This window comes from Micromonospora citrea, assembly GCF_049629545.1.
Lineage (GTDB): Bacteria > Actinomycetota > Actinomycetes > Mycobacteriales > Micromonosporaceae > Micromonospora > Micromonospora citrea_A.
Genome location: NZ_JBNADX010000013.1, coordinates 1 through 114759 on the forward strand (window position 1 = coordinate 1; position 114759 = coordinate 114759).

A 114759-nucleotide genomic window follows, 5' to 3' on the forward strand; every position below is an offset into this window, starting at 1 on the left:
TCATAGAGTTACGGCGGTCATGGCGGAGGGGAAACGCCCGGTAACATTCCGAACCCGGAAGCTAAGCCCTCCAGCGCCGATGGTACTGCACTCGGGAGGGTGTGGGAGAGTAGGACACCGCCGGACAATCTTCCAGTCGAGGGCCGCCCCATCCGGGTCGGCCCTCGACTGCGTAGCGCCGTTGGTGGCGCAATGAGGAAGGATGTACCTGTGAGTTCAGGACCGCAGGGCGGAGATCGTCCGCGTCGTTACGAGGACCGTTCGGACCGCCCGCAGGGGCGGGACGCCGGCCAGCGTCGGGACGACCGTCCCCCGTACCGGGGAGATCGCGACGACCGGGGCGGCCAGCGCGGTGGCAACGGTGCCGAGCGTGGTCGCGACGGCGGGGGTTTCCGCGGCGGCGACCGCCGTGAGGGTGGCTTCCGTTCCAGCTCCCGCGACGGCGACTCTCGGGCCGGCGGTTTCCGCCGGGACGGTGACGCGCCGCGCGAGGGTGGTTTCCGTGGCGGTGACCGCCGTGAGGGTGGCTACCGTTCCGGCCCACGTGAGGGTGGCTTCCGTCGGGACAACGACGGCGGCTTCCGTGGTGGTGACCGTCGTGAGGGCGGCTTCCGCCGTGACGGCGAAGGCTCCCGTGACGGTGGGTTCCGCGGCGACGCGTCCCGTGGCGGCGACCGTCGCGAGGGCGGCTTCCGCCGCGACGGTGACGCGCCGCGTGAGGGCGGCTTCCGCGGCGGCGACCGCGAGCGTGGTTTCCGGCGCGACGGTGACAGCGGTCCCCGGAGCGGTGACCGCCGTGAGGGCGGCTTCCGTGGTGGGGACCGTCGTGAGGGTGGCTTCCGTGGCGGTGAGTCCCGTGGTGGCGACCGCCGTGAGGGTGGCTTCCGGTCCGGCCCCCGCGACGGCGACTCCCGGGCCGGCGGTTTCCGCCGGGACGGTGACGCGCCGCGCGAGGGTGGCTTCCGTGGTGGCGACCGTCGCGAGGGTGGGTTCCGTTCCGGCCCGCGTGAGGGCGGCTTCGGTGGCGGCGAGCGTCGCGAGGGTGGCTTCCGGGGCGGCGACCGCCGCGAGCACGGCGGGGGTGACCGCGAGCGTGGTTTCCGCCGCGACGGTGACAGCGGTCCCCGGGGCGCTGACCGCCGTGAGGGCGGCTTCCGCGGTGGGGACCGTCGTGAGGGTGGCTTCCGTGGCGGTGAGTCCCGTGGTGGCGACCGTCGTGAGGGTGGGTTCCGTTCCGGCCCGCGTGAGGGTGGCTTCGGTGGCGGCGAGCGTCGTGAGGGTGGCTTCCGCGGTGGCGAGTCCCGTGGTGGCGACCGTCGTGAGGGTGGGTTCCGTTCCGGCCCGCGTGAGGGTGGCTTCGGTGGCGGCGAGCGCCGTGAGGGCGGTTTCCGTGGTGGGGACCGTCGTGAGGGTGGCTTCGGTGGCGGCGAGCGCCGTGAGGGTGGCTTCCGTGGTGGGGACCGTCGTGAGGGTGGCTTCGGTGGCGGCGAGCGCCGTGAGGGTGGCTTCCGTGGTGGGGACCGTCGTGAGGGCGGCTTCCGCCGCGACGGCGAGGCGCCGCGTGAGGGCGGCTTCCGCCGCGACGGTGACCGTCGTGAGGGTGGGTTCCGTTCCGGCCCGCGCGAGGGTGGCTTCCGGGGCGGCGACCGCCGCGAAGGTGGTCCCCGTGGCGGTGACTCCCGTGAGGGCGGCTTCCGGGGTGGCGACCGTCGTGAGGGCGGCTTCCGCCGCGACGGCGAGGCGCCGCGTGAGGGCGGCTTCCGCCGTGATGGCGACCGCCGTGAGGGTGGCTTCCGAGGCGGCGACCGGCCGCGCCCGGAGCGGGGCGGCGATCGCGGTGGCTACGGTGACCGGCCCCGTCACGACGACCGGCGTGGCTTCGAGGACCGGCGCCCGGAGGGTGGCTTCGGCCCCGACCGGGAGCGCCACGACGAGGTCGAGGGAGCCCGGGGCGCCACGCCGGCGCTGCCGGACGAGATCTCCGCGAGCGACCTGGACACGGCGGTCCGCGCCGAGTTGCTCTCGCTGAACAAGCCGGTCGCCGAGACCGTCGCCCGTCACCTGGTCGCCACCGGTCAGCTGATCGACGAGGACCCGGCCGAGGCGCTCGCCCACGCGATGGCGGCCCGGCGGCTGGCCTCGCGGATCTCCGCGGTGCGGGAGGCTGTCGGGCTGGCCGCGTACCACGCGGGGGAGTGGCAGACGGCGATCGCCGAGCTGCGCACGTACCACCGGATGACCGGGTTGCAGAGTCACCTGGCGGTGCTGGCCGACTGCGAGCGGGCCCTGGGGCGTCCGGAGCGGGCGATCGACCTGTTCCGGGGCGCCGACCAGGAGAAGCTCGACAAGGCCGTCGCCATCGAGCTGCTGATCGTGGCGGCCGGCGCGCGCGGCGACCTCGGGCAGAAGGACGCCGCCGTGGCGATGCTCCAGGTCCCCGAGCTGACCGCCGACCCGGCCGAGCCGTGGACCGGCCGGCTGCGCTACGCGTACGCGGACGCGTTGCTGGCGGTGGGTCGACGTGAGGAGGCCCGGGAGTGGTTCTCCCGTGCCGCCGACGTGGACACCGACGGCGAGACCGACGCCGCGGAGCGGCTGCTGGAACTCGACGGCGTGCTGATCGAGGGCGACGACTCCGACGAGGAGCCGGCCGAGGAGACCGCCTCGGGTCCGGGCACCCCGGGCGCGGAGCCGGCCCGGCCGGACGCCGACCTGACCGCCGGCGACGACGAGGACGACGAGGACGACGAAGACGTCGACGACGAGGATGACGACGACCTCGACGAGGACGACGACGAGGACGACCTCGCCGGCGACGACGACCTCGACGGCGACGACGAGGACGACGACCTCGACGAGGACGACGACGAGGACGAGGACGACGACCTCGACGGCGACGGGCTTACCGGCGACGAGCGCGCCGAGGGGCAGGCCACCACGGTTGCCGACCGCGCCGCCGGCGACCGGCCGGCGGGCGCCGACGAGGCGGAGCCGGGTCAGCGATGACCGGAGTCGCCGGGGACCGGCTGGTCGACGGGTACTCGCTGGTCGTCTTCGACCTGGACGGGGTGATCTACCTGATCGACCGGCCGATCCCCGGCGCGGTCGAGGCCGTCGGCCGGCTGCACGCCGACGGCCGGGCGGTGGCGTACGCGACGAACAACGCCTCACGCCGCTCCAGCGAGGTTGCCGACCTGCTCACCGGGATGGGTGTGCCGGCCGAGCCGGCCGAGGTGCTGACCTCCGCCGCGGCCGCCGCCGAACTGCTGCGAGACCGGTTCCCCGCCGGCGCCCCGGTGCTCGTGGTCGGCGCGGAGGCGCTGCGCGCCGAGATCCGAGCCGTCGGGCTCACCCCGGTCGCCGGGGCCGACGAGTCGCCGGTGGCGGTCGTGCAGGGGTACGGCCCGCAGGTGGGCTGGGTGGACCTGGCCGAGGCGTCGGTCGCCATCCGGGCCGGGGCGACCTGGATCGCCACCAACATCGACCGGACCCTGCCCAGCGGGCGGGGCCCGCTGCCGGGCAACGGCTCCCTGGTGGCCGCCCTGCGGCACGCGCTGGACCGGGCGCCGGACGTGGTCGTCGGCAAGCCCGAGCCGGCCCTGTTCGCCACCGCCGCCCGGCGGGCGGGGCAGGGGCGGACGCTGGTGGTCGGCGACCGGCTGGACACCGACATCGAGGGCGCCCGGCGTGCCGGCCTGGACAGCCTGCTGGTGCTGACCGGCGTCAGCGACGTACCCGAACTGCTGGCCGCCCCCGAGGCGCGACGCCCGACGTACGTCTCCGAGGACCTGGCGGGGCTCTTCGACCCGGCGGCCGTGGTCGCCGTACCCGGGAAGCCGGAGACCGCGGGGTGGTCCGCCGCCCTGGTCGACGGCGCGGTGGAGTTGAGCGGTGCGGGCCGGTCGTTGGACGCGCTGGCGGCGCTCTGCGCGGCCGCCTGGTCCGGCGACCAGGTGTCGGGGGTGCGGCCCGCGACACCGGAAGCCGAGCGGGCGCTGGCGGCGCTCGGCCTGCCCGCCTGACGGCTCAGAGCAGCTTGCGCAGCTTCATCAGGTCGAACGGATTGGCCTTGATGGACACCCGGCGGGAGCCGATCGCCCTGGTGATGTCGAGCTGACCGTGTACCAGGGCGACCAGGTCGTCGCTGCCGCAGACCAGGGCGATCTTGGCCTTCGGGTCGTCGCCGTCGCTCAGGTCGACCAGCCGGCCGCCGGCGAGACGCCCGTGGAACGCGGTGTCCAGGTCGGTGATCCGGCAGGCCAGGGTGCGATCCAGGTCGATCTTCCCCTGCATCTCGGCGTGCCGGTCCAGCCTGGCCGCCAGATCCCGCAACGCCTGCCGGCACTCGTCCACGCTGGCCACCATCGTCTCCTCACCGCACGCCACGCCGTTCCCGGCACCGTACCGCAATGGGTCGTCGGGGGCGCCCGGTAGCGTGAGACCCGCACATCCCGCCCCGCGGAAGGACTCAGGCATGCAGGACGCGTGGCGCGCCTACCTCGAGTTGGCCATGGGCCTGACGGAGGCGCCCCGGAAGAAGGCCCAGGACGCCGTGCGCCGGGCGGTCGGCACCGGCGGCGCGACGGCCGCCCAGCTCCAGGCGCTCGCCGAGGAACTCCTCGCCACCGGCGCGGCCAACCGTGAGGCGCTGACCAAGCTGGTCCGCTTCGAGGTGGACCGGGCGCTGGGCGCGGTCGGGCTCGCCACCGCCGACGAGGTCGCCGAACTGACCCGCCGGGTGCACGAGCTGGAACGCGAGCTGCGCGAGGCCAAGGGCGGGCCGGGGGCGTACCTCGGCGCCGCCGCGCCGGACACCATCGTCCCGCCCCTCGGGGCACCGGCATCCACCGCTCCGGTCGGAGCCGGGACCGGCCCGAGCGGGGTCGGCGGGCCGTCCGCGACCGCGCCGACGAAGGCGGTGGCGAAGAAGGCGGTCGCGAAGAAGGCCGTGGCGAAGAAGGCCATCGCCCGCAAGCCGCCGGCCACGGTCTCGACCACGCCGGGCGAGCCGGCCGCCCCCGCCGCCCGGCCGGCCAAGAAGGCGGCGCCGCGTCGACCCGCCACGGGCGGCGAGCAGTGACCGCCCGGTGGGGGAGCCGGTCGTGACGGGCCCGTTCCGTCCGGGTCCGCCGCCGGGCGGCGCGCGTCCCGGTCCGCCGCCGGGTGCCCGTCCGGGTCCGCCGCCGGGGCCGCGTCCCGGTCCGCCGCCGGGCGGATCGTACGAGGAGGTCGGCGAGGCGCACCACCCGGCGGTGGACGCCGCCGTACAGGCGATGATCAACGCGGAGGGGCTGCCCCCGGCCGACCAGATCGCCCAGTACGAGGCGGCGTACCAGACGCTGCGGGAGACCCTCGCCACCATCGACCAGACCTGAACGACCGGAGAACCACCCCATGGCACGTCGTAACCGTCTCGACGCCGAACTCGTCCGTCGCGGGCTGGCCCGCTCCCGGGAGCAGGCCGCCGCGCTGGTCGAGGCCGGCCGGGTCCAGCTGCGTGGGGTGCCGGCCCGCAAGCCCGCCGCGATGGTCGACCCCGCCGACCCGCTGCGGGTCACCGGCGAGGACCCGTCCACCGAGTACGTCTCGCGCGGCGGGCACAAACTGGCCGGCGCGCTCGCCGCGTTCGCCCCGGACGGGCTGACCGTCGCCGGCCGGCGTTGCCTGGACGCGGGCGCCTCCACCGGCGGCTTCACCGACGTGCTGCTGCGTGCCGACGCGGCCGAGGTGGTCGCGGTGGACGTCGGCTACGGCCAACTCGCCTGGCCGCTGCGCACCGACGAGCGGGTCCGGGTCTTCGAGCGCACCAACGTCCGTACGCTGACTCCCGAGGCCATCGGTGGCGAGGTCGACCTCACGGTGGCGGACCTCTCCTTCATCTCGCTGCGCCTGGTGCTGCCCGCCCTGGCCGGGTGCACCCGGGTCGACGGCGACCTGGCGCTGATGGTCAAGCCGCAGTTCGAGGTCGGCAAGGAGCGCGTCGGCGCAGGCGGCGTGGTCCGGGACCCGGCGCTGCGCGCTGAGGCGGTGCTCGACGTCGCGGCGGCCGCCGCCGATCTCGGGCTGGGCCTGGCCGATGTGGCCGCCAGCCCGCTGCCGGGGCCGAGCGGCAACGTCGAGTTCTTCGTATGGTTACGCCGGGGCGCGCCGGCGGCCGACCCCGAGCGGGTACGCGCCGTCGTGGCGGCCGGGCCCGAGGGCCTGGCGACCTCCGGCGTGCTGCCGGAGGCGGAATCCGGGGAGGTGTCAGGGTGAGCGACGAGCGGAGCCCGGTGATCGGGTACGGGAGGCTGGTCGGCGTGAGCGTCAGCGACTGTTCGAGCCCCGCCGCCGCACGCGCGGAGGTCGGCCGGTGAGCCGTACCGCGCTGCTGGTGACGCACACCGGCCGTCGGCGCAGCACCGAGCACGCCCGGGCGGTCGCCGCCGACCTGATCGCCGCCGGTTTCGAGGTGCGGGTGGTCGCCGAGGAGGCCGACGACCTCGACCTGCCGGGCGTGGTGCCGGTCACCGGCCCGGAGGCGGCCGAGGGCGCCGAGATCGTCTTCGCCCTCGGTGGCGACGGCACCTTCCTGCGCGCGGCCGAACTGGCCCGCCCGGCGAAGGTACCGCTGCTCGGCATCAACCTCGGCAAGGTCGGCTTCCTCGCCGAGGCGGAGATCGACGACCTGGACCTGGCCGTGCGTGACGTGGTCGGGCGCAACTACACCGTGGACGAACGGCTCACCCTCGACGTGACCGCCGAGTTCGACGGCGGGCCGACCATCGAGTCCTGGGCGCTCAACGAGATCAGTGTCGAGAAGGGCGAGCGGGCCCAGATGCTGGAGCTCCTCGTCGACGTGGACGGCCGGCCGCTGTCGCGGTACGGCTGCGACGGGGTGGTCTGCGCGACCCCGACCGGCTCCACCGCGTACGCCTTCTCGGGCGGCGGCCCGGTGGTCTGGCCGGAGGTGGAGGCGCTGCTGCTGGTGCCGATCAGCGCGCACGCGCTGTTCAGCCGCCCGCTGGTGACCGCGCCCACGTCCACCATCGCCATCACCGTGGACCCGTTCACCACCCTCGCGGTGCTCTGCTGCGACGGCCGGCGGGTCTTCGACCTCCCACCGGGGGCCAGGGTGACGGTGCGTCGCGGCGCACTGCCGGTGCGTGTCGTCCGGCTGCGGGACCGGCCGTTCACCGACCGGCTGGTCGCCAAGTTCGACCTGCCGGTCCAGGGCTGGCGGGGCAGCCGCAGGTGACCGGCCACCCGGCGGGGTGAGCCGGGCCGGCTGTCCACAGGCGGGCCGCGCCGGCTGGTCAACTGTCGGGGGCCGCGTCTACTGTCGGTTGCTGTGCTGGAAGAGCTGCGCATCACCGGACTGGGCGTCATCGAGGACACCACGCTGCCGTTGACCGGCGGGATGAACGTCATCACCGGCGAGACCGGTGCCGGCAAGACGATGGTGGTGACCGGCCTCGGCCTGCTCTTCGGCGGCCGGGCCGACGCCGGGCGGGTCCGCGCCCAGCCGGGCCGGGCGCTGGTCGAGGGGCGGCTGCGCCTCGACGGCCGGGTCGCCGACGCGGTGCACGCCCGGATCGTCGACGCCGGCGGTGAGCCCGACGAGGACGGCTCGCTGCTGATGAGCCGTACGGTCACGGTGGAGGGTCGTTCCCGGGCCCACCTGGGCGGGCGCAGCATGCCGGTGTCGATGCTCGGCGAGGTCGGCGAGCAGGTGGTGGCGGTGCACGGCCAGTCCGACCAGCTGCGCCTGCTGCGTCCGGCCGAGCAGCGGGCCGCGCTGGACCGGTTCGCCGGCCCGGCGCACGAGAAGCTGCTCGACGCGCTGCGCGAGGCGTACGCGCGGTGGCGGCACGTCGTCGACGACCTGGCCGACCGGCGGCGCAACGCCCGCGAGCGCAACCAGGAGGCCGACCTGCTGCGGCTGGGGCTGGACGAGATCACTCGGGTCGACCCGCAGCCGGGTGAGGACGACGAGCTGAAGGCCGAGGCGCAGCGCCTGGAGCACGCCGAGGGGCTGCGCACCGCGGCCCAGCTCGCCCAGCAGTGCGTGGCCGGCGGGGTGGAGACGGCCGACGACACCCCCGACGCGACGACCCTGCTCGGCACCGCCCGGCGCACTCTGGAGGCGCAGGCCGGCACCGACCCGGCCCTGGGCGAGCTGGCGGCCCGCCTGGAGGAGGCGGCGACCCTGGTCGCGGACGTCTCCGCCGAGCTGTCGGCGTACCTGGCGGCGCTGGACGCCGACCCGGCCCGGTTGCAGACCGTCTACGAGCGGCGGGCCGCGCTGCGCGCGTTGACCCGCAAGTACGCCGACGACGTCGACGGCGTGGTGGCCTGGGCCGAACGGGCCCGTACCCGACTGTCCGACCTGGACACCTCCGACGAGTTGCTCGACGAGCTGGACAAGGAGGCCCAGCGCCTGGCCGGCGAGGTGGCCGACCTGGCCGGCCGGGTCTCGGCCTCGCGACGGGAGGCGGCGACCCGCTTCGCCGAGCAGGTCACCGTGGAGCTGGCCGGGCTGGCCATGCCGCACGCCCGAATCGAGGTGGCCGTCCTGCCGCGCCCGGCGGGCAAGAGCGAGCCCACGCTGACGGTCGACGGCGCGCAGGTGGGCGTCGGTCCGGACGGGGCCGACGAGGTGGAGCTGCGCCTGCTGGCCCACCCGGGCGCGCCCTCGCTGCCGTTGCAGCGCGGCGCCTCCGGCGGTGAGCTGTCCCGGGTGATGCTCGCCATCGAGGTGGTTTTCGCCGGCTCCGGCGGCCCGCCCACCCTGGTCTTCGACGAGGTCGACGCCGGGGTCGGCGGGCAGGCGGCGGTGGAGATCGGCCGCCGGCTGGCCCGGCTGGCCCGCAGCCACCAGGTGCTGGTCGTCACCCACCTGCCGCAGGTCGCCGCGTTCGCCGACCGGCACCTGGTGGTGGCGAAGGACACGGGGGGAGCGGTGACCACCAGCGGGGTGCGGGTGGTGGAGGACACCGAGCGGGCCCGTGAGCTGGCCCGGATGCTCGCCGGTTTGCCCGACTCGGACCTGGGTATCGCTCACGCCGAGGAGCTTCTGGCCGTGGCGGCCAAGGAAAGGCGGCCCTGACCGCCACGATTGTGAGCGGAGGCACACCGGCCTGCGCTCCGGTGTGCTTCCCTGGGTAGGCGGCCCTGCTCAGGCATGTCGCGACAGAAAAGCCTGCCTCACATGCCAGGATGGTCACGATGCGTCTACCCACGTTGCGCCGGACCCGGAACGCGGACCCGGGCTCAGTCGTCGGCACCGCCCGCCTCGACCGTCGTACCAAGCGGCTGGTCGGCCGGCTCCGCCCCGGCGACATCGCGGTCATCGACCACGTCGACCTGGACCGGGTGGCGGCCGACTCGCTGGTCGCCGTCGGCGTCGCCGCGGTGCTCAACGCCAAGCCGTCGGTCTCCGGCCGCTACCCCAACCTCGGCCCCGAGGTGCTGGTGGCCGCCGGGATCCCGCTCCTGGACGACCTCGGCGAGGGGATCTTCGAGCGGGTCCGCGAGGGCGACACCGTCCGGATCGAGGGCAACACCGTCTACGTCGCCGACGAGCCGGTGGCGCACGGCGAGCTCCAGGACGCCGAGACGGTGGCCAAGGCGATGGCCGACGCCCGGGAAGGACTGTCGGTCCAGCTGGAGGCGTTCGCCGCCAACACCATGGACTACCTCCGGCAGGAGCGCGACCTGCTGCTGGACGGGGTGGGCGTACCGGACATCCAGACCCAGATCCAGGGCCGGCACTGCCTGATCGTGGTCCGCGGCTACGACTACAAGGACGACCTGGACGTCCTGCGCCCGTACATCCGGGAGTTCAAGCCGGTGCTGATCGGCGTGGACGGCGGCGCGGACGCCCTGGTCGAGGCGGGCTACACCCCCGACATGATCATCGGCGACATGGACTCGGTCACCGACGACGTGCTGCGCTGCGGGGCCGAGGTGATCGTGCACGCGTACCCGGACGGGCGGGCCCCGGGCCTGCCCCGGGTCACCGGGCTGGGTGTGCCGGCGATCACCTTCCCGGCCGCCGCCACCAGCGAGGACCTGGCCATGCTGCTGGCCGACGAGAAGGGCGCCTCGCTGCTGGTCGCCGTCGGCACCCACGCCACCCTGGTGGAGTTCCTGGACAAGGGGCGCGGCGGCATGGCGTCCACCTTCCTCACCCGGCTCAAGGTCGGCGGCAAGCTGGTCGACGCCAAGGGCGTGAGCCGGCTGTACCGGCAGAGCATCTCCGGCTCGTCGCTGCTGCTGCTGGTCCTCTCGGCGGTCGCCGCGATGGCTTCCGCGGTGGCGGTCTCCACCGTCGGGAAGGCGTATTTGGGCGTGGTCTCCGAGTGGTGGGACAATTTCGTGTTCCAGCTCGGCCAGCTCTTCTAGCTCCCGACCGATCAAGAGGCTGCAAGCGTGATCAACTTCCGGTACCACGTGGTGTCCCTGACCGCGGTCTTCCTGGCGTTGGCCATCGGCCTGGTGGTCGGCACGGCCGCCCTCAACGGCCCCGTGGCGGACTCGCTCAAGGAGAACGTCAACGCGCTGCGCAAGGACAACCAGCAGATGCGCCAGTCGGTCAACAGCATGCAGAAGGAGCTGGAGCTCGAGGAGGAGTTCGCCGCGCAGATCGCGCAGGTCGTCCTGCCGGGCAAGCTCACCGGCAGGCGGGTGCTGCTGCTCAGCACCCCGAGCGGGCGGGAGCACACCGAGGGCGTGCTGAAGATGCTGGAGCTGGCCGGCGCCGACGTCACCGGCCGGGTCGACGTCCAGGACAAGTTCATCAACCCGGACAACAACACCAACCTGATGGAGTTGGCGGTCACCGCCGCCCGCCCCAGCGCCCCCGCCTCCGCGCTGCCCGGCAACGGCAACGGCGTGGAGACCTCCAGCGCCCTGCTGGCCAGCGTCCTGCTCGACCGGCCCCAGGGCACCCCGGCGGTGCCCGAGGCCGACCGCAAGGCGGTGCTGACCGCGTACTCCAACGGCGGCTACCTCACCGCCGAGGAACCGGTCAGCGGGGCCGCCGAGGCGGTCGTGGTGGTCAGCGGGCAGCCGTACGTGGACAAGGACTCCGCCAAGAAGGACGAGTCGGTGGTGAAGATCGCCGAGCAGTTCGACCGTACCGGCGCGATCGTCGTCGGCGGCAACGGCTCCGACGGCGGCAACCTGGTCGCCATCGTGCGCGGCGACCCGGTCCTCGCGCAGACCATCTCCACCGTCGACAACGCCAACACCGTGCAGGGACAGCTGGTCACCACGCTCGCCCTGGTGCAGCAGCTCACCGAGAAGAAGGCCGGCCAGTACGGCGTCGGCGACAACGCCGCCGATCTGCTGCCTAGACTGCCCCAGTGAGCGAACGACGTACCCCGGTGACCGGATCCCGCCCGCCCGTGCCGTCCGGGAGTGCCGCGTGAGCGCGCTCGGGCGGCTGCTGGCCGCCGCCGTCGGCGCCGCCACCGCCCGTTACGCGCTGCGGGAGATCCGCACCGCCCCGGTCGGTCCGGCGCTGGAGCGGACCAACTTCCGCGGCCGTACGGTCACCCTGGCCGCCGGGCCGGCCCTCGCCGTCGGCGCGGCCGGCGCCGGGGCACTCGGCGCCTCCAGCGTCCCCTCCGGCGCGGCCGCGCTGGTCGCCGGACTCGGCGCCGGCGCGGTCGGGCTCTACGACGACGTGGTGGGCGCCCGCCCGGAGCAGAAGGCCGCCAAGGGCTTCACCGGGCACCTCGCCGCGCTGCGCGAGGGCCGGGTCACCGCCGGCACGGTCAAGGTGCTCGGGGTCGGCGCCGCCGGCCTGGGCGCCGCCGCGCTGCTCGCCGCCGACCCCCGGGTCGCCGCGCACCGCCGCCGGCAGCGGCAGGGCACCCTCGGCCGGACGGTCGACGTGCTGCTCGGCGCCGGCGTGGTGGCCGGCACCGCCAACCTGCTCAACCTGCTCGACCTGCGCCCCGGCCGGGCGCTGAAGTCCGGCCTGCTGCTCGGCGCCCCGCTCGCCCGCGGCCCGCACGGCGGCATCGCCGCCGGGGCGGTCGGCGCGGCGTCCGGGCTGCTCGGGGAGGACCTCGACGAGCAGGTGATGGTCGGCGACAGCGGCGCCAACGCGCTCGGCGCGCTGCTCGGCGTGGCTCTCGCCGCGCGTACCGGCCCGGTCGGGCGGGCCGCCGTCCTGGCCGTGCTCGCCGGGCTCACCGCCGCCAGCGAGAAGGTCAGCTTCACGGCTGTCATCCAGCGCACCCCCGGCCTGCGCGAGCTCGACGAGCTGGGCCGGCGATCCGACTGACGTGACCAGACCGGCACCCCTCGCCGGCGCCGGCCGGGTGGCCGGAGCGGCCGCCCTCATCGCCGTGCTCACCGTGGTCGCCCGACTGGCCGGCTTCGGTCGTACCGCCGTGTTCACCTGGACCCTGGCCCCGACCGACCTGGGCGGGGCGTACGTGGTGGCCAACGCCGTACCGAACGTCATCTTCGAGATCGTGGCCGGCGGGGCGCTGGCCAGTCTCGTCGTACCGCTGCTGGCCGGGCCGGTCGCGGCCGGTGACCGGCGGGCGGTGAACGCCACCACCGGCGCCCTGCTCACCTGGACGCTGACCCTGCTGGTGCCGCTGGCGCTGCTGGTGGCGCTCGCCGCCGGCCCGATCGTCGGCCTGCTCGGCGAGGGCCTGAGCGACGCCCAGCAGGCCAGCGGCGAACGGATGCTGCGGATCTTCGCCCCGCAGGTGCCGCTCTACGGCGTCGGCATCGTGCTGACCGGGGTGCTCCAGGCGCACCGGCGCTTCGCCTGGCCGGTGATCGCGCCGCTGCTCAGCAGCGTCACCGTGATCATCGTCTACCTGACCTTCACCGTCGCCGAGGGGCGGCTGGCGACCGTGGGCGGGGTGAGCCGGGGCGGCGAGCTGATCCTCTCCGGCGGCACCACCGCCGGGGTGGTCGTGCTCTCGTTGTCGCTGCTGGTCCCGCTGCGTCGGCTCGGGCTGCGGCTGCGCCCCGGGTACGGCTTCCCGGCCGACGCCCGCGCCCGGGTCGGCGGGCTGGCGGTGGCCGGGGCGGTCACCGTCACCACCCAGCAGATCGCGCTGGTCGTCAGCCTCAACCAGGTCACCTACGGCGCCACCACCAATCCCGGCGTCTACCAGCTCGCCCAGACGGTCTACCTGCTGCCGTGGGCGGTGCTGGCGGTGCCCCTGGCCGTTGCCGCGTACCCGACCCTGGCCGCCGCCCGGGCCGCCGACGACGAGGAGGCGTACCGGCGGACCCTGGCCCCCGCGGTCCGGGGGGTGCTGGTCTTCAGCAGCCTCGGCGCCGCCGCGCTGGTCGGTGTCGCCGCGCCCATCGGCTGGTTCTTCTTCCCGCCGGACGCCGCGCCCGCCGCCGCCGCGGCGATCGCCGGCTTCGCCCCCGGGCTGCTCGGCTACGGCCTCTTCGCCGTGCTCACCCGGGCCCTCTACGCCCGGGGCGAGACCCGCACGGCGACCTGGGCCACGGCCGTGGGCTGGCTGGCCGTGCCGGTAGCGGTGCTGCTGCTCGGCGCGCTCCTGCCGTTGCCCGACCGGGTGCTCGCCGTGGCCCTGGCCAACTCGGCCGGCATGCTCCTCCTCGGTGGCCTGCTGCTGCTCGCGGTGGCCCGCTCGGCCGGGCGCCCGGCGCTGGCCGGGGTGGGCCGGGCGGCGGCCGCCGGCCTGGCCGCCGCCACGCTCGCCGCGCCCGCCGGAGCGGCCACCGCCGGGTGGCTCGCCGACCTCGGCGGCGGCACCCCGACGACAGCGGGGGCGCTCGTGCAGGGCATGCTGTCCGGGGCCGTGGTCGGGGTCGTGTTCCTCGCCGTGGCCTGGCTGACGGACCGGCCGGACGTGCAGCCGCTGCTGGCCGGGATGCTGCGCCGCCTCGTCGGCCGCCGTCGCACGACGCCGCGCGACCGGCAGGACGGCGGCGCTGCCGGACCAGGCGACGGGAAGGAGACGGTGTCCCGGTGAGCGCGAGGAGTGAGCCGGGTTTGCGAGCCCCGCAGTCGCGAGCGACGGTGGGTTCGGTGAGCGCGAGGAGTGAACCGGGTCTGCGAGCCCCGCAGTCGCGAACGAGAGGTGAGCACGGATGACCGACGCGACGCCGGCGCCGGGCCGGCCCGGCACGGTGGTCCTGCTGCTCGCCTCCAGCACCGGCGGCGTGGGCCAGCACGTGCGCTCCGTGGCCCGGGGTCTCGCCGCGGCCGGCACCCCGGTGCTGGTCTGCGGGCCCGCTGCCACCCAGGACCAGTTCGACTTCACCGGCGTCGGGGCCCGTTTCGCGCCGGTGGAGATCCCGGCCAGCCCCACGCCCGCCGACGCGCGGGCCGTCTCCGCGCTGCGCCGGACGCTCACCGCCGAGGCCGTCCAGGTCGTGCACGCCCACGGGCTGCGCGCCGGGCTGGTCGCGGCGCTCGCCCGGCCCGCCGCGCCGCTGGTCGTCACCTGGCACAACGCGGTGCTCGCCGGCGGGCTGCGCGGGCAGCTCTCCCGGCTCGCCGAGCGGATGGTCGCCCGCGCCGCCCGGGTCGCGCTGGGCGCCTCCACCGACCTGGTGGAGCGCGCCGCCGCGCTGGGCGCCGCCGACGCGCGCCTCGCCCCGGTCGCCGCGCCGACCCTGCCCGCCCCGCGCCGCCGCCGGGCCGCCGTGCGCGCCGAGTTCGGTGTCGCCGCCGACCAGCCGCTGGTCCTCTCGGTCGGTCGGCTGCACCCGCAGAAGCGGTACGACGTGCTGGTCGACGCCGCCGCCCGCTGGCGGGGCCGGACCCCGCCGCCGGTGGTCGTCATCGCCGGCAGCGGGCCGGCGTACCTGCAACTGGCGGCCCGGATCTCCACCGCTCGCGCGCCGGTGACCCTGCTGGGCCACCGCACCGACGTGGCGGACCTGCTCGCCGGCGCGGACGTGGCGGTGGTGACCAGCGACTGGGAGGCCCGTCAGCTCTTCGCGCAGGAGGCGTTGCGGGCCGGCGTGCCGCTGGTGGCGACCGCCGTGGGCGGGCTGCCGGAGCTGGTCGGCGACGCCGCGGTGCTGGTGCCGGCGGGCGACGTCGACGCGGTCGACGCGGCGGTGCGCACCCTGCTGGACGACCCGAGCCTGCGGGCCGACCTGGTCCACCGCGGCGCCGCCCGGGCCGCCAGCTGGCCCACCGAGGAGGACACCGTCGCCGCGCTGGTCGCCCTCTACGCCGAACTGGGCCCCGACCCCGCCGGGCCGGCGACGCCCGGCGCGGACACCCCGTCGACGGGACGCCGGTGATGCTGCGCAGACTCACCCCGCTCCTGCTCACCCTGCTCGTGGTGGTGCTCGGCGTGACCGCGCTGGCGGCGCGTCCGGAGACCGGCGTGCCCCGACGCACCGCAGACTTCGTGGTGCTGGCCGGCGTCGCCGGGCTGCGCTGGGAGGACGTCGACCCGCAGACCACGCCGACGTTGTGGCGGATGGCCCAGCAGGGCTCGATCGGGTCGCTGTCCACCCGCTCCGCGCACCGCCCCACCTGCCCCGTCGACGGCTGGCTCACCCTCGGCGCGGGCAGTTACGCCGCCTGGAACGGCAGCCGCCAGCAGGGCGCCTGCCCGCCGGCCAACGTCGCGGTCGAGCAGCCCGACGGGATCGGCGCGAACCTGCCGGACCAGGGCAGCGTGGTCGCCCACAACGCCGACCGGCTGCCCTGGGGGGCGGTGCCCGGCTCGCTGTCGGAGTCGGTGCGCTGCTCGGTGGCGGTCGGCCCGGGCGCCGCCGTCGCCGCCGCGCGTCCCTTCGGGCGGGTCGACCGGTACGCGGCCGAACTGCCCGAGGACCCCGCCGACCTGCTCGGCTCCTGCGTGCTCAGCATCGTCGACCTGGGAACCGTGGCGGGCGACGACCCGGCGGTGCGCGCCGAGGAGGCGCGGGCGGCGGACGCCGCGCTGGCGAAGGTGCTCGCCGCGCGCCCGCCCCGCTCCCTGGTCATGGTGGCCGGGATCTCCGACACCGAGGCGCCGTCGCGGCTGCACGTGGTGGTCGCCGACGGGCCCGGCTGGGAGGGTGGCTGGCTCACCTCGGCCAGCACCGCCCGGGAGGGCTACCTGCAACTGGTCGACCTGGCGCCGACGGCGCTCGCCGCGCTGGGCCGGCCGATGCCCGAGCGGCTCTTCCTCGGTCGTCCGGCGGTCCGGATCGCCGACCGCCCGGACGACCTGGCCGCCGCGATCGCCGCCCCCGCCGACGCCGACCGGGAAGCCGGCGCCCAACGGACCGTCGCCGGCTGGTTCTTCGCCCTGCTCGCCCTGGCCGAGGTAGCCCTCTTCGTGGCGGTGCTGCCGCTGCTGCGTCGGGCCCGCCGGCTCGCCGGCCCGCACAGCCCGCCGCCGGTCTCCCGGCGGGTGGTGGCGACCGTCGAACTGCTGCTGATCGCCGTCGCCCTCGCGGTGCCGGCCGCCCTGCTCGCCGACGCGGTGCCCTGGTGGCGCGGCGACGACGCGGGCTGGTGGTTCGGGCTGGTCACCCTGGCCCTGATCGTCGCCACCACCGCCCTGGTGCGTTTCGCCCCCGGCCACGACCGGACCCTCGGGCCGCTCGGCGCGGTCGCCGGGCTGGCCACGCTGATCGTCGGGGCGGACGTGCTCAGCGGCGCCCGGTTGCAGCTCAACGGCGTGGTCGGCTACTCGGCCCTGGAGGGTGGCCGGTTCTCCGGCCTGGGCACCATGGGCCTCGGGGTGTTCCTCGCCGGTTCGCTGCTCAGCGCCGGCTGGCTCGCCCAGCGGTTCCGTCGTGGGTGGCGGCCGATGGTGGTGGTCGCCGTCGGTGGCACGGCGGTGGTGGTGGTCGGCAGCCCGTACCTCGGCGCGGACCCGATCGGCGCGGTGGCGCTGACCGCCGGGGTGGCCGTGGCCGCCGCGATCAGCACCGGCGGCTGGCTGACCGTCAGCCGCCTGGTCTGGGCCGGCATGGCCGGCCTCGCGCTGACCATCGGGTACGCCGTGGTGGACCTGCGCCGGCCGGCGGAGGAGCGGGGCGCGCTGGGCCGCTTCCTCGCCGCCCTCGGCGACGGCACCGGCGGGTTGACCGTGCACCGGTCCAGCACCGCGAACTTCGACACCCTGGTGAACAGCCCGCTGACCGTGCTGGCCGTGGTGGGCGCCCTGCTGGTCTGGTTCGCCCTGCTGCAGCCCTGGGGCGGGCTGATGCGGCTGTTCGGCATCTACCCGGCGGTGCGCGCCGCGATGGCCGGCACCGCGGTGGCGGCGGTGATCGGCGGGGTGCTCGGTGGCTCGGCCCTGGACGTGGCCGGGGCGGCCGGCGCCCTGGTGGTGCCGATGGCGGCGCTGGCCTCGCTGCGGGTGCTCGACCACTCCACCGACCGCACCCGGCCGGGGGCCGGCCGGCAGCGCGGCGACGGGCCGGACGGGCCGGCCTCGGGCGGCACGCCGGACGACGGGCCGGACGGCGGCAGCGCCCCGGCCACCGGCGGAACGGACGACGCGGACGCCGCCGGGCGTACCCCGGCCGGGGCCGGCGTGGACGGCGGCGGGTCCGGGGACGACGCCGCTCCGGCGGCCGGCGACGATCGGCACGGCGAGGACCGCGGCGGCGAGGACGGCGACGGCCCGGACGCCGGTGGCCGGTCGGCGGGGGAGGGCGACCATGCCGGGACGGGTGGGCCGGTCGTGCCCGTCGCCCGCACCCCGGACCGGGCCGCGCAACCGTCGACCGAGGTCGCGGCGGGGTGACCGGTTCCGCTCGCGACGTGCCAGGTCGGGTGCGACGCCGGGTCGGGGCCGGGGAGGTGTTACCGTGGAATCCCGTGGATCGCGTGATCACTTTGCTGATCGGCACGGCGGTTCGCACGACCGCTACGGACGACACGGGAGCAGGCCTTGGCCCCTTCAGCACGGACGACCAGGCACATTTTCGTCACCGGGGGCGTCGCCTCCTCGCTGGGTAAGGGCCTCACCGCCTCCAGCCTCGGCAACCTGCTGACCGCGCGCGGGCTGCGCGTGGTGATGCAGAAGCTCGACCCGTACCTCAACGTCGACCCGGGGACGATGAACCCGTTCCAGCACGGCGAGGTCTTCGTCACCGAGGACGGCGCGGAGACCGACCTCGACGTCGGGCACTACGAGCGCTTCCTGGACCGGGCGCTCTCCGGCAAGGCGAACGTCACCACCGGCCAGATCTACTCGGACGTGATCGCCAAGGAGCGGCGCGGCGAGTACCTGGGCGACACCGTCCAGGTCATCCCGCACATCACCAACGAGATCAAGTCCCGGATCCTCGGCATGGCCGACCCGGACGCCGACGGCCAGGTGCCCGACGTGGTGATCACCGAGGTCGGCGGCACGGTCGGCGACATCGAGTCGCTGCCGTTCCTGGAGGCGATCCGTCAGGTCCGCCACGACCTGGGCCGGGACAACTGCTTCTACCTGCACGTGTCGCTGGTGCCGTACCTGGCCCCGTCGGGCGAGCTGAAGACCAAGCCGACCCAGCACTCGGTGGCGCAGCTGCGCAGCATCGGCATCCAGCCGGACGCGCTGGTGCTGCGCTGCGACCGGGACATCCCGGACAAGGTCAAGGAGAAGCTGTCGCTCTACTGCGACGTGGACTCCGAGGCGGTCGTCGCCGCCCCGGACGCGCCGAGCATCTACGACATCCCGAAGGTGCTGCACCGCGAGGGCCTCGACGCGTACGTGGTGCGCCGGCTCGGCCTGTCCTTCCGTGACGTGGACTGGGCCAGTTGGGACGACCTGCTCGACCGGGTGCACCAGCCGCACCACACGGTGACCGTCGCGGTGGTCGGCAAGTACGTCGACCTGCCCGACGCGTACCTGTCGGTCAGCGAGGCGATCCGGGCCGCCGGCTTCGGCCACCGGGCCCGGGTGCAGCTGCGCTGGGTGCCCAGCGACGACTGCGTCACCCCGGCCGGCGCGGCGGCCGCCCTGGCCGGCGCGGACGGCATCCTCATCCCCGGCGGGTTCGGCGTACGCGGCATCGAGGGCAAGATCGGCACCGCCCGGTACGCCCGGGAGAACGGCATCCCGCTGCTCGGGCTCTGCCTCGGCCTGCAGTGCATGACCATCGAGGTGGCCCGTCACCTCGCCGGCCTGGACGGGGCGAACTCGCTGGAGTTCGACGAGGAGGCCACGCACCCGGTCATCGCCACCATGGCCGACCAGGAGGACATCGTCGCCGGCAAGGGCGACCTGGGCGGCACCATGCGGCTCGGGGCGTACCCGGCGAAGCTGGCCGAGGGGTCGATCGTCGCCGAGGCGTACGGCAGCACCGAGGTCAGCGAGCGGCACCGGCACCGGTACGAGGTGAACAACGCCTACCGCGACCAGCTCACCAAGGCCGGCCTGCACATCTCCGGCACCTCGCCGGACGGGCGGCTGGTGGAGTTCATCGAGCTGGACCGGAGCCTGCACCCGTTCTTCGTGGCCACCCAGGCGCACCCCGAGTTGAAGAGCCGTCCGACCCGTCCGCACCCGCTCTTCGCGGCGTTCGTCAAGGCGGCCGTGGCGTACTCGGAGGCGGACCAGCTCCCGGTCGACCTGGACGCGGTGGCCGACGCCCCGGCGGCGAAGAAGCCGTCGCGCAACGGCGCCTCGGCGAAGGCGGCGTCCGCGTCGTGAGCGCCGTCGAGCACCGCTACGAGCTGCGCGACCGGCAGGAGCGCTACCGCGGGCGGATCTTCGACGTGGTCACCGACGAGGTGACCATGCCAGGCGGCGGCACCGCCACGCGCGACTACGTCCGGCACGTCGGCGCGGTCGCCGTGGTGGCGCTCGACGACGCCGGCCAGGTGGTGCTGGTCCGGCAGTACCGACAGCCGGTCGGGCGGCACCTGTGGGAGCTGCCCGCCGGTCTGATGGACGTCGACGGCGAGGACCTGCCCGTCGCCGCGGCGCGGGAGCTGGCCGAGGAGGCCGACCTGACCGCCGGCACGCTCGACCTGCTGGTGGACGTGCACACCTCGCCGGGCTTCTCCGACGAGGTGGTCCGGGTCTTCCTCGCCCGGGACCTGGCCGACGTCCCCGCCGACCAGCGTCACGAGCGCCGCGAGGAGGAGGCGGACATCCAGATCGTCCGGCTCGACCTCGACGAGGCCGTCGGCATGGTGCTGGCCGGGGAGATCACCAACGGTCCGTGCGTGGCCGGGCTGCTGGCCGCCGCCCGGGCCCGCGACGCCGGCTGGTCGGCGCTGCGCCGGGCCGACGCCCCGCTGCCCCGCTGACCGATCTCGGGTACGCCCGGAAGGGGCCGCACGGTTCGCCGTGCGGCCCCTTCCGCGTCCGCGCCGGTGTCCCCGCGCGTCGGCCGTCCCGTGCAGCCGTGCGGTCCCCGTACCGTGCGCCCGTGCCTCCCGTTCCGTGCGTCCGTGCGTCGGCCGTCCCGTGCGTCCGTGCGTCGGCCGTGCGTCCGCCGTCCCGTGCGTCCGGCGGCGTCGGGCGTCGTCCCGGACACGGAGCGTGTCGGCCGGCACCGACCGGCACGGCGTCGACACGCGGCGTGCCTCCTCCCGCTTCCGACCGGCGGCACCCACCGCACGGTGCGACGATGAGGGGTGAACGCCGAGCGGGGGCGCGGGCCGTACGCCTGACACATCGTCAGGCGCTTCGCGCACCGGGTGTCACTGTGCTGGCTCCCGGAGCGAGGTCGCGCGCCTAGACTGCCGCCGGCGGGACCGGTCGACCGCGCCGGCAATGGGGCCGGCGCGGGGCCGAGCAGTCGGGGAGTGCGCAGCCCCGGAGAGAGGTGCTTGCATCGTGAAGGTCGGAATCCCACGCGAGGTCAAGAACCACGAGTACCGCGTGGCGATCACGCCGGCGGGCGTCAACGAGTTCACCCGCCACGGGCACGAGGTCTTCGTCGAGTCCGGCGCCGGCGTCGGGTCGAGCATCACCGACGACGAGTTCGCCGCGGCCGGCGCCAAGATCCTGGGCACCGCCGACGAGGTGTGGGACACCGCGGAGCTGGTGCTCAAGGTCAAGGAGCCGATCGCCGAGGAGTACCACCGGATGCGCGAGGGGCAGGTGCTCTTCACCTACCTGCACCTGGCCGCCTCGAAGGAGTGCACCGACGCGCTGGTCGACCGCAAGGTCACCGGCATCGCGTACGAGACCGTCGAGCTGCCCGACCGGTCGCTGCCGCTGCTCGCCCCGATGTCCGAGGTGGCCGGCCGGCTCGCCCCGCAGGTGGGCGCGTTCTACATGATGCGCACCGGCGGTGGCCGGGGTGTGCTGCCCGGCGGCGTCTCCGGCGTGTACGCGGCGAAGACCGTCGTCATCGGCGCCGGCGTCTCCGGCCTGAACGCCGCCGCCATCGCGCTCGGCCTGCAGTCCGAGGTGCTGCTGCTGGACAAGAACGTCGCCCGGCTGCGCCAGGCCGACGCCATCTACCGGGGCCACCTGCAGACGGTCGCCTCCAACGCGTACGAGATCGAGCGGGCGGTGCTCGACGCCGACCTGGTCATCGGTGCGGTGCTGGTGCCGGGCGCGAAGGCCCCGAAGCTCATCTCCAACGAGCTGGTCAGCCGGATGAAGCCGGGCAGCGTGCTCGTCGACATCGCCATCGACCAGGGCGGCTGCTTCGAGGACTCGCGCCCCACCACGCACGCCGACCCGGTGTACAAGGTGCACGACTCGATCTTCTACTGCGTGGCGAACATGCCCGGCGCGGTGCCGAACACCAGCACCTACGCGCTGACCAACGTCACCCTGCCGTACGCGTTGGAGCTGGCCAACCAGGGCTGGCGGCAGGCGCTGCGCAACGACCCGGCGCTGGCCCTGGGCCTGAACACCCACGACGGGCAGGTCGTCTACGGGCCGGTCGCCGAGGCGCACGGCATGGCGACCCTGCCGCTGACCGAGGTGCTGGCCTGACCGCGACACGGGAGCCGGCCGGCGCGGGTGTGGAGCCCGCGCCGGCCCTGCGCCGTGCCGTGCGTGGCTACCTCGACCACCTGACCGTCGAGCGCGGACTGTCGGCGAACACGCTGTCGTCGTACCGCCGGGACCTGGAGCGGTACCTGACCACCCTGGCGACGGCCGGGGTCACCGACCTCGCCGCCGTCGGTCCCGGCGTCGTCGAGTCGCACCTGGCCCGGCTGCGGGCCGGCGACGACGAGCACCCGCCGCTGGCGGTCTCGTCCGCGGCCCGGGCCGCGTCCGCCGTGCGCGGGCTGCACCGCTTCGCCCTGCGCGAGGGGATGGCCGGGGCGGACCCCAGCCGCGACGTCCGCCCGCCCACGCCGCCGCGCCGGTTGCCCCGGGCGCTGCCGGTGCACGACGTGGTCCGGCTGCTGGAGACCGCCGGGGACGCCACCGGTGACGGCGCGGCGCTCGCGCTGCGCGACCGGGCGCTGCTGGAGTTCCTGTACGGCACCGGCGCGCGCATCTCCGAGGCGGTCGGCGCGGCGGTCGACGACCTCGACGTCGACGAGGGCGCCGCCACCCTGCGCGGCAAGGGCGGCCGCACCCGGCTCGTGCCGATCGGCGGGTACGCCGTGCAGGCGCTGCGCGCCTGGCTGGTGCGGGCCCGCCCCGGGCTGGTCGCCGCCGGGCGGGGCACCCCGGCGGTCTTCGTCAACGCCCGCGGCGGCGCGCTCACCCGCCAGGGCGCCTGGACCATCCTGCGCCGGGCCGCCCAGCGGGCCGGTCTGCCGGTGGACGGGCCGCACGCGGTCTCCCCGCACACCCTGCGCCACTCGTACGCCACCCACCTGCTCGACGGCGGCGCCGACGTGCGCATCGTGCAGGAACTGCTCGGTCACGCCTCGGTGACCACCACCCAGGTGTACACGCTGGTGACCGTGGACCGGCTGCGCGAGGTGTACGCCACCGCCCATCCCCGCGCCCTCGGCTGACGCTCCGGGGCGTACCCGGCCGGTGGGAGGCCCGACACGCCGGACCGGTACCGAACGCGCCGCTGGTCGGTGGCGTAGAGTCGGCTTCGGCGCGGACCTCCTGGGAGCGACATCCGGGGTGCGCAGCGGCGCCGCGAAGGACGTCGGACGGCTCCGACGCCGGGTGGTCGTCGGGAGGGGGCAACGAGGACATGGCTGGCAACGGTGACCGTGCCGACGCCTGGACGTCGGAGCTCCGCGAGCAGCAGGCGTCGCTCGGCGCCGACCTGGGTCCGGCCGACCCGGCGGCCTACACGATGCGCAAGCCGATCCCGGAGCCGATGCCCACCGACCGGCACGGCCCGGCGCGGATCATCGCGATGGCCAACCAGAAGGGTGGCGTCGGCAAGACCACCACCACCATCAACCTGGGCGCCGCGCTCGCCGAGTACGGCCGCAAGGTGCTGCTGGTCGACTTCGACCCGCAGGGTGCGCTCTCGGTGGGGCTCGGCGTCAACCCGCACAACCTCGACCTGTCGGTCTACAACCTGCTCATGCAGGACGACGTCACCGCCGAGGACGTCCTGATCAAGACCGACGTCGCCGGGCTGCACCTGCTGCCGGCCAACATCGACCTCTCCGCCGCCGAGATCCAGCTGGTCAACGAGGTCGCCCGGGAGATGGCGCTGGCGCGGGTGCTGCGCACCATCCGCAAGGAGTACGACTTCATCCTGATCGACTGCCAGCCCTCGCTGGGCCTGCTGGCGATCAACGCGCTGACCGTCGCGCACGGGGTGCTCATCCCGCTGGAGTGCGAGTTCTTCAGCCTCCGTGGCGTGGCGCTGCTGCTGGACACCATCGACAAGGTGCGCGAGCGGCTCAACTTCGACCTGGAGCTCGAAGGCATCCTCGCCACCATGTACGACAGCCGCACCACCCACTGCCGGCAGGTGCTCCAGCGGGTGGTCGAGGCGTTCGGCGACAAGGTCTACCAGACCGTGATCACCAAGACGGTCAAGTTCCCCGAGTCCACCGTGGCCGGGGCTCCCATCACCACCCTCGACCCGGCCTCCTCCGGTGCCCGCAACTACCGGCAGCTGGCCCGTGAGGTGATCGCCGCCCAGGCCGACCGGTAGCCGGAGCGCTGGACGTCCGCGACGTGGACTACGGTCTTCCGGTGACCGCGCCACCCCTCGACCCGCCCGCGACGCCGCGGCAGCCGCCCGTGGTGGCGGCCGAGGTCGCCGCCGAGGTGGCGACGGACGCGGCCGGTGTGCCGGCGGCGGAGCAGAGCAGCGGATTCACCGTCCGGCTGGCGAACTTCACCGGCCCCTTCGACCTGCTGCTGCAACTGATCAGCAAGCACAAGCTCGACGTCACCGAAGTGGCGCTGCACCGGGTCACCGACGAGTTCATCGCCTACATCCGCGCCATGGGCGACCAGTGGGACCTCGACGAGACCAGCGAGTTCCTGCTGATCGCGGCCACCCTGCTGGACCTGAAGGCGGCCCGGCTGCTGCCCGCCGCCGAGGTGGAGGACGAGGAGGACCTCGCCCTGCTGGAGGCGCGGGACCTGCTCTTCGCCCGGCTGTTGCAGTACAAGGCGTACAAGGAGGCGGCGACGCACATCGCCGCGTTGGAGGCGGTCGGCGGCCGCCGGTACCCGCGCGCGGTCACCCTGGAGCCCCGCTACGCCGAGGCGCTGCCGGACCTGGTGCTCGGCATCGGTCCGGAGCGGCTGCGCGCGCTGGCCGTGCGGGCGATGACCCCGAGGCCGACGCCCGAGGTGTCCATCGCGCACGTGCACATGGTCCGGGTCAGTGTCCGGGAGCACGCCGAGATCATCACCGGGCGGCTGCGCCGCGCCGGCACCGCCACCTTCTCGCAGCTCTGCGCCGACTGCGAGATGACCCTGGAGGTGGTGGCCCGGTTCCTGGCGCTGCTGGAGCTGTACCGGCAGGGGCTGGTCGCCTTCGTCCAGGAGCAGGCGCTGGAGGAGTTGACCGTCCGGTGGACCGGCCCCGCCGAGGGCGACACCGAACTGCACGTCGACGAGTACGCCGGCGCGACCGAGGCGTCCGACGCCGACCCGGCCGCGAGCGGGTCGGGCGACGCCCTGCTGGCCCGCCCGCGAGTCTCCTCCGGCCCGGCCGACGTGGTGGCCTCGGGCAGCGGCGACCCGGGTGGCGACGGCGACCGTCGCGGCGATGACCCGGGTGGCGACGGCGTCCCCGGCGGCGCCACCGGTGACCTGGGTGGGAACGACGAGGAGCAGTGCGATGAGTGACGAGGAGCGCCGGGACTCGCTGGCGGATCAGGCCGCCGCCTGGATCCCCCCGTGGGAGCGCCCCACCCCGCCCAAGGAGCCCACCTCCGACCCCGCCACCCCGGCCTCGGCGCCCGATGAGCGGGGCGAGGCCGAGATCTTGGACAGTTACCGTTCGTCAGGAACGGAAACTCTCCAAGATCTCGCCGCCGACCTGGCCGCATCGGTGCCGTCAAGCGGGTCGGCGGTCGATGCTGAGTCGACCCGTCACGGCGGACCGACCGCACCGACCGCCGCCGGCGCGGAGTCGGCCGGCGTCGGTCCGGACAGCGCCGCGCGGTCCGGCACCGGCCAGAGCGCCGCCGCCAATGCCGACGCCACCGCGGAAGTGAGCGACGCCGAGACGCCCGGCGCCGCCGCGCGAAGCACCGCGTTGCCCGCCGCCGCCGTCGACACCGACACCGACGCCGACCCCGACAGCGCCGCGCCCACCGGGGACGTGCCGGCGGAGGGCGGCGCGGTGGGCGTACCGGGGAAGCGGGGGCGGCGGCGGGCGACGCCCGCACCGGAGCCGGCGCCGGTGCTGGACGACGCCGAGCTGCGCGGCGCGTTGGAGGCGATCCTGCTGGTGGTGGACGAGCCGGTCAGCGAGTTGACCCTCGCCCAGGTGCTGGAGCAGTCCCCGGAGCGGATCGGACCGGTGCTGGACGAGATCGCCGCCGGGTACACCGCCGCCGGGCACGGCTTCGAGCTGCGCCGGGCCGCGGGTGGCTGGCGTCTCTACACCCGGCCGGAATACGCGACCTACGTCGAGCGGTTCGTGCTGGACGGGCAGTCGGTGCGGCTGACCCAGGCCGCGCTGGAGACGCTCGCGGTGATCGCCTACCGGCAGCCGGTGACCCGTTCACGGATCGCAGCCATCCGGGGTGTGAACTCCGACGGGGTCATCCGTACCCTGGTCTCCCGCGGGCTGGTCGAGGAGTGCGGCGCCGAACCGGACAGCGGGGCGTTCCTCTATCGGACCACCACGATGTTCCTGGAGAAGCTGGGGCTGAACTCGGTCGCCGACCTTCCCCCGCTCGCCCCGTTCCTCCCCGACGACGTAGAAGAGCTTGCCGATGCGACGCGATAACCGTGCCCCGAAGCCCGACGCCCCCGTGTACGAGGGCGCCGAGCGCCTGCAGAAGGTGCTCGCCGCCGCCGGCGTGGGCTCCCGGCGTGCCTGCGAGGACCTGATCTTCCGGCGTCGGGTCACCGTCAACGGGCGGGTCGCGCAGCTCGGCGACAGGGCCGATCCGACCCGGGACGTCATCCACGTCGACGGGGAACGGCTCCAGGTCGACACCCGCCTGGTCTACCTGGCGATGAACAAGCCGCGCGGGGTGGTTTCCACCATGGCGGACGAGAAGGGACGCACGGCGCTCGCCGACTTCCTCGGCAACCGGGTGGAGCAGCGGGTCTACCACGTCGGGCGGCTCGACGCGGACAGCGAGGGCCTGCTGCTGCTGACCAACGACGGCACCCTGGCCCACCGGCTGATGCACCCCTCGTACGGGGTGCCGAAGACGTACCTGTGCGAGGTGTCCGGGCCGATTCCGCGCAACCTGGGCAAGCGGCTCGCGGCCGGGGTGGAGCTGGAGGACGGGCCGGTGACGGTGGACTCGTTCAAGGTGGTGGACACCCTGGGCAAGACCGCCCAGGTGGAGCTGACCCTGCACGAGGGGCGCAAGCACATCGTCCGGCGGCTGCTGGCCGAGGTGGGGCACCCGGTGGCCCGCCTGGTCCGTACCTCGATCGGACCGATCCGCCTCGGTGACCTGCGCTCCGGGCGGACCCGGCGGCTGACCAACGCGGAGGTCGCCGCCCTGTTCAAGGCCGTGGGTGACTGACCCCCTCGATCGGGGTACGGCTGCCGGTAGGCTTCGACGCGGCCGGCGGGCCGACGGGTGGCGTGGGTCGCCCCCGGCGGCGGCGCGCGTGGCCGGCCCGCGAGGCGCGGGCATGATGGACGATGGACAACCGCTCAACGGCGCCGGACGGTGACCCGCGAGGTACGGGCTGAGGAGGACAACGGTGGAGGAAAACGTACGGACCGGGCGCTGCGTGGTCGCTGTGGACGGGCCGTCCGGTTCGGGTAAGTCCACCGTCTCGCGCCGGCTCGCCGCCGGCATCGGTGCCCGCTACCTCGACACCGGCGCGATGTACCGGGCGATCACCTGGGCGGTGCTGCGTTCCGGGGTCGACCTGACCGACGTCGAGTCGGTGGCCAAGGTCGCCGGCGAGGTGGACCTGCGCATCGGCACCGACCCCCAGGGGTACGGCGTGACCGCCGACGGCGTGAACGTCGACGCCGAGATCCGTGGCCCCGAGGTGACCGCTGCGGTCTCCGCCGTGGCCGCCGTGCCGGCGGTGCGTGCCCTGCTGGTCGCCCGGCAGCGCCAGATGATCGCCAACGCGGGCCGGATCGTGGTCGAGGGCCGCGACATCGGTTCCGTGGTGGCTCCCGACGCCGACCTGAAGGTCTACCTGACCGCCTCCGAGGCGGCGCGTGCCCGGCGGCGCAGCGCGGAGGACGCGGCGGACGTCGCGGCGACCGCCGCCGACCTGGCCCGCCGGGACAAGCTCGATTCGACCCGCAAGGTCAACCCGTTGCAGCAGGCGCCCGACGCCGTGGAGCTGGACACCACCGAGCTGGGCATCGACGAGGTCGTCGCCGAGCTGCGCGCGCTGCTCACCGAGCGGGGAGTGGCATGAGCGACGACAACGGCGGCTGGGTGGAGCTGCGCGAGCCGGATCTCGACGTCGAGGAGCCGTCGGGGCCGCAGCCGGTGGTGGCCGTGGTGGGCCGTCCGAACGTCGGCAAGTCGACCCTGGTCAACCGGATCATCGGCCGCCGCCAGGCGGTCGTCGAGGACATTCCCGGGGTGACCCGGGACCGCGTCCCGTACGACGCGCAGTGGAACGGCCGGTCGTTCACCGTGGTGGACACCGGTGGCTGGGAGCCGGACGCCAGGGACCGGGCCGCGGCGATCGCCGCGCAGGCCGAGATCGCCGTCGCCACCGCCGACGTGGTGCTCTTCGTGGTCGACGCGATGGTCGGTTCGACCGATGTGGACGAGGCCGCGGTGAAGATGCTGCGCCGCAGCGCCAAGCCGGTCATCCTGGTGGCCAACAAGACCGACAACACCGCCATCGAGATGGAGGCGACCTCGCTCTGGTCGCTCGGCCTCGGTGAGCCGTTCCCGGTCTCCGCGCTGCACGGCCGGGGTTCGGGTGAGCTGCTCGACGCCATCATGGACGCGCTGCCCGAGGCGCCGAAGATCGTCGAGAACCGTCCGCGTGGCCCGCGCCGGGTGGCGCTGGTCGGCCGTCCCAACGTCGGCAAGTCGAGCCTGCTGAACCGCTTCTCCGGCGAGGAGCGGGCGGTGGTCGACTCGGTCGCCGGCACCACCGTCGACCCGGTGGACAGCCTGGTGCAGATCGGCGGGGAGACCTGGCAGCTGGTGGACACCGCCGGCCTGCGCAAGCGGGTCGGCAAGGCCTCCGGCACCGAGTACTACGCCAGCCTGCGGACCGCCTCGGCGATCGAGGCGGCCGAGGTCGCCGTGGTGCTGCTCGACTCCAGCGAGGTCATCAGCGAGCAGGACCAGCGCATCCTCTCCATGGTCGTCGAGGCCGGCCGGGCCCTGGTGATCGCCTTCAACAAGTGGGACCTGGTCGACGCCGACCGCCGGTACTACCTGGACAAGGAGATCGACCGGGAGCTGCGCCGCATCCCGTGGGCGATCCGGCTGAACCTGTCGGCCCAGACCGGCCGGGCGGTGGACAAGCTCGCGCCGGCGCTGCGCAAGGCCCTGGCGAGCTGGGAGACCCGGGTGCCGACGGCGCAGCTCAACCAGTGGCTCACCGCGCTGGTGCAGGCCACCCCGCACCCGGTGCGCGGCGGCCGGGCCCCGAAGATCCTCTTCGCGACCCAGGCGGGCGTCGCCCCGCCCCGGTTCGTGCTCTTCACCACCGCGCCGCTGGACGCGGGCTACCAGCGCTTCGTCGAGCGCAAGCTGCGCGAGGAGTTCGGCTTCGAGGGCAGCCCGGTGGAGATCTCGGTACGCCCGCGCAAGAAGCTCGGCCCCGGCGGCCGGGGCAAGGCGCACGGCTGACCCTGTTACATCGGACGCCGGGTGGAGCAGCACGCTCCACCCGGCGTCCCCTTTTGTCCCACCCTCCTAGGACGCCGTACGGGTAGTGACCCACGCGGCCGCGGCGACGCTGCGGCTGTGGCCGTCGCCGTGGTGGCCGAGCGAGTCGGCCGGTCGCGGTAGGTGGGGCGTCCGTCGGGTCCGGGGTCGGTCCGGGCGGCGTGTTGGCTGGTGGGGCAGCCCGGGGGAGGGGGTCGTTAGGGCGTCCAGCGGATGTTCGGGTTCACCCGGCCCGTCCAGTCGAAGACGGCCATGTTGTCCCACTGGTTGCCGGTGCTGTTGATGTTCGCCGGATCCCAGCCGTTGCCGGGGACGGCGTACCAGGTCGGCTCCCAGTAGAAGACGCCGACGGCGCCGGCGTTGCGGGCGGTGTTCTGCACCCACGCGAACTCGGTGGCCTGCCCGCTCCAGCTCGCCGGGTGGCCCGAGCACGGCTCGGCGCCGTTCACCGAGTTCGGTTCGCTGTCGGCGTTCGCGGCGGTGAAGGGGTACGCCGTCTCGGCGACGACCACGGGCCTGCCGTACCGGGAGCGGACGTCGGTGATCACGTTGTACAGGTTGGCCAGGGTGCCGTGCCACATGCAGTAGTACGACAGGGCGGTGAGGTCCCACTGCACGCCCTTGGCCCGGATGCCGTCGTAGAACCACCGCGCGTTGGCCATGCTGTCGCTGTTCGCGGTGTGGATGATCACCTGCGTCGCGCTGTTGCACTGCTTCGTCGCCTGGTAGCCGGCCTTGAGCAGCAGGCTGAGGTTGGTGAAGTCGTTGTCGACGACCTTGCCGTCGCTCCAGAGCATGCCGACGTTGATCTCGTTGCCGATCTGCACGCTGTCCGGCGTCGTGCCCTGGGCCTTGAGGCCGGCGCAGACGTCGTACGTGTACTGGTAGACGTCGCTCTGGAGCTGGCCGATGCCGTGGCCGGTCCAGGCTGCCGGCTTGTACTGCTTGCCCGGGTCGGCCCAGGTGTCCGAGTAGTGGAAGTCGATCATCAGCTTGAGTCCCTTGGCCTTGACCGTCCTCGCGTACGCCAACACCCTGGCCTTGTTGTTCCAGCCGCTGGCGGGGTCGTTCCAGACGCGCAGCCGTACGTAGTTGACGCCGAGGCTCTTGAGGATGTCGAGCGGGTCGCGGGCAGTCCCGTTGGCGTCGTAGTACCGTGCGCCGAGGTCCAGGCTCCGTTGCACGGAGGAGACGTCGGCGCCCAGCATCGTCAACGTGTTCGCCGCCGACGCCGGTGTCGGCGGGGTGAGCAGGGCGGCCGGCAGCGCGACGGCCGCGAGGAACGCGGCGGCCCACGCGCGTCGGCGGGATCGGTGCGGCGTCATCCGGACCTCCTCGGTGGGGGCGGGGCCGTCGATCCGGCGCCCATACATCCACGTAGGTCTATGAATATAGCGGCGGTCGTGCGCTGATTCAGCGATGCGTGCCGAACGCGGCGGCCAGCTCGTCGTCGTACGTGGCGAGCGACCGGCCGTCCACGCCGGACGCGACGAGCCGGCCGTGGGTCATGGCCGCCGACCGGAAGGAGAACGTGCGCGACCCCGGACAGGCGGCGAGCAGCGGGACGACCCGGGGCGCGCCGCCCGGCGTGGAGTGGTACTCCAGGCGGGCCGCGTGCGCGGAGACCACCCCGTCGACCCGTACCTTCGTCGGCTCCACGGCGGTGCCGAAGGTGACCGGCTCCTCGCCGCCGAACGCGGCGCACTCGGCCGCATCCCGGCAGACGAAGTACCGGGGATTGGCCACGTCGCCCAGGGAGTTACGCCTTGAAGGTGGGGTCGGCGCCGGCCGGGAGCGGCTGCACGGCGAAGAACGCCAGCGTCGCCGTGGCCGCGACACCGACCCGCAGCCAGGCCCGGCCGGTGGCGGTCCGCCGACGCGGCCCGGCCGCCGCGAACGCCAGGCCGCCGAAACCGGCCAGACAGAGGGCGCACGCGCCGAGCGTGCGGGCGTTCTCGAGGAGGAACTGCACTCCGGGGCGGGCCGACACCGGGCCCAGCACCGCGCCCAGCGACACCACCATGGCCACCGGCAGGGCGGCCCCGGCCACCTTCCGGGTCACCCCGGACGCGCCGACCAGCAGCATCCCGGCCAGCACCGACCAGATCTGGTGGTGGGTCCAGGAGACCGGGGACACGGCCACCGTGGCGCAGCCGACGAGCACCGCGGCGTGCCCCGGGCGTCCCTGCGCGGTGAGCTGTCGGGCCCGCAGCAGGGCGGCCACGCAGAGCGCGCCGACCCGGCGCCCGGGCGCGCCCGAAGCCGATGAGACATGTGCCGGACGGCTTGTCGGGCCCCTCGGCCTATGCTTCGGCGCGTGAACGAGAAACGGTGGAGCGGCGTAGACCTGAGCAACATGCTGCGCGCGGTCGAGGACGCCGCCCCGGTCGACGCGGTGGAGGCGATGACCCGAGGCATCGGCGTCGACCTCGGGGCGCGATGGGTGTCGTTCCTCGTCGCGGACATGAGCGGCCGGGCTCTCGTTCGGCTGGCCCACGACGTTCCCTCCGCCGACCGGCCCGGCGGACGTAGGCAGGACGAGGACGTCGCCACCGTCCTGCCCTTCGACGGCGGGCCACAGGAACAGGCGCTGCGCTCCCAGCGCGTGCAGGTCCGTGCGAGCGGAGACGATCACGTCGTGATGGCGCCCGTCACGCAACGGGGCGAGGCCATCGGACTGTTGGAGATCTCCCTGCCGCACGAGCCGGACGACAGTGACCTGGCCGAGATCTCCCGGGCCGCGCACGCGCTGGCGTTCGTGGTGATCGCCGCCCGGCGGCACACCGACCTTTTCGAATGGGGTCAGCGAACCACTCCGTTCACCCTCGCCGCGGAGATCCAGCGCCGGCTCCTGCCCTCCTCGTTCACCTGCGAGGCCGGCTCGTTCACCCTCTCCGCGTGGCTGGAGCCGGCGGCCAGCATCGGCGGAGACACCTTCGACTACAGCCTCGCGCGCAACCTGCTGCATCTGAGCATCACCGACGCCGTGGGACACGGCGTGCACAGCGCCCTGACCGCAACGCTCTGCGTCGGCAGCCTGCGCCACACCCGCCGCCGCGGTCACGAGCTGCTCGACCAGGCTCAGGCGGCGAACTCGGCGCTGATCGAGAACCCGCCCGGAGGGTTCACCTTCGCCACCGGACTTCTCGGCCGGCTCGATCTGCGCACCGGCGTGCTGGCCATGGTCAACGCCGGCCACCCCACCCCACTCCTGGTGCGCGACGGAACCGTCCGGCCCCTCGCGCTACCGGTCGACCCGCCGTTCGGCGTACTGCGCCACGGGACCTACCGCACCACCGACGTTTCGCTGCGCCCCGACGATCGGCTCATCCTGCTCACCGACGGCATGCTGGAACGCGGTGCCGCCCGCCTCGACCTGCCCGCACGGCTGCCGGGCCTGAGCGACCTGCACCCCCGGGAGGTCGTCCGGACACTCGGCGACGCCGTCCTCGACGTGGCCGGACCCACCCTGCCCGACGACGCCTGCATGCTCGTCCTCGACTGGCACGGCGACCACGGCGACAAGCGCACCACCACGGCCGGCGCCGATCCCCACCGGGCGAGCGCCCTTCCGTACGCCTGAGGCCGGACCGAGCAGGCGTGCGCCTGCGGTCCACTCCCGTCTGCGGCGGCTCCGGCCGGGGGCCGTGCGCGACGTCAGCGGCCGGTCGCTGGTCCGGCCGGCGCACCTGCCACCCACCTGCGGTTGGTGATCGCCGTCTGATCAGACAAGCCATAGGGGGCTAGCCGCCGTTGGGGGCGCGTCACGCACCGTAGCCGCAGCGGGCTTGCGTCGGCATCCGGATCTGCCGAGACGAGTGCGTGGCTGCTGTGGAACTTGGACGACGATCATCAACTGCGTCAACGCTTGCCGCTGCTTGCCGCCCTGTTTCTGGAACAGGTGGTCTGGCGTGCCGCGGTCGGCCGTAGCGGTCGTGGCGGTCGGACGTTGGGTCATCCGAGCCACCGATCGAACCATGCGCGGGTGCGGCGGAGCACGTCGAGCTGGTGGTTGCGTTCGCGGATCGAGTGGTTCTCCCGGGGATAGACGACGTACTTGTGCTCGACTCCGAACCTGCGTAGCGCGCGGTGGAAGAACTCCGCCTGTGATACCGGAACGTTCGTGTCGTTCTCGCCGTGCAGGATCAGCACCGGCGTGCGGACCTTGGAGGCGTACGAGATCGGGCTGAGCCGGTCGTGGCGGTGTGGACCCGGTCCTTCCCAGCCGCTGCTGCCGCCGAGGGCAGCCTCGAACGGCCCCTCCTCTCCGGCTGCGGCGAGCATTCCCCAGTCGCTAATTCCGGCTCCCATCACGGCGGCCTTGAACCGGTCGGTCTGCCCGACCGCCCATGCGGCCATGAAACCGCCGTGGCTCCAGCCGCCGATGCCCAGCCGGTCGGGGTCGGCGACGCCGTCGGCGATGAGCAGGTCGATGCCGGCGCAGATGTCGGTCCACTCGTCCAGGCCGACCGCACCGGCGACGCGCACCGCGAATTCGTGGCCGTGCCCTCGGCCGCCGCGCGGGTTCGGCAGAAACACGGCGTAACCCGCGGTCGCCAGCCACTGGCCTGACGGGTGCCAGCCAAGCTGGAGCCGGTCGGCGTGCCGTTCGTACGGGCCGCCGTGAACAAGTGTCACAAGCGGAAACGGCCCGTCCTTGTGGGACCGGCCGGCGGGCAGGATCAGCAGGCCGTCCAGGGCCAGCCCGTCGGATGCCTCGTACGACAAGCGTTCCTGGACACCCCACCGGATGTCGCGCAGTTCGGGTCTGAGATCGGTCAGCCTCGTCAGCGGCCCGCAAGTGGGGCCGGCGTGGACGTTCCCGGGCTCGTAGGACGTGCTCACCACCGCCGCGACGGCGTCACCGTGCCGGCTCGAGGTCAACGACGTCGCGAGGCCGTCGACCCGGGACACCTCGACGAGGTTGGGCCCGACCGGATCGAGCCGGTGGATCGCGGTGTCGAGCCCGTCGGCGACCAGCACCAGCGGCGGACCGGTGTCGACCTGGACCAGGTTGCTCGAGCAGACGGTCGTGCCGGCGGTCAGGTTACGGTGCTCGCCCACCGGCCCGCGCACCGGCACGGCGACATCGAGAACCGCGTGTCCGCCCACCAGAGCGGGTGGAGTCTTCGCGACATACGCCAAGTGCCAGCCGCCGTCGGCGGACCACCAGACGAGCGACGACGCGTCCGCCGCGGCCGGGCCGAGGTCCCGCGTCACGCCGCTGTCCGGATCGAGCAGGTGCAGACCGGGCTCCACAAGGCCCGGGTCCACGTCGGGGGTCGACCAGGTGAGGACCGCCAGCATTCCATCGTCGGGCCGCTGGACCACCTCGACGACATGGCGATCGCCGCACGCATCCGGTGTCCGAACCTCCCGGCTCCGTACGTCGAGCAGCCGCAGCCGGTCCGGGCGTACGCGTTCACCCCACACCCGAGCGTCGTCGCGCTCCCTGTCCCGACGTTCGTCCTCAGCGGACGGTTCATCGGCTGCGATCACCACGACCAGGTCCGGATCGGCTAGTGGGAGGTGATCTGACACCCCACCGGCCCAGCACGTGACCGCCTGCACAACACCGTCGACCAGCCCCACCCGGTGCAGTTGCGCCGTGCCACGCTCGGCCCGGTCGGAGAGAAAGTAGATCAACAGCGAATCCCCGGCCCACCGCGGCGCTGAATCGTACGCCTCACCCGAAGTCAATCGTCGCGGAGACCCGGTCCCGTCGACGGCGGCGACCCAGAGTTCGCTGACCGGGTGATCACCAGCCCGCCCGACCGGGGCGACCACGTAAGCGACCCACTTGCCGTCCGGCGACAGCGCCAATGCCTGCGGAACGCGACCGTCAACCACCAACTGGGCGGTGAGCTGTGTACGGGCCACCGAGGCACAGTATCGATCAAATACTACGGCGGCCAACCGCTGCCGCAACGCGCCGCAGCACGGCTGCGGCGTCCTCGCAGGCCGTTCCAATCTCGACCAACAACGCCAGGAGGAAACGATCTCGCTGCTTGATCGGATGCGCACATCTGCCGCTCTGGGCGGACTGGCGTTCATCGCTGCTGGTGACGCACGGTGATGTATGGCTACCTCTCCTGCTCCCGCTTCCAGCGTGGTACCGACCAATCAGCTCGTTCTGCGTGCCGCGGTGTCCGCCTTCCTGGGCCGCTACCGTGGGCAAACTCGCGTCCATACTGAGTCCGACCCTGCGAGTCTTCCTCCGCTGGTGCACCGAGCAGGCTCTTGATCCGCTCGCCATGGCGCGGATGGACGTGGAGCGGTACGTGCGCTGGCTGCAGGACGTACGCCGCTACCAGCCCTCGACTGTCTCGCGGCGCCTGTCGGTCGTGGTCGGCTTCTATCGGGTCTGCGTCATCGACGCCATCCTGGAGCATTCGCCGGCCGACTACGTCCGTCGGCCCACGGTGCCGTCCGAGTCGCCGACCCTTGGGCTGGGGCACCTGCAGATCGAGGCGCTGATCACTACCGCCCGGCTGTCGGCCAACCCGAACGACTTCGCCCTGGTCGCGCTCCTGGGTCTGCTCGGGCTGTGGATCTTCGAAGCCTGCGGGTCGAACATCGCCGACCTGGGTGAGGAGCACGGGCACGGGTCCTACGCGTGCGCGGCAAGGGAGGCAAGGTCGTTCTCGTCCCGCTGCCACCCGCGGTGGCCCGAGCCATCGACCGGGCCGTCGACGAGCGCACCAGCGGGCCGATCCCGCGCAATACCCTCGGTGTTCGGATGGACCGGCATGCCGCCACCCGCCGGCTCAAGCACCTGGCCCACACGGCGGGGATCCGGATGCCGAGGATGCACCCACATATGCTGCGGCACACGTTCGTGACCACCATGCTCGACGCCGGCGTCAGCCTGCGTGACGTGCAGATCGTCGCCCGCCATGCCGATCCGAGAACCACGATGCGCTACGACCGCGCCCGTAAGAACCTCGACCGGCACCCCAACTACATCCTCGCTGCCTACATGGCCTCTGGAACATGATCAGCCGCTCAGGGCTCTGCCGATGAGCGGTCGCCGTGACATGCGCGTCCCGCGCGCCTCGGTCGGGTGCACGTGTTGGGCGAAGTAGGACCGGGTGGAGGGTGATCGCCCCGCCAACTGAGGGACCTCCGAAAGTGGATGTTCGAAACTACGATGAGTGCCGGCGCGGCCCTAGGTCATCAGGCACATTCTCCTTTGCGCGTGAATTCGGAGGCCTCGTGAAGCTCTTGCTTACGTCCGGCGGAGTCACGAACCCGAGCATCCACTCGGTGCTCGTGCAGCTGCTCGGCAAGCCGATCGATGAGTGCCACGCCCTCTGCGTCCCGACAGCACAGTGGGGTCACCCGATGTGCGGTCCGACATCGGTACGGGACTTCGTCGCCGCCGAGCCCAAGCCTGACTGGCAGTACATGTCCGGCCTGGGCTGGGCGTCGCTCGGTGTCCTCGAGCTCACCGCACTGCCCACCATCGGCGCGGAGCGATGGGTCCCCTGGGTCCGGAAGGCCGATGTGCTCCTGGTCGACGGAGGCGACGCGACATACCTGTGCCACTGGATGCGCGAGTCCGGGCTGGCCGATCTGCTGCCTTCGCTGCCCGACAAGGTCTGGGTGGGAGTAAGCGCCGGAAGTATGGTGATGACGCCCCGGATCGGGGACTACTTCGTCGAGTGGCCGTCCGCGCCAGATGACCGCACCCTGGGAGTCGTCGACTTCTCGATCTTCCCGCACCTGAACCTCTTCCCGACAAACACCATGGCTGACGCGGAGCGATGGGCCGCCGACATCGGCGCTCCGGCCTACGCCATCGACGAACAGACGGCCATCAAGGTCGTCGACGGCTCAGTCGAGGTGGTCTCCGAAGGGCAATGGACGAAGTTCGGGTGATTGTCTCCGGGCGACTATCCGGATCTGCCGCCGACCGGGCGCCGGGCTCTCACCGTTGCCCGACGGACTGCGCCGCCCCCTCGTGCCGATGTGCGGGCGTCGTACGGTCGAGCGGCGAGGGCCGCACCGTGGTGCCACGCCCGAGCGCATACTGATTCGCCCGCCGGGTGCATGCCCGACCTCATGACTGCGTGGCCCGCGACCGGTCGTGCCTGCACATCGGGTTGGACTTCCGGCATCAGTCAGTAGCGCGACCGTTCAGGGTGCGGGACAGAGCGTCTGAAGCCGCGGATTGCCGCTCGATGCAGCGACGCGCCGGGTAGGCAATGGGGCGAGCCGTTCGATGCCGCCAGCCGCTCGGGTACGTCCTTGCCATGTCGGTTAACTGGTGCATGGCCCGCTTAGGCAGCAGCCTGGCCCGGTTGGCTCGGCCAGGCCCGCGAGGCCGGTCTGGAGGACGAGGACGTCCAGGCGCTGCTCGCGTCGGTGATCGCGGAGAACTCGGCGCGCAGGGCCCAGGCTGGCGGCGACCGGACGCAGTCGGAACCGACGCCGGGCGCCGGGTTCCAGAGGAAGGAAGGCGCCGCATGAGCGAGCAGTCCATCGCCTTGGAAGCCTGCGACGTGGACAGGCGCTACGGCACCGTTTGGGCGCTACGGGAGTGCAGCTTCCAACTGCCCGCCAGCCGCATCATCGCGCTGGTCGGCGCGAACGGCGCGGGCAAGTCGACGCTGATGAGCATCATCGCCGGTACGTTGGCGGCCACCTGCGGCTCGCTGCTGGTCCACGGCCGACCGGTGGTGAAGGGCAGGTCCACCAACGGGGGTGGTTCTGCCGGGAGCCGGGTGGCGATCCTGGCCCAGGACAAGCCGCTGTACCGGGACTTCAGTGTCTCGGACATGCTCCGCTTCGGGAGGTCGATGAACCACGTGTGGGACCAGCGGCGGGCGCTGTCGTGGCTTGAGCGCTTCGACATCCCCCTGGACCGCCGCTGCGGCAAGCTGTCCGGCGGGCAGCGGGCGCAGGTCGCGCTGGCGGTCGCCCTGGGCTCCCGCCCGGCGGTGCTGCTGTTGGACGAGCCCCTCGCGAACCTGGACCCGGTGGCCCGTACTGAGGTGACCGGCGAGCTCATGGCAGAGGCCACCGACAGCGACATGACCATCATGCTGTCGACCCACATCATCGCCGAGCTCAGCGGCGTCGGTGACCACCTGCTGCTGCTCGACGCGGGCCGGCCCGTGCTCACCGGCGATGTCGAGGAGCTGCTCGGCAGCCACGTGCGGCTGACCGGACCCCGCGCGGACCAGCCACCCGGCCCGGGCGCGATCGTCCAGGCGCAGCACACCGACCGCCAGTCCACGTTCGTCCTCCGGCAGCCAGCGCCACCGATGGCGCACGCCGTCGTCGCCCCCGGTTGGACCGCCCAGCCCATCACCCTGGACGAGCTGATCCTGACCTACCTCAAGGCATCGTCCAAGGCACACCGTGATCTGGAGACAGCAGCATGAGCCCGGTCACCCACGCGCCCGCCCCCACGAACCGTCAGGACGATCTCGGGTCCGCCGAAGGCGTCCGCGGTCTGCTGTGGCTGACCTGGCGTCAGCACCGCTGGACCCTGATCGGCATGCTCGTCCTGGCCGCGGTCCTGGTGGGCTGGATGACCTACCTGTCCATGGAACTGACGGACCTGTGGCGCCAGTGCGGCAACGCGTACTGCCCGGAGAACTCCCCGCAGGGCGAGCGGCTCGCCGGGTCCTCGAGCCTGGTCCTGACCTTGGGTGCCCTGTCGCGGGTGGTGCAGTACATGCCGCTGCTGATCGGCCTGTTCATCGGCATCCCGGTGCTGACCAGGGAGCACGAGCAGCGAACCCTGCTGCTGGCCTGGAGCCAGGACGTCTCCCCGACGCGCTGGCTGTGGACCAGGCTCGGCCTACTCGGCCTGTTCGTGGCGGCTGTGACCGCGGCCGTCGCCGGCGTCAGCGACCACCTGGAGCGAATGAGGACTCTGGTCGCTCCGGGAACCCTGTTCGACTACGTGCCGTTCCTGAACACCGGGATGCTGCCGGTCGTGATCAGCATCTGCTGGTTCGCTGTCGGCGTCGCACTCGGCGCCGCGATCAAACGCACGCTCCCCGCCGTGTTCGGCGTTTCCGCGGGTTTCATCGGTCTGACCTACCTCGTCCAGTGGCGCTACCCCACCCTCATGAAGCCGTTGTCCGCGCACCTGCAGGTGGGCGGGCCGGACGGCGGTCTGTTGCGCGACAACACCCTGGTCGTCAAGGGCGGCATGATCGACTACGGCAGCGACGGTCCGTCCGGCGCGTTCGACGCCTCTGGACGCCAGCTCCTTCATCAGCACCGATGCACGATGCGGACGGTGGTCGGCGACAGCGGCCACCATTCTTGCCGCCACTCTTCACAAGCTTCTTGTAGAGATCGTGAATGACCCGCTTGTCGAGGGCGTAAAGCTGCCGTCCGCCGATGTGCGGAACCATGTAGCAGCGGATGAGGTCCCGGTAGTTGCTGAGCGTCGTCTCCTGGACGTCCAGTTCGCGCTCGTTGAGCCAGCTCTCCAGCTCGGCAGCGACGCTGCCATCGGCACCCAGATCGGCTCCGCCGTAAGTGGCACGCGCTTCCTGTTCCCGCCCTCAGCGCAGCGGCCTGGTCGGGGAACCCCTGCCGCTTGTGCTGGCGGCGACGCCCGTTCGCGTCAGGCGGGAGGTCGTTTCCGCAAGATCACATATGATCTTCTATATCCGCTGGTGAAACCCAGTCGGGACGGCCGGATTCGAACCGACGACCCCTTGACCCCCAGGACGAACCGTCACACGTTCACGCAGGTCACGCACGCTACGCGCAACAGCAAGACGCGTGCCGGGCGGCATGCCGTCTACTACCGCGCACCACGTGTGGTCCCTCGATGGTCCCCGACATAGCGGCCTTCGGGATCAGCCTGCCATGAGAAGTGATCGGCTGGCCGGCTCGCCCGCTCGTTGCCCTGAGCGTGCAGCAAGACCAAGGTCCGTGGTGGAGCCGTCTTCCGCACGTCGCAGCGTTATAGCACAATGGACGAGTGAATGAGCGAGTGCTGGTGAAGCACGAACGGCAATCCTCCCGGCTTTTCGAAAGAGGAGCCAACGCTCTTGTTGCATTGGCGGCTGTGGCGGGTTTGGTTTCGGCGATAGCCTCGACGCTCTTTGCTGAAGAGGCGTCTTCTGGAAACGGAAAACCGCCCCCCGAGTTCTCCTGGACCCCGATCGCCGTCGTCGCCGCCAGCGCTCTAGCCATCGCAATAATCGCTGTTTCATTCCTCGCCGCTCGCGCCGCAGTTCGCCGCCGAGAAGGTCGGCGAGACGCGATCCAAGGCCTTCTCACCCGCTCCTTGGAAGCCAGCGAGGAGAGGTTTAGCTCCCAAGCTGGTGACGCCTATACGGATGTCGTGGAAATGTACGCGCAATCGATCCTGGAACTCGCGAAGCAAAACCATAAGCGCGATGGATCAGACATCGTCTCGCAGCGACATATCGAGCGTGCGGCAGAATTCCTAGGCACAGGCTACGCCTCAAAGAGGGGCAGGCACCTCGGTGCAATCGGCGGTGTGCTGCTTGGAACGGGATTCTCGGTATGGAGTGACATATTTATCGACGGAAAGTATGCCCCAATTCCATTGGGGATTTCTCTGGCGCTAACCATTGTGGGCGTTGCGCTGGTGGTCTATAACTGGGTACGCGACTAAGCCGTGGTATGCACGTCGGCTCGGCCGGCCTCACCTCGATGGTTGTGTGGCTGCATTGGCGAGCCGCGCAAGTGTCATCTAGGTGGCAGGTCGATGAGTGCAGCGGGGATATCCGCCAGACGGATTACCTGACCGGGGCCGATGAAGCGTCGCGCGACCAGTAGTCCCGCCTCGTGCGCCTCAGTGCCGGCATGGCTCGCCGACGCGTCCGCGATCAGCCACGGCGTGAAGTCGTGCTCAAATGCGTCCACGGCCCCCTTCAGGACGCAACTTTCGGTGGCAATACCGCAGAAGTAGAACTCTTTCCATCCGCGCTGTTTGAATAGGGCTACTCCCTCCGGGGTGAATGGGCTGTAGATTCTCTTGTCCAAGGCCACGCCTTGGTCCAGATATGGGTGCAACTCGCGCACGAGATCGATGTCGGGCGAAGACTGAAGCCGCTGCCAGCCAAAGAAGCGCTCGAAAGGGCTGCCAGGGTAGTTCACGTAACGGGTGAAAAGTGTGTCGCCGCCTGCCGCCTGCCAGCGGCGCACCAAGTCGACAACGATAGGAACGATATGGGCTGATTGCTCTCGCACGAAGCCGTTTTGCATGTCGGTGACGACAAGTACCGGGCGGCCGGATTTCATTGACTCAACCTCGATCCGAATCACGGAGGGTTTCGATGGCTTGGTCTAGGGCTGGCATCAGGTCACACGTCCGCAGAATTGCTCGGCGCATCGCCTGGTGCTGTCCCGGCTCCCGCAGGCGGGAAACTGTGAGTCGGGAGCGGACTCCCCCGAAAACCGGCCCTGGAGGCTGTCATGACCCCCCGCACCCCGCTACCGCGCCGGTGAAGAGGACGAGGACATCGAGTACGCCCCGGCGGGTGCCCGCTACGCCACCCTCGCCGCCCTCCTCGCGGCCCTCGGCGCGCTCGGACGGCCGGCGGACAAGCCGCTGTTGGACACCGCCGTACTTCGCCGGGTGGGCCGACGTAGTGATCTTTGCCGCCTGTACGGCGGCTCGGATCGGTGAGGTTTCCGGCGTCCGGGCCGAGGACATCGACCGGCAAACCTGGATATGGACGGTGCGCCGCCAGACCACGCCCGGTCCCGGTGGCCTCATCGACAAGGGCACCAAGGGGAAGCGGGCACGAACCGTGCCGTTGATCGAAGAGGTGCGGCCGATCGTGGCTCAGCGCCTGGACGCCGCGTCCAAGCCTGAGGGTCGGCTGTTCACCGGGCCGCGCGGCGGCCGAATCAGCACCGCCGTGCTGCGCGACGCGACGCATTGGGATGAGGTGGTCACCAAGCTGGGATACGAGCACCTACGCCGGCACGATCTACGGCACACCGGCCTCACGTGGATGGCGGACGCAGGCGTGCCGGTGCACGTCTTGCGGAAGATCGCCGGCCACGGCTCGCTGACCACCACCCAGCGGTACCTACACCCCGACCGGCAGTCGATCACCGACGCAGGGGCGGCGCTCAGCGCCCACTTGAAGGCCCGCCGGTCCCCAGATGGTCCCCAGCTACGCGCGGTCTAGCGCGCCGACTCCCGACTGTTTCAGCCCAAGCAAAAGGCCGCTGACCAGGGCATATGCTCCGGTTAGCGGCCTTTTGTCGTGCTGTCGGGACGGCCGGATTCGAACCGACGACCCCTTGACCCCCAGTCAAGTGCGCTACCAAGCTGCGCCACGTCCCGATGCTCCCGCGCGGTGCTCCCCGCGACAGCCGGTACAGCTTAGCGCAGGATCTTCGTTCCACGCGCACAGGCCCCCGCCGCGTCGCGGCGACGGGGGGTCACTCGTACGGGTCGCGGGGCGCCGGCACCTGCCGCCAGCTCTCCACCTCCAGGTAGGGGATCTCGAAGTCGTTGACCGGGTCCCGCCCGAGCTGGCTGCTGTAGCGGCCGATCACCTCGATCCAGGTGTCGTCGGCGAGGCCGGCCGGCGTGTTGCCGCTCAGGGCGACCTTGGTGGGCAGGCCGTCGGCGGCGCAGCAGGACAGTCGCATCCGGGTCAGCACGGGCCGCCCGTCCCCGCCGGCCACGGTGAATCCGGTGACCTTGACCCGCCGGTCGCCGATCGACTGTCCCTTGTCGAACACCGCCCGCACGGCGTAGTCGTACACGGTGACGACGGCCGGGTCGCCCTCGGGCAGCGGCGGGTACTCGGGCAGCTTCCCGGCGGCCAGCGAGGTGCCGGACTGGTTGGCCGCGTACGCGCCGAGGGCCGGCGGGGCGACCAGCAGCAGTCCCAGCGCCGGCAGGATGAGCAGCCAGGCGACCCGTGGCTCGTGGTGCCCGTGGTCGTCGTGATGCTCCTCGCCTCGGGGCGCGTCGGCCGGGGATGCCCGGCGCAGGGCGGGGCGCAGCTCGTACCAGAGGGTCATCACCGCGGCGGCGATCAGCAGCAGGCTGGCCGCGATCAGGAAGGGACGCAGCTCCTGTTTGACGTAGCGCAGGTAGAGGTCGGTGAGGCTGGCGCGTAGCACGGCCCCGCCGAGCAGGAGCAGGACGCACGCCTGGGCCTGACGGTTCACAGCAGCACCATCCCGGTGACGGCGGCGACGACGACCGCGACGACGAACGTGGTGGGGGCGAAGCGGGCGGCGAAGCCGCGTCCGAAGATCCCGGTCTGCATGGCGATCAGCTTGAGGTCGACCATCGGCCCGACCACCAGGAACGTCAGTCGGGCGGTGAGCGAGAACTGTGACAGCGAGGCGGCGACGAAGGCGTCCGCCTCCGAGCAGATGGAGAGCAGGACCGCGAGCACCGCCAGCGCCAGGATCGCGAGCACAGGCTGGTCGGCCAGCGCCTGCAACCAGCGCTCCGGTACCAGGACGTTGATGCTGGCGGCGGCCATCGCCCCGATGACGAGGAACCCGCCGGCGTGCACGACGTCGTGTCGCACCGCCGACCAGAACGCCTTCCCCCGTGAGGTGTCGTCGAGGTCGGGCCGGCGTGGCAGGCGGATCCAGTCGGCCCGGCCGAGGCGCAGCCACAGCCAGCCCATCACCATGGCGACGACGAGGCTGGCCACCGCCCGGCCGACGACCATCTCCGGGTTGGCGGGGAACGCCACCGCGGTGGCGGTCAGCACGATCGGGTTGATCGCCGGGGCGGCGAGCAGGAAGGCCAGGGCAGCGGCCGGGGTGACGCCCCGGCGGATCAGCGAACCGGCGATCGGCACCGATCCGCACTCGCAGCCGGGCAGCACGACCCCGGCGGCGCTGGCCACCGGCACGGCGAGGGCGGGATGGCGGGGCAGCGCGCGGGCCCAGAAGGAGCGGGGGACGAAGACCGCGATGGCCGCGGAGAGCAGCACCCCGAAGACCAGGAACGGCACGGCCTGCACCATCACCGAGACGAAGACGGTGGTCCAGGTGGCGAGCGAGGGCGCGGAGAGCAGCCCGGCGAGGGGCTGGCGCAGGACTATCAGCAGGATCAGCAGCGCGGCGAGCACCTCGACCGAGCCGATCCGGCCGGTGAGCCTGCCACCCTGCGCCGGTGGTGCGTCGCCCGTCCCCCCGGGCGACGCCGGGCCGGCGTCGAGGGCCGGTGCGGTGCCCTCGGCCCGGGTGGCACCGGGTTCGCCGGCGTCGTGGGGTGCGGCGGTGTCGGGGTCGGCGGCGCCGGTGCGCTCGGGTGCGACCACGTCGTCTCCGTTCTCCCGAGCGGCGCGCCGGGCCGCCGGACCCACGGCGGTGCGGGCCCGCAGGGTCGTCGGCCCGCCTGCGCGGCGTCGCCGGGTGTCGTGCGGGGCCACAGTGTATCGAGCGGCGTCGTCCTGTCACGAGAGGTGCGCCGGTGGCGCGCCGGGGCCGCCCGCCCGGCGCGCCGCGCCGGTCATCGCGCCTGTCGGGGTCCGCGCCGGGCGTACTTCGCGCGGAACTTCTCCACCCGGCCCTCGGTGTCGAGCAGCCGCTGCCGTCCGGTCCAGAAGGGGTGGCTGGCGGAGGAGATCTGCACGTCGATGACGGGGTAGGTGTTGCCGTCGGTCCACTCGACCGTCTCCTCGCCGGTGGCGGTGGAGCGGGTGAGGAAGGCGAAGTCGGCGGCGCGGTCGCGGTAGACGACGGGCCGGTACTCGGGGTGGATGCCGGGCTTCACGGGGCGGTGTCTCCTTCGGTGGGGTTGTCGGTGAGGGGGAAGCAGTCGGCGAAGGGGTCGGGCAGGGCGCGCCAGGCGGCCTCGCCGTCGGCGAGTTCGGCGTCGGTGAGCAGGCACCGGGCGAGGGTGCGGTGCAGCGCGGCCGGGTCGAGGTCCAGGCCGATGAAGGCCAGGTGCTGGTGCCGGTCGCCGTAGTAGGGGTCCCAGTCCAGCGCGGCGGCGAGCCGGCGCTGGTCGCAGACGTCGGCCCAGTGGGCGTCGGGGAGCGCGGCGAGCCACCGGCCCGGTGACCCCATGCCCAGGCCGCCGCCGGCGAACTCCCAGGTCACCACGGTCTCCGGCTGGCTGGCCAGCCAGAGGTGCCCGCGGGAGCGGACGACGTCGGCGTGGACGTGCTCCAGCACGTCGTGCAGCCTGCCGGGGTGGAACGGGCGGCGGGCGCGGAACACCACCGAGACCACGCCGCAGTCCGGGTGCGGCTCGTGTGCGCCGAGCGCGTACCCCGCCAGGCCGCGGGCGAGGACGCCGGGGGTCTCCGGACGGTGCCGCCGGGTGCCGCGCAGTCGCCGGGACAGGTCCCCGGCGTCGACGAGGTCACCCTCGACGCGGACCAGCGTGGCCCAGGGGGCCAGCCGCTGCAGCAGCACCGCCAGCCGGCCGGTGTCGTACGCGCCGTCGCCGGCCTCGCCCCACAGCACCAGGGTGTCGGCGTACTCGATCTGCCGGACGACGACGTCGGCGAGCGCGCGGTGGTCGTCGTCGGCGGCGTGGATGCCGAGGGTCTTCAGGTCGTCGGTGCTGGCGAGGCCGTCGAGCAGGTGCTCGGCGTCGACGACGGTGACGTACGAGTCGATGCGCAGCAGGTCGGTCAGCGGGGTGCCGTCGACCGGGCAGTGCGCGCAGGCGGCGGCGACCGCCTCCGGCTCGACCACCTCGGGCAGCATCAGCAGCAGGTCCCGGTCGGGGTGGGCGCGGGCGAGCCGGGCCAGGGTGGGCAGGACGTCCTCGCGCAGGGTGCAGGACACGCAGCCGTGCGCCAGGTCGATCCGCTCGTCCTCCAGCAGCCCGGCGCCGCTGCGGACCACCCGGCGCACGGCGCCGGCCCGTACGCCGCTGATGTCGTGGCGTACCAGCAGCAGCGTCGGGTCGGCGGCGAGCAGGGTTCGGGCGGCGGCGAAGGTGGCGGCCGGCCAGAAGCCGCTGAGCACGGTCAGCGAGGGGCGGGTCCCGGCGGGCGGTGCGGTGGTGTCGGCGGGAGCGAGTGGGGATGTCGGCATCGGGGTCCTCTCGACTCTGGTTGAAAACGATTGTCATTATAGGGTGGCCCCGGGGCGGGGGAGCAGAGCCCCGCCCGTCGAGACGAGGAGTCCCTGTTGTCCAGACGCTGTGACGTCACCGGCGCCGCGCCGAGCTTCGGCAACGCCGTGTCCCACTCGCACCGGCGCACCCGCCGCCGGTGGAATCCGAACCTCCAGCGGCACCGTTACTGGCTGCCGTCCGAGCGTCGGTGGGTCACCCTGACCCTCACCGCCCGCGCGCTGCGCACCGTCGACCGTGACGGCATCGAGCGGGTCGTGGCGCGGGCGCGTGCCCGGGGGGTGCGGCTCTGATGGCCCGGCAGACCGACGTCCGCCCGGTGGTCAGGCTCCGCAGCACCGCCGGCACCGGCTACACGTACGTCACCCGCAAGAACCGCCGCAACGACCCGGACCGCCTGGTCCTGCGCAAGTACGACCCGGTCGTCCGCCGGCACGTCGACTTCCGCGAGCAGCGCTGATGGCGCGGCTGGCCCTGCGGGGGCGGCAGGCCCGGCGCGAGGACCTCGTCGACCGGTACGCCGAGCGCCGTGCCGAGTGCAAGCGGGCGGTACGGCACCCGGACCCGGCGGTGCGCGACGACGCGGTACGCCGGCTGGCCCGGCTGCCCCGCGACTCCAGCCCGGTCCGGCTGCGCCGACGCGACCAGGTCGACGGTCGGCCGCGGGGCGTGCTGCGCCGCTTCGGCCTGTCCCGGGTGCGGATGCGGGAACTCGCCCTGCGCGGGGAACTGCCGGGGGTGCGCAAGGCGTCCCGGTGACCTCACGGTGACGGCCGGCGCGTGCCCACGGGCACGCGCCGGCCGTCACCGTCGGAGGTGGTCAGGCCGGGGCGGGGGAGAGCGCGGTCGGGCCCATCACGAAGTCCGGGTCGATCTGGGTGGTGAGATCCTCGCCGGCCCGCTCGTTGGCCCAGGCCGCCGCGTTGCGCCGGTGGAACTCGTGGGCGTGCCGGGTGAACGTCGTCCAGTCCTGCACGGTGGCGTCGGCCGCCTCGGCCAGCCGGTCCAGCACCGCGCGGTTCGCCGGCTCCAACTCGTCCAGCGGGCCGACCGCGCCGCGCTCGGCCCGGCGTACGTAGGGCGACCGGCCGAGGCAGGCGAGCAGGTCCTCCCCGACGTGCTCGCGCAGGAAGTCCACGTCGGAGTCGTCCTCGACCTTGTTGCCGACGACCGACAGGGCGACGCCGTAGTCGCGGGCGTAGGCGGCGTACTGGCGGTAGACGCCGACGCTGCGCAGGGTCGGCTCGCAGACCAGGAACGTGCGGTCGAAGCGGGTGAACAGCCCGGAGGCGAAGGAGTCGGCCCCGGCGGTCATGTCCACCACCACGTACTCGCCGGGTGGGTCGACCAGGTGGTTGAGGAGCAGTTCCACCGCGCCGACCTTGGAGTGGTAGCAGGCGACCCCGAGGTCGGACTCGGTGAACGCCCCGGTGACGGCGAGCCGGACGCCGCCGACCGTGCGTACGTGCGACGCCCAGATCGGGTTCTCCTCGGCCACTCGCAGCAGCCGGGAGCCGGCCCCCGGCGGGGTGGTCTTGACCATCGTGGCCGCCGAGGTGATGCGCGGGTTGTCTCCGCGCAGGTACTCCTTGATCCGGGGCAGCGCCTCGCCCAGGGGCGGCAGGTGGACGGCCTGCTCCGCCGTCGCGCCGAGCGCGACGGCCAGGTGCTGGTTGATGTCGGCGTCGACGGCCAGCAGCGGGCGGCCGGCCGTGACGAGGTGGCGGGCGAAGAGTGCGGCCAGGGTGGTCTTGCCGCTGCCGCCCTTGCCGACGAATGCGATCTTCATCGTGCCCGCTCCCGCGCTTCAGTAATGGAAACCGTTTCCATGAGCGCGACTCTAGCGGGCCGCCCCGCGACCCGAGGCGCAACCCGCCGCCGTGTCGCCCGTCCGGGCGTCGGGCAGGACCGGATCCAGCACGTCGCGCGGGAAGCGGCGGATGGTGCGCAGGGCCGCGTCCCGGTCGCCGCCGGCCTCCACCATGAACAGCAGATGGCGTACGCCGGGCAGGGTCGCGGCCCGGGCGACGGCGGCCCGGCAGCGGGCGGGCGCGCCCACCGGATGGATGTCGATCAGGTGGTCGGTGTAGCGGTGCGGGTCGCGCCCGCCACCCGGCGAGCCGTCGAGGCGCACGTGGCGCGCGGCCCCGGCCAGCAGACCCGGCAGGCCGGCGCGGACGGCCCGGGCGGCCTCCTCGTCGCTGTCGGCCAGGTGCGCCAGGTGGGCGCTGGCGTGTCCGACCCGGCCGGGATCGTGGCCGTGCCCGGCCGCCACCCGCGCGTACCGGTCGAGCAGTTCGGCCTTCTCCGGCAGGTCGGCGTGCATGCCCAGCAGCAACGGGAAACCGTGCCGGGCGGCGAGGTCCACGGTCGACGGTGAGGTGGCCGCGACCCACACCGGCAGCGCCCGCGCCGGCCGGGGGACGACCGTGACCTCCCGGAAGGGGAAGCGCCGGTTGCCGGCCACCGCCGCCGCGCCGGAGACCCAGCGGCCCAGCACGTCGAGCGCGTCGGCGAACCCGTCGGTGTAGCGGTCCAGGCCGGTGCCGAAGACCTCCAGGTCGACCCAGGGGCCGCCGCGGCCGACCCCGAGCAGGAACCGGCCGCCGGAGATCGTGTCGAGCAGGGCGGCCTCCTCGGCGAGGGCGACCGGGTGCCGGTTGGACAGGATGCACGCCGCCGTGCCGACCGTGATCCGCCGGGTGGCGCCGAGCAGGTGCGCGGCGACGGTGGTCGCCGAGGGGATGACGCCGTACGGGACGAAGTGGTGCTCGGCCAGCCAGACCCCGGCCCAGCCGGCGGCCTCGGCCGCCAGGGCGTAACGGTGGGCGTCGGCGAGCGCCTCGGCGTGCGTCGTGCCGGGGTGCTGCCCGGCGAGCAGGAACAGGTGGGCGTGCACCTGCCGTCCCGCCCGCCGGGCCGCTCGGCCGTCAGCAGTCACGCAGCTCGGGGGACTGGTTGAGCAGCTGCCCGCGGGTCGAGACGAACCGCTGGTACGCCTCGGAGCCGACCGCCGACAGCCGGAACGCGGCCACCCGGTGGCAGTTCTGGAACGCCAGCTTGACCGCGAAGTGCCGCTCCAGGGCGCCCCGGATGGCGTCGCTGGCCAGCGCCCGCAGCAGCTGACCCCGCTCCGACTCGCTCGGCGGCGGGACCACGTTGTCGGCGAAGTCCACCTCGGACGCCCGCAGGTCGTCGACGACCCGGGTGACCAGCTGCCAGGCGTACGGCAGGGAGTCGCGGACACAGGCGACGAACTCGGCGTCGTCCACGGGGCCGGACTCGGCGGCGTCCAGCAGGGCGGGTGGGACGGTGAGCGACATGCACTCCTCCTCATAGTCGAAACGACAACCATTGCCATCAGGCGGTGCGGAGTGAGCACATCACGTCACGCAGGGTGTCGTCAACGACCGGCGGCCGGGAAACGCCGGCACACCGGCCGGACCCGTCCGGACGGGGGCCGGGGGGCAGGTGGCGCGGGTCGGCCGACGAGCCGGCCGCCCGCCGGCCGAGTGGGGGGACGCTGACCCCGCGCTACCGGCCCGGCAGCTCCGTCGAGCGGCCGAGGTAGGTGACCGGGCCGGGGTCCGGCACGGTGATCTCGTGGAAGCCCAGCCGGTCGTAGAAGCCGCGCGCCCGCACGTTCGCCGTCACCATCCCCACGTGCAGCCCGGCCGCCCCGGCCCCGGCGGCCGCGCGCAGGAACGTCTCGACCAGCCGCCGGCCGTGCCCCCGGCCCTGCTGCTCGGGGAGCAGGTCGATGTGCAGGTGCGCCGGGTAGGCCGCCAGTTCGGGCAGCAGCATCCGCTCCGGCCGGTGGTGCAGGGCCACCATCTCGTCGTCGGGCGTGACCGGCGGCCGGGTCGGCGCCGGGTAGCGGTGGGCCAGCCGGGGGATCCACTCCCGCCGGTACCCGGCCACGAAGGCGGGCGTGTCGGCGGTGCCGATGACGTAGCCGACGACCCGCCCGTGATGGGTGAGCACGAACGCCAGCTCCGGCTCCAGGTGCAGGTACGGCCCGGCGAAGAGGTCGGGCATCAGGTCGTCGCTGGCGTAGCGGCCCCGGGCGTCCCCGCCGGCGTCGGCGGTGCGGACGCAGATGTCGTACACCGCGTCGTGGTCCTCGGGCCGGTACCGGCGGATGGCGGTGACCGGGGCCGGTGCCGTCGATGAGCGCTCCATGCCGGGACCGTACGGGGTGGAAGCGCTTGCACCGCAAGCCCCGCTCAGGCGCTCTCCCGGCGCACCGGCACGGACCGGTGCAGCACCCGCCGGTCGGCGCCGGTCATCAGGGTGCGCACCGCGCCCGCGGCGATGCGTTCGACGGGGTGGGTGGCGGTGGTCAGCGCGGGCCGGCCCAGCGCCGCGAGGGGGATGTCGTCGAAACCGGTCACGGCGACGTCGTCGGGCACCCGCACCCCCTCGTCGGCGAGGACGCGCAGGGCCCCGATCGCCACCGCGTCGGTGATGGCGACGACCGCGTCCGTGTCCGGCCAGCGGCGCAGCACCCGCCGTACGCCGGCGGCGCCGCCGGCGGCGGTGAGCCCACCGGCGGCCGTGCGGCAGGGCAGCCCGTGCTCGCGTACGCAGGCGCGGTAGGCGTCCACCGGGCGGCGCAGGCTGGACGCCCAGGCCGGTCCGGTGAGCATGGCGATCCGCCGCCGGCCGGTGGCGGTCAGGTGCCGCACGGCGGCGACCGTCGCGGCGGCGGTGTCGACGTCGTGCGAGGGCACCCGGTCGAAGCCCGGCCCGACCACGGTCACCCGGCCGCGCAGCCCGGCCGGCAGCGCGGCCACCAGCGCCTCGTCGTGGTTGACCAGCAGCAGGCCGCGCACGCTGCGGTCGCGGGCCAGCCCGTCGAGGACGGCGTGCTCGCCGGGGCGCAGCCAGCGCGCCGACACCCCGACGTCGTGCCGGTCGGCCTCCCGCGACGCCGCCAAGACCAGGCGGGTGGCGTACTGGTCGGCGAGGATGCGGGCCGAGGGCGCGACGATCCCAACCACGATCCGGTGACCCTCGCCGCGCGCCAGCGACACCGCCAGCGGGTGCGGCGCGTACGACAGGGCGTGCGCGGCGCGCAGCACGTCGGCGCGCGCCGGTGCCGAGACGGGCCCCCGGCCGCTGAGCGCCCGGGACGCGGTGGCCACGGAGACCCCGGCGGCCCGGGCGACGTCGGCGAGGGTCGGGGTACGCGGTTGTCTCACCGGCCCTGTGTAGCACCGCCGAGCGGGGGAGCGCCGCCCTGACGCTCCCCCGCCTCGACGCCTCACGCCGCGGCGAGGCTGGCCTGCCATGCCTGGTAGCCACCGAGCAGGTCGGAGACGTCCGGCCGGCCGGCGGCGCGCAGCAGGCTGGCCGCCACGGAGGAGCGGTACCCGCCGGCGCAGTGGACCACGACCGGCCGGTCCGCCGGCACCTCGTCGAGCCGGCGCGGCAGCTCGGCCAGCGGGATGTGCAGGGAGCCCGCGACGGCGCCCTGCTCCCGCTCGCCGACGTTGCGCACGTCGAGGACGACCGGCGGCTGCGGCCGCTCCAGGGCCGCGCGCAGCTGGGCCGCGGTGACCCGGCTGGCCGGGGTCAGCTCGGCGATCATCTCCAGGAACGCCTGCTCGGGCTCACGGAGGTAGCCGACCACCCGGTCGAAACCGATCCGGGCGAGCCGTACGACGATCTCCTCCTCCCGGTCCTGTGGCGCGACGACCAGGATGGCGCGGTCCGGGGCGACGACGCTGCCGGCGGTCTCGGCGAAGCGGCCGTCGGCGGGGATGTTGACCGCACCGCGCAGGTGGCCGGCGGCGTACTCCTGCGGGTCGCGGGCGTCGAGCACGACGGCGCCGTCGCTGCGGGCGGCGAGGAACGCGGTGGCGTCGAGCGGCCGGGCGGGCCGGGTGTGGTCGAACAGTTCGCGGGCCTTGCGGTTGAGCACGGCGTCGAAGGCGAAGTAGCCCGGTGCGGCGGGCTGACCGCCGGTGACCAGGGCGACGAAGTCGGCCTCGCTCATCGGGGCGCAGGCGTAGTTGGTGCGGCGCTGCTCGCCGATGGTGGACTGCCGCTCGGTGGAGAGGTTCTTGCCGCAGGCGGAGCCGGCGCCGTGGGCGGGGAAGACCCGCACCTCGTCGGGCAGGCCCATCAGCTTGCGCTGCACGCTGTCGTAGAGCATCGCGCCGAGTTCGCCGGCGGTGACGCCGAAGGAGGCGAGCAGGTCGGGGCGGCCGACGTCGCCGATGAACAGCGCGTCGCCGGTCAGCACGCCGTAGGCGACGGCGTCGTCGGCGTGCTCGTACACCAGGACGCTGATCGACTCCGGGGTGTGGCCCGGGGTCTCCATGACCTGGAGGGTGACGTCGCCGAGGCTGATCCGCTCGCCGTCGGCGAGCTTGCGGATCGGGTACTCGGTCTCGGCGCGCCGGCCGTAGCCGATCCAGGCGCCGGTGGCGGCGGCGACCTCCAGGTGGCCGGCGAGGAAGTCGGCGTGGAAGTGGGTGTTGATGACGCCCTCGATGGTCAGTCCACGGGCGCGGGCGTCGGCGAGGTACTCGTCGATGTCGCGACGGGGGTCGATCAGGACGGCCCGCTTGGTGGTCTCGTCCGCGACCAGGTACGACGCCTGGGAGAGGCAGTCCAGGTAGTACTGGGTGAACAGCACGGTGCGCTCCTTAGTGATGCCGGGCGATACACCAACCGTAGCGCATACCCCCGGGGGTATATTCCGGGTCATCCGTCCCGCAGTCGGGGGCCGTTCGGCCCTGCCCGCTCGGAGGCCGAGGCTCCGGTCCGACCGTTCGGTCGGGGTGGCCCGGCGTCGCCCCTCTGTCGGGCGATGTGCGTGCGCCGCCGGGGAATGCCCCGTCGGACGGGATGGTTGACGATACCGGTGGGGGTATACGCTGGTGCCAGAAGTACCCCCCAGGGTATGTTCCTGACGGAGGTGTGTGGTGAAGCTTCGACCCGAGATGACCGGTGAGGCGCTGACCCGGCTCAAGCGGGCCCGTGGACAGCTCAACGCCGTCATCGAGATGATGGAGAACGGCGAGGACTGCCGGGCGGCGCTGACCCAGCTCGCCGCGGTGTCCAAGGCCATCGACCGGGCCGGCTACAAGATCATCGCTTCCGGGATGCGGCACTGCAACGCCGCGCGCGAGAACGGCGACACGCCGGAGATGACCGAGGAGGAGCTGGAGAAGCTCTTCCTGGCGCTGGCCTGAACATCTGAACACGGTCCGCCCGTGCCGCCTACCGGCGTCGCGGGCGGGTAAGCGCACCCGACCGGGGCGCGGAGGTCTCTTTCCTGCATACCCCCGGGGGTATGCAGGTCGAGGAAGGGAGAACGCAGTGGCAGTTGAGGTGTCCGTCATCACGACGTCGTCGCTCGGCGACCGCAGCTACCTGGCCACCGACGGGCAGGTCGCGGTCGTCGTCGACCCGCAACGCGACATCGACCGCGTCATGTACCTGGCGGGGGAGAAGGGCGTGCGGGTCACCCATGTGGTGGAGACGCACATCCACAACGACTACGTCTCCGGTGGGCTCGAACTGGCCCGGATCACCGGCGCCCACTATCTGGTCGCCGCGGCCGACGAGGTCGGTTTCGACCGTCTCGCGGTCTCCGACGGCGACACGGTGCCGGTCTCGGACACCCTGCGGCTGCGCGTGGTCGGCACGCCGGGGCACACCTTCCACCACCTGTCGTACGTGCTGGACGAGGCCGACGGCGGCGACTGGCGGCCGGTCGGCGTGTTCACCGGCGGGTCGTTGCTGTTCGGCACGACCGGCCGTACCGACCTGCTCGGCCAGCAGCACGCCCACGAACTGGCCCACCACCAGTACGCCTCGGCGAAGCGGCTGGCGGACCTGCTCCCCGACGGCGCGCAGGTCTGGCCGACCCACGGCTTCGGCAGCTTCTGCTCGGCCAGCCAGGCCGACGCGCCCGAGTCGACCATCGGCCGGGAGAAGCAGGCCAACCCGGTGCTGCGGCTGGCCGCGGACGACTTCGTCACCGAGACCCTCGCCGGGCTGGACGCCTACCCGGCGTACTACGCCCACATGGGCGTGGCGAACTTCGCCGGCCCCGCGCCGGTGGACCTCACCCCGGTGAGCCGGGCCGACGCCGCCGAGCTGCGCGAGCGGATCGCCGCCGGGCAGTGGGTGGTGGACCTGCGGCACCGCAAGGCGTACGCCACGTCGCACCTCGCCGGCACGGTCAGCCTAGGCCTGGACGGGCCGATGTCCACCTGGCTCGGCTGGCTGATCGACTGGGGTGTGCCGATCACCCTGCTCGCCGAGACGGCGGAGCAGGTCGCCGACGCCCAGCGTGAGCTGGTACGCATCGGCATCGACCGGCCCGCCGCGCAGGCCACCGGCCAGCCCGAGCAGTGGGTGAGCAAGCCCGAGGAACTGCGGGAGCTGCGGATGGCCGACTTCCCCGCGCTGGCCGCCGCCCGCGCCGGGAACACCCCGGCCGGCCTGCCCGACCCGCAGGTCGTGCTGGACGTGCGGATGACCAACGAGTGGAAGGCCGGGCACGTCGAGGGCGCGGTGCACGTGCCACTGCCCGACCTGCCCAAGCGCCTGGCCGAGGTGCCCGACGGCGCGGTCTGGGTGCACTGCGGCTCCGGCTACCGCGCCACCGCCGCCGCGTCGCTGCTGGCCAACGCCGGCCGTGAGGTCGTCGTCATCGACGACAAGTTCGACCAGGCCGGCGCGGCCGGCGTCGCCCTGACCGACTGAACCCTGCTCGGGGCGGCGCGTGCCGCGCCGCCCCGACCCACCCTGCCCCCCCGAACACCGAAAGAGGAGACATGAGCACCAACCCCGCCACCCTGAACGCCGCCGAGCTCCGCGAGCTGATCGACTCCGGCCGGGGCCCTCGCCTGCTCGACGTGCGCACCCCGGCCGAGTTCGAGACCTCGCACATCCCGGGCGCCTACAACGTCCCGCTGGACCTGCTCAAGGAGCACCGCGAGGAGCTGCGCCGGCACCTCGACGAGGACGTGGTGCTGATCTGCCGCTCCGGCGCCCGCGCCAGCCAGGCCGAGCAGACGCTCGCCGGGGTCGGGCTGCCCAACCTCAAGGTGCTCAACGGCGGGATGATGGCCTGGCAGGCCGCGAACGCGCCGATCAAGCAGGGCGCCCCGCGCTGGGACCTGGAGCGGCAGGTCCGCCTGGTCGCCGGCTCGATCGTCCTGGTCAGCATCCTGGCCTCGGTGTTCGTCCCCGGCCTGAAGTGGGTCGCCGGCTTCATCGGCGCCGGGCTGACCTTCGCCGCCCTGACCAACACCTGCGCGATGGGCATGATGCTCGGCAAGCTGCCCTACAACCGGGGCGCCAGCTGCGACCTGGACACCGTCGTCGGCCAGCTCCGTGAGGGACCCGCAGCGAAGGCACGGGCATGACCGCCGGCCTGGCGCTGACCGTCGGGCTGGCCGTCCTGATCGGGGTCAGCCTCGGCCTGCTCGGCGGTGGCGGATCCATCCTCGCCGTGCCGCTGCTGGTCTACGTCGCCGACCTGCCCGCGAAGGAGGCCATCGCCACCTCGCTGCTCGTCGTCGGCGTCACCAGCGCCGTCGGGGTGCTGCCGCACGCCCGCGCGCACCGGGTGCGCTGGCGTACCGGGCTGATCTTCGGCGTCGCCGGCATGACCGGCGCGTACGCCGGCGGTCGGCTCGCCGAGTACGTCCCGGCCGGCGTGCTGCTCACCGGCTTCGCGCTGATGATGCTGGCCACCGCGATCGCGATGATCCGCGGCCGGCGCGCCGGCACCGGCAAGCCCGTCCCGCACGAGCTGCCCGTGCTGCGGGTGGTCGTCGACGGCGTCGTGGTCGGTCTGGTCACCGGCCTGGTCGGCGCCGGCGGCGGCTTCCTGGTGGTGCCCGCCCTGGCCCTGCTCGGCGGCCTGCCCATGCCCGTCGCCGTCGGCACCTCGCTGGTGGTCATCGCGATGAAGTCCTTCGCCGGCCTGGCCGGCTACCTCTCCAGCGTCAGCATCGACTGGGGCCTGGCCGCCGCGGTCACCGCCGCCGCCGTCGTCGGCAGTTTCGCCGGTGGCCGCCTCGCCGGACGTATCCCGGAGGACGTGCTGCGCAAGGGGTTCGGCTGGTTCGTGGTGGTGATGGGCGTCTTCGTCCTCGCCCAGCAACTGCCCGACGGGCTGCGGACCAACCCGCTGCTCTGGATCGCCCTCGGCCTCGCCGTGGCGGTGTCGGTCACGCTCACCACCCGACGTGGCCGCAGGGTCCCGGCCGCCGAACGCGAGAAGCAGGTGGCCGGCAGCGGTCCGCCCGCCTGAGCCGTCCACGACCCGAAGGGGCGCCGGTGCGCGACACCGGCGCCCCTTCGGCGTCCGCAGTGGGTCACCAGGCGTAGGTGACCGAGATGGTGACGTTGGGGCAGTTGTTCGCCCAGCTGGTCAGGGCGCTCTTCTCGGCGTTGTCGACGGTCAGCCGCCAGCGGATCTTGGTGGCGACCCACTCCTTGACGTAGCGGCAGCGGGCCGAGGCGTACGGCGGCAGCCAGGTGGCGGGGTCCTGGTCGCCCTTGGCCTGGTTGACGTTGTCCGTCACGGCGATCAGGGGACGGCTGTCGCCCAGGTCGTTGGCGTACGCCTGGCGGCGGCTGCTGGTCCAGTTGCGCGCGCCGGAGTCCCACGCCTCGGCGAGCGGCACCATGTGGTCGATGTCGAGGTCGCCGGTGAGGGTCCAGTAGGCGTTGTCGTAGTAGGAGTACCAGCGGCCGCCGGAGAGCGTGCAGGTGCCGCTGACGGTGGGGGCGGAGACCGCCTCGGCGAGCAGCACCTCGTTGCGGGTGTGGCAGCCGTCGCCGTCGGCGTCGATCCAGTGCCGGAAGAGGTCGCGGCTGTAGCCGGTGCGGACCTCGGTGGTGACCGGGAGGCCGGCGACCGCGGTGGTGAGCGAGGCGGAGTAGCCGGCGGCCGAGGCGGGGTGGGCGAGGCCGAGGGTGACGGCCAGGGCGGCGGCGAGGGTCAGTGCCGCCGTGCGCAGCGTGCGGGTCATGGTGCTCCGTCCGGTGAGGGGGCGTGGTTGCCAGCTCACATATGGACAGAGATGGATGCGAATAGCCAGATCGACTCTGTGAACACCGGGCGACGCAGCGTCGTCGATCCGATGACAGGTGTCGTGCGGGGTCGGGCCGCCCGCCCGCCCGGCTACTCCGACGGCAGGTGGGCCAGCGCCAGGGTCAGGTCGAGCACGGTCGCCGGGTCGTTGAGGCGCTCGCCGTACAGCTCGCGGATGCGGCCCATCCGGTAGCGGACGGTCTGCGGGTGCACGAAGAGGTCCGCCGCCACGTCGTCGCGCCGTCCCTGGTGCAGCAGCCAGGAGCGCAACGTCTCGGCGAGCCGCTGGGCGGTCGCCGGGGGCAGCTCGGCCAGCGGGCTGAGCACCTGCTCGCGCAGGTCGGCCAGGGCCTCCGGGTCGGTGCCGAGCAGCAGCCGGGACAAGTGCGCCTCGGTGTCCAGCGGGGCCCCGCCCGCCGGCTGCTCCAGCCCGAGCGCCAGCGTGCGCAGCACCCGCTGGTACGACCCGGCCACCCGGGTCCACGGCCGGGCCGGGCCGAGGGCGGCCCGGTGCCCGTGCAGCACGGTGACCAGCCGCCGCCGCCGCGCGCCGTGCATGTCCGGGACGAGCAGCACGGCCGACTCCTCGGCCAGCTCGATCCCGGGCAGGTCCTCGCCGCTCTCCAGCGTGTGCGGGCTGAGCAGGGCCAGCACCGAGCGCAGGTTGCTGCGGGGCAGCACCGCCACGGTGAGCGTGCGCGGCGGTGGCCACTCGGCCCGCTCGGCGCTGCGGTGCAGCACCTCCTCCGGCTCGCCGGCGAGCAGTTGCTGGGTGAGCCGTTCCAGGTATCGGCGGCGGACCCGCCCGGCGCTGGCCAGCTCGTCGGCGTGCCCGGCCACGCTGGCCGCCGACAACTCGTCGATGTAGGCGAACATCAGCTCGGCGAACTCGGCGACGGTCTCGGCGGACAGGCCGCTGCGCACGGTGGTGGCGGAGACCTCCCGCCAGGCCACCCGGGCACCCACCCGGTACGCGGCCAGCAGCGCGTCCATGCTCCGCCCCGAGCGGGCCTCGCCGCTGCCCAGCGCGTACGCCGCCTCCAGCGCCCGGTTCAGCGGGGTGCTCGGGTCGGACTCGCCGGCCCGTTCGATGAGCTGGAGGAAGGTGCCGAGGGCGATGCGCACCGCGTTCTCGATCTTGTCGCGCATCTGGCCGGTGAGGGTGCCGGAGTAGTCGGGGACCTCGGCGGTGATCGCGGTGACGGTACGCTCGGCGACCACCGGCAGCCGTCCGCGCAGCAGTCCGGCCACCTGCTCGTCCAGCTCGAGATGAGCCGCACGGTGTGACGTACCCGCAGAATCGTCGGTCATGTTGTTCTCTCCGAACAAAAATCCGTGCCCAATTCACCTTTGCTGGTCAAGATGTTATCCGCACGGGCGAGCACTCTGGGAACATGACCACCACCGTCCCGCGTCCCCCGGCGCGGACCTCCGTCCGGCACCGGCTGCTCCGGCTCGCCGAGACGGTCACCACCCCGCTGCTGCCGGAGGACTATCTCGACCTGGTCGCGCCGCTGCGCGCCGGCGCCGCCCTGCGCGGGCGGGTCGTCGCCGTCGACGCGGAGACCCGGGACGCCGCCACGCTCACCATCCAGCCCGGCCGCGACTGGCGCGGGCACACCCCCGGCCAGTACGTGCGCCTCGGCGTCGACGTGGACGGCGTCCGGCAGTGGCGGGCGTACTCGCTCACCTCCGCGCCGGGCCGTCCCGACGGCCGGATCTGCGTGACCGTGAAGGCGATCGAAGACGGCAAGGTCAGCAACCACCTGGTCCGGCGGCTGCGTCCCGGCACGATCGTCCAGCTCGACCAGGCGCAGGGCGACTTCGTCCTGCCCGACCCCGCCCCCGCCCGGGTCCTCTTCCTCACCGCCGGCAGCGGCATCACCCCGGTGATGGGGATGCTGCGCGCCGGCGCGCACACCCGCTCCGACGTGGTCGTGGTGCACTCCGCGCCCACCGGCGCCGACGTGGTCTTCGGCGCCGAGCTGCGGGACCTCGCCGCGCAGGGCGCGATCCGGCTGGTCGAGCGGCACACCGACACCGACGGGCTGCTCGCCGTCGAGGAACTGGCCGGGCTGGTCGGCGACCACCTGGAGCGCGAGACCTGGGCCTGCGGGCCGGTGGGGATGCTGGACGCGCTCGAGGCGCACTGGGAGTCGGCGGGCGCCGCCGACCGGCTGCACACCGAGCGGTTCCGGCCCACCGTGATCTCGCCGGGGGAGGGCGGCACCGTCACCTTCACCCGGGCCGGTCTCACCGTGCAGGCCGACGGCGCCACCCCCATCCTGGAGGCGGGGGAGGCCGCCGGAGCGCTCATGCCGTCCGGCTGCCGGATGGGCATCTGCTACGGCTGCGTGCTGCCGCTGCGCCAGGGCGCGGTGCGGGACCTGCGCAACGGTGAGCTCACCACCGCCGTCCCCGGGGACGGCGTCCTCATCCAGACCTGCGTGTCGGCGGCGGCCGGTACCTGCGACATCGATCTGTAAATCCGGAGGCCGGACGTGACTGTCATCCAGAAGAAGCCGGACAACCCGATCGCGCACCTGAGCGCCGAGGACATCGAGATCATCGGCAAGGAGCTCGACGCGATCCGGGACCGGGTCCTCGCCGAGCGCGGCGAGTCCGACGCCCGCTACATCCGCAAGGTCATCAAGACCCAGCGGACGCTGGAGATGAGCAGCCGCGCGGTGCTGCTCTTCTCGCTCTTCCCGCCGGCCTGGGTGGTCGGCACCCTGGGCCTCTCCATCGCCAAGATCCTCGAGAACATGGAGATCGGCCACAACATCCTGCACGGTCAGTACGACTTCATGCGGGACCCGAAGATCCACTCCACCACCTGGGAGTGGGACCACGTCTCCCCGGCCGACCAGTGGAAGCACTCGCACAACGAGCTGCACCACACGTACACCAACGTGCTCGGCAAGGACAACGACCTCGGGTACGGCATCATGCGGGTCGACGAGGACCAGAAGTGGTACCCGATGCACCTCGGCCAGCCGCTGTGGAACCTCGTCAACGCCTGCTTCTTCGAGTACGGCATCGCCGCGTACGACCTGGAGTTGGGCCGCAACCTGCGCAAGGGCCGGCACAAGGCCCCCGAGTTCCGGGCCCGGGCCCGCGCGGTCGGCCGCAAGATCCGCCGCCAGGTGCTCAAGGACTACGTGATCCACCCGCTGCTCTCCGGCCCGTCCTTCCTCACCACCCTGGCCGCCACCTTCACCGCCAACCTGGTCCGCAACCTGTGGAGCCACTCGGTGATCATGTGCGGGCACTTCCCGCAGGGTGTGGAGACCTTCGAGAAGACGTCGATCGAGGGCGAGACGCGCGGCGACTGGTACCTGCGGCAGATGCTCGGCTCGGCCAACATCAGCGGCAGCCGGCTGATGCACATCATGACCGGCAACCTGTCGTTCCAGATCGAGCACCACCTCTTCCCCGACCTGCCCAGCTGCCGCTACCAGGAGATCGCCCCGCAGGTGCGGGCGCTGTTCGACCGGTACGGGCTGAAGTACACCACCGGGCCGCTGCCCAAGCAGGTCGCCTCCGCCTGGTGGAAGGTCATCCGGCTCTCGCTGCCCAACCGCAGGACCGCCCAGCCGGTGGACGACCTGACCACCCGCGCCCTCGCCCCCAGCGGGGCCTGAGCAACCGACGCCGCCGCCGTCCGCCGTAAACCGGTGGGCGGCGGCGCCGTCGTCGCGGTACCGTCGTGGACATGCAGATCAGGCGCAGCACCGCCGCGACCGCGCGAGCTCCCCGCTCGCCGGTCGCCGCCGCCTGACCTGCTGACCCTCGACAGCCGGCGACCGGAAACGGTCCGCCGGCTTCGTGCTGTCCGCCCAGGCGTCGTGCCCGGGTCGGCGGACCGTCTCCGGTCGTGCCCACCGGAAGGCCACCGCCATGACACCCGAGCAGATCCTGCACACCTTCCTCGACCACCACCACCGGCGCGGACACCGCGACGCGGCGGAGAGCACGCTGGTCCCGCCGCCGGGCGATCCGGTGCTCTTCACCACCTCCGGGATGCACCCGCTGACGCCCTACCTCGAGGGGCGGCCCCATCCGGGCGGCCGGCGGCTGGTCAACGTCCAGCGCTGCCTGCGCACCACCGACCTGGACGAGGTCGGCGACCGCACCCACCTGACCGTCTTCGACATGCTCGGCTCCTGGTCGCTCGGTGACTACGGCATCGCCGAGAGCCTGCGCTGGGGGCACGAACTGCTCGTCGACGGCTTCGGCCTCGACCCGGGCCGGCTGCACGCGACCGTCTTCGGCGGCGACGACCAGGTCGGCCCCGACGAGACCGCGTGGCGCACCTGGACGGAACTCGGCGTCCCGGTCGAGCCGACCCGCGACGACAACTGGTGGTCCAACGGCCCCACCGGGCCGTGCGGGCCGGACTCGGAGATCTTCGTGTGGACCGGCGACGGCCCACCCACCGGCACCCCCGGCACCGACGACCGGTGGACGGAAGTGTGGAACCACGTGCAGATGCGCCACCACCGGCACCCCGACGGGCGGCTGACGCCGCTGCCGCAGCCGAACATCGACACCGGGATGGGCCTGGAACGACTGGAGATGGTGCTGCGCGGCGACCGGTCGGTCTACGCGGGCGCGGGGCTGCGACCGTGGGTCGACGCCGTCGGCGACCGGTGGCCCCTGGACGAGGGGTCGCTGCGGGTCGTCTGCGACCACCTGCGCTCCGCCGTCGTGGTGATCGGCGACGGGGTGCGGCCGTCGGCCACCGGACGGGGGTACGTGCTGCGCCGACTGGTCCGCCGGGCGTTGACCCTGCTGTGGCGCGACGATGCGTCCCGGACGCTGACGGACCTGCCGCCCGGGCTGTCCGGGGACACGCTGCGCCGGTTCCGCCAGCACGGCGACGTCGTCGTGCTGCGCGACGTGCTGGCCGACGAGGAACGTCGCTTCCGCGGACTGGTCCGCCGGGGGCGGCCGGTGGTGGCGCGGCTGCGGTCGCGGGGACCGCTGGGTGAGGCGGACTACCGCTGGCTGCACGACACCCACGGGCTGCCCCGCGACCTGGTCGACGGCCTGCTCGGCGGGACCGACTGAGCGACCCGCCCGGCCGGTGGGTCAGGCGTCGACCTCGATGACCTCGGCGGCCTGCCGGCGCGGCGCCGCCGGCAGGTCACCGGCCGGCGGACCCCAGCCCACCCGGACCACCAGGTAGGGCTCCCCGACGTCGGCGAGCAGCTCCCGCATCATCCGGCGCGGCCAGGCCAGCTCGATGGTGTCGCTGATCGGCGCGGTGGCCAGCCCGTCGGCGGTCGCGGTGAGCAGCAGCGCCGACAGCGCCTCGCCGCCGCGCAGCCACCCCGCCGGGTCGTCCCGGTCACCGAAGAGGATCACGTACGCCGCGCCCCGGTCGAAGTCCGCGCCGGCCTGAAGGCCCGCCGCCTCGCCGGGGGCGTGGTCGCGTACCGGCACCCGGCGGGGCGCCGGACGTACGGCGGTCGCCGCCGGGACGCCGTCGCCGCTGGACTCCGGACGGTGCGTCCACCGGTGCAGCTCCTCCCGGTACGCCGGGTCGGCCAACTCGGCGTCACCGGCCCGGGCGGTGGACACGGCCAGCATCGGCATCTGGTCCGGCCGGACCACGTGCAGGTGCGACCCCTCCGCCTCGACCGCCGCGCGCAGCCGGGACAGCTGCTCCGCCGGCACCGGACGGTCGCCGTACGCCCGCCGGTCGGTGCGCCGCCGGGGGATGGCGTCCATCAGCCGTGCGGCGGCCAGGTCGAGCGTCCCCGGCCCGGTGGCCCGCACCCGGGCCAGCAGCCCCGGGTCGGCCGGGTCGGGCAGCCGTTGCACGGTGACCGTCCAGCCGCCGGCGGTCAGTGCCACCCGGGCGTGGTGCAGCACGGCCCCGCAGCTCAGGGTGAGCAGCCGGCCGTCCGGGTCGGTGGTGGCGAGCTGCCGGGACCCGTCGGAGCGCAGCTCCAGCGCCGTCGGGGTGACCCGCCAGCGCCAGGGCTGGGTGTTGAAGACCGACGGGGCGTACAGGGACAGCCGGGCGGCGGCCTCGAGCTCGCGGACGGTCGGCGCCTGGCCCGTGGTGGTGGACGGCTGGGTCATCGGGAAACACCTCCTCCCACCACCCTGCCCCTGCCCGCCGGGCGCCGACAGGGCCGAACGGACCCGGACCGGGGGACCCCCGACCCGCACCTCGCGGGTCAGCCGATCGTGGCGAGGAAGTCGAGCACCCGGGTGGTCAGCAGCGTCGCGGCGATCGCGTCGTACGACGGCAGGCTGTCGTCGGCGAAGAAGTGATCCTTGCCGGGATAGAGGAACAGCTCGGCTTGCGGCGTCGCCTCGACCAGCGCACGCGCGGCGTCGAGGTCGCCCTCGTCGACGAAGATCGGGTCGGCGTCCATGCCGTGGACCTGCACCGGCACCCCCGCCGGCCATCCGTCGCCGAACTCCGTGGGCGGCAGGCAGGCGTCGACGAACAGCGCGCCCTTCGCGCCGGGACGGGTCTGGGCCAGCGCCTGCGCCGGCATGACCCCGAGCGAGAAGCCGGCGTACACCAGCCCGGCGGGCAGCCCGTCGGCGGCGCGCCGGCCCCGGTCGAGCAGGGTGCCGAACCCCACCTCGCGGGCATGGGCGACGCCCTGCGCCATGTCGGGGAGGACCCGCCCGTCGTACAGGTCGGGCAGGTGGACGGTGTGCCCGGCGCGCTGCAACGTCGCGGCGAAGTGGCGGACGCCGGGCGTCAACCCGAGCACGTGGTGGAACAGCAGGACCTCGGCCATCGGTGCCTCTCTCCCCGGGCGGGTCGCTCCCGCCTCGCGGCCATCATGGAGCAGGGGTCCGACAGATGCCGACACCCCACCACGACCCGGCGCGCGGTGGCCGTGGCGGTGCGGCGGTGTCAGACTGGCCCGGTACGCCGCCGCAGCCAGGGACGTGGACGCATGACGGGACACGGGTACGCACTCCGGCCGGACACCGACACCGTGACGCTGCTCGGCGCCCGGGTCACCCTCGTCGATCCCGGTGCGCTGCTGGCCACCGCGGGCGCCGAGCCGGTCGACCTGCTCGCCGACGCCGACCTGCCCGCCGGAGTCCGCCGGGCGCGGTTCACCGTGCGCGCCGAGGCGGGGACGCACCACTTCGAGGCGTACCTGACGGCGGGCCCGCCCACCGCGACGGTGCTCGCGCTCGGCCTGGCCGGCCCGGCCGGGATGCTGCTGGCCCGCCGGCTGGCCGTCGGCGACCCCCGCGCCGAGCGGATGCTGGCCGGAGCGGGCCGGGTGGCTGTCGAGGCGTCCCGCCGCCTCGGCCTGCGCCCGCCGACCGCCCTCACCGCGAGCGACCGGGACGCCGCCGGGGAGGCGGTGCTGCGTGAGGCCGAGGCGCTCGGGCTGCGCCCTAACATCGGCCACCGCGTCGAACCGGGCGTCCGCTCGGTGACCGTGCGCGGCACCGTGCCCAGCCCGGAGGTCACCCCGGAACACCTGCGGGCGATGGTCGGCGTGCTGCTGCAGGCCGTCCGGGAGTTGACCGGCGACACCGGCGAACCGCGGGTGCTGCGCGGCCGGTCGTACACCGTCGGCGCGACGCCCGACGCCGCGTCGCCGGGCACCGCGGCGGTGACCCTCGACCAGGTCGGCGGCCTCGACGACGTGGTCGCCCGGTTCCGCGAGATCGCCGTGTCGTTCCGGCACCCCCAGGTCATGGCCCGCTGGGGCGCCCGCCGCCCGCAGGGCATCCTGATGTACGGCCCGCCCGGCACCGGCAAGACCATGCTGGCCCGGGCGCTGGCCAACGAGATCGGTGCGGACTTCCGCGAGATCCGCACCCCGGAGATCCTCGACAAGTACCTCGGCGGCTCGGAACGCAACATCAAGCAGATCTTCCGGGAGGCCCGCGCCTACCGGCGGCCCACCGTCATGCTCTTCGACGAGTTCGACAGCATCATCAGCTACGCCGGGGCGGGCGGCGACGCCGCCAGCCAGGCGGTGAACGCGGTCGCCGGCATCTTCAAGCAGGAGATGAACACGCTCATCGAGGCCAACCCGGACGTCATCGTGGTCGCCACCACCAACTTCCCGCACCGCGTCGACGCCTCCCTGACCCGCTCCGGGCGCTTCGACGTCAAGGTGGCGATCCCGCTGCCCGACGAGACCGGGCGGGCGGAGATCGTCACCAAAATGGTCCGTGAGCTGATCGCCCGGCACGAGCGGCCCGGCTTCCGGATGTTCGCCGACGACGTCGACCCGCGTACGCTGGCGGCGCTCACCCCCGGGCTCACCGGCGCCGACATCCGCGAGGTGCTGCGCCGGGTGCAACTGGCCAAGGCGATGCGCGAGGCCACCGAGGGTGCGCCGGCCGGCCCGATCAGCCAGGATGACCTGGCGGAGGCGATCGCCGGGCTGCGCCGCGGCTGACGGCGTCGCGCCCGGAAGGAGAGCCGTGTCGTCCACCCTGCTGTCCCGTCGTGACCTGCGGTTCCTGCTGCACGAGTGGCTCGACGTGTGCCGGCTCACCGAGCGCCCCCGCTACGCCGAGCACTCCCGGGAGACCTTCGACGACGTGCTGGACCTCGCCGAACGGCTGGCCGTCGAGCACTTCGCCCCGCACAACCGGGCGGCCGACACCAGCGAGCCGACCGTCTCCGGCGGGCGGGTGCGGATGATCCCGCAGGTCAAAGCCGCGCTGGACGTGTTCGCCCGAACCGGGCTGCTGGCCGCCGGCATGGACGAGTCCGTCGGCGGCATGCAGTTGCCGCACGTCGTCTCCGCCGCCGCGTTCGGCTTCCTCCAGGCCGCCAACGTCGGCACCTCGGCGTACCCGTTCCTGACCCTGGGCAACGCCAACCTGCTGCTCGCCCACGGCAGCGCCGAACAGGTCGACACCTACGTACGGCCGATGGTGCAGGGCCGGTTCTTCGGCACCATGTGCCTGTCCGAGCCGCAGGCGGGCAGCTCGCTGGCGGACATCACCACCCGGGCCGAGCCGCAGGACGACGGGACGTACCGCCTCTTCGGCACCAAGATGTGGATCTCCGGCGGGGACCACGAACTCGCCGAGAACATCGTGCACCTGGTGCTCGCGCGGATCCCCGGCGGGCCGCCCGGGGTGAAGGGCATCTCGCTGTTCGTCGTACCGAAGATCCTGGTCGGGACGGACGGCGCGCTCGGTGCCCGCAACGACGTGACGCTGGTCGGCCTCAACCACAAGATGGGCTACCGGGGCACCACCAACACCCTGCTCAACTTCGGCGAGGGGGTGCACCGCCCCGACGGCCGCCCCGGCGCGGTCGGCCACCTCGTCGGGCCGGCGCACCAGGGCCTCGCCCAGATGTTCCACATGATGAACGAGGCCCGGATCGGGGTGGGCGCGGGCGCCACCGCGCTCGGCTACACCGGCTACCTCAAGTCGCTGGCGTACGCCCGGCAGCGCCCCCAGGGCCGCCCGGTCGGCGACAAGGACCCCACCGCGCCGCAGGTGCCCATCGTCGCCCACCCCGACGTACGCCGGATGCTGCTGGCCCAGAAGAGCTACGTGGAGGGCGCGCTGGCGCTGGTGCTCTACTGCGGACGGCTGCTCGACGAGGAGCGGACCGCCCCCGAGGCCACCGACCGCGAGCGGGCCCACCTGCTGCTGGACATGCTCACCCCGATCGCCAAGAGCTGGCCGTCACAGTGGTGCCTGGCCGCCAACGACCTCGCCATCCAGGTGCACGGCGGCTACGGCTACACCCGCGACTACGACGTCGAGCAGCACTGGCGGGACAACCGGCTCAACCCGATCCACGAGGGCACCCACGGCATCCAGGCGCTGGACCTGCTCGGCCGCAAGGCCACCATGGACGGCGGGGCGGGGCTCGAGTTGCTGCTGGAGACGATCCGCGCGACCGTCGGCCGGGCCTGGAAGGCCGACGGGGAGGCAGCCGAACTGGCCGCCCGGCTCGGCGCGGCGGTGGACCGGATCGCCGCCACCACCCGCCGGCTCTGGGGCACCGGGGACCCGGCCCTCGCCCTGGCCAACGCCAGCGTCTACCTGGAGGCCGTCGGGCACGTGGTGGTCGCCTGGATGTGGCTGGAGCAGCTCCTGGTCGCCGACACCGCGCCGCCGGACGCCGACCCGGACTTCTACGCCGGCAAGCGGCAGGCGGCCCGGTACTTCTTCCGGTACGAGCTGCCCCGGACGACAGCGCAGTTCGATCTGCTGGACAGCCTGGACAGCACCACGCTGGACATGCAGGAGAACTGGTTCTGACCGTCTGCGGCACGCTCCTGACCTCTGGTGGTCGCGGGTGTCGTTCTGGGAGGCCCGGTACTTCGGCGAGGTCTTCGGGCGGCCGTTCCCGGAGACCCTGCCCCGCTGGGACGACGTCCGCGCGGGCGAGGCCGAGATGTGGGCGGCCGAGCACGAGACGCGCGAGGAGATCATCGACCGCTACCGTCGCGCGTGGCAGCACTCGGACGCGACGATCACCGCCCTGGCTGTCGATGCGCCCGGTCACGTGCCCTGGTGGCCGCGCCCGCAGGTCAAGCTGTTCAACGTCCTGGTCCACGTGCTCACCGAGACGAGCCGGCACGCCGGGCACGCCGACATCCTGCGTGAACAGCTCGACGGCTCGACCGGGACGGCCGCCGGGCGCGCCGACCGGAAGCACGACGCGGCCTTCTGGCAGACCAGGCGTGCGGAGATCGAGCGGGCCGCCAGGGCGGCCGATCCCACCATCGTGTGACGGACGTTTCTCAGCGTGCAGTCGGCGCGCTGACCGAAGCGTAGAGCGGACGTTTCGATCTACACCGGCCTGCGTCGTGGGTGGAGGAGGGGTGAGCTAGCGGTTGTCCGTCGAGGGCGGCGCTGGGCGGACGCTGTTCTGAGCCGCACGTGAACTGTCGATCCAACGCTGGACGTCGTGGATGCCCTGGTGACGGTGCTCGACGGCTGGACGAGGCATTCCAGCTTGTCGGCGTCGCGGGCGACGACGGCTTCCAGGGTGTCGCCGCGTGAGCACCCACGGTGCTGCCGATCTGGAGCGGCGGGGGCTGCGGTGCGCCCTGGCCGTGCCCGATCCGGCGGCGGTGCCATATTGCGTTGTCGTTGCACCGGCCCGTGTCTACCGTGCGCTGATGTCCTCGCGAATGCTGACGGTGACCTTCGACGCCCACGACCCGGCTCGCCTGGCGCGGTTCTGGGCCGGCATGCTCGGCCGGGAGGTCGTCGACGAGACCGGTGCGGCGCTCGTGCCCGGCGACGACGCCCAGCTCGGCCTCCGGTTCGTCCCGGGCCGCGCGGAGCAGGTGGGACCGGCCCGCCGCCTGCACCTGCACCTGACCAGCGCCAGCCCCGACGACCAGCAGGACACGGTGGCGAGGGCGCTGGGGCTCGGCGGCGGCCACCTCGACGTCGGGCAGCGCCCCGAGGAGGGGCACGTCGTCCTGGCCGACTCGGAGGGCAACGGGTTCTGCGTGATCGAGCCGGGCAACTCCTTCCTCGCCGGGTGCGGCCTGCTCGGCGAGATCGCCTGCGACGGCACCCGGGCGGTCGGCCTGTTCTGGAGCGAGGCGCTGGGCTGGCCGCTGGTCTGGGACCAGGACCAGGAGACCGCGATCCAGTCGCCGCACGGCGGTACGAAGGTCGCCTGGGGCGGCCCGCCCGTCGCCCCGAAAGAAGGGCGGAACCCGCAGCGCTTCGACCTCGCCGTGGCCGGTGGTGACCAGCGGGCCGAGGTCGAGCGGCTGGTCTCCCTCGGGGCCACCCGGCTCGAGGCCGCCGACGACGGCACCGTGCTGCTGGCCGATCCCGACGGCAACGAGTTCCGCGTACGAGGGAACTGACCACAGCGCGGCCGGAGGCCGGTGAACCCCCGGTCGCTCAGCCCTCGGCGAGCAGCCGTTCGCGGACCTCGCGGCGCAGGATCTTGCCGATCTGCGAGCGGGGCAGCTCCTCGACCACCACCACCCGGCGCGGCACCTTGTACGCGGTCAGGTGTTGCCGGCACGCGGTGCGCAGGCCGTCCGGCCCGGTGACACAGTCCTCGTGCAGCACCACCACCGCCACGACCTCCTCGCCGCCGTGCTCGCCGGGCAGGCCCACCGCCGCCGCGTCGACCACCCCGGGCACCCGGCGCAGGGCGTCCTCCACCTCGGACGGGTAGACGTTGAAGCCGCCCGTGATGATCAGCTCCTTGATCCGGTCGACCACCCGGACGAAGCCGTCGGCGTCCATCACCACCACGTCGCCGGTACGCAGCCAGCCGCCGGGCAGCAGCACCGCGGCGGTCTCCTCCGGGCGGTTCCAGTAGCCGGAGAAGACCTGCGGGCCCCGGATCAGCAGCTCGCCGGCCTCGCCCGGGGCCCGGTCCACCGACGGGTCCTCGGGGTCGACGATGCGGACCTCGGTGGAGGGGAACGGCACCCCCACGGTGCCGGGCCGGCGGGCCGGGGAGACCGGGTTGCCCAGCGCCACCGGCGAGGTCTCGGTCATGCCGTACCCCTCGACCAGCAGGCCGCCGGTGACCGACTCCCACAGCTCGACGGTCGACGGGGGCAGGGCCATCGCCCCGGAGATCGCGTACCGGGCGGAAGTGAGGTCGACGCCGCGCTCCCGGGCCGCCATGGCGAGCTTCTCGTAGATCGGCGGGACGGCGGGCAGGAACGTCGGCGGGCGGCGGCGCACCGCGTCGAGCACCTGGTCGACGTCGAAGCGGGGCAGCAGCACCAGGGTCGCACCGATGCTCACCGAGAAGGTCAGGCAGAGCGTCAGCCCGTACGCGTGGAACAGCGGCAGCACGGCGTACACCGTCTCCTCGCCGTCGCGCAGGCCCGGCACCCAGGCGCGGCCCTGCGCGGCGTTGGCCCGCAGGTTGCGGTGGGTGAGGATGGCGCCCTTCGGGGTGCCGGTGGTGCCGCCGGTGTACTGCAGCAGCGCCGTGTCGTCGGGACCCGGCGCGGGATGGTCGGCGGCGAGTGGGGCGGCGTCGGCCAGCAGCGCGTCCCAGCTCAGCGCGCCCGGCGCGGGGGCGGTCATCGCCGACCGGGCGGCGCGGGCCTTCGGCAGCGGCAGCCGCAGCGCCCAGCGCTTGAGCCGGGGCAGCGCCCGGCTCAGGTCCACCGCGACGACCGTGCGTACCGCGCCCGCCCCGCGCACCAGCGGCGCGACCTTGTCCCAGACCACGGCGACCCGGGCGCCGTGGTCGGTGAGCTGGTGGGCCAGCTCCTGCGCGGTGTAGAGCGGGTTGTGCTCGACCACCACCGCGCCGAGGCGCAGCGCGGCGTAGAAGGCCACCACGTGCTGTGGGCAGTTCGGCAGCACCAGCGCCACCCGGTCGCCCGCGCCCACCCCGAGCCGGCGCAACGCCTCCGCGGCCCGCGCCACCTGGGCGTCCAGCTCGGCGTACGTGGTGGTGGCGCCGAAGAAGTCGAGGGCGATCCGGGGACCGAACCGACGGGCCGCGGAGCGCAGCAGATCGACCAGCGACTCGTCCGACGGCGCGATGGTGGCCGGGACGTCCGGGGCGTAACTGCGCAGCCAGGGCCGCTCGGTCAGGTCCATCGGGTCTCCCGTCGCCGGTGGTGGCGCGCCGGCCGGTGCACCGGCGCCGTACTCCCAGCGTAACTTACGGGCCGGTAACCTACGGTGGCGTAGGTCCGGCGAGTCGGCGGTCGCCGCACCGCCACCTCCCATCGGCACCACCCACCCGGTGCCGCGCGGTGGCCATGCCCGCGCGGCACCGGCCGCCTCACCCCACCGGTGAGGCGGCGGGGTCGTCAGCAGCCGGTCCAGCGCACCGGCGTCACCCGGCCGTCGTCGTTGCGGAACCCGACGATCGTGCCGGTGTCGGCGATGGCGCGTGCACCGACGCCGATCCGGCCGCCGCCGCCGCCGGGCAGGATCCGGGAGTCGCCACCGCGGACGACGCGGTCACCACCGACCACCACCCCACGGGCGTTGACGTCCGTCACCCAGGGCAGTTCGTCGGCGAGCCGCGACCAGGAGCGGTCCCGCAGGTCCCACCGAACCCGCACGGAGTTGGGCTCGCCGAGGTCGACCCGACCGACCGCCCAGTGCCCCTCCGCGGCATGGACGACGGACGACCGCGCGCCCGGCACGGTCAGGTCCTCCACCCGGCCGTCGGGGTACCGGACCCAGCCGGTCCACTCCGCGAAGTCCCCGGCGGAACCCACGATGGTGCCGTTCCGGGTGATTCCGGCCGGCACCGCCTCGGCCGGAGCCTCCAGCACCTCCACCGTGCCGGGACGGGCCGCCGGCCACCGCAGCGGCACCTTCCGCCAGGTGCCGGGCTCCTCGCCTCAGCCGACGATGTCGCCAGCCTTGTTGATCGACACCGCGTTCCTGTAGCCGGACGGGGTCGGCAGCAGCTCGATCTTCCCGTTCCGGTAGACCCAGGGCCGGGCCTTGGCGTCGATCCAGCCGTTGCCGATCACCACACCGCGGGCGTTGACGTCCGCCACCGAGTCGGCCAGCGGCGACTCCACGGTGGTGAGCCGCCCGTGCTTCCAGACCAGCAGCATCAGCTGGTTTCCGTCCTCACCGACTCGCAAGGCGGTGCCGGCGGCGAACCGGCCGGTCGGGTCGACGGCCTGCGCGTCGGCGCGGTAGACGTCGGCGGGGAACGGCAGGGTGGTGATGGTGCAGGCGCGGGCGGGCCTGGGTGCGGCGGACGCCGCCGCCCCGGAGCCGACGACGCCGAGAGAGGTGGACAGCAGTCCGGCGACGGCCGCCGCCAGCATCATGCGTCGAGCGAGGTGGGTCATGAAGGGTCTCCCCGTGTCGGGCCCGGCCGTTCCGGGCGTCGAGTCATGACCGACCCACGCCCCACCGGTCCGCACGGTTGCGGCCCTGTCGGATCGCCGAACTACGCCCCCGGTACGGCCGCCGGGTCAGCGGCGGCCGGCGGAGTGGTGCTGCATCATCTGCCGGCCCCGCACGAACGCCAGCACGATCACCGCGACCAGGGCGATCGCGCCGATGACGACCAACCAGCGGACCGCCTCCAGCAGCAGCCCCAACAGGATGAGCGCGCCGCCGACGACCCCGACGACCCAGAGCATGGCCCGCATGTCCGCCACCTTTCCGAAGAGTTGGCGGCTACCTTCCCGGCCTGCCGGGCGGCATGCCGGAGAACGCCGAGAAAGGCCAGGTCAGCGCCGGGCTACGTAGACCGTGTTGGCCGACTCTCCGCCGGTGAGCGGGTTGGCGAATCCGACGACGTGGGCCTGGGAGGACGGGAAGACCTCGGCGAGCACCCGGCCGAAGTCGGCGTCCGGCGGATCGTCCGACCAGAGCGCGAACACCCCCTCCGGGTGCAGCAGCTCGGCCAGCCGGCGCAGCCCGTCGGGGGTGTAGAACGGGGCGTGGCTGGGGTGCAGTACGTGCCTGGGGGAGTGGTCGACGTCCAGCAGCACGGCGTGGAACCGGCGGCCCGGGTGCTCCGGGTCGAGGCCGTCGCCGCCGGCCACCGCGGCGAAGAAGTCGGCCCGCACGAACCGGGTACGCGGATCCGGCGCCAGCCCGGCGGCGAACGGGAGCAGTTGCCGGCGGTGCCAGTCGATGACGTCCTCGATCGCCTCCACCACCACCATCGACCGGACCCGGGGATCCTCCAGCGCGGTGCGGGCGGTGTAGCCGAGGCCGAGCCCGCCGACCGCCACGTCGAGGTCATCCCCGCCCAGCGCCGCCAGGCCCAGCCGGGCCAGCTCGATCTCCGCCACCGGGAAGAGGCTGGACATCAGGAAGTCGTCGTCGAGTTTCACCTCGTACACGTCGACGTCGAGTGCCGGGTCGCGGCGCCGGCGCAGGCTGATCTCGCCGATCGGGGTCTCCCGCCAGGCCAGTTCCTCGAAACGCGCGCCCACCCCGGCCTCCTCGCCGTCGCCTGTCGTGCCGGGATGCTACCGGTGCGGGCGGGAACCGCGCGGATTTCCGGTGCGGCGCGCATCCCCGCCGCCACCCGGGGTACCCGGGGGAAGATCGGGATGCCGGCGGACGGAGGAGACCTGTGGTGGCGGAGATGCTGGCCGGGCGGCTGCACGTGACCGACCGGGCGCTGCGGATGGAGACGGTGCCGGTGCCCGAACCGGGCCACGGGCAGGTACGGATCAAGGTGGCCGCGGCCGGCGTGTGTCTCTCCGACGTGCACCTGATCGACGGCACCCTCACCCCGCTCTACCTGCCCGACGACGCGGTGACCCTGGGCCACGAGGTGGCCGGGGTCGTCGACGTGCTCGGCGACGGGGTGCAGGGCTGGCAGCCGGGGCAGCGGGTGCTGCTCCAGGCGGGGGAGCGGGACCGGCGGGGCACCGTCCTCACCCGGGGCGTCGACTACGACGGCGGGTGGGCGGAGTACGCCCTGGCCCGGCAGGACACGGTCGTGCCGATCCCGGACGACCTCCCCTTCGAGCAGGCGTGCATCATCCCGGACGCGGTCTCGACGCCGTGGGCGGCGGTCACCGACACCGGCCGTACCCGGGCCGGCGAGGCGGTCGCCGTCTGGGGTGTCGGCGGCCTCGGCGCGCACGCCGTCCAGCTCCTGCGGCTGGTCGGCGCGGCCCCGGTGATCGCGGTGGATCCGCTGCCGGCGGCCCGGGAACGAGCGCTGGCCCTCGGCGCGGACACCGTGCTCGACCCGGGCGACTCCACCTTCCGCGACGCGGTGCTCGCACTCACCGGTGGCCGGGGGCTCGACGTAGCGTTCGACTTCGCCGGGGTGACGGCGGTGCGCGAGCAGGCGCTGACCGTCCTGGGCCGCCGGGGTCGGCTGGTGCTCGCCGGCATCGCCAACAAGCCGGTCACCATCGCCTCGGACAGCCCGTTCAACTACTTCCAGCAGGCGGTGCTGGGGCACTACGGCTCGGAGGCCGAGCACGTCGAGCAGTTGGTCGGCCTGGCCCGCGTGGGTCGGCTCGACCTGGCCGGCTCGGTCAGCGACGTGCTGCCGCTCGCCGAGGCGGAGGAGGCGGTCCGCCGGGTCGAGTCCAAGCAGGGCAACCCGATCCGCCTCATCCTGCGCCCCTGACCACGCGGACCCGCCTCGGCCCTGCGCCGCCTCGGCCCGGGAGGTCCTGGTCCTGCCTGGTCCTGCCTGGTCCTGGTCCTGTCCGGTCCCGGTCTTGCGCGGTCCGGGTGCTGTGGTAGGGCTCGGTCTTGCGCGGCCCCGGGCTCCGCGCCGCCCCGCGGGACAGGGCGCGCCGGAGGTCGGGTTGGGTGTCGGACCCGCTACGGACTTGATGGCAGAGATGGATCGTAGGTCCGGCGACTGATCCAGATTCGCCATCAAGTCCGTAGCGTGCCAGCGGGATCCTCACCCTGCGGATGCGGATCGCTCACCACTGCGGCGACGCAGGCGCACGCGCCGGCCCGCCCGCCCGCCCGCCCGCCGACCGTCTTGTCCGCCGATCGGCGGGCGGGGCCGGCGCTCCCGGTGGTCAGGCCGGACGCCTACTCACCACGTCATGCCGCCCTGCGGGGGCACCGCCCTGCCCGCCCGAGAGGGCGGCGAGTCGGACTGGCCGGCGGACGGGGTGCCGACAGGTCGGACTGGCCGGCGGGAGGGCTCCGTCGGCCAGCAGTCGGGTGGGCTCCGTCGGCCGGCGGTCGGGTGGGGCAGTGGTCGACGGGCGACGGTCAGCGGTTGGGTGGGGGCAATGGTCAGGTGAGGCGCGGTGAGGCGGTCCCGCGGTCAGGTGGGCCGGCGGGCCACCACCAGCGTGTCGAGGGCGTCCCGGGTCGTGCCGTCCACGGTGACCGGCCGGCGGACGGTGTCGGCCCGCTCCACCCGCAGCCCGTCGAGCCCGGCGACCACCGTCTCCGGGGTCAGCAGGATCTCCGGATCCCGGGGGCCACCGACCCCGCCGTCGAGGTTGGCGCGGTCGTGCCCGACGACGACGATCGTGCCGCCGGGGCGCAGCGCCGCCCGCGCCCCGGCCAGCGCCGCCGCGATCTGCGCCGGCGGCAGGTGCAGGTAGGCGACGACCACCAGGTCGTACCGGTCGGGCTCGGGGATATCGGTGGTGACGTCACCGACCCGCCAGTGCACCGGTACGCCCCGCCGCACGGCCAGGTCCCGGCCGCGGTCCACCGCCACCGGTGAGAAGTCCACCGCGGTGACCCGCCAGCCCTGCCCGGCCAGCCAGACCGCGTTGCGCCCCTCCCCGGCGGCGAGGTCCAGCGCGTCCCCCGGGGGCAGGCCGGTGACGGCCTCGACCACGAAGCGGTTCGGCTCGGCCGTCCAGACCAGCTCCGGTGAGGCGGCGTAGCGGGCGTCCCAGTCGTTGCTGTCCATCCCGTGGTTATACGCCACCGCCCCGTGGCCCACCGGGCGACCGGGCGACGACGCAGGGTCTCCGGGACATCGACGGAACGCATATCCTGTGCCCCGACGACTCGCCGGAAGGGACACCATGCCGTCGCGGCAGGACCAGCTGCACTCGTACCAGTTCACCGTCCAGCGGGCGGTCGCCGCGCTGGTCATGCGAGAGACCGACCCGGCGCAGTCGCCGTTCCGCCGGCTGGCCGGCGCGGGCCTGGCCAGCGTCCTGGTGGCCGCGATCGTCCTCGGCGGCTTCGCCCTCTACGGCCTGTTCGCCGGCGGCGGCAGCAAGTGGCGCGATCCCGGCGCGGTGATCGTGGAGAAGGAGTCCGGCGCCCGGTTCGTCTACCGCGACGGCAAGCTGCACCCGGTGCTCAACTACGCCTCCGCGCTGCTGATCATCGGTGCCGACCGGTCCAGCACCGTGCTGGTCTCCCGCCGGTCCATCGAGGGGGTGCCCCGGGGCCTGCCGCTGGGCATCGCCGACGCGCCGGACTCGCTGCCCGCTCCGGGCCGGCTCTCGACGAGCCCCTGGACGGTCTGCTCGCTGGGCCCGGCACAGGCGGACCGGTCGGCCCCCCGCTCGGCGCTGCTGATCGGGCGGGACGCTGTCGGCGGACGCCCCGTCGGGGAGGAGGGGGTGCTGCTCCGGCACCCGGACGGCGGCCTGCACCTGCTCTGGCGGGCGCGGCGTTACCTGCTGCGGGACACCGCCCGGGTGCTGGCGGCCCTCGCCGCCACCCGGGAGCGGGCCGTGCCGGTCGCGCCGGCGCTGCTCAACACCCTGCCGGCGGGGGCGGACCTGGCCCCGCCGGCCCTGCCCGACCTCGGCCAGGGCTCGGCCCGGGTGTCCGGCGCGGCGGTCGGCGACGTCTACCTGGTCCGCAACTCCGGCGGTGGGCGCCAGTACGCCGTAGCCCTACGGGACGGCCTCGCCGGCATCACCGAGTTGCAGGCGGCCCTGCTGATGGCCCGCACCGGCCAGGACGAGCCCGAGCCGATCAGCCTCGGCCGGTTCGCCGCGCTGCCGAAGCTGCCCGCTCTCGTCCCCGCCGGCCCCGCCGCCCCGCCGCCCGCCCCGCCGCGCCTGGCCGGCGTCGACGGCGGCGGCATCTGCGTACGGGTGGACGCCGACGGTGAGGTCGACGACGTACGGGTCGGGGCGAGCGTGCCCGACCTGACCGCGGCGGCCCGTACCGCTCCCACCGGGCGCGGGGTGCTGGCCGACCACGTGGTGGTGGAGCCCGGTCGGGGCGCGGTCGTCGAGTCCGTCGCGGCGCCCGGCGCCACCGGCGGCGCGATCTCCGTCGTCACCGACCTGGGCCGGCGGTACGTGTTGGCCGACGCGGAGGTGCTGGGGATGCTCGGCTACCGCGACGTCCGCCCGCTGCGACTGCCGGCCGGGCTGGTCAGCCTGGTGCCGGCGGGCAGCCCGCTCGACCCGGCCGCCGCCCGGGCGGTCGCCGCCCCCGCCTGACGCCCGGCGTGGCTGCCCGGCGGCGGCCCGTCCGCCCCCGCGCGGCGCGCGGGGGCGGACGGCCGGTCACTGCGCGGGCTTGCGCAGCACGGTGACGGCGAAGTCCGCGTCGTCGCGCCAGGGGCGCAGGTCCCAGGTGGCGAAGCGGTGCTCGGGGCGCAGCCGCGCGGCGACGGCGTCGGCGTCGAAGTCCTCGATCCGGTAGCCCCGGTCGGTGCCGAAGCCGACCAGCACCACCCCGTCGGGGCGCAGGTGCGCGGCGATCCGGGACAGCACGGCCTGCTCGGTGCCGGGGGCGACGAAGGCCATCACGTTGCCGGCGACCACGGCCGCGTCGAACGGCTCCGGCTCGCCGGCCGCGGCCAGGTCCAGGTCGGCGAGGTCACCGACCAGCCAGCGCGGGCCCGGATGGTCGGCCCGAGCGGCCTCGACCAGCGCCGGGTCGGCGTCCACCCCGACGACCCGGTGACCTCGCGCGGCCAGCGCCGCCCCGACCCGTCCGGTGCCGCAGCCGGCGTCGAGGATCCGCGAACCGGGCGACACGGTCGCGTCGACCAGGCGGGCCTCTCCGGCGAGGTCCGCGCCGTCGGCGGCGAGCTTGCGGAAACGGTCGATGTACCACTGCGAGTGCCCGGGACCGGTCTCGGTCGCCCAGCGGGTGGGGTTGGCCATGCCGCCACGGTAGCCGCCGCCCGGCGGGGCGGCGCGGCGGTCAGGCCACCCGGGCGACGGTGACGAACTCGTTGTACGTGAAGAGCTTGCCGAGCGCCCTCGGGAACGGGAACGAGTACTGCCGGGTCACGGTCATGCCGAGGTCACGGGCCGCCTGTGCCGCCTCGGGGAAGCCGACGAACCGGACGTGGGTGGCGTCGCTGGCGTACCCGCGCTCCTGCGGGGTGATGAAGACGACGGTGCCGCCGGAGCGGACGAACGGCAGGTAGGAGGAGATGACCTCCAGCGCCTGGGCGGCGGGGAGGTGCTCCAGCAGGTGCGCGGCGAGCAGCGAGTCGAAGGCGTCGGGCCGGGCGTGCGGGGAGCGGAAGAACTCCTCGATGGTGTACGCCTCGTGTCCGGCGGCCCGGGCGTGCGCGACCGACGTCGGGTTGTGGTCCACCCCGACCGCGTCGCCGCCGAGGTTGGCCAGGTTGCGGCCGAGCCCGCAGCCCACGTCGAGGGTGCGGCCGAGGTCCAGGCGGCGCAGGTTCCACCGGTACGGCGCCTGCACGTCGAGCAGTTGCTTCCAGCGGGCGCCGCCGAGGCGTTGCAGCCGGCGGGTGTAGTCCTCACCCTCGGTGCTCGCCGCGGTGTCCTGACGTGTGCGATCCATCGCCGGCCCCTTTGCCTGTAGCGGATACAAGGTGGTGCTCACGCACCTCCGGCGCCACGCACGCAGCGCGCAGCGCCGGCCTCCCCCGTACCCGCCCCCGCGGGCCCCCGAACGATGCTACGGACGACGCGGCCTCCCGTCAGCATGATCGAGCGAGCGCTTCGTGGTGTGTCGTGCCGGATGCGGAGGGTGACCGGAGCCGGGGCTCGTGCGGGGCGGGTGACCGGAGCGAAGGAGGTGCGGCCCCGCGAAGCACACAAGGTGCGCCGAGGACGACGATTGATCAATAACAAGACATATGGCGATTTACCTTGGTAATATCGAATCCGGTACGTCCCGGGAGTGCGCCATGGGCAACTGGGTTGTCTCTCTGGCCGGGCCGCGGCGCGTGAGCCTCGAGCCCTGCCCCACCGATCCGCTCGGCCCGGGCCAGGTCCGGGTCCGCACCTGCTTCTCCGGCATCTCCGCCGGCACCGAGCTCACCCTGTTCCGGGGCAGCAACCCCCGGCTCAGCAAGGACTGGGACGACCTCACCCGGATGTTCGTCCCCCGGCAGACCCCCGTGCCGTACCCGCTGGTCGGCTTCGGCTACGAGGAGGTCGGCGAGGTCGTCGAGGTGGCGGCCGACGTCACCGACCGCGCTCCGGGGCAGCTCGTCTGGGGCATCTGGGGGCACCGGGCCGAGGCCGTCCTGCCGGCCGGCGTGGTCACCCCGCTCGCTCCCGGGCTCGACCCGCTCGCCGCCGTCTTCGCCCGCCCCGGCGCCATCGCGCTGACCGCCGTCCTCGCCGGTGACCTGCACCTCGGCGACTGGGTCGGGATCTTCGGCCAGGGCGTCATCGGGCTGCTCGCCACCCGGCTCGCCATGCTCTCCGGCGCCCGGGTGGTCGCCGTCGACCGGGTGCCCGCCCGCCTGGCGATGGCCGCCCGCCTCGGCGCGCGACGGACCGTCGACGCCGGCGCCGAGTCCGCGGCCGGCGTGCTGCGCAGGCTCAGCGACGGCCGTGGCGCGGACGTCTGCCTGGAGCTGTCCGGGGCGTACCCGGCGCTGCACGAGGCCATCCGCGCCACCACCCACGCCGGCCGAGTCGTGGCGGCCGGTTTCTACCAGGGCGGGGCCGACGGGCTCGGCCTCGGCGAGGAGTTCCACCACAACCGGATCCAACTGGTGGCGGCCCAGGTCTCCGGGCCCGCCCCCGCGCCCGGCCTGGCCGGCCGGTGGTCCGGCGCCCGCATCGCCCACACCTTCATGGACCTGGTGGCCGAGGGCAGCGTCGACCCGCTGCCGCTGGTGAGCCACGTCGTGGACGCCCGCGCGGTGGCCGACGCGCTGGCGTTGCTCGACCGCGGTGCCGATGACGTCCTCCAAGTCGTGCTGAGGTTCTGATGTCCCTCCCACTCGCCTGCCAGGAGCAGTTGCTCCCCGGCGCCGATCTGCCCCGGAAGTTCGCCCTCGCCCGCGCCCTCGGCTACGACGGCATCGAGCTGCGCGGGCGGGGTGACCTCGCGCTCGCCCGCCGCCTGCCGGAGTTGCGCCGGGCCCGCGCCGAGGGGGTGGTCATGCCCACCGTCTGCGTGGAGATGGACCACTTCATCGGCGACTTCGTCCCGGCGCTCTCCCGCGACGCGGTGGCCAACCTGCGCTCCCAGCTGTCGGTCATCGCCGAGCTGGGCGGTGTCGGCGCGATGACCCCGGCCGCCTGGGGGATGTTCTCCCGCCGGCTGCCGCCGTTCGAGCCGCCCCGTTCGCCCGCCGGTGACCGGCAGGTGCTCGTCGACGCCCTCGGTGAGCTGGGCGAGCACGCCCGCGCCGAGGGTGTCACCCTCTTCCTCGAACCGCTCAACCGGTACGAGGACCACATGGTCAACCGGCTCGACGAGGCCGTGACGCTCTGCGCGGCCGTCGGGCTGCCCTCGGTGCGGGTGGTCGCCGACACCTTCCACATGAACATCGAGGAGGACGACGTGCACGCCGCGCTGCGCGCCGCCGCGCCGTACCTGGGGCACGTGCAGGTCAGCGACTCCAACCGGTACCAGCCGGGCGCCGGGCACCTGGACTGGCCGGCGCTGCTGCGTACCCTGCGCGACATCGGCTACCCGGGCTGGCTGGCCCTGGAGTGCCGGCTGCGCGGCGACCCGGTCCGGGCCCTGCAACAGGCGGCCATCGTGCTGCGTCACGCCCAGCCCCGGCAGGCGGCGGCGTGAGCGCCGGGACCACCGGCACGGCGACCGGTGAACCCCCGCCCCGCGCGGCCGGGTCCGGCTCGCACGCCGTCGGACCGGCCCCCGGGGAGCGGATCGCCGAGCTGCGCCGGCTGGCCGTCGCCACCCTCGACGCGAACTGGGAGCACGACCACACCGTGCCGTCGCGCACCCTGTACCCGCACCAGTGGAGCTGGGACTCCGCGTTCATCGCGATCGGGTCGGCCCACGTGCGCCCCGACCGGGCCTGGCGGGAGCTGCACACCCTGTTCGCCGCGCAGTGGGCCGACGGCCGGGTGCCGCACATCGTGTTCAACCCGGCGCTGCGGGTCGGGTCGTACTTCCCCGGGCCGGAGTTCTGGGGCTCGGTCGCCGTCGACGGGGGGCCCGCCGCCGCGACCTCCGGGATCGTCCAGCCGCCGGTGCACGCGCAGGCGGCCTGGCTGGTGCACCGTCGGGCGCCGGCCGAGGCGTCGCGGGAGGCGCTGCGCCGGCTCTACCCTCGACTGGTCGCGCAGCAGCGCTACCTGACCGGCCGCCGGGACGTCGGCGGCGCCGGGCTGGCCTGCATCGTGCACCCGTGGGAGTCCGGCCTGGACAACAGCCCCGCCTGGGACGCGCCGATGGACGTGGTCCCCGCCGACGCCGCGGTGATGCGGGCGTACCGTCGGCACGACACCGCGCACGCCGACGCCGCGCACCGCCCCACGGACCTGGACTACGCGCGCTACGTCGCGATCGTCGACTCCTACCGGGCCCACTCCTACCGCGACGACACCCTGGCCGGGCGGCATCCGTTCCTGGTGGAGTGCCCGCTGTTCAACGCGGCGCTGGGCGCGGCGGAGCACGCCCTGGCCCGGATCGCCACGGTGGTCGGTGCGGACCCGGGCCCGCACCGGGAGCGCGCCGCGCGGATCACCGAGGCGCTGGTGCGCCGGCTGTACGACCCGGGAACCGGCACCTTCCGCCCGCGTGACCTGCGTACCGACCGCCTGGTGCCGGCCCGTACGGTGCTCGGGCTGATGCCGCTGATCCTGCCCGACCTGCCCGCCCGGCAGGTCGAGGCGGTGCTGGTCGAGGCGTGCTCGCCGCGCTTCGGCCTGGCGTCGCGGATGGAGCGTCCGCTGCCCACCCACGACCGCACCGCGCCGGACTTCGAGCCGCTGCGCTACTGGCGGGGCCCGGCCTGGATGAACACGAGCTGGCTGCTCTGGCGCGGGCTGCTCACCCACGGCCGGCGGGACCTGGCGGCCGGGCTGCGTGAGTCCATGCTGGAGCTGGTGGCCACCGGCGGCTGCCACGAGTACTTCCACCCGGACACCCGGGCGGGGCTCGGGTCGGCGGCGTTCAGCTGGACGGCGTCGCTGCTGCTCGACACCCTCGCCGAGGGCTGAGGCCGGCCCCGTCCCGGGCCGGCCCCGTGCGTGCTCAGGCGCTGTCGGCGGAGGTGGCGGCGGCGACCCGCAGGGCGCCCAGCGGCGCGTCGTCGATCGCGTACCCGAGCGCGTCGACGACCTCGACCACGCCGCTGACCCGCGCGGTCAGGCGCAGCGCCAGGTGCACACTCGACCAGCGGTCGAGCTGGCCGGTGAGGGTCACCACGCCACCGTGGACGGTCACCTCGACCGTGTCGTCGGCGACGCCGAGCACCCGGTGCAGCACGTCGCCGACCACGTCCCGGCGGATGTCCGCGTCCGGGCGCAGGTGCACCCGGAGCAGGTCGCCCCGGGTCACGATGCCGACCAGCCGGCCCAGGTCGTCGGTCACCGGCAGCCGCTTGACCTGGCGCCGGTCCATGATCCGGGCCGCCTCGGTGACGGTGGTGTCGGGGGAGACGCAGACCGGCGGAGCGGTCATCAGGTCGACGGCCAGGGTCGCGCCGGCCTTGGCCCGGGCCTCCCGGTCGTGCCGGCTCGGGAAGATCCGTCGCTCGTGCGGTTGGCCGAGCAGCTCCACCTTGTGCAGCAGGTCGGCCTCGGACACCACGCCGAGCACCCGCCGGGCGCCGTCCACCACCGGCACCGCGGTCACGTGCCGGCCGGTCAGCAGGTCCACGATCTCCCGGTACGCGGTGCCCTCCCGGACCGCCGCGACCTGCGTCGTCATCACGTCCTGCACCTGCCACGTCCGCATGGCGACCTCCTCGTTCCGCCCTCGACGCTAGGCGGCGCTGGTGGGGGCGGGCAGGGGCGCAGGGGCCCTGCCGCCGGGCCGGAAGTCCCCGTCAGCCCACCCACGGCTCGGCGATCGCCCGCTCCGCCCGGATCGGTCGGGTCGCTACGGCGCCGTGATCCGCAGCTCGTCGAGGAGCCGGCGGACGCGACGTTCGATCTCGTCCCGGATCGGCCGTACGCCGGCCAGGTCGAGCCCGGCCGGGTCGTCGAGGTCCCAGTTCTCGTAGCGGGTGCCGGGGAAGACCGGGCAGGCGTCCCCGCAGCCCATGGTGACCACCACGTCGGCGGCGCGGACGACCTCGTCGGTCCACGGCTTGGGGAACTCCTCCGAGATGTCGATGCCCCGTTCGGCCATCGCCGCGACGGCGGCCGGACTGACCTGGCTGCCGGGTTCGCTGCCGCCGGACCAGGCCACCGCACGGTCGCCGGCGAGGTGGGTCAGGAACCCGAGGGCCATCTGGGAGCGGCCGGCGTTGTGGGTGCACAGGAAGAGCACCACGGGCCGGCCGTCGAGGTGGTGGCCCTCGACCCGGGCGAGGGCGTGCAGGCGCTGACGGGCGAAGCGTTCGGCGAGCAGCGGCAGGTAGTGGGGAATGGTGCTGCCGGTGGCGAACTGGTCGTAGCTGGCGTGCAGGAACCGTTCGACGGTCTCGGTGCCGTAGCTGCCGTCGAACTCGGCGGCCAGCCGGGCCGCCGCGGTGCGTAGGGCGAGTTGCTGGTCGACGGAGAGGTCGGCTCGTGGGTGAGGGCGGGTGTCGGTCATGACTGGCTCCGGAGTAGGACGGCGGGGGCGAGACGGTCGACGCGGTCGGCGAGGTCGGCGTACGCGGCTTCGAACGCCTCGTCGGTGTCCGCCCGGACCGGGTCGGGGACGGACCAGTGCAGCCGGGGACGCATCGGTGCGGTGAGTTCCTCGTGGGCGTTGTCGCACACGGCGATCACCAGGTCGTTGCCGCGGATGACGTCGCCGACGTGCGCGGTGCCGGTCGGGTCGAGATCCAGCCGGTGGCGGTGGGCGACCGCCACCGCCCGGGGGTGGACCCGGCTCGCCGGCCTGGTGCCGGCCGAGGCGGCGGCACCGTGGGTACGCCGTCGCCACAGGGCGGCGGCGAGCTGAGAACGGGCCGAGTTGTGCGTGCACACGAAGACGACCCGGTCCACCCCGGGCAGCGGCGGCGCGGCGAGCGCGGCCATCACCTCCGGCCGCAGTCGCAGGTACGTGCGCCGCCGGTCGCCCTCGGAACGGGCCTTGACGACGAGGCCCGCCGCGGTGAGCACCTTCACGTGGTGGGCGACCAGGTTGGTCGGCAGGTCGAGGGTCTGGGCGATCTCGCCGGGCGAGGCGTCGCCGACGGTGAGCGCGTCCACGATCGCGAGCCGTGAGGCGTCGCCGAGCGCGGCGTGGATCCGGGCCCGCCCGACCAGTGAAATAAGCTCAGCATCCATTGAGTCAATGTTCGTTGATATTCCCGGCGGATGTCAAGCGGGGGTGCGTGGTCCACCCGTGCGGGCGGATCAGCAGCAGGTGGTCAGGTACGACCGGAGTTCGGCGAGGGCGGCGAGCGTCCCCTCGCGGTCGGCCCGGTACCAGACCGTCTTGCCGTCGCGGCGTGCGGTGACCACCGCGCCCCGGCGCAGCAGCGTCAACTGCTGCGACGCCGTGGCCTGGCTGATGCCGGCGCGCTCGGCGACCTCGCCCACCGACAGCTCGGCGCCCCGGGCGAACAGCATCATGATCCGCTGCCGGGTGGGGCTGGCCAGGGCCTTGAGGAACTCCTGCGTGCGGGGGTCCAGTCCGGCGGGCGCGTCACCGCTGGTGGGGTCCGCCGGCTCTCCGGTCAGCGCCTGACTCATGGTCACACCTTCTCTCCCGGACATCATATTGTCATTTAACGAAATGACGATATGATCTCGGGGTGACTACGCGAACCGAATCCGTGGTGGTGGTCGGCGGCGGCCAGTCCGGCCTCGCCGCCGCCCGGGCCGCCCGCCTCGCCGGCCTGCGCCCGATCGTCCTGCACGCCGCAGCGGAGCCGGTCGGCTCCTGGCCGGACTACTACGACAGCCTCACCCTCTTCTCGCCGGCGCGCCACAGCGCGCTGCCCGGGATGGCGTTCGACGGCGACCCCGACCGGCACCCGCGCCGGGACGAGGTCGTGGCGTACCTGCGCCGCTACGCCGAGGCTCTCGACGTCGACATCCGCACCGGGGTCCGGGTCCGCTCGGTGCACCCGCGTCCCGACGGGGGATACCTGGTCCGCACCGAGGCGGGGGACGAGATCGCCGCGGCGGGGGTGGTCGCCGCCAGCGGATCCTTCGGCAACCCGTACCTGCCGCGCCTGCCGGGGCAGGACGTCTACGCCGGGGACCTGCGACACGTCGCCGGCTACCGCCGGCCCGACCGGTACGCCGGTCGGCGGGTGGTGGTCGTCGGCGCCGGGAACTCCGCCGTCCAGGTCGCCCACGAGCTCGCGGCGTACGCGCGGGTCACCCTCGCCACCCGAGGGCCCGTACGGTTCTTGCCGCAACGCATCCGTGGCCGGGACCTGCACCACTGGCTGGACGTCACCGGCCTGGACCGGCTGCCCGCCGCCGTCCTGCGCCGCGTCGTCCGTCACCCGGCGGTGATCGACAGCGGCGTCCACCGGGCCGCCCTGGCCTCCGGGCTGATCACCCGCCGGGAGATGTTCACCGCGTTCACCCCCGACGGCGTCGTCTGGAGCGACGGGGCCGTCGAGCCGGTCGACGCGGTCCTCTTCGCCACCGGCTACCGCCCGGACGTCGGGTACCTCGACTCCCTCGGCATCCTCCAGCGGGGTGTGCCCCGGCAGGTGGGCGGGGTCTGCACCGGCCGTCCGGGAATCGTCCACCTCGGGTTGGAGTTCCAGCGGTCCTTCGCCTCCAACACGTTGCGCGGCGTCAGCCGGGACGCGGAGCACGTGATCGCCGCGCTCGCCGGGCACGTGTCCCGCCGGCCCCGACGGTGGACGGGCGCGCCGGTGCGGCAGGACGCGCGTTGAGCGGCCCGTTCGCCGCGCGCGACGTGGCGGGCCCGGGGCTACGACCCGGTGGCGGGTTCGACGGTGAGCAGTGCCGCCAGTTGGCGCAGGATGCCGGGGCGGGCCCGGTAGTAGACCCAGGTGCCGCGCCGCTCGGCGTCCACCAGGCCCGCCTCGCGCAGCGTCCGCAGGTGGTGGGAGATCGTCGGCCCGGTCAGGTCGAAGGCGGGGGTGAGGTCGCAGACGCACGCCTCGCCGTCCTCGGCCGAGGCGATCATCGACATCAGTCGCAGCCGCACCGGGTCGCCGAGCGCCTTGAACGCGGGAGCGAGGACCGCGGCGGTCTCGGCCGGCACCCGACGCTGCGCCAGCGGTGGGCAGCAGGGCGCGTCCCCGTTCAGGTCGGCGACGGTGGGCGGCGTTGCTTGTTTCGGCATGGGTCTAGGTTGACATCTGTCTAATCAACGTGCAACTCTCTGATTCGACGCTCGTCGAGACAGGTGGCCGCAGGTGGGGTCCGGTCGGGTCGGGTGGTGATGGCCGGGTAGGCTCGATCGTTAATCGGCGATCGACGATGATGAGGTGGGAGATGGGTGACCTGCTCGACCGGGACACCGCCCGGACGTACGCGTCCTGGTTCCGTGCCCTGGCCGACCCGACCCGGGTGCAGATCGTGGAGTACCTGGCCCGGCACGCCCGACCGATGAGCGTGGGGGAGATCGTCTCGGCGGTCGGGCTCGCCCAGTCCACCGTCTCCCAGCACCTCAAGATCCTGACCGAGGTGCGGTTCGTGCTGGTCGAACCGGTCGGCACGGCCCGCCACTACCGCGTCAACGACGCCTGCGTCGGCTGCTTCCCCTCCGCCGCCGACGTCGTCATGGGGCGACCCGCCCCCGCACCGAACGGAGTCTGCTGATGGCCGACGTCACCGTCCGCCCGATGACGGCCGCGGACGCCGAGCGGGTCCTGGCGATCTACCAGGCCGGGCTCGACGGGGGCGACGCGAGCTTCGAGACGGTCGCGCCCACCTGGGCGGCGTTCGACGCGGGCCGGCACGCCGCGCACCGTTTCGTCGCCGTCGACGCCGACGACACCGTGCTCGGCTGGGTCGCCGTCTCGCCCACCTCGGCCCGCCCGGTGTACGCCGGAGTGGTCGAGCACTCCGTCTACGTCGACCCCGCCGCGCGCGGGCGGGGGTTGGCCACGCTGCTGCTGGACGCCCTGATCGCCGCCACCGAGGCGGCCGGGATCTGGACCGTCCAGTCCGGGATCTTCCCGGAGAACGAGGCGAGCCTCGCCCTGCACCGACGGGCCGGCTTCCGGGTCATCGGCACCCGGGAACGGGTCGGCCGGCACCACGGTCGCTGGCGCGACGTGGTGCTGCTGGAGCGGCGCAGTCCCGTCGTGCACTGACCGGCCCCGGTCGGCACGGTCGGGCCCCGTCCGCCCTTTTGATTAGACAGTTTTCGAGACAGAGGAGTTGTCCCATGAGTGTCCTGGACGAGCTGCCCGTCGTGGTGATCGGCGCCGGACCGGTCGGCCTCGCCGCCGCGGCGCACCTGCACGAGCGTGGCCTGCCCTTCACCGTCCTGGAGTCCGGTACCGGCGCCGGCGCGGCGGTACGGCAGTGGGGGCACGTGCGGGTGTTCTCCCCGTGGCGCTACGACGTCGACCCCGCCGCCCGCCGGCTGCTCGACGCGTCCGGCTGGGTCGCCCCCGACCCCGACGCCCTGCCCACCGGGGCCGAACTCGCCGCCCACTACCTCCAGCCGCTCGCCGAGCTGCCGGCGATCAGGCCGCACGTACGCTTCGGCGCCCGGGTACGGGCGATCAGCCGGCTCGGTCTGGACCGGCTGCGCACCGCCGGCCGGGAGGGCACGCCGTTCCTGGTCCGTCTCGCCGACGGCGAGGAGCTGCTCGCCCGCGCGGTGATCGACGCCTCGGGCACCTGGGGCACCCCGAACGTGCTCGGCGCGTCCGGCCTGCCCGCCCGGGGCGAGCAGGACGCCGGAGCGTTCCTGGAGCACGCCCTGCCCGACGTGCTCGGCGCGGACCGGGACCGGTTCGCCGGCCGGCACACCCTGGTCGTCGGCGCCGGCCACTCCGCCGCCAACACACTGCTGTCCCTGGCCGAGCTGGCGGCCGCCGTGCCGGGCACCGAGGTGACCTGGGCGATCCGGTCGGCCAGCCCGACCCGGACCTACGGCGGCGGCGACGCCGACGCCCTGCCCGCCCGGGGCGCGCTCGGCGTCCGGCTGCGCGAGCACGTCGACGCGGGCCGGATCCGGCTGCTGACCGGCTTCTCGGTGCACGCCCTGACGCCGACCGGCGGCCGGGTCGCGGTGGTGGTGCGCCACGCCGACGGGACCGAGGAGTCGGTGCCGGTGGACCGGGTCGTCGCGGCGACCGGCTTCCGGCCGGACCACTCCGTCGCCGCCGAGCTGCGGCTGGACCTGGACCCGGTGCTGGGCGCCACCCGCGCGCTCGCCCCGCTGATCGACCCGAACGAGCACTCCTGCGGCACGGTGCCCCCGCACGGTGTCGACGAGCTGTCGCACCCCGAGGTCGGCTACTACGCCGTCGGCATGAAGAGCTACGGCCGCGCCCCCACCTTCCTCATGGCCACCGGCTACGAGCAGGTCCGCTCGGTCGTCGCCGCCCTCGCCGGCGACTGGGACGCCGCCCGCGACGTCCAGCTCGAACTCCCCGAGACCGGGGTGTGCAACAGCGACCCCGCCGACTCCGCCACCGGGGAGAGCTGCTGCGGTCCCGCCCCCGCCGCGGCTCCGGCCGCGCGCGGTCTCGCCACCGGCGTCGCCGGTGGCCTGCTCTCCGCGCCGCTGGGCCTGCTCACGCTCGACGCGGCCCCCTCCGGCGCCCAGGCCGGCTGCTGCGGCAGCTGATGCGCGCGACCATCCCGGTGCCCGCCGACCCCACGGTCGACGGGCACCGGGCCCGCGCCTGGCGGCTGGTCGCCGCCCTCGCGATCACCCAGACCGTCGGCTACGGCACCCTCTACTACGCCTTCCCGGTCCTGCTGCGTCCGATGGCGACCACCCTCGGCGCGTCCGCCACCACCGTCACCGGCGCGCTCACCGTCTCCGTCCTCGGCGGAGCGCTCATGGCGGTCCCCGTCGGACGGTGGCTCGACCGCCACGGTGGCCGCGCCCTGATGACCGCCGGCTCCGTCGCCGCGACCGCGCTCCTGCTCGCCTGGTCCCAGGTGCGGACCGTCGGGCAGCTCTACGCCGTGCTGGTCGCCATCGGGGTCACCGGTGCGATGGTGCTCTACGAGCCGGCCTTCGCCGTCGTCGTCTCCTGGTTCGGTCCGGACCGGCGCTCCACCGCCCTGCTCGTGGTGACCCTCGTGGCGGGGTTCGCCAGCACCATCTTCATGCCCCTCACCGGCCTGCTGGAGGCGCACCTGGGGTGGCGCGGCGCGCTGCTGGTCCTGGCCGCCGTGCACGGGGCGGTCACCGTGCCGCTGCACGCCTGCACGGTGCGGCGCCCGCGCTCCGGCGGCCCGTCCGGCCGGCCGGGACCCACCGACGACGCCGACCGCCGGGCCCTGGTCGCCACCGCGACGCGGGACGCGAGGTTCCGGATCCTGGCCGTCTCCCTCACCGCGCACGGGGTGGCGACCAGCATCATGACGGTCCACCTCGTGGGGTATCTCGTCTCCCGCGGCCACCCGCCCACCGTCGCCGCCACCACCGCCGGGTTGCTCGGGGTCCTCTCCGTCACCGGCCGGCTCGTGCTGGCCGGTGCCCACCGCCGGATGCCCGTCGCGACCGTCGTGGCCGTCGTCTTCAGCATCCAGGCGGTCGCGGTCGCCGCCATGCCGCTGCTGGCCGGCAGTCGGGCCGGTGCCGTGGTCAGCGTCGTCGGTTTCGGACTGGGCTTCGGCGTGGCCAGCCTCGCCACGCCCGCGCTGCTCGCCGAGCGGTACGGCGCCACGGCCTACGCCAGCATCGCCGGCCGGCTGGCCGCGTCGGTGACGGTCGCCAAGGCGGTGGCCCCGGTCGCCGCGGCCGCCGTGCTGGGCGGAGCGGGCGGGTACCCGCTCCTGCTGGCGGTCGTCGCGGTGTGCTGCGCGGTCGCCGCCGCCGGCATGCCGGCCCGCGCCGGGTCCCCGCCGCCGGCCCGGCCCGGCCCGTCCGGCTGAGCGTCGGCGGCGTACGCGGGTGTGATCGGAAACGGCCCTCGGCCGCCCCTGGCCCGGTGCGCGGTGCTGCCGGCCACCGATCGTGGCGCCGCCCGCTGCGCCGCCGGTGGGCGGGGCCGTTTGCGTCGGCCGGCGGCGGGTAACCGCGCACGGATTCCCGATCCGACGCCGGGTGGGGACCGGGTCGGAATCCCGACCGGGTCCGGGATCGGGGCCGGGGTCGGACGTGCGACAGGTCGGTGGCAGGCAGGAGGCCGCGGTGCGCTTTCCCCTCTTCGTCGACGCCGTGGCCCGCCGGGCGGAACTGCGACCGGAGCAGGCGGCCGCGATCTCCCGCGCGGTGCTGCGCACGGTGGCCGAGCGGGTCCGGGCCGGCGAGGCCGACGACCTGGCCGCGCAGCTCCCGGACGACCTGAGCGCCTACCTCACCGGGCCGGCGGAGGCCGGCGGGGCGGGGCGGCCCGACGCGTTCGGTCCGTTGGAGTTCCTGCGCCGGGTGGCCGAGCGGGCCGGCGTCGAGCCGGCCACCGCACAGGTCGGCGTCCGGGCCGTCTTCGCCACGCTGAGGGAGGCGGTGACCGTCGGGGAGTTCCAGGACCTCGTCGCCCAGTTGCCGGAAAGTTTCACCCGAGGCATCGACCCGTCGCCACCTCGGCCGTACGATGGGTGACGCCCGGAGCGCCGCACAGTCCTCCTGAGCAGCCGTCAAGGCGCCGGACGGGGCGGAAAAACGCTGGCCTGCGGGGCCTCCCACCGTAAATTTACTTGCCGGTAGGCACTTAAGCTGAAACTCCTCTACGCGCTAGAGGGATGATCGGTTGAATTTCGGCGGCCGATCACCGCCGCCTCGTCGGACCTTCGGGCCGACTCCGGTCGATGGACTTCCTCCCCGTCCATCGAGCCATATTCTGCATTCGATGTGAAGTCCTGGGGGGGATCATGATCACACTCGTGCATACCTGCGTGCCCGTCCACAGTGGAGCCGACACCGCTCCCTGAGATGGCACAGCCAATGATCATCGAACGTTTCGCAGCCGTCGCGTCCGATCGACCCGACCGGCCGGCGATCCTCGGCGAGGCCCACGAGGTCGACTACGCCGCACTGACCGGGGCCGCCGGCGGCCACGCCGCCGCGCTCACCGCCGCCGGCCTGCGCCCCGGCGACCGGGTGGCCCTGCTCACCGGGCACGGCGCGCCGACCGTCGCCGCCATCCTCGGCGCCCTCGCCGCCGGTGGCGCGTACGTGCCGCTGGACCCGGGGTTCCCCGTCGCCCGACTACGGCACATGCTCGCCGCCGCCGACGTACGCGTCATCGCCTGCGCCGCCGCGCACCGGGAACTGGCCGAGCGGCTGCGCGCCGACCGGCCCGACACCCCGGTCGTCGTCCTCGACGGCACCGCGCCCGCCCCGCTGCGACCCGTGCCCCTCGACCCGGACGCCCCGGCGTACGTGCTCTTCACCTCCGGCTCCACCGGCGTGCCGAAGGCGGTCGCGCAGACCCACCGCAACCTGCTGCACGTGGTGGACAACCAGATCCGCGCCCTGTCCATCGGTCCGGACGACCGGCTCAGCCTGCTCGCCTCGTTCAGCTTCGACGCCGCCATCCCCGACCTGTGGCCCGCGCTGCTCACCGGCGCCGCCGTCGTCCCCGTCGACCTGCGCCGGCACGGGCTGGCGTACGCGGTCGAGCAACTCGCCCGGCACCGGGTCACCGTCTACCACTCCACCCCGACGGTCTACCGCTTCCTGCTCGACACCCTCGGCCCGCGCCGGCTGGACTCCGTGCGGGTGGTGCTGCTCGGCGGTGAACAGGCCACCCACGCCGACGCCGCCCGCGGCGTCGGCCGCTTCGCCCCGGACTGCGTCCTGGTCAACGGCTACGGCGCCACCGAGATGACCTTCGCCGCCCGGTACGCCCTGCCGCTCGACCAGGCCGACCCCACCGCCACCGGCCCGCTGCCGATCGGCGCGGCGCTGCCCGGGTACGAGCTGCGCCTGGCGCCCGGCAGCGACGAGATCGTGGTGCGCGGCCACCACCTCGCCCCGGGCTACCTCGGCCGGCACAGCGACCGGTTCGGTGTGGACCCCGACGGCGTCCCCACCTACGCCACCGGCGACCTCGGCGCCCGGCTGCCCGGCGGCGAGCTGGTCTGCCTCGGCCGGCTCGACCGGCAGGTCAAGGTCCGGGGCTTCCGGGTCGAGCTGACCGAGATCGAGGCGGTCCTCGCCCGGCAGCCCGGTGTCGCCGCCGTCCGCGCCGTCGCCCGCGACGGGGAGCTGCTGGCGTACGCGACCCCGGCCGGCGGGCCGCCCGACCCGGCGGCGCTGCGCGCCGCGCTGGCCCGGGAACTGCCGGAGTACGCGCTGCCGCGCGCGGTCGTCGTGCTCGACGCCTTCCCGCTCACCGTCACCGGCAAGGTCGACGAGCGCGCACTGCCCGACCCGGCGCACGACGTCGCCCCGGACCAGGAACCGGCCACGCCGACCGAGCGGGCGCTGCACGACATCTGGTGCGCCGTGCTCGGCCGTGCAGCGGTCGGTCGCGAGGAGAGCTTCTTCGACGCCGGTGGGCAGTCCCTGCTGCTCGGCCAGGTCCAGCAGCGCATCGCCGAGCGGTTCGGGGTGACCCTGCCGATGGTCCGGCTGTTCGGTCATCCGACGGTGGCGGCGCAGGCCCGGCTGCTCGACACGGCGACCACCGTGGACGTCGCGCCCACCCTGCCCGCGCCGGCCGCCCCGTCGGCCCCCGCCCGCGAGTACACCGGCGACGAGATCGCGGTGGTCGGCCTGGCCGGGCGCTTCCCCGGCGCCCCCGACGTGGCCACCTTCTGGTGGAACATCTGCGCCGGGGTGGACTCCGTGCACGACCACACCGACGAGGAGTTGGCCGCGCTCGGCATCGGGCCGGGCCTGCGCGCCGACCCCCGGCACGTCCGGGCCGCCGGCCGGCTCGACGGGGTCACCGACTTCGACGCCGAGTTCTTCCACATGGCGGCCGAGGAGGCCGCCCGCACCGATCCGCAGCACCGGCTGTTCCTGGAGACCGCGTGGGAGGCGCTGGAGGACGCCGGGCACGACCCGTCCCGCTTCTCCGGGCTGATCGGCGTCTACTCGGCCACCTCCGCCAACCGGTACTTCCTCTTCCACCTGCTGGACAACCCGGCCGTGGTCGGCGAGGTGGATCCGGACGACTGGGAGGCCCGGCTGATCGGGCGGCAGTTCACCGACCACCTGCCCGGCCAGGTCGCCTACCGACTGGGGTTGACCGGGCCGGCCGTCGCCGTGCAGAGCGCCTGCTCCAGTTCGCTCGTCGCGGTCTGCCTGGCCGCCCAGAGCCTCGCCGACTACCAGTGCGACATCGCCCTCGCCGGCGGGGTCAACGTCACCTGGCCGCGTTACCGGGCCGGTGGCCTGGCCTCCCCGGACGGTCGCTGCCGCGCCTTCGACGAGGCCGCCAACGGCTCCGGGTTCGGCTCCGGAGTGGGTGTGGTCGCGCTGCGCCGCCTCGCCGACGCCCAGGCCGACGGCGATCGGATCCACGCCGTGCTGCCCGGCTGGGCGGTCACCAACGACGGCGCCGACCGGGCCGGCTACGCCGTGCCCGGCCCCGCCGGCCAGGCCGCCGCCGTCGCGAACGCGCTGGCCGCCGCCGAGGTCGCCCCCGGCGAGGTCCGCTTCATCGAGGCCCACGGCAGCGGCACCCCGCTCGGTGACGCCATCGAGGTGGCCGCGCTGCACGAGGTGTACGGCGGTGCCGCGCCCGCCGAATCCTGCGCGCTCGGCTCGGTCAAGACCAACATCGGCCACCTCGACGCCGGGGCCGGCATCGCCGGGCTGATCAAGGCGGTGCTCGCCGTCCGGCACGGGGTGATCCCGCCGAACCTGCACTTCACCCGTCCGCACCCGGAGATCGACCTCGTCGGCGGGCCCTTCTACGTGCCCACCAAGACCCGCGACTGGCCGGAGGGGCCGCGCCGGGTCGCCGGGGTCAGCTCCTTCGGCGTCGGCGGCACGAACGCCCACGTCGTCGTCGAGCAGCCGCCGCCGGCCGAGCCGGTGGACGCGGTGGACGCGCCCGCGTACCTGCTGCCCGTCTCGGCGCGGACCCCGGCGGCGCTGCGGGCGGCGCTGACCCGGCTGCGGCAGCACCTCGCCGGGGCCGCCCCGGCGCTGCCCGAGGTGGCCGCCACCCTCGCCCTGGGCCGACGCGCCTTCGGCTGCCGCGCGGCCGTGGTGGCGGCCGACCCGGCCGGCGCCGTCGCCGCGCTGGACGAGCTGCTCGCCACCGATGCCCGCCTGGCCGGCGACCCCGGCGAGCTGCACGAGCTGGCGGCGTCCTGGATCGCCGGCCGGGACGTGGACTGGACGGCGCAGCACCCCGAGGGCGCGGTCCGGCGCACCGGACTGCCCACCTACCCGTTCCAGCGCCAGCGGTACTGGATCGACCCCCCTCAGAAAGGCACGCGGTGAACTGGTTCCTCTCCGCCGGCCGCCGCGACCCGGCGCCGGTGCAGCTGTTCTGCCTGCCCTACGCCGGCGGCGGCGCGAGCGTCTTCCGGCACTGGCAGGACGGGCTCGGCACGGACGTCGAGGTGCTGCCGGTGCAGCTGCCGGGGCGGGAGAACCGGATCAGCGAGGACCCGGAGTTCCGGGTGGACGACGTCGCCTCCGCCATCGCCCACCGGGTCCGCGGCCCGTACGCGATCTACGGCCACTCGATGGGCGGCCGGGTCGGCTTCGAGGTGGTCCGCGAGCTGCGCCGAGCCGGCCGCCCGCTGCCGCTGCGGCTCTACGTCGGCGGCGCCCGCGCCCCGCACGTGACCGCGCCCAGCCTCTTCGACGGGCTGTCCCGGGTGGACGACGAGGAGCTGCTGCGTCGCCTCGGCGCGGGTGGTGGCCTGCCGGCCGAGCTGCTGGCGCACCCCGAGCTGGTCGAGCTGCTGCTGCCGTTGCTGCGCGCCGACTTCGGCCGGGTGGACAGCTACCGCTACACCCCGGGCGAGCCGCTGCCGGTGCCGATCGTGGCGTTCAGCGGCCGGCACGACCGCGCCGTCACCCGCGAGCACAGCGACGCCTGGCGTGAGCACACCGCCGCCGGCTTCACCCTGCGGGAGATCGACGGTGGGCACTTCTTCCTCACCGACCGGCTCCCCGAACTGCTCGCCGCGATCCGCGCCGACCTCGACGAGGCCGCATCCGTCGACACGGGATCGGCCGCCGCCGCCGGCCCGGCCGCGTCCGCCGGTCGAGGGGCCGGTGTCGCCGGCCCGGCGGGCGGGCACCGGGTGCCGCTCGGCGACACCGGGTGGTCGGTGTGGCGGGACGCCATCCTGCGTACCACCGGCTTCCCCGCCGACGGCCTGACCATGCTGGCCGCCCCACAGGCCGCGGCGGCCGCCGACGAGCTGCTCGCCACCGGCGACGGCGCGGAGCGCTTCGACAAGGAGTTCGCCGAGGCGTTGACGGCGTCCGGGCGGCGGATCACCGAGCTGGCCGCCGATCCGCTGCTGCGCGAGGCGGTCACCTGGCAGAACCGGGACGCCCTGGTCGCGCTCGACGGCCTGGCGCGCGGCGGCCCCGACCCGGCCCGCAACGTGCGGCGGCGCGACCGCGAGCGCGCCCTGCTGAAGTACTGGCAGCGGTACTGCGGGAAGAACGAGACGGTCGGCTTCTTCGGCCCGAGCTGCTGGGTCACCCTCGACCCGGCGCGTCCGGAGACCGCCGACGTACGCCCCGGCCCGGCCCTGACCCGGCGCCGCTGGGTGTGGTTCGAGTCGTGGGCGCTCAGCGCCTACGCCGACCGGATCGGCGCGGACCCGGCGGTGCGCGTCTGGTGGGCGCCGATGCTCTGCCCGCAGCTGAGCCTCGCCGACCGCACGCTGCGCCGGCCGGGCCGGCCGCCGGTGCCGCTCACCCCGGTCGAGGCGGCGCTGCTGGCCGCCGTCGACGGCCGCCGCCCGGCCCGCGAGCTGGTCGTCGACCCGGCGATCGGGCTGCGCCGGGCGGAGGACGGCTACGCGCTGCTGGACCGCCTGGTCGAGCGCGAGCTGATCACCTGGGACGCGGCGCTGCCGGTCAGCCCGGCCGCGGAGGACGTGCTGCGCCGGCGGATCGAGGCGATCGGCGACGAGCCCACCCGGCGGGACGCCCGCGCCGGCTTCGACCGGCTCTGCGCCGCCCGCGACGCGGTGGCCGCCGCGGCCGGCGACCCGGAGCGGCTGCGCGCCGCCCTGGACACGCTCGACGCGACCTTCACCGAGCTGACCGGGCAGCCCCCGCGCCGCCGCGCCGGCCAGATGTACGCCGGACGCACCCTCTGCTACGAGGACACCAGCCGGGACCTCGACGTGGTCTTCGGCAAGCCGCTGCTGGACCGGATCGCCGCCCCGCTCGCGGTGCTGCTCCAGGCGGCCCGCTGGCTGGTCGACGCGCTGGAGCGGGCGTACGACGCGGCGTTCCGGGAGCTGCACGACGAGCTGCGCGCCGAGGCGGGCGACGCCCCGGTGGCCCTGTCCGACCTGTGGTACCTGGCGCAGGGCATGTTCTGGGGCGACGGGCCCCGACCGGTCGACGCCGTCGCCGCCGAGTTCGCCGACCGGTGGGCCGGGCTGTTCGGCCTCGCCACGCTGCCGCCCGGCACGACCGAGGTCCGGCTGTCCGTGGCCGACCTGGCCGCCCGCGTCGCCGAGGTCTTCCCGGCCGCGCGGCCGGCCTGGCCCAACGCCCGGCTGCACAGCCCGGACCTGCAGATCTGCGCCACCGACGTGGAGGCGCTGGCGCGCGGCGAGTACACCGTGGTCCTCGGTGAGCTGCACGCCGCCTGGGCGTCCTTCGACTGTCAGGTCTTCACCCCGTCGCACCCCGACGTGGGCCGGCTGCGCGACGCGCTCACCGAGGATCTCGGCGAGCGGCGGATCCGGCTGCTCCTCCCGCCCGAATGGCCCCGGCGCACCAGCCGGGTCGCCGAGGCGCTGACCGGGCCGACCGACCGGCAGTTGGCCTTCGCGCCGTCGTCCGGCGCCGACCCGGACCGGGTGCTGCCCACCGTCGACCTGACCGTCACCGAGTCCGACGGCCGGCTGGTCGCCACCGCCCCGGACGGTCAGCGCTGGACGCTGACCGAGGTTTTCTCCCCGCTGCTCAGCGCGCACGCCGTCGACGGGTTCAAGCTGGTCGCCGCCGCGCCGTACACGCCCCGGATCACGCTCGGCGAGATGGTGGTGGCGCGGCAGACCTGGCGTACCACGGTCGGCGCGAGCGGGCTCGCCGCCGTCACCGACGAGCGGGACCGGTTCCTCGCCGTCCGGGACTGGCGTCGCCGCCTCGGCCTGCCCGAGCAGGTGTACGTCAAGTTCGGCACCGAGACCAAGCCCTGCTTCGTGGACCTGAGCAGCCCCGCGTTCAGCGCCATGTTCTGCGCCATGGTGCGGGCCGCCCGCACCGACGGCGGTGACGACGCCTCGCTGCTGGTCAGCGAGATGCTGCCCACGGCGCGGGACGCCTGGGTGCCCGACGCGGCTGGCCGGCGCTACTTCAGCGAGCTGCGGCTGCACATCGTCGACGCCGACGAGCGGGAGGCCCTCCGATGAGTCACCTGATCCCGCTCGGCGACACCGGCTGGTCGGTGTGGCGCGACGTCGTGCTGCGTACCGCCGGTTTCCCGGCGGCCGGGCTGGCCGCCTTCGCCGCGCCCGAGGCGGCGGACGCCGCGGACGCCCTGCTGGCCGGCGAGGGCGCCGCCGAGGTGTTCGAGAAGGCCTTCGCGGCGGCGCTGGGCGACGGCTCCGCGGTGGCCGGCGAGATCGCCGCCGACCCGCTGCTGCGCGAGGCGGTCACCTGGCAGAACCCGGAGATGCTGATCGCGCTGGACGGCCTGCTGCGCACCGATCCGACGGTGCGCAACGTGCGGCGGCGCAAGCGTGAGCTGAGCCTGCTGCGCTACTGGCAGCGCTACTGCGGCAAGGCCGAGACGATCGGCTTCTTCGGCCCGGTCTGCTGGGGCCGGCTCGACCCCGACGCGCCGGCCACCCGGCTGCGGCCCGGCCCGGCGCTGGTGTCCCGGCGCGAGGTCCACTTCGAGGCGTGGGCGCTGATCGCGTACGCCGACCGGCTCGCCGACGACCCGGCGGTACGCCGCTGGTGGGCGCCGACGCTGCCACCGCACCTGAGCCTCTCCGACCGGCGGGTCACCCGGCCGCTGCTGCCCCCGACCGAGCTGACCGCCGTGGAGGCCCGGCTGCTGGCCGCCTGCGACGGACGCACCCCCGCCGTGACCCTCGTGCAGCGGCTGCTGGCCGCCGGGGACACGGGGCTGCGCAGCGCCGACGACGCCTACCTGCTGCTCGACCGCCTGGTCGACCGGAGCCTGCTGACCTGGGACGCCGGCCTGCCGGTCAGCCCGGAGGCCGAGCGCGTGCTCGCCGAGCGCATCGACGCCATCGGCGACGCGCCGGTCCGCGCCGAGGCGGCGGCCGCCTTCGGCCGGCTGCGCGCGGCCCGCGACGCGGTGGCCGCGGCGGCCGGCGACCCGGACCGGCTCGGCGCCGCGCTGGCCGCGTTGAACGCCGAGTTCACCGCCGTCACCGGCCGCCCCGCCACCCGCCAGGCCGGGCAGATGTACGCCGGTCGCACGGTGCTCTACGAGGAGACCGCCCGCGACCTGGACTTCACGGTCGGCTCCCGGGTGCTGGACGCGCTGGCCGAGCCGCTGGCGATCGTGCTGACGGCCGCGCGGTGGCTGACCACCGAGGTCGGCGCCGCCGGTGAGCGGCTCTTCGCGGACCTGCACGCCGAGCTGCGGGGCGACGGGCCGGTGCGGCTGGCCGACGTCTGGGCCCTGGCCCAGGGGCTGCTGCTCGCCCCGGACGGCCCGATCGCCCGGGCCGGCGCCGGGCTCACCGCCCGCTGGGCCGAGCTGATCGGCCTGGACGCGGTGACGCCCGGGCAGACCGAGCTGCGGCTGCGCAGCGCCGACCTGGCCGAGCGGGCCCGTGTCCTGTTCGCCGCCGACCGTCCCGGCTGGCCGTCCGCCCGCATCCACAGCCCCGACGTGCAGATCGCCGCCAGCGGGCTGGACGCGCTCAACCGGGGTGACTTCCTGCTGGTGCTCGGCGAGTTGCACCCGGCGTACGTGCCGTTCGACAGCGCGGTGCTGACCCCGTTCCACCCCGACCAGCCGGCGCTGCGGGCCGCGCTGGACGCCGAACTCGGCCCGGCCCGGGCCCGGGTGCTCTACCCGGAGAGCTTCCCGCGGATGACCACCCGCATCACGTACGCCCTCAACGGTCCCCGGGACCGGCAGTTCGGCATCGACACGGCCCGGGGCGCCGACGTCGACCGGCTGGTCCGCTCCACCGAGGCGCTGGTGGAGAACGACGGCGACCAGTGGACCGCGGTGCTGCCCGACGGCACCCGCTGGCCGTTGATGGAGATCTTCGCCAACCTGCTCGGCGCGATGCTGCTGGACAGCTTCAAGCTCCTCGCGCCGGCCCCGCACACCCCCCGGATCACCATCGACCGGCTGGTCGTGGCCCGGCGGACCTGGCGGACGACGGTCAGCCGGACCGGCCTGGCCGGCGTCACCGGCGAGGCCGAGCGATTCCTCGCCGTACGCCGGTGGCGGGCGGGCCTCGGGCTGCCCGAGCGGGTGTTCGTCAAGGTGGGCACCGAGATCAAGCCCTGCTACGTCGACCTCACCGCCCCGCTGCACGCCCAGTCCCTCTGCGCCATGGTCGACGCCGCCGCGAAGAGCGGCCCCGACGTCACCGTGACCGTCAGCGAGCTGCTGCCGGACCCGGCGGACGCCTGGGTGACCGACGCGCAGGGGCGCGGCTACGTCAGCGAGCTGCGGATGCAGATCACCGATCCAGTCAGCTACCGGGGAGAGCACGGGTGACCGACATCCTGTCCATCAGCACCGCCGTCGGCCCGCAGTTGTCCTGGCCGGACGGGACACTGGGCGAGCTGATCGCCGCCCAGGCCGCCCGCACCCCGGACGCGGTCGCCGTCCGCCAGTGGGACGACCGGCTCACCTACGCCGAGCTGGTCGGTCAGGCGGCCGGGGTGGCCGCCGCGCTGCGGGCCCGGGGCGTCGGCCGGCACACCCGGGTCGGGGTCTGCGGCCGACGCCGACCCCGGCTGGTCGTCGACGTCCTCGGGGTGCTCCTCGCGGGTGGCTGCTACGTGCCGGTGGAACCGGACGGCCCCCGCGAGCGGCTGCGTGAGATCCTCGCCGACGCGGGGGTGTCGCTGCTGGTCGGCGACGCCGCGGCCGAGCTGGCCGAGGCGGCCGATCTGCCGGGCGTCGAGGTGGTCGAGTCGGCGGGCCCGGCCCCGCTGGCGCCCTGCCCGGCCCGGCCCGGTGACCCCGCGTACGTGCTGTTCACCTCCGGCTCCACCGGCCGGCCCAAGGGGGTGCTGAACTCCCACCGCAACCTGGTCGAGTTCGTCACCGGCTGCGCGGCGGTCAGCGACGCCGATGCGGGGGTGCGCAGCCTCGGCATCGCCTCGCTCGGCTTCGACGTCTCCGTCATGGACCTCTTCCTGCCGCTGCTGCTCGGCGGGGCGGTGCAGCTGGTCGGCGCCGAGGACCGGGCGGACCCGGTCCGGCTCGCCCGGTTCATCGCCGCGCACGAGGTGAACTGGGGTTTCATCACCCCGATCGTGCTGTCCCTGCTGGACCCGGCCGACGTGCCGGGCTGGCGTACGGTGTTCTGCGGTGGCGAGGCGGTCCCCGCCGAGCTGGCCGCCCGCTGGGCGCCGGGGCGGCGCTTCCTCAACGGCTACGGCCCGACCGAGACCACCGTGCTGGCGCTCACCGGCGAGCTGACCGGCGCCGAGAGCGATCCGGTGCCGATCGGCCTGCCGCTGCCCAACCACCGGGCGTTCGTCGTCGACGCCGAGCTGCGCGCGGTGCCGCCGGGGGAGACCGGCGAGCTGCTGATCGGCGGTCCCGGCCTGGCCGACGGCTACCTCCACCGGCCCGGCCTGACCGCCGAGCGGTTCGTCCCCGACCCGTTCTCCGGCCTGCCCGGCGAGCGGCTGTACCGCACCGGTGACCTGGTCCGGCAGGCGCCCGACGGGCGGATCGTCTACCTCGGGCGCGCCGACCGGCAGGTGAAGGTCCGGGGCCAGCGCATCGAGCTGGGCGAGGTCGAGGCCGTGCTGGCCGGCGCCCCCGGCGTCGACCGGGTCGCCGTCGAGGCGGTGTCCGGGCCGGCCGGCACCGAGCTGGTCGCGGTCCTCACCCCGGCCGACGCGCCGGACGACGAGACGATCCGGGGGTACGCCCGGGCGCGGCTGACCGCCGCGATGCTGCCGGCCCGGCTGCTGCGCCGCGACGACCTGCCGGTCAGCCCGGTCACCGGCAAGCTGGACCGGCCGGCGCTGCGCGCCCTGGCCCAGGCCGCGCTGAGCACCGGCCCCGACGAGTCGACCGGCCCGGCCGACCCGGTGACGCGGACGGTGACCCGGATCTGGGCGCGGCTGCTCGGCGCGGTCCCCGGACCGGACACCGACTTCCTCGCCGCGGGCGGCAACTCCATCGCCGCGATGCGCCTGGTCGCCGCGCTCCGCGCCGAGCTGGGCCGGCACGTCGACACCCGGGACGTGCTCACCGGGCGCACCCTCGGCGGCCTGGTCGCCCGGCTGCGTACCGCCGCCCCGGCCGAGGCCGAGGAACTCAGCACCGGCAACCCGCCCACCCTCTCCCCGCCGCAGCGCCGGCTCTGGTTCGTCGACCAGCTCGCCCCGTCCAGCGCCCCGTACAACATTGCCGTCGCGCACCGGCTGAGCGGCCCGCTGGACATCGCCGCGCTGGGCGTGGCGCTGCGGGCCGTCGCCGAGCGGCACGACGTGCTCCGCTGGCGGATCCCGCAGACCGCCGGGGTGCCGTACGCGGTCTGCGAGGAACCCACCGACGTGGCCGTGCCGGTGGTCGACCTGACCGGCAGCGCCGACGCCGAGGCGGAACTGGCCGGGATGCTCGCCGCGGGCGCCGCGCACGCCTTCGACCTGGCCACCGGGCCGCCCTGGCAGGTGACCGTCTACCGGCTCGGCGCCGAGGCGCACGTGCTGGCGATGACCCTGCACCACGCGGTCTTCGACGGCTGGTCCGAGGCGGTCCTCTACGACGACCTCGCCGCCGCGTACGCCGCGGCCGTCACCGGCGTGCCCCCGACGCTGCCGCCGCTGGCCGCCACGTACGCCGACTACGCGGTGTGGCGGGCCGAGCGGGACCGCCGCCGGGGCGCGGCGGACCTCACCTGGTGGACCGAGCACCTGCGCGGCGTGCCCACCGTGCTGGAGCTGCCCCGCGACCGGCCCCGCCCGGCGGTGCAGACCTACGCCGGCGCCGAGGCGGCGGTCACCCTCTCCGCGGCCGCCGACCGGGCGGTCCGCGCCCTGGCCGCCCGGCGCGGCACCACCGTCGCCACGGTGCTGCTCGCCGGCTTCGGTGAGCTGCTGCGCCGGCTCACCGGCGGCGACGACCACGTGGTCGGGGCGATCGTCGCCGACCGCCGGGTGGCCGCCTTCGACGACGTGGTGGGCTTCTTCATCGACACCGTGCCGGTGCGGCTGCGCACCGGCGGGGCCGGCTTCGGTGAGCTGGTCGACCGGTGCGCCGCCGAGCTGCACGAGGTCACCGCCCACCCGGGCGCACCGCTGGAGCGCGTCGTGGAGGCCCTCGGCGTCGGCCGGGACACCTCCCGCGCGCCGCTGGTGCAGGTGCTGTTCAACGTGCTCAACTTCGCCGCGCCCCGGCTGACGCTGACCGGGCTGACCGGCGCGCCGGTCCCGGTGCCCAAGCCCGGCTCGCCCTTCGACATCACCGTCTACGTGGTCGAGTCCGACGGCCGCCTCGGCGTCGAGGTGGTGCACAACCCGGACCTGTTCGACGCCGACCGGATCGACGCGCTCCTGGCCGACCTGGCCGAGCTGGTCGGCGCGCTCGCGGCCGAGGAGGACGCGCCGGCCGACACGGTCGCCGCCGCGCTGCCCCGGCCCACCGTACGGACGGCGCAGCTCGGCGCGATGACCGTGGCCGCCGCCGAGCCGCCCCGCACCCCGCTGCCGGCCGGCCCGGGCGGGCTGACCGACACCGAGGAGCTGATCGCCGGGATCTGGCGTGAGGTCCTCGAACGCGACCAGGTCGGGGTCACCGACAACTTCTTCGACATCGGCGGGCACTCCCTGGCGCTGGCCGCGGTGCACGCCCGGCTCACCGCCGCCACCGGCCGGTCGATCACGATGCTCGACCTCTTCCGCCACCCCACCATCCGGGCGCTCGCCGCCAACCTCGACGGCGCCGCCGACCGGCCGGAGCTGGCCCGCGCCGCGCTGCGGGCCGCCGCCCGGCGCAGTCGTACCCGCCGCAACCCACCCCGCCGCCCCGGCGGCACCGCGTGACTAAGGACAGCCTCATGAGCAACCCGACCGACATCGACCTGCCTGCCGACGACGGCATCGAGCCCATCGCGATCGTCGGGCTGGCCGCCCGCCTGCCCGGCGCGGCGGACGTGAACGAGTTCTGGCGCAATCTGGTCGACGGGGTCGAGTCGGTCACCGAACTGACCCGGGAGGAGCAGTTGGCCCGCGGCGCCACCGCCGAGGAGGTCGACGACCCCGGCTGGGTCAACCGGGCCCCGCTCGTCGACGGGTACGACGAGTTCGACGCGGGTCTGTTCGGGATGACCGCCCGGGAGGCGGAGATCACCGACCCGCAGCACCGGCTGTTCCTGGAGAGCTGCCACACCGCCCTGCAGGACGCCGGCTACGACCCGGCCCGCTACGACGGCGCGGTCGGCGTGTACGCCGGCACCGGCGGCAACACCTACCTGCACCGGTACGTGCTGCGCAACAGGCGCGTCGGCGGCGGCCCGCACAGTGCGGTCTCCATCGCCAGCGGCAACTCGCCGAACTACGTCGCCACCAACGTGTCGTACCGGCTGGACCTGCGCGGGCCGAGCCTGACCGTGCACACCGCCTGCTCCACCTCGCTGGTCGCGTTCCACCTGGCCTGTGAGGCGCTGCGCAACGGCGAGTGCGACATGGCCCTCGCCGGTGGCGTCAACATCGAGCTGCCGCACGTCGGCTACCTGGGCATGGACGGCTTCACCTCGCCCGACGGCCGGTGCCGCCCGTTCGACGCCGCCGCCAACGGCACGGTCTGGGGCAGCGGCGTGGGCGTCACCCTGCTCAAGCGCCTCTCCGACGCGATCGCCGACGGCGACGCGATCCGCGCCGTGGTGCTCGGCAACGCCATCAACAACGACGGCGCCGGGAAGGTCGGCTTCACCGCCCCCAGCGTCGACGGGCAGGTGGAGGCGATCGCCCAGGCGGTCGGCATGGCCGGGATCGACCCGCGCACCATCAGCTACGTCGAGGCGCACGGCACCGGCACCGCGATGGGCGACCCGATCGAGGTCACCGCGCTGTCCACCGTCTACGCCAAGGACACCGACGACCGGGGCTGGTGCGGCATCGGCTCGGTGAAGTCGAACATCGGCCACCTCAGTCAGCCCTCCGGCATCGTCAGCGTGATCAAGACGGTGCTGGCGATGGAGCACGGCCTGATCCCGCCGACCATCAACTACGAGACCCCGAACCCGGCGATCGACTTCGCCGACACCCCGTTCTACGTGGCGAACACCCTGACCAAGTGGGACACCGACGGCACGCCCCGCCGCGCCGGGGTCAGCTCGTTCGGCATCGGCGGCACCAACGCGCACGTGGTGCTCGAGGAGGCGCCGGCGGCGTACCGGGAGCGGCGGGTCCGCCCGGCGCAGCTGCTGCACGTCTCGGCGAGGACCGCCGGCGCGCTGGAGACGGCGGTGCGGCAGCTCGCCGAGCATCTGGAGTCCGTCACCGACCGGGGGCCGGAGCACCTCGCGGACGTCGCGCACACCCTGCGCGTCGGCCGCCAGCAGTACCCGCACCGGGTCGCCGTGGTCGCCACCGACCTGCCCGACGCGGTCGCCGCGCTGCGCACCAAGCGTCGCCGGCAGGCCGGCGTGGTCGAGGGCGCGGCGCCCCGGCAGGCGTTCCTCTTCTCCGGCCAGGGCTCCCAGTACGCGGGTATGGGCGCGCAGCTCTACGCCGAGGAGCCGGGCTTCGCCGCCGCCGTGGACGAGTGCGCCGAGCTGCTCCGCCCCGAACTGGGCCTGGACATCCGTGACCTGATCCTCGGCCGCGACCCCGAGGCGGGCGAGAAGCTCACCGAGACCCGCTACACCCAGCCCGCCCTCTTCGTCGTCGAGTACGCCCTGGCCGCGTTCTGGCGGTCCGCCGGCGTGCGGCCGGCCGCGATGATCGGCCACTCGATCGGCGAGTACGTCGCCGCGACGGTGGCCGGGGTGCTGAGCCTGCCGGACGCCCTGCGGGTGGTCGCCGCCCGGGGCCGGCTGATGCAGTCCGTCGCGCCGGGGTCGATGCTCGCCGTGCCGCTGGACGAGTCGGTGGTGGCCGAGCGGCTGCCCGAGGGGGTCGCGGTCGCCACCGTCAACGGCCCGGGCACCTGCGTCGTGGCGGGCCCGAGCGACGCGGTCGCCGCGTTCGCGCAGACGCTGGACGTCAAGGCCAAGGCGTTGCGCACCTCGCACGCCTTCCACTCGCCGATGATGGAGCCGATCCTGGCCGAGTTCACCGCCCTGATGGGCACGGTGACGCTGCGGCCGCCGACGGTGCCGTTCCTGTCCAACGTGACCGGCACCTGGATCACCGACGAGCAGGCCACCGACCCGGGGTACTGGGCGGCGCACCTGCGCCGGCCGGTGCGCTTCGGCGACTGCGTGGCGACCCTGCTCGCCGAGGGCACCTGGTCGCTGGTGGAGTGCGGCCCGGGCCGGCAGCTGGCGAACCTGGCCCGGATGCAGGTCGCCAAGGCGTCCGAGACGCAGCGCAAGCTCGTCCCGCTGGGCAGCCTGCCCGGCCCGGGCGAGCCCACCGGCGACCTCGCCACCCTGCTCGGCACGGCCGCGGCGCTTTGGTGCGCCGGCGTTCCGGTGCGGCTGGGCTCCGACCCGGACGCCCGGCGGGTGCCGCTGCCGACGTACCCCTTCGAGCGTCGCCGCTACTGGGTGGACCCGGACCCGCAGGAGCAGGTGGCCGTGGCGCCGGTCGAGACCGGCCCGCGCCCGCTGCCGGAGTGGTTCGCGGTGCCGGTCTGGCGGCAGGCCGCCGCCGAGCCGCGGACCGCGCCGCTCGGCCGCTGCCTGGTCCTCGCCGACGGTCCGCGCGGCGACGCGCTGGTCGCGGCGCTGCGGGCCGCCGGCGCCGAGCCGACCGTGGTACGCCCCGGCGACGGCTTCGCCGCCGTCGACGACGGCTACCGGCTGCGCCCCGGCGTCCGGGAGGACCACGACGCGCTGGTGGCCGCCCTCGGCGCCGACCTGCCGGACCGGCTGGTGCACGCCCTCGCCCTTGACGGCGAGCCGGCCGACGCCGACCTCGCGGCCGCGTGGGCCGCCCAGGACCGGGGCTTCTTCAGCGCCCTGCACCTGGTGCAGGCGCTCGCCGGCGCCGGGCTGACCGCCGAGGAGCGCACCCTCACCCTCGACCTGGTCACCTCCGGCATCGGTGACGTCACCGGCGCCGACCTGCTCCGCCCCGAGCACGCCACCCTCGCCGGCCTGGCCCGGGTGCTCCCGGTCGAACTGCCCGGGCTGGCCGTCCGGCTGCTCGACGCCGACCCGGCCACGTCCGACGTGGATGCGGTGGTGGCCGAACTGGGCCGCCCGGTCGACCCGCAGCGGGCCGAGCTGGCGTTGCGCGGGCGGCGCCGCTGGGTGACCGGCTACGAGCAGGTGACCGTGGACGCCGAGGCCGGGCCGGGCCCGCTGCGCGAGGGCGGCCGGTACGTCATCACCGGTGGCCTCGGCGGCATCGGCGTCACCCTCGCCGAGGACTTCGCCCGCCGGGTGCGGGCGAAGCTGGTGCTGCTGGCCCGCTCCGGCCTGCCGCCGCGCGAGGAGTGGGACCAGCACCTCGCCGTGCACGGCGGCGCCGACCGGGCCGGCCGGGCGATCGCGGCGATCCGCCGGATGGAGGCCGCCGGCGCGTCCGTGCTGGTCCTCGCCGCCGACGTCACCGACCCGGCCGACCTGCGCCGGGTGCGGCAGGCCGCCGAGGAGCGGTTCGGCGGGATCGACGGCATCGTGCACGCCGCCGGCCTGCCCGGTGGCGGCATGGCCGAGGTGAAGGAGCGGGCCGAGGCGGAGCGGGTGCTCGCCCCGAAGCTCACCGGCACCCTCGCCCTGGCCCGGGTCTTCGGTGACCTGCCGATGGACTTCGTGGCGCTCTGCTCCTCGATCACCTCGGTGATCGGCGGGTTCGGCCAGGTCGACTACTGCGCGGCCAACGCCTTCCTCGACGCGTACGCCCGCTCCGGGGCGGGTTTCCGGGCCCCGGTGGTGTCGCAGAACTGGGGCGGCTGGGCCGAGGTCGGGATGGCCGTGGAGACCGACTCGCCGGCCGGTTTCCGGGCCGCCGGTCGGGACACCGTGACCAGCGCGGTGGACCACCCGGTGCTCACCACCAAGGTCGTCGGCGCGGACGGCACCGTCCTGCACGGCCTGGTCTCCGCCGACACCCACTGGCTGCTCGACGAGCACCGCATCGGCGGGGTGCCGGTGGTGCCCGGCACCGCCCACCTGGAGTCGGTGCGCGCCGCCGTCGTCGCCGCGCTGCCCGCCCCGGCCGCCGACGCGGCGGTCGAGCTGCGCGACGTGGTCTTCCTGGAGCCGTTCTCGGTGCCGGACGGCACCGTCGCCCAGTACCGGGTCGAGCTGACCCCCACCGACGAAGGGGTCGACTTCACGGTGCGCAGCCTCGCCGCGGGCACGACGCGCACCCACGTGCGCGGCGCGGCCGGCTGGACCACCGAGCCCGCCCCGCCGACCCGGGTGCCGGCGGTCACCGGCCGCCGGGTCGACGACGACGCGTCGTTCGGCCGGGGCCGCACCAGCATGCTCACCTTCGGTCCACGGTGGCACGCGCTGGCCGAGCACCACCTGGGCGAGGGGGAGGAACTGGCGCACGTCGTCGCTCCCGCCGAGGTGGCCGCCGACCTGTCCGCCTGGGGGCTGCACCCGGCGCTGCTGGACGTGGCCACCGCGTTCGGCCGTGGCCAGGGCGAGGGCACCTACCTGCCGCTGTCGTACGGGCGGATCGTGGTGCGCGGGCCGCTGCCGGCGCAGTTCCACAGTCACCTGCGGCACCGGACCGGGGCGAGCGTCGAGGTGGTCGCCGCCGACCTGTCGTTGACCGACGCGCAGGGCCGCGAACTCGTCGCGATCGGCGACTTCGTGCTGCGCCGGGTCGACCAGGGCGCGGTCACCGGGGGACTGGCCACCGCCGCCACCGCCGAGGAGAGCGCCCCGGCCGGCGACGCGGTGAGCGAGGACATCCGCCCGGTCGACGGGGCCGAGGCGTTCCGGCGGAGCCTGAGCGCCGGTCTCGGCGCCCAGGTGGTCATCACCACCCGCACCGTCGAGGACATCCGTCACAGGTCGTCCCGGGTCACCACCAGCGGCCTGGAGTCCGACGGCGAGCCGGCCGTGGCCGTCCCGGTCACCGCCGCCGGCTCCTCCGCCGCGCCGCGCACCGAGCTGGAGAGCACCATCGCCGAGGTCTGGCGGGACGGCCTGGGCGTGACCGAGGTCGGCGTCGACGACGACTTCTTCGCCCTCGGCGGCAACTCCCTGGTCGCGGTGCAGCTGATCGCCGCGATGCGCAAGGCGACCGGGGTGCGGCTGCCGATGCGCAGCCTCTTCGAGACCCCGACCGTGGCCGGGCTGGCCGCCCGGATCGAGGAGCTGCGCGCCGCCGCCCCCGCCGACGCCCCGGCCGCCCCGGCCACCGTTGCCGCCATCCCGCGGCTGCCCCGCGCCTGACGTCGAGATACAGGAGTGACAGAGCAATGAGCGACACGATCGCCACGCTGCCGGTGGTCGTCGAGAGCGACGGCACACCGCTGACCGAGCTGATCGGCCGGCGCCGCGCGGAGCTGCGCGCCACCCTCACCGAGCACGGCGGGCTGCTGTTCCGCGGCTTCGACGTCGGCGGGGTGGACGGCTTCGACGCGGTCGTCCGGGCGTTCTCCGGCGAGCCGCTGACCTACACCGAGCGGTCCTCACCCCGGCACGCCATCAAGGGCCGGGTCTACACCTCGACCGACTACCCGCCGGACGAGGAGATCTTCCTGCACAACGAGAACTCGTACCAGGCGTCCTGGCCGCTGACGCTCTTCTTCTACTGCATCACCCCGCCGGACACCCTCGGCGCCACCCCGCTGGCCGACGTCCGCCGGGTGTACGAGGCGATCGACCCGGACGTGCGGGAGGAGTTCGTCCGGCGGCGCTGGATGCTGGTGCGCAACTTCCACGCCGACTTCGGCACCCGCTGGCAGGACGTCTTCGGCACCACCGACCGGGCCGAGGTCCAGGCGTACGCGGCACGCAACCGGATCGGGCTGGAGTGGGTCGGCGCCGACGGCCTGCGCACCCGGGCGGTCCGCGACGTGGTGCACCTGCGGCCCGGCTCGGACACCCCGCGCTGGTTCAACCACGCCACCTTCTTCCACGTGAGCACCCTGCCGAAGGACTACCAGGAGGGGCTGCTCGCCATGTTCGGCCCCGACGGGCTGCCCTCGAACACCTACTACGGCGACGGCGGCGAGATCCCCGCCGACGTGCTGGACCACCTACGGGCCGCGTACCGGGCGGCCAGCGTCCGCTTCGACTACCACCGCGACGACGTGCTGGTGGTCGACAACATGACCGCCGCGCACGCCCGGGAGCCGTTCACCGGCCCCCGCAAGATCGCCGTCGCGATGGCCGAACCGCACACCCCCGAGAGCGCTGGAGACAACTGATGGCCGAGCCCCGATTCCTGGTCGTGCGCAACGACGAGGAGCAGTACTCGATCTGGTCGGCCGACCGTGAGTTGCCCGCCGGCTGGCACGACGCCGGCTTCGCCGGCTCCCGCGAGGAGTGCCTGGCCCACGTCGAGGTGGTCTGGACCGACATGCGCCCCCGCTCGGTGCGGGAGGTCTCGTCGTGACCCGCGAGTGGACCTTCCCCGTCTCCTTCGCGCAGGAGCGGGTGTGGCTGGCCAACCAGCTCGACCCCGGGTCCCCGGTCTACAACGTCTCCGCCCCGTGGCGTGTCCCGGCCGGCGTCGACGCCGCCACGGCGACCGAGGTGCTCGACCGGGTCGTCGCCCGGCACGAGGCGCTCCGCACCCACCTGCGCGTCGACGACGGCGCCCTGGTGCAGGTGGTGCGGGAGCACGAGCCCGTGGTGATCCCCACCGAGGACCTGCGCGACCTGCCGGAGGCCGAGCGCGGGGCCCGGTTCGACGCGCTGTGCGCCGAACTCGCCCGCACGCCGATCCCGTTGGACACCCCGCCGCTGTGGCGGGCCCGGCTGGTCCGCCGCGACGACGCCTGGTTGCTGCTGTTCGTGGTGCACCACGCCGTCTTCGACAGCCGCTCGGCGGTGCTGATGGTCGACGAACTCGACGCGTTCGCCCGGGCCGCGCTGAGCGGCGCGAGCGCCGCCGTGCCCGAACTGCCCATCCAGTACGCCGACTTCGCGGCCTGGCAACGCGACCAGCTCACCGGCGCGGAGCTGGACCGGCAGCTCGACTTCTGGAGGCGGCATCTGGCCGGCGCGCCGGCCGTCACCGGGCTGCCCCTGGACCGGCCCCGCCCCGCCCAGCTCGGTTTCGCCGGCGACGAGGTCCGCTTCGACCTGCCCGACGGGCTCCTCGACCGGATCGGCCGGCTCGCCGTCGGCGCGTCGGCCACGCCGTACATGGTGCTGCTGGCCGGCTTCGCCGCGCTGCTGTCGCGGATCTCCGGCGACACCGACGTGGTGGTCGGCGTCTCCACCGCCGGCCGGGACAGCGCCGAGGTGATGCCGCTGATCGGCATGTTCGTCAACCCGGTCGCGCTGCGCTGCGACGTCGGCGGCGACCCGAGCTTCACCGAGCTGCTCGGCCGGGTCCGCGACGGCCTGGTCGACGCGATGGAGCACGGCCAGACGCCGTTCCAGCGCATCGTCGAGGCGGTCGACCCGCAGCGGGACCCGTCGGTGCAGCCGATCTTCCAGACCGCGCTGAACTTCATCCCCGACTCCGGCCTCGACCCGGTGGAGCTCGGCACCGCCAAGGACGACCTGGCCTTCGACGTCACGGCCGGGGAGAGCCGGCTGGTCTACCGCACCGATCTGTTCGACCGGTCCACCGCCGAGTCGGTGGTCACCCGCTACGTGCGGCTGCTCGACGCGGCGGTCACCGACCCGCAGCGGCCGGTCTCCGCGCTGCCGCTGCTCGACGACGCCGAGCGGGAGCTGGTCCTCGACGCCGGCGCCGGCACGGCCGGCCCGCTGCCCACCGTCGTGGACGAGGTGCAGCGGCAGGCCGCCGCGACCCCGGACGCCACCGCGCTGGTCTGCGCGGACGTGCGGCTGACGTACGCCGAGCTGAACGCCGCCGCGAACCGGCTCGCCCGGGTGCTGGTGGCCCGGGGCGCCGGCCCGGAGACCCGGGTGGCGCTCGCCCTGCCGCGCTCGGCGGAGCTGCTGGTCGCCGTCCTCGCCGTGCTCAAGGCCGGCGCCGCGTACGTCCCGGTGGACACCGGCTACCCGGCCGGCCGGATCGCGTACCTGCTCGCCGACGCCGAGCCGGCGCTGGTGCTGGCCCTGCCGGAGACCGCCGCGCTGGTCGGCGGCGACCCGGTGCTGCTGGACGGCACGACCGGCGCGGACCGCTCCGACGCCGACCTCACCGACGCCGAGCGGACCGCCCCGCTGCGCCCCGAGCACCCGGCGTACGTGCTGTACACCTCCGGCTCCACCGGCCGGCCCAAGGGCGTGGTGGTGGAGCACCGCGCCGTCGCCGCCTATCTGGCCTGGGCCCGGGACACCTATCCGGGGCTGGCCGGCACGGCGCTGCTGCACTCGCCGGTCTCGTTCGACCTCACCGTCACCGGCCTGCTCGGCCCGCTCACCGCCGGCGGCACGGTCCGGCTGGCCGCGATCGACTCGCCGCAGGCCCGCGCCGGCGGACGCCCCAGCTTCCTCAAGGTCACCCCGAGCCACCTGCCGCTGCTCGACGGGGAACTCTCCCCGACCGGCGACCTGGTGATCGGCGGGGAGGCGCTCACCGGGGAGCAGCTGGCGGGCTGGCGTGCCGCCCACCCGGACGTGGCGGTGGTCAACGAGTACGGCCCGACCGAGGCGACCGTCGGCTGCGTGGCCGCGCGGATCGGGCCCGGCGAGCCGGTGGCCGCCGGCCCGGTGCCGATCGGCCGGCCCACCGCCGGGGCACGGGTGTACCTGCTCGACGCCGCGCTGAACCCGGTCCCGCCGGGCGTGGTCGGGGAGCTGTACGTCGCCGGTGACCAGCTCGCCCGCGGCTACCTGCGCCGTCCCGCCCGCACCGCCGAGCGCTTCCTGCCCTGCCCGTACGGGCCGCCCGGGCAGCGGATGTACCGCACCGGCGACCTGGCCCGCCGGCGCGCCGACGGCACCCTGGACTACCTGGGCCGCCGCGACGACCAGGTCAAGGTGCGCGGCATGCGCATCGAGCTGGGCGAGATCGAGTCGGCGATGCTGGCCCACCCGGAGGTGCGCGAGGCGGCGGTGGCGGTGCGCGCCGACTCCGGCGAGCCGACGCTGGTCGGCTACCACGTCGGCACCGCCGAGGAGACCCACCTCGCCGCCGAGCTGGCCCGGGAACTCCCCGCCCACCTGGTGCCGACCGCGTTCGTCCGGCTCGAGGCGCTGCCGCTGACCCCCAACGGCAAGCTCGACCGGGCGGCGCTGCCCGCCCCGGCCGCGACGGCGTCCGGCGACGGCTACGTCCCGCCGCGCACCGACGCCGAGACCCTGGTGGCCGAGGTGTACGCCGACATCCTCCAGGTGGAGAAGGTGGGCGCGCACGACGACTTCTTCGCCCTGGGCGGCAACTCGCTGCGCGGCATGCGGGCGATGGCCCGGATCCGCGCCGAGGTGGACGTCGACCTGCCGATGCGGGCGCTGTTCAGCAGCCCGGTGGTGACCGACCTGGCCGCGGTGATCGAGCAGCGCATCGCCGCCGAGCTGGACCAGCTCTCCGACACCGAGGTCGCCGCGCTGCTGGCGGCCGAGAAGGACACCCCCGCATGACGGACCTGAAGGATCCCACCCGCGAGGCGGCCCGCGCGGCGCTGATCGCCCAGCGGCTGCGCCGGCGCCAGGCCGCGCCGACCGCCCGGATCACGCCCCGGCCCGCGGGCGCGCCGGTGCCGCTGTCGTACGCCCAGGAGCGGGTCTGGTTCATGGACCAGATCGCGCCCGGCGAGGCGGCGTACCACATCGCGGTGCCGCTGCGGGTGCGCGGACCGCTCGACCGCACGGCGCTGCGCGCCGCCCTGGCGGCGTTGACCGCCCGGCACGAGTCGCTGCGCACCCGCTTCCCGGCCGACGCCGACGGCCGTCCGACGGCGGTGATCGAGGAGGCGGTGACCGTTCCGCTGACCATCGTGGACGCTCCCGACGAGGCGACCGCGCAGGCGCTGGTGGAGGCCGCCGCGGCCGAGCCGTTCGACCTGGCGACCGGGCCGCTGCTGCGCGCCCTGCTGATCCGGCTCGCCGACGACGACCACGTGCTGTTCCTCGGCAAGCACCACATCGTCGGTGACGGCTGGTCGGTCGACGTGCTGCTGCGCGACCTGATCACCTGCTACCGGGGCGGCGAGCCGCCCGCCCTGCCGGTGCAGTACGGCGACTTCGCCCGCTGGGAGGCTCAGGAGCTGAACGGGCCGGCCGCCCGCGAGCACCTGGACTGGTGGAAGCGGCGGCTGGCCGGGATCACCCCGCTGGAGCTGCCGCTGGACCGGCCCCGCCCGGCCACCCAGACCTACCGGGGCGACTTCGTCGAGTTCCAGGTGGACCGGGCGGTCACCGACGGGCTCGCCGCGTTGACCCGGGAGTCCGGCGGCACCCTGTTCATGACGCTGCTCGCCGCGTACCAGGTGCTGCTGTCCCGGCACGCCGGGCAGGACGACTTCGCCGTCGGGGCGTCCGTCGCCGGCCGGTCCGCGCCGGAGCTGGAGAACGTCGTCGGCATGTTCGTCAACATGCTGCCGCTGCGCGCCGAACTGGCCGGCGACCCCACCTTCACCGAACTGCTCCAGCGCACCCGGCGGGCGGTGCTGGACGGCTTCGAGCACGCCGAGGTGCCGTTCGCGAAGGTCGTCCACGAGCTGGGCCTGCCCCGCGACGTCAGCCGCTCGCCGGTGTTCCAGGCCATGTTCGTGCTGCAGAACTACGAGATGGGCCGCTTCACGGAGGTCTCCGGCGACACCGAGGTGACCTTCCGGTGGACGCCGATGGAGTTGCGGGCGACCCGCTTCGACTTCGAGCTGCACGCCGTCGAGGTGGCCGACGGGATCTGGGGCAAGCTGGTCTTCAACACCGACCTGTTCGACCGGGCGACCGTCGAGCGGGCGGCCCGGCGCTGGGTCACCCTGCTGCGCTCGGTCGTCGCCGCCCCGGACACCCCGGTCTCCGCGCTGGACCTGCTCGCCGGGGACGAGCGGGAGCTGCTGGCCGCGTGGAACGACACGGCCGCCGGGTTCCCGGCCACGCAGACCCTGCACGGGCCGATCGAGGAGCGCGCGGCGGCCACCCCGGACGCCGTCGCCGTCACCATCGACGGCCGGTCGGCGACGTACGCCGAGCT

96 protein-coding genes, 1 tRNA gene, 1 rRNA gene and 3 pseudogenes (1 of these 101 only partly in view) are annotated in these 114759 nt (G+C 74.3%); 65 read left to right on the forward strand and 36 right to left on the reverse strand.

What is annotated here, in order from left to right:
• The first annotated feature begins 9 nt into the window (after positions 1-9).
• Positions 10-126, forward strand: a 5S ribosomal RNA gene (gene rrf / locus ACPFP2_RS15660).
• A 90-nt stretch (positions 127-216) separates the two neighbouring features.
• On the opposite strand, the gene ACPFP2_RS15665 is transcribed toward rrf, so the two are convergent.
• Positions 217-1929 carry a hypothetical protein gene (locus ACPFP2_RS15665; protein ID WP_424089902.1) on the reverse strand — a complete coding sequence of 571 codons (1713 nt, stop codon included), beginning with the start codon at positions 1927-1929 and terminating at the stop codon, positions 217-219.
• 87 nt (positions 1930-2016) lie between these two features.
• Here ACPFP2_RS15665 and ACPFP2_RS15670 point away from each other — a divergent pair, with 87 nt between their 5' ends.
• Positions 2017-3006 (forward strand): Replicase polyprotein 1ab, encoded by a 990-nt coding sequence (locus tag ACPFP2_RS15670; protein ID WP_424089903.1) that lies wholly within the window; start codon positions 2017-2019, stop codon positions 3004-3006.
• Entirely contained in the window at positions 3003-4022 is a 1020-nt protein-coding gene (locus ACPFP2_RS15675; protein ID WP_424089904.1) for an HAD-IIA family hydrolase, read from the forward strand. The genes ACPFP2_RS15670 and ACPFP2_RS15675 overlap by 4 nt, the downstream gene beginning before the upstream one ends.
• Before the next feature lie 4 nt (positions 4023-4026).
• On the opposite strand, the gene ACPFP2_RS15680 is transcribed toward ACPFP2_RS15675, so the two are convergent.
• A complete protein-coding gene (locus ACPFP2_RS15680; protein WP_424089905.1) occupies positions 4027-4362 on the reverse strand; it encodes an SCP2 sterol-binding domain-containing protein in 336 nt (111 codons plus the stop codon).
• 112 nt (positions 4363-4474) lie between these two features.
• On the opposite strand from ACPFP2_RS15680, the gene ACPFP2_RS15685 reads away from it, so the two are divergent.
• From ACPFP2_RS15685 to der, 21 genes are all read left to right on the forward strand, one after another.
• Complete coding sequence (locus ACPFP2_RS15685; RefSeq protein ID WP_424089906.1) at positions 4475-5080, forward strand: phasin family protein; 606 nt, start codon at positions 4475-4477, stop codon at positions 5078-5080.
• 22 nt (positions 5081-5102) lie between these two features.
• On the forward strand, positions 5103-5375 hold the full coding sequence (locus ACPFP2_RS15690) for a hypothetical protein (protein ID WP_424089907.1): 273 nt from the start codon (positions 5103-5105) through the stop codon (positions 5373-5375).
• Positions 5376-5394: 19 nt separating this feature from the next.
• Positions 5395-6255, forward strand: a complete 861-nt coding sequence (locus tag ACPFP2_RS15695) for a TlyA family RNA methyltransferase (protein ID WP_424089908.1) — start codon at positions 5395-5397, stop codon at positions 6253-6255.
• 97 nt (positions 6256-6352) lie between these two features.
• Complete coding sequence (locus ACPFP2_RS15700; protein WP_424089909.1) at positions 6353-7237, forward strand: NAD kinase; 885 nt, start codon at positions 6353-6355, stop codon at positions 7235-7237.
• A 93-nt stretch (positions 7238-7330) separates the two neighbouring features.
• Positions 7331-9088 carry a DNA repair protein RecN gene (gene recN, locus ACPFP2_RS15705; protein WP_424089910.1) on the forward strand — a complete coding sequence of 586 codons (1758 nt, stop codon included), beginning with the start codon at positions 7331-7333 and terminating at the stop codon, positions 9086-9088.
• Positions 9089-9207: 119 nt separating this feature from the next.
• Positions 9208-10386: a putative cytokinetic ring protein SteA gene (gene steA / locus ACPFP2_RS15710; protein ID WP_424089911.1), complete on the forward strand. Its 1179-nt coding sequence runs from the start codon at positions 9208-9210 to the stop codon at positions 10384-10386.
• Positions 10387-10413: 27 nt separating this feature from the next.
• The gene (locus ACPFP2_RS15715) at positions 10414-11352 is read left to right on the forward strand and encodes a copper transporter (protein ID WP_424089912.1); all 939 of its coding nucleotides are present in this window, start codon (positions 10414-10416) and stop codon (positions 11350-11352) included.
• A 58-nt stretch (positions 11353-11410) separates the two neighbouring features.
• Positions 11411-12277, forward strand: a complete 867-nt coding sequence (locus ACPFP2_RS15720) for a hypothetical protein (RefSeq protein ID WP_424089913.1) — start codon at positions 11411-11413, stop codon at positions 12275-12277.
• 1 nt (position 12278) lies between these two features.
• The gene (gene murJ, locus ACPFP2_RS15725; protein WP_424089914.1) at positions 12279-13967 is read left to right on the forward strand and encodes a murein biosynthesis integral membrane protein MurJ; all 1689 of its coding nucleotides are present in this window, start codon (positions 12279-12281) and stop codon (positions 13965-13967) included.
• 118 nt (positions 13968-14085) lie between these two features.
• On the forward strand, positions 14086-15252 hold the full coding sequence (locus tag ACPFP2_RS15730; protein ID WP_424089915.1) for a glycosyltransferase family 4 protein: 1167 nt from the start codon (positions 14086-14088) through the stop codon (positions 15250-15252).
• Complete coding sequence (locus ACPFP2_RS15735) at positions 15252-17705, forward strand: hypothetical protein (protein ID WP_424089916.1); 2454 nt, start codon at positions 15252-15254, stop codon at positions 17703-17705. Before ACPFP2_RS15730 ends, ACPFP2_RS15735 begins: the two co-directional genes overlap by 1 nt.
• Positions 17706-17852: 147 nt before the next feature.
• A complete protein-coding gene (locus ACPFP2_RS15740; protein WP_424089917.1) occupies positions 17853-19604 on the forward strand; it encodes a CTP synthase in 1752 nt (583 codons plus the stop codon).
• On the forward strand, positions 19601-20206 hold the full coding sequence (locus ACPFP2_RS15745) for an NUDIX domain-containing protein (protein ID WP_424089918.1): 606 nt from the start codon (positions 19601-19603) through the stop codon (positions 20204-20206). The genes ACPFP2_RS15740 and ACPFP2_RS15745 overlap by 4 nt, the downstream gene beginning before the upstream one ends.
• Positions 20207-20738: 532 nt before the next feature.
• Positions 20739-21854 carry an alanine dehydrogenase gene (ald, locus tag ACPFP2_RS15750; RefSeq protein WP_424089919.1) on the forward strand — a complete coding sequence of 372 codons (1116 nt, stop codon included), beginning with the start codon at positions 20739-20741 and terminating at the stop codon, positions 21852-21854.
• The gene (locus ACPFP2_RS15755; RefSeq protein WP_424090038.1) at positions 21851-22837 is read left to right on the forward strand and encodes a site-specific tyrosine recombinase XerD; all 987 of its coding nucleotides are present in this window, start codon (positions 21851-21853) and stop codon (positions 22835-22837) included. The genes ald and ACPFP2_RS15755 overlap by 4 nt, the downstream gene beginning before the upstream one ends.
• Positions 22838-23028: 191 nt before the next feature.
• Positions 23029-23952, forward strand: coding sequence for a ParA family protein (locus ACPFP2_RS15760; protein ID WP_424089920.1), 924 nt, complete (start codon positions 23029-23031; stop codon positions 23950-23952).
• A 41-nt stretch (positions 23953-23993) separates the two neighbouring features.
• Complete coding sequence (locus ACPFP2_RS15765) at positions 23994-25103, forward strand: segregation and condensation protein A (protein ID WP_424089921.1); 1110 nt, start codon at positions 23994-23996, stop codon at positions 25101-25103.
• Positions 25104-25308: 205 nt separating this feature from the next.
• A complete protein-coding gene (gene scpB / locus ACPFP2_RS15770) occupies positions 25309-26214 on the forward strand; it encodes an SMC-Scp complex subunit ScpB (RefSeq protein WP_424090039.1) in 906 nt (301 codons plus the stop codon).
• Positions 26201-26971: a pseudouridine synthase gene (locus ACPFP2_RS15775; protein ID WP_424089922.1), complete on the forward strand. Its 771-nt coding sequence runs from the start codon at positions 26201-26203 to the stop codon at positions 26969-26971. Before scpB ends, ACPFP2_RS15775 begins: the two co-directional genes overlap by 14 nt.
• A 184-nt stretch (positions 26972-27155) precedes the next feature.
• A complete protein-coding gene (gene cmk / locus ACPFP2_RS15780; RefSeq protein WP_424089923.1) occupies positions 27156-27836 on the forward strand; it encodes a (d)CMP kinase in 681 nt (226 codons plus the stop codon).
• Positions 27833-29239 (forward strand): ribosome biogenesis GTPase Der, encoded by a 1407-nt coding sequence (gene der, locus ACPFP2_RS15785; protein ID WP_424089924.1) that lies wholly within the window; start codon positions 27833-27835, stop codon positions 29237-29239. Before cmk ends, der begins: the two co-directional genes overlap by 4 nt.
• Positions 29240-29475: 236 nt before the next feature.
• On the opposite strand, the gene ACPFP2_RS15790 is transcribed toward der, so the two are convergent.
• The 3 genes from ACPFP2_RS15790 to ACPFP2_RS15800 form a co-directional block, all read right to left on the reverse strand.
• Positions 29476-30603, reverse strand: coding sequence for a glycoside hydrolase family 53 protein (locus tag ACPFP2_RS15790; protein WP_424089925.1), 1128 nt, complete (start codon positions 30601-30603; stop codon positions 29476-29478).
• Positions 30604-30691: 88 nt separating this feature from the next.
• Positions 30692-31024 carry a hypothetical protein gene (locus ACPFP2_RS15795; protein WP_424089926.1) on the reverse strand — a complete coding sequence of 111 codons (333 nt, stop codon included), beginning with the start codon at positions 31022-31024 and terminating at the stop codon, positions 30692-30694.
• A 13-nt stretch (positions 31025-31037) separates the two neighbouring features.
• Positions 31038-31502, reverse strand: a complete 465-nt coding sequence (locus ACPFP2_RS15800; protein ID WP_424089927.1) for a hypothetical protein — start codon at positions 31500-31502, stop codon at positions 31038-31040.
• 93 nt (positions 31503-31595) lie between these two features.
• On the opposite strand from ACPFP2_RS15800, the gene ACPFP2_RS15805 reads away from it, so the two are divergent.
• Positions 31596-32861 (forward strand): PP2C family protein-serine/threonine phosphatase, encoded by a 1266-nt coding sequence (locus tag ACPFP2_RS15805; protein ID WP_424089928.1) that lies wholly within the window; start codon positions 31596-31598, stop codon positions 32859-32861.
• A 371-nt stretch (positions 32862-33232) separates the two neighbouring features.
• On the opposite strand, the gene ACPFP2_RS15810 is transcribed toward ACPFP2_RS15805, so the two are convergent.
• Positions 33233-35158, reverse strand: coding sequence for a S9 family peptidase (locus ACPFP2_RS15810; RefSeq protein WP_424089929.1), 1926 nt, complete (start codon positions 35156-35158; stop codon positions 33233-33235).
• A 733-nt stretch (positions 35159-35891) separates the two neighbouring features.
• Here ACPFP2_RS15810 and ACPFP2_RS15815 point away from each other — a divergent pair.
• The 4 genes and pseudogenes from ACPFP2_RS15815 to ACPFP2_RS15830 form a co-directional block, all read left to right on the forward strand.
• Positions 35892-36275 (forward strand): annotated as a pseudogene (locus ACPFP2_RS15815) (tyrosine-type recombinase/integrase); the annotation flags it as partial.
• 218 nt (positions 36276-36493) lie between these two features.
• Positions 36494-37159: a Type 1 glutamine amidotransferase-like domain-containing protein gene (locus ACPFP2_RS15820; RefSeq protein ID WP_424089930.1), complete on the forward strand. Its 666-nt coding sequence runs from the start codon at positions 36494-36496 to the stop codon at positions 37157-37159.
• Between the two features lie 587 nt (positions 37160-37746).
• Positions 37747-38667, forward strand: coding sequence for an ABC transporter ATP-binding protein (locus ACPFP2_RS15825; RefSeq protein ID WP_424089931.1), 921 nt, complete (start codon positions 37747-37749; stop codon positions 38665-38667).
• The gene (locus tag ACPFP2_RS15830; RefSeq protein WP_424089932.1) at positions 38664-39605 is read left to right on the forward strand and encodes an ABC transporter permease; all 942 of its coding nucleotides are present in this window, start codon (positions 38664-38666) and stop codon (positions 39603-39605) included. The genes ACPFP2_RS15825 and ACPFP2_RS15830 overlap by 4 nt, the downstream gene beginning before the upstream one ends.
• A gap of 34 nt (positions 39606-39639) precedes the next feature.
• Here ACPFP2_RS15830 and ACPFP2_RS15835 read toward each other — a convergent pair.
• Positions 39640-39765 (reverse strand): annotated as a pseudogene (locus ACPFP2_RS15835) (site-specific integrase); the annotation flags it as partial.
• 467 nt (positions 39766-40232) lie between these two features.
• Here ACPFP2_RS15835 and ACPFP2_RS15840 point away from each other — a divergent pair.
• Entirely contained in the window at positions 40233-40895 is a 663-nt protein-coding gene (locus ACPFP2_RS15840; protein ID WP_424089933.1) for a hypothetical protein, read from the forward strand.
• A gap of 74 nt (positions 40896-40969) precedes the next feature.
• On the opposite strand, the gene ACPFP2_RS15845 is transcribed toward ACPFP2_RS15840, so the two are convergent.
• Complete coding sequence (locus ACPFP2_RS15845) at positions 40970-41524, reverse strand: cysteine hydrolase (RefSeq protein ID WP_424090040.1); 555 nt, start codon at positions 41522-41524, stop codon at positions 40970-40972.
• A 326-nt stretch (positions 41525-41850) separates the two neighbouring features.
• Here ACPFP2_RS15845 and ACPFP2_RS15850 point away from each other — a divergent pair.
• Positions 41851-42423 (forward strand): annotated as a pseudogene (locus ACPFP2_RS15850) (tyrosine-type recombinase/integrase); the annotation flags it as partial.
• A gap of 84 nt (positions 42424-42507) precedes the next feature.
• On the opposite strand, the gene ACPFP2_RS15855 reads toward ACPFP2_RS15850, so the two are convergent.
• The 5 genes from ACPFP2_RS15855 to ACPFP2_RS15875 form a co-directional block, all read right to left on the reverse strand.
• Positions 42508-42581, reverse strand: a tRNA-Pro gene (locus tag ACPFP2_RS15855).
• Between the two features lie 98 nt (positions 42582-42679).
• Complete coding sequence (locus ACPFP2_RS15860; protein ID WP_424089934.1) at positions 42680-43420, reverse strand: TIGR03943 family putative permease subunit; 741 nt, start codon at positions 43418-43420, stop codon at positions 42680-42682.
• Positions 43417-44358: a permease gene (locus ACPFP2_RS15865; RefSeq protein WP_424090041.1), complete on the reverse strand. Its 942-nt coding sequence runs from the start codon at positions 44356-44358 to the stop codon at positions 43417-43419. The genes ACPFP2_RS15860 and ACPFP2_RS15865 overlap by 4 nt, the downstream gene beginning before the upstream one ends.
• Before the next feature lie 368 nt (positions 44359-44726).
• Positions 44727-44990, reverse strand: a complete 264-nt coding sequence (locus ACPFP2_RS15870; protein ID WP_424089935.1) for a type B 50S ribosomal protein L31 — start codon at positions 44988-44990, stop codon at positions 44727-44729.
• Complete coding sequence (locus ACPFP2_RS15875) at positions 44987-46267, reverse strand: CobW family GTP-binding protein (protein ID WP_424089936.1); 1281 nt, start codon at positions 46265-46267, stop codon at positions 44987-44989. The genes ACPFP2_RS15870 and ACPFP2_RS15875 overlap by 4 nt, the downstream gene beginning before the upstream one ends.
• A gap of 96 nt (positions 46268-46363) precedes the next feature.
• On the opposite strand from ACPFP2_RS15875, the gene rpmB reads away from it, so the two are divergent.
• Genes rpmB through rpsN form a run of 3 tightly spaced genes read left to right on the forward strand, consistent with a single transcriptional unit; the run spans position 46364 to position 47066 of the window.
• Entirely contained in the window at positions 46364-46600 is a 237-nt protein-coding gene (gene rpmB, locus ACPFP2_RS15880) for a 50S ribosomal protein L28 (protein WP_424089937.1), read from the forward strand.
• Positions 46600-46767 (forward strand): 50S ribosomal protein L33, encoded by a 168-nt coding sequence (gene rpmG / locus ACPFP2_RS15885; protein ID WP_424089938.1) that lies wholly within the window; start codon positions 46600-46602, stop codon positions 46765-46767. The genes rpmB and rpmG overlap by 1 nt, the downstream gene beginning before the upstream one ends.
• Positions 46767-47066 carry a 30S ribosomal protein S14 gene (gene rpsN / locus ACPFP2_RS15890; RefSeq protein WP_424089939.1) on the forward strand — a complete coding sequence of 100 codons (300 nt, stop codon included), beginning with the start codon at positions 46767-46769 and terminating at the stop codon, positions 47064-47066. The genes rpmG and rpsN overlap by 1 nt, the downstream gene beginning before the upstream one ends.
• Positions 47067-47127: 61 nt before the next feature.
• Here the strand turns inward: rpsN and ACPFP2_RS15895 are convergent, their stop codons facing one another.
• The 6 genes from ACPFP2_RS15895 to ACPFP2_RS15920 form a co-directional block, all read right to left on the reverse strand.
• Entirely contained in the window at positions 47128-48096 is a 969-nt protein-coding gene (locus tag ACPFP2_RS15895) for an ATP-binding protein (RefSeq protein WP_424089940.1), read from the reverse strand.
• A 51-nt stretch (positions 48097-48147) separates the two neighbouring features.
• Positions 48148-49206, reverse strand: coding sequence for an LLM class flavin-dependent oxidoreductase (locus tag ACPFP2_RS15900; protein WP_424089941.1), 1059 nt, complete (start codon positions 49204-49206; stop codon positions 48148-48150).
• A gap of 31 nt (positions 49207-49237) precedes the next feature.
• Positions 49238-49630, reverse strand: a complete 393-nt coding sequence (locus tag ACPFP2_RS15905) for an SCO5389 family protein (protein WP_424089942.1) — start codon at positions 49628-49630, stop codon at positions 49238-49240.
• Positions 49631-49841: 211 nt separating this feature from the next.
• On the reverse strand, positions 49842-50489 hold the full coding sequence (locus ACPFP2_RS15910; protein ID WP_424089943.1) for a GNAT family N-acetyltransferase: 648 nt from the start codon (positions 50487-50489) through the stop codon (positions 49842-49844).
• A 44-nt stretch (positions 50490-50533) separates the two neighbouring features.
• On the reverse strand, positions 50534-51511 hold the full coding sequence (locus ACPFP2_RS15915) for a LacI family DNA-binding transcriptional regulator (RefSeq protein ID WP_424089944.1): 978 nt from the start codon (positions 51509-51511) through the stop codon (positions 50534-50536).
• A 62-nt stretch (positions 51512-51573) separates the two neighbouring features.
• Positions 51574-52953 (reverse strand): MBL fold metallo-hydrolase, encoded by a 1380-nt coding sequence (locus ACPFP2_RS15920; RefSeq protein ID WP_424089945.1) that lies wholly within the window; start codon positions 52951-52953, stop codon positions 51574-51576.
• 289 nt (positions 52954-53242) lie between these two features.
• Here ACPFP2_RS15920 and ACPFP2_RS15925 point away from each other — a divergent pair, with 289 nt between their 5' ends.
• The 4 genes from ACPFP2_RS15925 (at position 53243) to ACPFP2_RS15940 (ending at position 56592) form a co-directional block, all read left to right on the forward strand.
• Positions 53243-53512, forward strand: coding sequence for a metal-sensitive transcriptional regulator (locus tag ACPFP2_RS15925; RefSeq protein WP_172892514.1), 270 nt, complete (start codon positions 53243-53245; stop codon positions 53510-53512).
• A 127-nt stretch (positions 53513-53639) separates the two neighbouring features.
• Entirely contained in the window at positions 53640-55034 is a 1395-nt protein-coding gene (locus ACPFP2_RS15930; RefSeq protein ID WP_424089946.1) for an MBL fold metallo-hydrolase, read from the forward strand.
• A 71-nt stretch (positions 55035-55105) separates the two neighbouring features.
• Positions 55106-55699: a rhodanese-like domain-containing protein gene (locus tag ACPFP2_RS15935; RefSeq protein ID WP_424089947.1), complete on the forward strand. Its 594-nt coding sequence runs from the start codon at positions 55106-55108 to the stop codon at positions 55697-55699.
• Positions 55696-56592 (forward strand): sulfite exporter TauE/SafE family protein, encoded by an 897-nt coding sequence (locus tag ACPFP2_RS15940; RefSeq protein ID WP_424089948.1) that lies wholly within the window; start codon positions 55696-55698, stop codon positions 56590-56592. The genes ACPFP2_RS15935 and ACPFP2_RS15940 overlap by 4 nt, the downstream gene beginning before the upstream one ends.
• Positions 56593-56656: 64 nt before the next feature.
• Here ACPFP2_RS15940 and ACPFP2_RS15945 read toward each other — a convergent pair whose 3' ends face one another.
• Both ACPFP2_RS15945 and ACPFP2_RS15950 read right to left on the reverse strand, forming a co-directional pair.
• A complete protein-coding gene (locus ACPFP2_RS15945) occupies positions 56657-57316 on the reverse strand; it encodes an HNH endonuclease family protein (protein WP_424089949.1) in 660 nt (219 codons plus the stop codon).
• A gap of 152 nt (positions 57317-57468) precedes the next feature.
• Positions 57469-58689 carry a PucR family transcriptional regulator gene (locus tag ACPFP2_RS15950; protein ID WP_424089950.1) on the reverse strand — a complete coding sequence of 407 codons (1221 nt, stop codon included), beginning with the start codon at positions 58687-58689 and terminating at the stop codon, positions 57469-57471.
• An 83-nt stretch (positions 58690-58772) separates the two neighbouring features.
• Between ACPFP2_RS15950 and ACPFP2_RS15955 the strand changes: the two genes are divergently transcribed.
• The 3 genes from ACPFP2_RS15955 to ACPFP2_RS15965 all read left to right on the forward strand — a co-directional run bounded on the left by ACPFP2_RS15955 (position 58773) and on the right by ACPFP2_RS15965 (position 62451).
• Positions 58773-59864: a ferredoxin reductase gene (locus ACPFP2_RS15955; protein WP_424089951.1), complete on the forward strand. Its 1092-nt coding sequence runs from the start codon at positions 58773-58775 to the stop codon at positions 59862-59864.
• Positions 59865-59879: 15 nt separating this feature from the next.
• Entirely contained in the window at positions 59880-61022 is a 1143-nt protein-coding gene (locus ACPFP2_RS15960; RefSeq protein WP_424089952.1) for a fatty acid desaturase family protein, read from the forward strand.
• A gap of 256 nt (positions 61023-61278) precedes the next feature.
• A complete protein-coding gene (locus tag ACPFP2_RS15965) occupies positions 61279-62451 on the forward strand; it encodes an alanine--tRNA ligase-related protein (RefSeq protein WP_424089953.1) in 1173 nt (390 codons plus the stop codon).
• A 21-nt stretch (positions 62452-62472) separates the two neighbouring features.
• Here ACPFP2_RS15965 and ACPFP2_RS15970 read toward each other — a convergent pair whose 3' ends face one another.
• Both ACPFP2_RS15970 and ACPFP2_RS15975 read right to left on the reverse strand, forming a co-directional pair.
• Entirely contained in the window at positions 62473-63471 is a 999-nt protein-coding gene (locus ACPFP2_RS15970; protein ID WP_424089954.1) for an Acg family FMN-binding oxidoreductase, read from the reverse strand.
• 98 nt (positions 63472-63569) lie between these two features.
• Positions 63570-64148: a dienelactone hydrolase family protein gene (locus ACPFP2_RS15975; RefSeq protein ID WP_424089955.1), complete on the reverse strand. Its 579-nt coding sequence runs from the start codon at positions 64146-64148 to the stop codon at positions 63570-63572.
• 162 nt (positions 64149-64310) lie between these two features.
• Between ACPFP2_RS15975 and ACPFP2_RS15980 the strand changes: the two genes are divergently transcribed.
• The 4 genes from ACPFP2_RS15980 to ACPFP2_RS15995 all read left to right on the forward strand — a co-directional run bounded on the left by ACPFP2_RS15980 (position 64311) and on the right by ACPFP2_RS15995 (position 69194).
• Positions 64311-65786 (forward strand): ATP-binding protein, encoded by a 1476-nt coding sequence (locus tag ACPFP2_RS15980; protein ID WP_424089956.1) that lies wholly within the window; start codon positions 64311-64313, stop codon positions 65784-65786.
• A 25-nt stretch (positions 65787-65811) separates the two neighbouring features.
• Positions 65812-67620 carry an acyl-CoA dehydrogenase gene (locus ACPFP2_RS15985; RefSeq protein WP_424089957.1) on the forward strand — a complete coding sequence of 603 codons (1809 nt, stop codon included), beginning with the start codon at positions 65812-65814 and terminating at the stop codon, positions 67618-67620.
• A 37-nt stretch (positions 67621-67657) separates the two neighbouring features.
• The gene (locus ACPFP2_RS15990; RefSeq protein ID WP_424089958.1) at positions 67658-68095 is read left to right on the forward strand and encodes a DUF664 domain-containing protein; all 438 of its coding nucleotides are present in this window, start codon (positions 67658-67660) and stop codon (positions 68093-68095) included.
• A 391-nt stretch (positions 68096-68486) separates the two neighbouring features.
• Positions 68487-69194: a VOC family protein gene (locus ACPFP2_RS15995; RefSeq protein WP_424089959.1), complete on the forward strand. Its 708-nt coding sequence runs from the start codon at positions 68487-68489 to the stop codon at positions 69192-69194.
• Between the two features lie 37 nt (positions 69195-69231).
• Here the strand turns inward: ACPFP2_RS15995 and ACPFP2_RS16000 are convergent, their stop codons facing one another.
• From ACPFP2_RS16000 to ACPFP2_RS16020, 5 genes are all read right to left on the reverse strand, one after another.
• A complete protein-coding gene (locus tag ACPFP2_RS16000; protein WP_424089960.1) occupies positions 69232-70911 on the reverse strand; it encodes a long-chain-fatty-acid--CoA ligase in 1680 nt (559 codons plus the stop codon).
• A 215-nt stretch (positions 70912-71126) separates the two neighbouring features.
• Positions 71127-71642 carry a hypothetical protein gene (locus tag ACPFP2_RS16005; RefSeq protein ID WP_424089961.1) on the reverse strand — a complete coding sequence of 172 codons (516 nt, stop codon included), beginning with the start codon at positions 71640-71642 and terminating at the stop codon, positions 71127-71129.
• A gap of 27 nt (positions 71643-71669) precedes the next feature.
• A complete protein-coding gene (locus ACPFP2_RS16010; protein WP_424089962.1) occupies positions 71670-72134 on the reverse strand; it encodes a hypothetical protein in 465 nt (154 codons plus the stop codon).
• Positions 72135-72260: 126 nt separating this feature from the next.
• Positions 72261-72440 carry a hypothetical protein gene (locus tag ACPFP2_RS16015; protein ID WP_424089963.1) on the reverse strand — a complete coding sequence of 60 codons (180 nt, stop codon included), beginning with the start codon at positions 72438-72440 and terminating at the stop codon, positions 72261-72263.
• Positions 72441-72521: 81 nt separating this feature from the next.
• A complete protein-coding gene (locus ACPFP2_RS16020; protein ID WP_424089964.1) occupies positions 72522-73235 on the reverse strand; it encodes a spermidine synthase in 714 nt (237 codons plus the stop codon).
• Positions 73236-73390: 155 nt separating this feature from the next.
• On the opposite strand from ACPFP2_RS16020, the gene ACPFP2_RS16025 reads away from it, so the two are divergent.
• On the forward strand, positions 73391-74395 hold the full coding sequence (locus tag ACPFP2_RS16025) for a zinc-binding dehydrogenase (RefSeq protein ID WP_424090042.1): 1005 nt from the start codon (positions 73391-73393) through the stop codon (positions 74393-74395).
• A 663-nt stretch (positions 74396-75058) separates the two neighbouring features.
• Here ACPFP2_RS16025 and ACPFP2_RS16030 read toward each other — a convergent pair.
• Complete coding sequence (locus ACPFP2_RS16030) at positions 75059-75661, reverse strand: class I SAM-dependent methyltransferase (protein ID WP_424089965.1); 603 nt, start codon at positions 75659-75661, stop codon at positions 75059-75061.
• 118 nt (positions 75662-75779) lie between these two features.
• Here ACPFP2_RS16030 and eccB point away from each other — a divergent pair, with 118 nt between their 5' ends.
• Complete coding sequence (eccB, locus tag ACPFP2_RS16035) at positions 75780-77165, forward strand: type VII secretion protein EccB (protein ID WP_424089966.1); 1386 nt, start codon at positions 75780-75782, stop codon at positions 77163-77165.
• Positions 77166-77231: 66 nt separating this feature from the next.
• On the opposite strand, the gene ACPFP2_RS16040 is transcribed toward eccB, so the two are convergent.
• Together ACPFP2_RS16040 and ACPFP2_RS16045 are read right to left on the reverse strand one after the other, a co-directional pair.
• A complete protein-coding gene (locus ACPFP2_RS16040; protein WP_424089967.1) occupies positions 77232-77837 on the reverse strand; it encodes a class I SAM-dependent methyltransferase in 606 nt (201 codons plus the stop codon).
• A 40-nt stretch (positions 77838-77877) separates the two neighbouring features.
• On the reverse strand, positions 77878-78492 hold the full coding sequence (locus ACPFP2_RS16045) for a methyltransferase domain-containing protein (protein WP_424089968.1): 615 nt from the start codon (positions 78490-78492) through the stop codon (positions 77878-77880).
• A 388-nt stretch (positions 78493-78880) separates the two neighbouring features.
• Between ACPFP2_RS16045 and ACPFP2_RS16050 the strand changes: the two genes are divergently transcribed.
• The 3 genes from ACPFP2_RS16050 (at position 78881) to ACPFP2_RS16060 (ending at position 82088) form a co-directional block, all read left to right on the forward strand.
• The gene (locus ACPFP2_RS16050; RefSeq protein ID WP_424089969.1) at positions 78881-79879 is read left to right on the forward strand and encodes a zinc-dependent alcohol dehydrogenase; all 999 of its coding nucleotides are present in this window, start codon (positions 78881-78883) and stop codon (positions 79877-79879) included.
• The gene (locus ACPFP2_RS16055) at positions 79879-80697 is read left to right on the forward strand and encodes a sugar phosphate isomerase/epimerase family protein (protein WP_424089970.1); all 819 of its coding nucleotides are present in this window, start codon (positions 79879-79881) and stop codon (positions 80695-80697) included. Before ACPFP2_RS16050 ends, ACPFP2_RS16055 begins: the two co-directional genes overlap by 1 nt.
• Before the next feature lie 92 nt (positions 80698-80789).
• A complete protein-coding gene (locus tag ACPFP2_RS16060) occupies positions 80790-82088 on the forward strand; it encodes an MGH1-like glycoside hydrolase domain-containing protein (RefSeq protein ID WP_424090043.1) in 1299 nt (432 codons plus the stop codon).
• Positions 82089-82122: 34 nt separating this feature from the next.
• Here the strand turns inward: ACPFP2_RS16060 and ACPFP2_RS16065 are convergent, their stop codons facing one another.
• From ACPFP2_RS16065 to ACPFP2_RS16080, 4 genes are all read right to left on the reverse strand, one after another.
• Positions 82123-82827, reverse strand: coding sequence for a CBS domain-containing protein (locus ACPFP2_RS16065; RefSeq protein WP_424089971.1), 705 nt, complete (start codon positions 82825-82827; stop codon positions 82123-82125).
• A 144-nt stretch (positions 82828-82971) separates the two neighbouring features.
• On the reverse strand, positions 82972-83631 hold the full coding sequence (locus tag ACPFP2_RS16070; RefSeq protein WP_424089972.1) for an arsenate reductase ArsC: 660 nt from the start codon (positions 83629-83631) through the stop codon (positions 82972-82974).
• A complete protein-coding gene (locus tag ACPFP2_RS16075) occupies positions 83628-84314 on the reverse strand; it encodes a helix-turn-helix domain-containing protein (protein ID WP_424089973.1) in 687 nt (228 codons plus the stop codon). Before ACPFP2_RS16075 ends, ACPFP2_RS16070 begins: the two co-directional genes overlap by 4 nt.
• A gap of 69 nt (positions 84315-84383) precedes the next feature.
• Entirely contained in the window at positions 84384-84722 is a 339-nt protein-coding gene (locus tag ACPFP2_RS16080) for an ArsR/SmtB family transcription factor (RefSeq protein ID WP_088978620.1), read from the reverse strand.
• 62 nt (positions 84723-84784) lie between these two features.
• Here ACPFP2_RS16080 and ACPFP2_RS16085 point away from each other — a divergent pair, with 62 nt between their 5' ends.
• Complete coding sequence (locus ACPFP2_RS16085) at positions 84785-85888, forward strand: flavin-containing monooxygenase (RefSeq protein ID WP_424089974.1); 1104 nt, start codon at positions 84785-84787, stop codon at positions 85886-85888.
• Positions 85889-85926: 38 nt separating this feature from the next.
• Here the strand turns inward: ACPFP2_RS16085 and ACPFP2_RS16090 are convergent, their stop codons facing one another.
• Entirely contained in the window at positions 85927-86304 is a 378-nt protein-coding gene (locus ACPFP2_RS16090; RefSeq protein ID WP_424089975.1) for an ArsR/SmtB family transcription factor, read from the reverse strand.
• Positions 86305-86456: 152 nt separating this feature from the next.
• Between ACPFP2_RS16090 and ACPFP2_RS16095 the strand changes: the two genes are divergently transcribed.
• From ACPFP2_RS16095 to ACPFP2_RS16160, 14 genes are all read left to right on the forward strand, one after another.
• Complete coding sequence (locus ACPFP2_RS16095) at positions 86457-86783, forward strand: ArsR/SmtB family transcription factor (protein WP_424089976.1); 327 nt, start codon at positions 86457-86459, stop codon at positions 86781-86783.
• Positions 86783-87280, forward strand: coding sequence for an N-acetyltransferase family protein (locus tag ACPFP2_RS16100; RefSeq protein ID WP_424089977.1), 498 nt, complete (start codon positions 86783-86785; stop codon positions 87278-87280). Before ACPFP2_RS16095 ends, ACPFP2_RS16100 begins: the two co-directional genes overlap by 1 nt.
• A gap of 74 nt (positions 87281-87354) precedes the next feature.
• Entirely contained in the window at positions 87355-88770 is a 1416-nt protein-coding gene (locus ACPFP2_RS16105) for an FAD-dependent oxidoreductase (protein ID WP_424089978.1), read from the forward strand.
• Positions 88770-90032 (forward strand): MFS transporter, encoded by a 1263-nt coding sequence (locus ACPFP2_RS16110; protein WP_424089979.1) that lies wholly within the window; start codon positions 88770-88772, stop codon positions 90030-90032. The genes ACPFP2_RS16105 and ACPFP2_RS16110 overlap by 1 nt, the downstream gene beginning before the upstream one ends.
• Before the next feature lie 259 nt (positions 90033-90291).
• The gene (locus tag ACPFP2_RS16115; protein ID WP_424089980.1) at positions 90292-90702 is read left to right on the forward strand and encodes a DUF2267 domain-containing protein; all 411 of its coding nucleotides are present in this window, start codon (positions 90292-90294) and stop codon (positions 90700-90702) included.
• Between the two features lie 342 nt (positions 90703-91044).
• Positions 91045-94503 carry an AMP-binding protein gene (locus ACPFP2_RS16120; protein ID WP_424089981.1) on the forward strand — a complete coding sequence of 1153 codons (3459 nt, stop codon included), beginning with the start codon at positions 91045-91047 and terminating at the stop codon, positions 94501-94503.
• Positions 94500-97622, forward strand: coding sequence for a thioesterase domain-containing protein (locus ACPFP2_RS16125; protein WP_424089982.1), 3123 nt, complete (start codon positions 94500-94502; stop codon positions 97620-97622). Before ACPFP2_RS16120 ends, ACPFP2_RS16125 begins: the two co-directional genes overlap by 4 nt.
• Positions 97619-99928, forward strand: a complete 2310-nt coding sequence (locus tag ACPFP2_RS16130; RefSeq protein ID WP_424089983.1) for a lantibiotic dehydratase — start codon at positions 97619-97621, stop codon at positions 99926-99928. Before ACPFP2_RS16125 ends, ACPFP2_RS16130 begins: the two co-directional genes overlap by 4 nt.
• On the forward strand, positions 99925-103440 hold the full coding sequence (locus tag ACPFP2_RS16135; protein WP_424089984.1) for an amino acid adenylation domain-containing protein: 3516 nt from the start codon (positions 99925-99927) through the stop codon (positions 103438-103440). The genes ACPFP2_RS16130 and ACPFP2_RS16135 overlap by 4 nt, the downstream gene beginning before the upstream one ends.
• A 14-nt stretch (positions 103441-103454) precedes the next feature.
• Positions 103455-108923, forward strand: a complete 5469-nt coding sequence (locus ACPFP2_RS16140; protein WP_424089985.1) for an SDR family NAD(P)-dependent oxidoreductase — start codon at positions 103455-103457, stop codon at positions 108921-108923.
• Between the two features lie 26 nt (positions 108924-108949).
• Positions 108950-109903 carry a TauD/TfdA family dioxygenase gene (locus tag ACPFP2_RS16145; RefSeq protein WP_424089986.1) on the forward strand — a complete coding sequence of 318 codons (954 nt, stop codon included), beginning with the start codon at positions 108950-108952 and terminating at the stop codon, positions 109901-109903.
• Positions 109903-110091 carry an MbtH family protein gene (locus ACPFP2_RS16150; RefSeq protein ID WP_088978631.1) on the forward strand — a complete coding sequence of 63 codons (189 nt, stop codon included), beginning with the start codon at positions 109903-109905 and terminating at the stop codon, positions 110089-110091. The genes ACPFP2_RS16145 and ACPFP2_RS16150 overlap by 1 nt, the downstream gene beginning before the upstream one ends.
• The gene (locus tag ACPFP2_RS16155) at positions 110088-113201 is read left to right on the forward strand and encodes a non-ribosomal peptide synthetase (protein ID WP_424089987.1); all 3114 of its coding nucleotides are present in this window, start codon (positions 110088-110090) and stop codon (positions 113199-113201) included. Before ACPFP2_RS16150 ends, ACPFP2_RS16155 begins: the two co-directional genes overlap by 4 nt.
• On the forward strand, positions 113198-114759 hold the 5' portion of the coding sequence (locus ACPFP2_RS16160) for an amino acid adenylation domain-containing protein (protein ID WP_424089988.1). The gene runs 4003 nt beyond the window's last position; the window shows 1562 of its 5565 coding nt (coding positions 1-1562); it begins with the start codon at positions 113198-113200; its stop codon lies off the right edge, out of view. Before ACPFP2_RS16155 ends, ACPFP2_RS16160 begins: the two co-directional genes overlap by 4 nt.

Excerpts from the sequence above, each read along its gene's own strand:
- ACPFP2_RS16140 (WP_424089985.1), top strand. The coding sequence starts at position 103,455 with ATGAGCAACCCGACCGACATCGACCTGCCTGCCGACGACGGCATCGAG.
- ACPFP2_RS16065 (WP_424089971.1), bottom strand. The coding sequence starts at position 82,827 with ATGCGGACGTGGCAGGTGCAGGACGTGATGACGACGCAGGTCGCGGCG.
- ACPFP2_RS15950 (WP_424089950.1), bottom strand. The coding sequence starts at position 58,689 with ATGACCGACGATTCTGCGGGTACGTCACACCGTGCGGCTCATCTCGAG.
- ACPFP2_RS15730 (WP_424089915.1), top strand. The coding sequence starts at position 14,086 with ATGACCGACGCGACGCCGGCGCCGGGCCGGCCCGGCACGGTGGTCCTG.
- ACPFP2_RS15945 (WP_424089949.1), bottom strand. The coding sequence starts at position 57,316 with ATGACCCGCACGCTGCGCACGGCGGCACTGACCCTCGCCGCCGCCCTG.
- ACPFP2_RS16105 (WP_424089978.1), top strand. The coding sequence starts at position 87,355 with ATGAGTGTCCTGGACGAGCTGCCCGTCGTGGTGATCGGCGCCGGACCG.
- ACPFP2_RS15905 (WP_424089942.1), bottom strand. The coding sequence starts at position 49,630 with ATGTCGCTCACCGTCCCACCCGCCCTGCTGGACGCCGCCGAGTCCGGC.
- ACPFP2_RS15825 (WP_424089931.1), top strand. The coding sequence starts at position 37,747 with ATGAGCGAGCAGTCCATCGCCTTGGAAGCCTGCGACGTGGACAGGCGC.
- ACPFP2_RS16110 (WP_424089979.1), top strand. The coding sequence starts at position 88,770 with ATGCGCGCGACCATCCCGGTGCCCGCCGACCCCACGGTCGACGGGCAC.
- ACPFP2_RS16010 (WP_424089962.1), bottom strand. The coding sequence starts at position 72,134 with ATGACCCACCTCGCTCGACGCATGATGCTGGCGGCGGCCGTCGCCGGA.
- ACPFP2_RS15955 (WP_424089951.1), top strand. The coding sequence starts at position 58,773 with ATGACCACCACCGTCCCGCGTCCCCCGGCGCGGACCTCCGTCCGGCAC.
- ACPFP2_RS15760 (WP_424089920.1), top strand. The coding sequence starts at position 23,029 with ATGGCTGGCAACGGTGACCGTGCCGACGCCTGGACGTCGGAGCTCCGC.
- rpsN (WP_424089939.1), top strand. The coding sequence starts at position 46,767 with ATGGCGCGGCTGGCCCTGCGGGGGCGGCAGGCCCGGCGCGAGGACCTC.
- ACPFP2_RS16030 (WP_424089965.1), bottom strand. The coding sequence starts at position 75,661 with ATGGACAGCAACGACTGGGACGCCCGCTACGCCGCCTCACCGGAGCTG.
- ACPFP2_RS15735 (WP_424089916.1), top strand. The coding sequence starts at position 15,252 with ATGCTGCGCAGACTCACCCCGCTCCTGCTCACCCTGCTCGTGGTGGTG.
- ACPFP2_RS15975 (WP_424089955.1), bottom strand. The coding sequence starts at position 64,148 with ATGGCCGAGGTCCTGCTGTTCCACCACGTGCTCGGGTTGACGCCCGGC.
- ACPFP2_RS16075 (WP_424089973.1), bottom strand. The coding sequence starts at position 84,314 with ATGGATGCTGAGCTTATTTCACTGGTCGGGCGGGCCCGGATCCACGCC.
- ACPFP2_RS16150 (WP_088978631.1), top strand. The coding sequence starts at position 109,903 with ATGGCCGAGCCCCGATTCCTGGTCGTGCGCAACGACGAGGAGCAGTAC.
- eccB (WP_424089966.1), top strand. The coding sequence starts at position 75,780 with ATGCCGTCGCGGCAGGACCAGCTGCACTCGTACCAGTTCACCGTCCAG.
- ACPFP2_RS15775 (WP_424089922.1), top strand. The coding sequence starts at position 26,201 with ATGCGACGCGATAACCGTGCCCCGAAGCCCGACGCCCCCGTGTACGAG.
- ACPFP2_RS16040 (WP_424089967.1), bottom strand. The coding sequence starts at position 77,837 with ATGGCCAACCCCACCCGCTGGGCGACCGAGACCGGTCCCGGGCACTCG.
- ACPFP2_RS15895 (WP_424089940.1), bottom strand. The coding sequence starts at position 48,096 with ATGAAGATCGCATTCGTCGGCAAGGGCGGCAGCGGCAAGACCACCCTG.
- ACPFP2_RS16120 (WP_424089981.1), top strand. The coding sequence starts at position 91,045 with ATGATCATCGAACGTTTCGCAGCCGTCGCGTCCGATCGACCCGACCGG.
- ACPFP2_RS15685 (WP_424089906.1), top strand. The coding sequence starts at position 4,475 with ATGCAGGACGCGTGGCGCGCCTACCTCGAGTTGGCCATGGGCCTGACG.
- ACPFP2_RS16095 (WP_424089976.1), top strand. The coding sequence starts at position 86,457 with ATGGGTGACCTGCTCGACCGGGACACCGCCCGGACGTACGCGTCCTGG.
- ACPFP2_RS16045 (WP_424089968.1), bottom strand. The coding sequence starts at position 78,492 with ATGGATCGCACACGTCAGGACACCGCGGCGAGCACCGAGGGTGAGGAC.
- ACPFP2_RS16070 (WP_424089972.1), bottom strand. The coding sequence starts at position 83,631 with ATGACCGACACCCGCCCTCACCCACGAGCCGACCTCTCCGTCGACCAG.
- ACPFP2_RS15910 (WP_424089943.1), bottom strand. The coding sequence starts at position 50,489 with ATGGAGCGCTCATCGACGGCACCGGCCCCGGTCACCGCCATCCGCCGG.
- ACPFP2_RS15695 (WP_424089908.1), top strand. The coding sequence starts at position 5,395 with ATGGCACGTCGTAACCGTCTCGACGCCGAACTCGTCCGTCGCGGGCTG.
- ACPFP2_RS16090 (WP_424089975.1), bottom strand. The coding sequence starts at position 86,304 with ATGCCGAAACAAGCAACGCCGCCCACCGTCGCCGACCTGAACGGGGAC.
- ACPFP2_RS16025 (WP_424090042.1), top strand. The coding sequence starts at position 73,391 with ATGCTGGCCGGGCGGCTGCACGTGACCGACCGGGCGCTGCGGATGGAG.
- ACPFP2_RS16130 (WP_424089983.1), top strand. The coding sequence starts at position 97,619 with ATGAGTCACCTGATCCCGCTCGGCGACACCGGCTGGTCGGTGTGGCGC.
- ACPFP2_RS16055 (WP_424089970.1), top strand. The coding sequence starts at position 79,879 with ATGTCCCTCCCACTCGCCTGCCAGGAGCAGTTGCTCCCCGGCGCCGAT.
- ACPFP2_RS16100 (WP_424089977.1), top strand. The coding sequence starts at position 86,783 with ATGGCCGACGTCACCGTCCGCCCGATGACGGCCGCGGACGCCGAGCGG.
- ACPFP2_RS15965 (WP_424089953.1), top strand. The coding sequence starts at position 61,279 with ATGACACCCGAGCAGATCCTGCACACCTTCCTCGACCACCACCACCGG.
- ACPFP2_RS15995 (WP_424089959.1), top strand. The coding sequence starts at position 68,487 with ATGTCCTCGCGAATGCTGACGGTGACCTTCGACGCCCACGACCCGGCT.
- ACPFP2_RS15845 (WP_424090040.1), bottom strand. The coding sequence starts at position 41,524 with ATGAAATCCGGCCGCCCGGTACTTGTCGTCACCGACATGCAAAACGGC.
- ACPFP2_RS16000 (WP_424089960.1), bottom strand. The coding sequence starts at position 70,911 with ATGGACCTGACCGAGCGGCCCTGGCTGCGCAGTTACGCCCCGGACGTC.
- ACPFP2_RS15940 (WP_424089948.1), top strand. The coding sequence starts at position 55,696 with ATGACCGCCGGCCTGGCGCTGACCGTCGGGCTGGCCGTCCTGATCGGG.
- ACPFP2_RS15830 (WP_424089932.1), top strand. The coding sequence starts at position 38,664 with ATGAGCCCGGTCACCCACGCGCCCGCCCCCACGAACCGTCAGGACGAT.
- ACPFP2_RS15970 (WP_424089954.1), bottom strand. The coding sequence starts at position 63,471 with ATGACCCAGCCGTCCACCACCACGGGCCAGGCGCCGACCGTCCGCGAG.
- rpmG (WP_424089938.1), top strand. The coding sequence starts at position 46,600 with ATGGCCCGGCAGACCGACGTCCGCCCGGTGGTCAGGCTCCGCAGCACC.
- der (WP_424089924.1), top strand. The coding sequence starts at position 27,833 with ATGAGCGACGACAACGGCGGCTGGGTGGAGCTGCGCGAGCCGGATCTC.
- ACPFP2_RS15935 (WP_424089947.1), top strand. The coding sequence starts at position 55,106 with ATGAGCACCAACCCCGCCACCCTGAACGCCGCCGAGCTCCGCGAGCTG.
- ACPFP2_RS15875 (WP_424089936.1), bottom strand. The coding sequence starts at position 46,267 with ATGCCGACATCCCCACTCGCTCCCGCCGACACCACCGCACCGCCCGCC.
- steA (WP_424089911.1), top strand. The coding sequence starts at position 9,208 with ATGCGTCTACCCACGTTGCGCCGGACCCGGAACGCGGACCCGGGCTCA.
- ACPFP2_RS15790 (WP_424089925.1), bottom strand. The coding sequence starts at position 30,603 with ATGACGCCGCACCGATCCCGCCGACGCGCGTGGGCCGCCGCGTTCCTC.
- ACPFP2_RS16145 (WP_424089986.1), top strand. The coding sequence starts at position 108,950 with ATGAGCGACACGATCGCCACGCTGCCGGTGGTCGTCGAGAGCGACGGC.
- ACPFP2_RS16080 (WP_088978620.1), bottom strand. The coding sequence starts at position 84,722 with ATGAGTCAGGCGCTGACCGGAGAGCCGGCGGACCCCACCAGCGGTGAC.
- ACPFP2_RS16015 (WP_424089963.1), bottom strand. The coding sequence starts at position 72,440 with ATGCGGGCCATGCTCTGGGTCGTCGGGGTCGTCGGCGGCGCGCTCATC.
- ACPFP2_RS15980 (WP_424089956.1), top strand. The coding sequence starts at position 64,311 with ATGACGGGACACGGGTACGCACTCCGGCCGGACACCGACACCGTGACG.
- ACPFP2_RS15675 (WP_424089904.1), top strand. The coding sequence starts at position 3,003 with ATGACCGGAGTCGCCGGGGACCGGCTGGTCGACGGGTACTCGCTGGTC.